Source organism: Rhizobium sp. LjRoot258 (genome assembly GCF_964254185.1).
Lineage (GTDB): Bacteria > Pseudomonadota > Alphaproteobacteria > Rhizobiales > Rhizobiaceae > Rhizobium.
Genome location: NZ_CAXUST020000003.1, coordinates 396,883 through 508,621, shown reverse-complemented (window position 1 = coordinate 508,621; position 111,739 = coordinate 396,883). Strand labels below are relative to the sequence as shown.

Below are 111,739 nucleotides of genomic sequence, written 5' to 3'. Positions count from 1 at the left end.
CAATCCGCTCATTGCCCTCGGTCGTGCAGCTGGGTTCACGATCGTGCACGGACCCACAGCATGGCAAAAGCAATGGCATGACCTCGGCTTCACGCCGGAAGATCAGGCGGCCGCAGCGACTGCATGGAATGCACTTGAAAGTCGCATGCGAAGCGATCCCCCTATAAGCGACCGTGCAGCTGACGCGCTCGAGTCAAACGGCAAATGGAATACCTATTGCCAGTCGCTGAGCGGATACATGAACGGCGCCCCCCTCGAGCGCCTCTCGATCGCCGACTTCCTGGCTTATGACGATGCCGCGACCGACAGCAATTGGCGGGTGCGCGAAGGCTATGGCAGTCTGATCGCGGCGAGCGTTCCGGACGTGACGCTGCGGCTGTCGTCTCCTGTGCGCCGCATCGCCCTGACTGATCGAGGCGTCCGGCTGGATACCGACCGCGGCCCGATTGCCGCTCGCACGGCTGTGATCACCGTATCGACCGCTGTGCTAGCAAGCGGAGCGATAGCGTTCGACGCGGATGCCGACGATCACCTGCATGCCGCAAGCAACTTACCACTTGGCCTGGCTGACAAGCTATTCTTCGAACTGCATGGCAACCACGGGCTTGAGCCCGAAACGCACCTCCTTGGAAATCCCCGCAGTAGCGATACCGGCAGTTATTATATTCGACCGCTCGGCCGACCCGTGATTGAGGCGTTCTTCGGAGGAACTGGCGCTGTCGCCATCGCGCGTACCGGGCTTTTGGATGCGTTCGCCTTTGCCATGGATGAATTGTCATCCCTTTTGGGCAGCAACATTTGCCGCCATCTGCGACCGCTGACGGCCTCATCCTGGTGCCACACTGACTGGATACGAGGTTCCTACAGCCATGCGCTGCCAGGATACGCCGGCGCCCGAAAGATCCTGGCCCGACCCGTCGACGATAGATTGTTCTTCGCGGGAGAGGCAACGCACCCTTCGGATTTCTCAACCGCACATGGCGCCTGGCAAAGCGGAATACGGGCCGCCGAACAGGTGGTAGAGCCGCTAACTTGAAATCCGATTTGCCCGGCAGCCGTTCGTGGCTCGCCAAGCAGCGTTGCAGGCACCGGCCCCGTAAAGGCTTGCGGCAGATTCTCCGCCGGTCTTTCCAAACGCTTGGAGTGCTCGCCCGACAACATCGCCGGGCATCCGGGCGTTTTCTGGCCGCTCCTCAGAGCAACATCGATGCTCCGCGATCGAGGTAGGTGTCGAGGAACTGTTCGAGCCGCGCATTTCTCGGCTTTCTGAACACCTCTTTCGGAGGGCCGGTGAAGACGATCTTGCCGTGGTCAAGGAATGCGATCTGCTGCCCGACTGTGGCCGCAAAGCCGATTTCGTGCGACACGACGACCATTGTCATGCCTTCGGCCGCGAGATCGCGCATGACGTTCAGCACCTCACCCGTGAGCTCCGGATCGAGAGAGGAGGTCGGTTCGTCAAAGAGCATGATTTTTGGCTTGAGGGCAAGCGCACGGGCAATCGCCACGCGCTGTTGCTGCCCGCCGGAAAGCTGCGATGGATAGTGCCCTGCCCGGCCTTCCAGGCCGACTTTCACGAGCTGAGACATCGCCCGTTCTTCGGCATCCTTGCGGCTCATCTTGTGAACGGTCTTCAGCGCCTCGCTGACATTTCCGAGCGCCGTCATGTGCGGCCAAAGGTTAAACTGCTGAAACACCATACCGATCTGCGCACGGATCGCCCGGTTGGCCGCAGGCGCAATGCGCTCACGCACGCCCTGTGCATTTTCGGTAAAACCCAGGACCTCGCCGTTGACCGTGATCGTTCCGGAGGTTGCTTCCTCAAGAAACGCCATGCAACGAAGAAGCGTGCTCTTGCCGGATCCTGACGGGCCGATCAGGCAGGAGACCTGCCCCTGCGGTATCTCGAGGTCGATGTTTTGGAGCACCGTCGTGTCCCCAAACTTCTTGACGAGATTTTTGACTGCGATCGCGGGGAGGCTCATGCGTTAAAAAACCTGAATCTGGTGAGTTTCGTTTCTACGAGATGGCCAAGCCGCCCCGTGATTTCCACAAGCACCCAATAGAAGAGCGCCAGCACGGAGAGGGCTTCGACGAAGGCATATTGCTGGGCGCCAATGGCGCTCAGTGTTGCCGTCAACTCCGGAACGGTGATGATCGAAAGGACGGCGGTCTCCTTCATCAGAAGAACCGCCATGTTGAGCGATGGCGGCAGCACCAACATGGTCATCTCCGGCAACAGGATGCGCCGGATGATCTGTCCCTGTGTCAGGCCCACGCACTCACCTGCCTCGATGTGACCCTTTGGAACGGCCATGAAGCCGGACCGAAAGATTTCGCTATAGTAGGCCGCACCATAGATCGAAATGCCGATCAGGCCGGCGGGCAGCGGATCGAGTGACAGGCCGATGAACGGGCCGCCGTAGTAGACCAAGAATATCTGGATGAGGAACGGCGTGCCGCGCAGCACGGCGACGATCAGACCAAGCGCCTTGTCGAGCAGGACACCGCCGAACCGCCGGCCGACAGCGACGAAAAATCCGAGGATGGCGGCGACGATCGTTCCGACGATCCAGATCAGAACCGTGACACCGGCGCCACTTATGATCGCCGGCAGCTGGTCAAGTATGACGTTGATATCGAAAGTCATCGCGGCACTCCGGGAAGAGAGCGCTCTATGAGATCGCCGGCAAGCGCGACGATCCAGTTGATGACGAGATAGATGAGGCCTGCAGCGGCAAATATCTGCAGCGGCAGGAAGGTGCTGCCTGCGAGGTCTTGCGCCATGCGCGTCAATTCGATGACGCCAACGACGGAAACCAGCGACGACGCCTTGAGGATGAGGATGGCCTCATTGACCAGTGCCGGGAAAGTCAGCCTCAGCGCAATCGGTGCCTTGATGCGACGGAAGATCTGGCCCGGCGTCAGGCCCACCATCTCGGCCGATTCCACGAGACCGGTCGGGACGCTTGCAAATCCACCGCGCATGTTCTCTGCCTGGTAAGCCGCCGTGCAAAGCGAAAGGCCGACGATTGCGGCAACGATGCTCGGCACGTTCAACCCGATCGCCGGCAACATGTTGTAAATCAAAAGCAACTGCACAAGCAGAGGCACACCGCGGAAGAAACTGATGAAAATTTGTGCGGGAATAACGAAGAGCCCCTTCTTCGACAGCAGCATGCCCGAAAGAAGGATCGCGATCGCAAAACCGATCAAAATCGAGACGACGCTGATCGCCACCGTGTAGATCGATGCGTAAAGTAGCAATTCAAAGAGTTTGATCGACATGTCCCGCTTTTGCCCGCCTGGCTGTCATGGAGACCCGATGGCGTCTTCGATTGCGCCCCTAGGCCGGGGCGCAATCCGCGATCAGGTTGATATTAGAATGCGGGGTCCTTGACGGCATCGGGCGTCTCGAAGGTCGCGCCGAACCACTTCTTCTGGAACTCGGCCATGCGGCCGTCAGCCTTGATCTTCAGCAGCGCCGCATCGATCGCATCCATCAGCGGCGCATGATCGGTGTCTTTCAGGCCAATGAAGCCGAAATAGGACTTCTTGCCGAATGGCGGCAGCACGACTTCAAAGGTCCCCTCGCGCTGCTTGGCAACGAAGGCGATGTTCGGCAGCGAGTTGGCAACACCGGCAATGCGGCCGGCAGCGAGGTCGGCGTAGGATTCAGTGAAGGCCGGGTATTCGCGGATATCTACCTTCGAAGGCAGCGTTGCCGAGAATTCCTTCAGCTGGTCGAGCTGCGAGGTGGCCTTGCCGACACCGATCGTCTTGCCGGCGATATCGTCCGGCTTGCTGATGGTCGTGTCGCCCGCCTTCTTGAGGATCGCGATCGTCGCTTCAGCAATCGGGGGCGTGAAACGGTAACGCTCCATGCGCTTCTTGGTGATGGTGGCGGGGCCGGCGACGACGTCGAACTTGCCGGCTTCGAGTGCCGGGAAGACGCCGTCCCAAGGAAGCGCCACCCACTCGATCTTAACACCGAGCTCCTTGCCGATTTCGGCAAAAAGATCAACGTTTAGACCAGCATGCTCGCCGGCGTCGATAAAATCAAAGGGCGCAAAGGCGGTTTCCGTGCCGACCTTGAGAGTGCCGGCGGCCTTGACGGCGGCGAGCGTATCTGCGGCCTGCGCAGACAGTGTCGCCCCCACCAGAAACGCGGCGCCGACGAGGCCCTTAAGCAATGAACGTGCGATCATGATTGTCATCTCTCCAGTTTCCCCACCCGCCAGGGTGGGTTCGAGTTCCCGATTTCAGTCCCGTGTGCGGACTTCTTTGATCCGCTTTTGACTATACAAATAGATATAGGCTAGCCTAAGGTGTCAACGTCAAAGTCAGCGAACGCAATTTTTATGCCGAACGGCTGCTTGGAGGCGCGAATTTCGCGTTTGCATCGTTTCGCCTGCAGGGTGATGAGGTGGCGTATTGGAACCAATTTATCTCAGGATATTCAAGGATATCGAGACCAAGATCCTGAGCGGCGACTGGCGCCCGGGCGCTCGCATTCCGAAAGAGCACGACCTGGTCAACGACTACGGCTGCTCGCGCATGACTGTCAGCAAGGCGTTGACCGCACTCGTCGAGCGGGGTCTCGTCGTACGAAAGCGGAAAACCGGCTCATTTGTCGCCTCGCCGCAGATCGACCGCACCGTCATGGATATCCAGGATATCGGCACCGAGGCAACTTTGGCGGGCTATGAGCATCGTTATGAGATCCTGACGCGAAAGGTCGAAACCCTGGGCCCAGTTGAGGCCGCCCAGCTCCATGGCACGACGGGTGCCGAAATCTTACGCATTCAGTGTCTGCATATCGTCGACGGGAAGCCCACGGCAATCGAGCGGCGGATCATTCTGCTGGATACGGTACCGCTTGCGAGGAACGAGAGCTTCGCGGCCGTGCCACCGGCGAAGTGGCTTCTTTCGCAAGTGCCCTGGTCCAAGGCCAAGCATGTGATACGGGCAGTCTCGGCCGACGCTACGACCGCACGCATTCTGCAAATCGAGCGTGGTGAGCCCTGCCTCAGCCTCATTCGACAGACCTGGCAGAATGACCGCATGGTGACCTACGTCGAGATCACGCATCCTGGCGACCGCTTCCAGTTTGCGGGCGTCTTTCATCCGGCCGAGAAGCGGGCGTCACGCCGGTAACCATAAAGGGCGACGCGGTGAGCGACGAGCAGATACTCCGGGGAATTCCTCTCAAAGGCCTACAGGCGTTCGAAGCCGTCGGGCGCTGCGGCAGCGTGACGGCTGCTGCAGCGGAGCTGAACGTCTCTCCCGGCGCGATCAGCCAGCAGATACGCAAAATCGAAAGCTTTCTTGGCGTGACCCTTTTGGAACGCAGTGGCCGGACCGTCGAATTGACGCAATGGGGACGGCTCTACCACCGCGAGATATCGAAGGGCTTTGAGCAATTTGCGCTGGCCGAGCAGGTGTTGGAGCGCGCACGCAACGAGAATGCGCTCGTCCTCAGCGCACTGTCATCTGTCGTCAACAAATGGCTCGGCAGGCGCATCTTTGACTGGCAAGCGCTGCATCCCGATGCACATGTAAGGGTCACCGGCCGCGACAAGGAGCCGAGAATGGGCTTCGACGAGGTCGATTTCCGCGTCAGCTACGGATCCGATGTCTTGCAGCATGACCACTATGCAGAGTTGTTTCGCGATTGGGTCGTACCCGCCTGCTCCCCCGCGCTGATCGACGGCCGCAGCCTGTCGCCCGTCGAGTTGCTGTCCTACCCGCTGCTGCATGTCGAATGGGAGCGACACTTCACGCCCTACCCCAGTTGGACGGAATTCGCCGCGAAGATCGGCACCGGATTCAAAGGGCCGCCTTCCGGCTTATCGTTCACCTTATCAAGCAGCGCCATCGACGCTGCCGTCAACAAGCGTGGCATCGTGCTTGCGCAGATGTCGATGATCGCTGACGAACTGGAAGCGCAGACACTGATCATTCCGGTCGATATCAGAATGCCGTTGCGCGAGAGCTATTTCCTCGCCTGGGACCGCTCCGCGCTACAAAAGCCTTATGGCCCGGAGTTTCGCGACTGGGTCATTGCCATCTCCCGACGGCAGGCGCAGATCTCAGCGCCATCCATTTTATCCGAGCCAAAAATAGACCCATCTTCAAGCGATAGTTTATGATGGGGAGCCACCGGAATGCGCCGATTGTGTTGAAAAAGTCGAAGTTCGGGGGGTATCGAAAAGTCGGCCAATTACGATCTAGGTGTATGATGCCGCCCGATGCTGCCTCGGCTCCGCTGCGCGGCTCACAGGGTGCTTGATCGCAGAATTGGCAGGTCCCCCACGTCCATTTTCTATGCCGGCTCTACGGCCCTCCGAAAATCAGACGTGACAGAAAACGGACTTTTTTCAACGGTATCGGCGCGAAGCAATCATTCGTCTAAGGCCCTAGTTCACCACGCAGGTGCTAGGCGTCATCGCTGAAGCCGGTTCCTTCGCTCCAACAGGAGTTCGTGCTCGACCAGCTGCTTACCTGCGGCACTGAGGCATGTTTCGCCGACCATTTCCTCGGTTACGCCGAGCTCCCTGAATCTCCGGTCCTGATCGGTCGCAAGGGCAGCGGGCTCGCGCCTGTAAAGCTGCAAGAGGGTGCTCCATTCGGCGTAAGTGAAGTCTCTCCGGGCGATCATGACAAGTGCCTCTCTGTCCAGATTAACGATAGCACGATTTTCTCTCTTGAAGGCAGTAAAGAGCCCGTCATCGAATAGGTGCTCAATTTCTGGCCTTTAGGCTCCCACCGTCGCGGCGAACCGAGGGCGATGGGCGCAGTTCATGCAGTTGCGGTTGTCGAAGGGTACGGCGGCGGGCTCTCGCGCATTTGAGACACACAGGGATCACTCACCTGGTCCTAGCCTGAAAACGTTCGTCGCCTCATGGCGGCCGCGCAACACATGCTGGCCGACAGGTCGCGCCGGGCATCCGGAACCGGCAGATCGCAGCACGATGTCGCTGACCAGAATGACCGCTTGGTCGTCGTCGATCATGCACTCTTTGGCGACCTCCTGGAGGCGTTGCGCAGTGTTCACGACATCCCCGACCAGCGTATAGTTTATGCGGCCAGGAGCCCCGATGTTTCCCACCATCGCGGGGCCAGCATGTATGCCTATCCGGATTTTCACGGGCGGCATGTCAAGTCCTCGTCGACGCCGATTGTCGACGACAATCGCCGCCGCAATGGCGCTCGCCGCGCGACAGGCTCGGGCGGAATGGTCCAGTTGCAATTCGGGCGCTCCCCAAAACGCCATCAACGAGTCGCCGATGTACTTGTCTATGGTGCCGCCTTCCGCCTCCACGCAGGCGGCAACGAGCCGGAAATGCTCATTGAGAAACGCCGCCGCATCGGACGCCGATAGCCGCTCGGCGAGGCTCGTGAAGTCGACGATGTCGGTAAACAGAACAGTGACCTCCCGCTCTACAAGCGCTGTCGCCTGTTCGCCCTGTGCCATAAGCTGCTTGACCAGGCGTCGAGGTACGTAGGTCTCGAACCAGTGCAAGGTCGCTATGAGCGCATTGTAGGCTCGGATCGCCTCGTCCAGTTCACGAAGATGACTGCCGGCGAGCGGCCGGGCAGCCGTGAGATCGAGCGTGCGAATTGCGGACGTTGCACGTGCCAGGCGCAGAATCGGTTTTCCGATCGCGTAGCCGACCAGCCAGGCACAAGCGACCGAAGCTAGTACAGCCGCGAGCCCCAGCCAGGCCGCTTGCTCAAGTCGGCGCACTTCGCCGCCAACCTCGTCGAGCGGTAAATAACGGCCGACGACCCAAGGCTGATCGCTGTATCCTATGATGTCGCGATAGATGAAGACATAGGAAGCGCGATCGACGGTGACGATATGGCTTTTCGACGTTCCTACGAAAGGTGCCGCACCCGCTCTTAGGTCCGGGTTCCAGATCGACGCCAGCACCCGATCTCCGATCTCGGTAACTTCGGGAAGGGGCTTGTCGCGCTTGAATAGCTGAGGGTTGTGGGCAAGCGCCGCATGGGCGAGGACATGATTGCGGCCGAGAAGTATAAATGCGCCGGCATCTGATCCGGCGGGCGAGTCGGCGAGAAAGCGTGACAGCTCCGCGACCGTGACCGTGGTCAACAAAATCCCGAGAAAAGAACGCTCATGCCACAGTGGGGTACGAACATTCAGGAGAGGCTGCTTCAGCCGTTCGCTCCAGACAAGCTCTCCCCAGACGGGGCGGCCTGCGCGTCGCGCCATCTCAAACGCATCGTCCAGGCCAGGTACGGTCTTCATGTCGATTTTGCGCAAGACGACTTCGTCGCCATTGCGTTCGACGCGTAGCTGCTTCAGATCGGTGCGGATGACGGCGAGCGCGGCTATCTGCGGGACGCCGGCGAGTGCCGCACGAAGCTGACTCATGGAGGCCGCTTCATCCTGGGGGTCGAGATCGCCGTCGAGAAAAAGCTTGGCCAGGAATTCAGACTGGTCGCGGGCTGGATCGAGGTGCAATCGAGTTCGTTCCACAATTGTGTCCATAATTCGCTCACTGCGGTCGCGGACGAGTGCGACTGTGTTCTGACGGCCGCTTTCCAGGGCGAGGATCAGCGCTGATGCGGTGACCGCGATGATGAGTCCGAACGTGGCCGCCAGTGCAATGTGTATGGGGATGCGGCGTAGACGCTTCGATGAAGCCTTGTCGCCACTGTTGGGCCAAGCCTTGTCGCCACCGGCCGATCTAGCCCTCGGCAGGCGTTTCCAGGCCAGCAATTTCGGACCGACAATAGACATCCGACGATCAGCGAACTGCGAGCAAGAAGAACGGCGGGTGTGGTCAGGGTCGCCTCCGTGAAATCGCTCGCTTGAGGGTTTGATGCTTTCAGCTTCGTTTTTCAGTAATGAAGATGCAGCACGACCGGTGCCTGCTCCCCTTTCGGGATAACCACGAACAGATTGTCAAACGCGCTTCGTTCAATCTTGATTTCCTCGGAATCTCCCAGCGCCGCGAGAATCTCTGGAATGGTGCTCCAATGCCCCACAACAAGCACTTTGTCCTTGCCGTGCTCTGAGCGGAGTAGATGGACCAAACCGCCACTGTCCTCATAGGAATGAACATGAATTTCGAGTCCAAGGGCCTTCGCCAGAGGTTCGGCCGTCTCGACCGTGCGCCTAGCTTGCGTGGCATAGACGGTGGTGATGCCTGCATCCTTCAGTCGCTCAGCCAGCATCCTGGCTCGTTGTTGTCCAGACTCCGACAGCGGGGTTTCGTCGCGAATCTCATCGAGGCTCAGTGTTGATGGCGGATCGGTGTGCCGAACGATGTAGATCGCCTCCTGCGCGCCAACTGACTGGGGCATTACAAGGCTGCCGGCAGCCAAACCGATCAGCAGTCGGAGGGTCCTAGCTTTCATGGCCGTTCTCCCTCGTCCGTTCTTTCAGGGGAAACAAGTGATACTACCATGCAACACAGGTTGCAGACAGCCGAATCGCAATCTCGAGGTCGGGTCGAGACAAGAGGGCGACAGCGGAAGGCCGGGGTCTCAGCCCAGCCGGCGACAGCAATGCTCCCAAAATGACCTTAGTGGAGGTACGCTAAACGGCGTCTTATGGCAGATATCGTTGAAGAACACCAAATCAGGCGGGCACGAAAATTCGCTCAAACGACATTTTGAGCGAAGGTTAGCGTTCAACGCCACCGCAATCCCCCGGCTATCGCGGCTGATCTTGTCGACGTTAGATCGTACGGCCCCCCGCATCCGTATTTCCAAAAAGTTGATTTGACAACCCGCCGTGATCGCGCCGAGGTTGAATTCGATTTGCCTAATATGAATCGGCTAGATGGAGGAAGCGATGAACACGATTATGCACACGTTATCCCTCACATTGGGCTCGCCGTTGCCGCGGGGAGCGCTTGTTTAACGCCGTTCCCGACAACCGTACTTGCCCAGGATCACTCGCACGACGCTGTAGGCTTCGAAGGGAAAGTTCTACTGAAGACGACGGCAACAGCAACTAACCAACCATTGACCCTGCCCCAGACTGATACGCCCGAAATCACGTCGATGGTCATTGCAATCCAACCGAACGGTCACAGCAATCTTCATCAACATCCGGTTTCGGTCATCGCTCATGTATTGGAAGGAACGCTGGAAACCCGGGTCGGGGGAGTGTCAAGGACGTATAGGGCTGGGGAGGCCGTAGCGGAGCCGATGAACATCCCCATGCAAGCCTTCAATCCTCGCGGTGTCCCCACGAAACTCCTGGTCGTGATGGTTGGAGCGAAAGGCAAACCCAACTCCATTGCCGTCGAATAGCATTCCAGAATGGCGTCAGTTACGCCTATTCTCGGACGACGATTGGCTGGGTCATCGTATTGACGACGCCCTGGCCTGGACGTGCCCGCTTCTCAACAGGCGGCAAAGGTCTTTCAACATGAGGCTTGGTCATCTATGGCCGGGACCGGTCTGTGGCGGGCAAAGTCATCGCACTTTGACAACATCCGCTTCAAATCCGTAGGCTCTCTGAACAAGTGCCACGCGGATTTCATAACGCGTGTACCAGTCTGCCCGGCCCCGGCGTTGCGCCTCGACGTGATCGACAACGGCTTTCCATGCTCGGATGCTTTCCTCGTCCCTCCAATAAGAGTTGATTATACCGAAACCATCAGCACGGCGGGCGCTTTCGAAACCCAGAAAGCCAGGCTGCTGCTTTGCCAGTTCCACCATCGCAGCGCCGATGTCACCATAGCCGTCTTCGACCTCCGTTCGTTGCGATGAGAAGCAGACGACGTAATAGGGTGGTGCAGGCAGGGAAGCGATAGACATGCCGACCTCTCGTTGCCAACGGGCAGCTTTACAGGAATTACCGGATTCGAACGCCATCCTTAGGCACCGCAGAAAGAGCTCCATGGCAGACCACCACTCGAAATTGACATCGCGGGCTGTCGGAGCGACCCTTAGATGGCGATTCGGATCGCTTAGGTTCCTGCGATCCACGGTGCCGCGCGTCAATCCCTTTGTTGAGTTCAAAGCTATCAGGAGAAAAACCATGATACCTGCGAGTCTCTTCTACGATCTCATTGACTCCCAAATCGCGTTCAAAATCGTGCAGAGGAATTTCAACAGTCCCAACTTCATCTTTAGCGTACCGCGTGCGCAAGACGGGCAACTCCGTTTGACGGTGCTTGGAAGTCAGGCCATGGTCGGGTCTGCAGATGCTGTACTTGCTCGCCTGAATGCACTCCTCTGCGAACACCCGGCGCGTCAACCGCAGCATTCCTTCAGGCCGGCTACTGTTAACGGGGCGGTTATAAGCTATTCGCTCTTTCCCGAGGCCGAGAGGGGCAAGCAGCATGGTATGCCCGATGAGCTGGCTGTCGAATGCCGTATCATGCCCGCCGACCACCCCAGCCCAGACCGAGAAGCGGTGATGGTGAATGTAATTATCGGCGGAAGGCACAGCCTCCATCTTATGGAACAGATCGGGAAGGACAACTTCCAGGAGATCAGCCGACTATCGCCTCATGCCCTGCCGATGGAAATCCATCAGAAATTGGCGGCGAATGGATACTATGAACAGAGCTTCGTCGCCCTGTATGGCGACGCCGCCCTCGAAGAGGCGAAAATAAAATTGAAGGACGCCTGCAGTAGGTGGGTTTCCCCCGATGTCGATCTAAGGCACGCGCGTCATTGAGAACGCCCCGAACGGGAAGATAGAAGCCGTCACCCATGATGTGCCGATAACACCCTGTTGAGATGTTGTTCCCGCAACGCCGGAGCTGTCCTCGTCGTTCGCAGGGCCCGGATTAGGCTGACTAGTTGCGTCGCCTGAAGCCGCCCGTACCATGCGTTGAGTTCATCCAGCGGTCGCTGCGGCGCCGTCTCAACAGTTCGAGAAGAATATCGGCTCGGCGTTTGCGTTGGGTCCTGTGCTCGTCCCTAAGTCCGGCATGGGCGGGGCGTAATGAATCGCGCACACGGTTTTTGGAGCCTTGGCTTTTTCGTCACAGCCGTAGTTTCGGCGTAAGCGCGTAGGTCACCCCGGGTATCATTCGGGCTGCTGATGGGCGATCCAGAAAGATGAACGCCTCGGCAGAAGAGAAATATTACCATGACCAGTTGATCCTGCCGCGATCGGCCGACCGGCTTTTCAGAGCAAGTGAGGCGATCACAAGCGCCATCCGCCTGCTGGTCTGCGTCTCCTCTCAATCGAGCTTGACAAGCGCGTCCAAGTCGAGACGCTATTGGCCTCGCAACGTCGTAGAGAAACGAGGATAGGATGAGGTTCAGCAGACCGGCAGTGGCAGGCGTGGTTGGCGTGGCAGCGTGTGTGTTTGGCGCGTGCCTTGCGGCATCGCCTGCGCTCGCACAGGAAGTCGAGCCGCCCGCTCCATGGGTTAAGCTCACCGGTTCGCATGCCGGAGCGGTCGGAACATGCTCTATCGTTGATGCGAGCGACAACGAGGCTTGTTACATGGTCCGGTGCGACGCCAAGAACGGTCTCATCTTCGAGATTGGCGATGCCACTGTTGGTGAGATGGGCCTGCGATCGGCGCGCTTCGAGATTGGGAAGTACAGAGAGACGATCCGCCTCGACGGGAACAGTTCCGATCGGCGAACGACTGTTCTCTCAAAGCATCCGAAGCTGCTTGCCGCCCTCACATCTGGCGCTGATTTCGCCACTATGTACGCCGTCAAGGCCGATGTGGAATACAGCACCGGCTTTGAACTCACGGGGGCGCGAGACCAGATATCTCGCCTGGCAAGGGGCTGCCCAACCAAGCCGTGACGACGGGCAAGGGTCCTGACTGACCCATGACGCCCGGTTGCCCAAAGCTGCGTTTTGTGGTCGCGCATCCGATGATGCCGCAGGACTGTAATCGGCGTTGCGATCGCTTCGAGAAACACGACGCTCTTCGCCCGGACCCCTGGCCGTAGAAACCGCATGGTCTGCCGCGGTCGTTGCTGCCAAAGCGTCCCGTGTTCGGCGTGATCACTGACCGTCGATTTATGTTGTCGCGCTGCCCAAAGATGCAGCGGGTGCTGAAGGCCGTCGAAATTAGACCGATTGGCCTCATCCTTACCTTCTGCATCCTATTCAAAAGTTTCGGCGGCATTCCGTCAAGCTGGCATGCCGATGCAGCTTCACTTCGGACTGAATTTGGTTTTGCAATGATTGTGGGAACGTTCGAAATAGCTGGAATGCGCAATGCTCCTCCTCGAACGACGGAAGAGCATGCAGATACGGGACATGTCGCGCGTCCTACGGTTGCACTGCTTCCCCTTTGCGTTAAACCCGCTGACCTGCTCTCACCAGATGGGGTGTATGCATCGCTTACCAAAAACGGCCGCCGGCTATCTCTCCCGAAGACAGGCGCAGGTTTCAGCACTATGACTCCTTAGAAAAACTAAAAACGGACGTTGCGGAGCATTAAATCCGGTTAATTAACCCGTTGATTTCACAGTGATGGTGCGCGAATTTGACTCTATTGGCCCATTTATCAATCTGGAGCGCTCCCATTTTCCCATTTCGCTGGACAGTTCAGCCAGGCGTTTGCTTTCATCAACGTAGAGAACCGCTCACTTCTCAATCGAAGAGCATTCGACTGGCTCGACGAACACATGCTCTAGGCAGATGGCGACGGGAAACCCGTGATAAGTGCATAGGTGATGCTACGTGGTCGCACGCAGCATCTCGGGTCTGAGGCGCAGCCTCAGCGATCGTCGGCCGCTGGCCAGTCATTTGATGGCTCATCAAGGAAGCCCTTGACTGTACGATCGTCCGCCGGGTCTGCGTTGCGCTTCAGCGCCTGGCGGAGAGTGCCAATCTCTTGAATGATTGCCTCGAAAATCTCCTCGTGGCGAACGCCAGAGACCACGAAAGAGTCGACCAGATCTTCAAGCCGGAGCCGAAGGTGTCCTCGCCACGCAGCTGACGGCGGCTCTTTGTCTCCACTCATCACTTTAGACCTTCCTTCACCGCCGTGGGGGCATTCCGACGTATCTGCCAGCGGAGAGACCTCAGACACTATCGTGTTTTCACGCTTGGACTTCCTATCGGCCTCCCGCCGGGAGTCCGATGCGTGTACGCGGGTGGATTATAGTCCCGCTTCTCCTTATAAGCGAAAGCATCTTCGTAAATAGGTAGTCAGTCTCCTGGTGGCGGATATTCCGTTGGGCACCTGAAACTGTCAATCCGTGCTGCTTGTAGCTTAAACCGCTGTGGACGTGGCGTCTCCGGTCTTCCCATTGCTGATTTCCGATGTAATCCGGGTCGAGGGCGTCTTGCCCTGCCATGCGCTCATAGGCCTGAAGCAGCCCGTGAACCCATTGCTGTCACTTGATATGCCGACCTGTCTACCTGGGACCAATTTCCAGCCGCATCAACAGCTCATCGTAGTATTTTCCCCCCACTTTCAAAGCATCGACCTCGACTGCCCATTCCTCGAAGCCCATCGATTTGTAGAGGCGGATAGCGGCTTGGTTGGATGAAACGACGCAAAGGCGAAGCGAGCGTAGCGTCGACCCAACTTCATCAATGATCGCAGCAAGCAATAAGCGCGAAAGTCCGGAACCCCGTGCCGTTGGGCGAACATACATTCCCCAAATCGACCCTATGTGTTGCGTTTTGATTGAGGTGGGTTTTGAGAGGCCAATGATGCCGGTTAGCACTCCTCCGTCGGATATCCCTCCGACTACATAACCTCTCTCCAACCTGTCAGCGATGCTTGCTAAAGATTGGCTCTTCTCCTCTTCCCATGACGCGCCAAATGCCTCGGGATGGCTGAAAAGCGCCTCTAGGCGAATCTCTCTAAAAGATGGTGCATCGTCGCCGCGAAGACGACGGAGCTTAAATTGGGTCACGGTATGTCCTTGGGTTTTAAAAGGCGGTACTCAACAGTCTAGCGGGAGACTCCAGAATTTTGCGAGAGCGGCTGGGAATAGGCAAGTCCCGATCCATGGGATGAGAACGCGGCGCTTCCTCCATAACGCCGAAAACATTTATGGAGCCCGTGAACTCTCCCTCACGAGACTTACTTGGAATCTGTCTCCGCCTTGGTGTCCCACGTCGTGGCCCCTTGTGGGAGGACCCAACTCAGCAATTCAATTTGCCGAATCAGGTGCGACCGATTCAAAGCCGTCACGTGAGCGTGGTGCCGTTCGCCGCCTTATTCGGCAGCTGCTAGAAAGAAGCTGTTCTGCGACGAGGAGGCTAGAGCATGTACTCTGGCTTCAGCCTTGGCAATCAGCTGATAGAATTCGTCCTGCGCTTCAACATCCAGCTGGATAACAGCGTTGACATCGTCCGGCGTGTCACACACGCAGGCGACTGCCGAGATAGGACAGATGCCGCCTGGATAACGTTTGCCGGTGCCGGTATAGGCGCGGCGGCCCCAGTGTTCCGAATAAACCGTCTCTTCGCGATCGAGGTGCAGAATCGTCCCCTTGCACGCGGTGACGATGGCGGCCTTGCCGTAAGCGAACCAGTGGTAGTTCAGCTTCCGCAGAATATATTTACCCGTGATGTCCTCACCCGCCAACTCTGCCGGGTCATTAATCATTCTGATCATGGTGGCCTACCTCTCTCATCGCTCGTTAATATCCGTCAGAACTGATAGTGCGACAAGATAGAAAAGCGTAGTATTCGGAGTGACTTAGTCACAATGTGTTTCCGATTCTTACACTGCTTTCAGCACCAATTCAGGTCGCTGGTAACGTTCGGGAAGAGCTGCATCAGCGAGGTCAATTCTTCAGAGGCGACAGATGTCAGGGAAAACTTTGAGTTGATTTACGATCCGGACGCTGGGCATCACGCGCCAAGAAGAATAGGTCAAACGCCAGAGGCGACTCCGCGCCAAATATCTGCGTCTCCGTGATAGACATTCCGATATGAGCCCGGAATGGTGGTTCGACACGCATGGCATCGATCTTTCCGACATGCGGGAGACCGTGGACGAATAGCGACAAAGGTGGCCTCCCGACGGTAACAGCGGGAGGCAACTACGCCTTCCAGTCGGAGCCGACGGTCGACCGAACTGAGCGCGAATCTCGTGCACAGTCGAGGAGGCACAATTGCCAGCAGTAGCAGGGCCCGACTGACATGCCTGACACGCGACGATTTATGAGCAGTGCCTGGGAAAAATACCTGGGCGCGTTTAACGATCGACGGGAACCCTCTATTAGAGGCCGTTAAAAGCCCCCCGGTCGCGACCATGCGCTACGTCGGCCACATCGATTGCCTGCCGCGTCATACTGCCAGTCATACTGGCAATTGCCCCGGTAGCCGTAACTGGGCGTATACCCGCCCCCACAGTTGCCATTGGCGCATACCGCCACCGCTGTTCCAACCAGCGCGACAGCCACGAGCGCGGCTGCTGCCTGCTTTTGCTGCTGCACCATCTGCTGACATTCAGGAATACTGATGCCTCGACGCGAAAGTTCCGATAAAAGTTGCTGATAAAATAGCGGGTCCGGCGTTTCCAGGATCGTCTTGCACAACGCCGCTTTGCTTACCGCCTCTGGCTTCTTGTTGAATTGTGCTTGCGTTGTTGTGCAGCTCGCCAAGGCGAACGCTAACGCCCCGGCGCTGAAGCGCCGAGCCTGTCGATGGATGTTCACGAATAACCCCTCAGTTGCCCGCGAGGAACATCGCATGTTTTACTGGTACGTCAATTCCGAGCCTTAAGACATCGTTAACACAGCCTCTGGCTGTTGATGAGGCCCGGCACGCAACCAAAATGAACGGAGATCGATGGCATGCATACGTTCACCGTAGCGGTCACGTCAAAGCTGCAAGCAGACACAGTCGAAGAAGCCGCTTTGCTCTTTTACCAGCAGCTCGTAGTAGGCCCGCCGCCACTTAGCTTTCACGTAATTGATGAAACTAACACGACCACAGAGGTGATACTCGATCAAGTAAGGGCGGATGAGTTCGCAAGCATCGATCACACTGTAGATCCAGGCAACTGGTAGATCCCGCGAAACCGCACGGCTTCAACTCGAAGATCGACTTGATATCTTGTTGGAAATTACCCTCTTCGACGATTACGGCCAAGAGGCCCGAGCACGCGACGTTCTAGAAGATGTTCAGTACAGACTTGGATTGGCGAGAAGGCTGTTCGAAGCTTTCGAGTAGTGCTGCCGGTCCGTATCAGCTTGTTTGGACTACAACATGAAAGGTTTAGAAGTGACAGTTAAGCGACCACGAAGCGTGGTTCCGTGAACGTATGGCTGCTGAGAAGGGTGATTTGACTCTTGACGAATTGTGCCTCGAGCTTGCAGAGCACGGCGTCATTGTGCATCGCTCGAGCGTTGGACGCATGTTGCACCGGCTCGGTTTGAGCCACAGAAAGAGCCTCACGGCAAGCGAGCAGCTTCGTCCGGCAATCGCTCGGGCGAGAAGTCTATGGATCGAAAGACGCAAGCATTTTTCGATAAGGCTCTGGCACGCCTTACTTTTATCGATGGGACGTCAACGAACACGAAGCTGACAAAACGCTCCGGATGGTCGCCAAAGGGCCACCGCTACCCAACAATCGTCTTTCAGCCAACTTCAAATCGCTTGAGCATTCCTCGGAGTTGCTCGTTCTGCCGACGCAACTTTTGAGCCAATTGCTGTCTCAGCTGCTCTATTTCGGAATTCAGACGCATTGTTTCGGCAATGAAACCTTGTTCGGGCAATGAAGCTGCCGCGTCGATACTGGTCGCTGGCGAACTGCGTCGTTTCGCACTTCGTGCAGGGCGCGCATCAATTGCAGCCCTTTGCCTTGACCTCGCTCCATCAGCTCGCTCAGCTCGCGTTGACTTGCCCCTGCCCCCAGCCTTGTTGGCCACGCTGGTGTCGTTCTTCAGCAGTGCGGTGGGTTCGGCCTTTCCGCTACCATTAATATTGGCGGTGACCGAAACATCGGGACCATTAGCTTCGGGGACGGTTGACGCTGATGGCTCCGCGCGTACGCTCAACCGGTCCTTTGTCACCAACCTGATTGTCGTTGCCAGCACGTCCACTTCGTCCGACAAAGCAACGCCCGCAATTGGCTTTCTCTCGCTTAACGACGTTGGTCGACCAAGGCCGCTTTGCGGCGCGGTTGGCAGTTCGAGGGAAACTTCTTTAACGGGTAGTGTAGAAAACGGGGGGTGAGATGCCCCGATCTTAAGCCTGACGACGTCGATGTTGGGCTGTTCAGCGCTCGGATCTGGCGTCGCTAGGATCTCGTATTCGAGCTCATCTGGTGTCTCTGGCTTACCTCGAGACACTAACCCAGCAATCACTTTCCACGGTGATTTCATCGATCCACCTCCCGACTCGGTGCTCCATGAGCATAATACCGGGCGGGAGACCGGGCTTGCAATGCTTGCCCGGTTGTCAGTCTTATCGCTCTACAGGATTTGTTATCCCGGTGTTCCAGCGATCAAGTTGGCTTCACGCCATACCAAGCTTCTTGCGGAGGTCAACGTTCTCCGCGCGAAGCTTATCGGAGAGCGCCTTACGGAGCTTCTGGTTTTCTTCTTCAAGCTTCAGGAGGTCTGCAAAGCCGTCCGACGACAGCTTAGCCGCCTCAACTTTGCGTGGGCCACGCCTCGCGGGTTGCGCCTTTGCAGACGATTTCGCAGGGGCACCTTTCTTCGCCGCTACCGGCGCTGCCGAAGAAGGGACGGCGCTCTCTTCAGTATTCTTTCGGCGACCGCGGGTCTTCTTCACAGGCGCACTCACCGAAGGGGAAACAGCCGCTTCAGCGACTGTCTTGGATTTGCGGGGTGCGCGGGTCTTCTTTTCTTTCGTTGGGTTTCCAAGTGTCGTGTCGTTGGAACCCGTAGCGGTGATTTCGTCTGCCATGTTGAACTCCTTTATGAGTAAAAATGTTGTCGACTTACACAGTATGCGCTCAGTTCTGTTTAAAACTTATTGATTTGCGGAAGGACGCACGGCGGGGGTTTCCACGGAGTTGCAAACAGGGGCTAGCGATGAATCTGATAGTGCGAGGGCAAGCGAACCCACCGTCTCAAACTTGGGGAAAGCCCCTACGACGGCACCGCAAGAGATTGCGAGAACGGCAAAGTCACAGATCTTCGTTACATTAGTTTCTGCGATTCCATTGGGGCCGTATTGGCCGTGGATGAATACATTGATCTTGTGCGGAATTTTTACGATGTCCCCAAAAGCGCCGAGCCCTCTGATGATTATGAAAATCGATCGAGGTGGAGCGTTTCTTCTCCGCTGCAGGCTCTTCCGATATCTTGAACCAGATCACGTAAAGCGCGGGCAAAAACAGCAGCGTCAGAATAGTCCCGATAACGATACCGCCCATCATCGCGTAGGCCATCGGGCCCCAGAAAACCTCACGAGATATCGGAATGAGGGCAAGAGTTGCTGCGGCGGCGGTCAGCATAATCGGGCGCATCCGATGCTCCGTTGCTTCGACGACGGCTGGCCAAGCCGCCACACCCTCGCCTCGCAAGTGCTCGATCTGGACCACGAGGATAACGGAGTTGCGGATCAGAATGCCGATCAGCGCAAGCACTCCAAGGATCGCGACAAACCCCAAAGGCGAGTTGCTGAGAAGCAGTGCCACGACTACCCCAATGAGAGCGGTCGGGGCAACAGCGAATACCAAGAACAGACGACTGAAACTTTGCAGTTGAAGCATCAAGACTGTAGCCATGGCGACGAGCATCAAGGGCGCCACCGCCGCAATTGGACCCTGGGCATCGGCACTAGATTCAACGGCGCCCCCCACTGCGACCTTATACCCAGTTGGAAGTGCCTTCTCGAATTGCTGGATCTGCGGTCGGAGTTGATCAACGACAGTTGCCGGTTGAGTTCGCCCATTCACGGCGGCCTTGATCGTTACTGTCGGTTGTCTGTCGCGGCGCCAGATGGTTGGTTGCTCAAGCTCATACCGAAATTCTGCGACCGCAGAGAGCGGCACGGCTTTTCCGGCTTCGGCCACGCCATGCCGCCGTCTGGCGCAATCCGGCCGAGTATCGTCGGCTGTCGGCTCTATCTGCATGGTCACGTCATGCGGCCTTCGACGACAGCGCGCACTTCACGCGATAAGGACAATCAGCGTGATTGGGAGAGGCTGATCCGGACCAAGGTCCGCAAAGGGGTCGAACTTCCACGTCCGCCAATGGTGCAGACGGACAGAATCCTGACTTCTGTGTACGATCGGAGAGGTGCGGTCGCGCCGGATGTCCGCACGTCGCGTTAGACCGTTTCGAGCAGACCAAACTGAACCGGGATAAGTTTGCGAATCTTGAGTTGCCCTGCCGCATCTTTGTCAATGACAGTCAGGAGCTGTCCTTTTTCAGATCCCAACGGCATAACCAGGCGTCCGCCGGGCTTGAGCTGCCCAAGTAATGCCGGCGGCAACCGCTCGGCCGCCACCATGACCAGTATCTTGTCGAACGGGGCGTGCTCGGGCCAGCCGCGAGACCCGTCTCCGACACGAATGCCGACATTAATATAGCCCAGGCCCCGAAGCAGAGCCTCGGCACGGCTTGCGAATTCCTCGATGATTTCGGCGCTCCAGACCTGCCCGGCGAGCTCGGCGAGGATTGCGGATTGGTAGCCCAGGCCGGTGCCGATTTCGAGCACTGACTCGTGCGGTTGGGGCGCGAGGAGATCGGTCATGAGAGCTACGATGAAGGGCTGCGAGATGGTTTTATCGAAGCCGATCGGCAGCGGCGTGTCCTGGTAGGCATACGGCGCAAGCGGGGCTGGCACGAAGAGATGCCGCTGCACCCGCTGCATCGCAGCCATGACCCGCTCATCGAGCGACGCCCTGCCAAGCTCTTCGCTCGCAAGCTCGACATGGATTGCAATCAACTCGACCATGTGCCTGCGCAGGACCGCGAGGTGCTCGTCATTCATTGGTTTCATGGTCACGGGCCTTTCTCAGCCAGTTTATTCCCAGATAGCTCTGTGATCAAACTCAGGAATGACCGGAATGGAGTCCACGTGCGCCATAGCGCGAGCAAACCCCAGTGGCCGCAACGGGTCGATACGCGGACCTTGGAGACATCATTAGCGAAGGTTCCGATGTGGCGCGAAGTTGCCCGCCACCCAGGGATTCGAACAACAAAGGGTCTAAGGCATGCACGAGGATGATTGGAGGGGCAGCGATGGCCAGAATGTCTTTGAAATGCTCGTTGCCAATGGTGGCCCCCGGGGTTCTGGATACGACGGATCACATGGGGCGGGACCATGGCTCGCATCATCCGCGCGGGGGCGTTTTTCAATTTAAGCATTTATTTTGGTGCAGGAGGCAGAGGAAATTTTGGGACTATAAGGCAGTTGAATCGTAAGCGGTTAGCCGATGGCGTCAGGCTTGAAGTTCCATGGCATAAGCGCCTCGAGCTCGGATACTGGCCAGCCTTTAGCGATGCGGGTCAAGGTCTGGGAAAGCCAGTCGAGCGGATCGACGTTGTTCATTTTGGCCGTCTGGAGAAGCGTGGCCAGTGTTGCCCACGTCCGTCCACCGCCTTCACTACCGGCGAATAGACTGTTTTTCCTTGTGATCGTTTGGGGCCTGATCGCGCGCTCAACGGTATTGGAGTCAATTTCGATGCGACCGTCCGTCAGGAAACGCTCCAGTGCTTCGCGCCGGGTGAGCGCGTAGCGGATTGCGTCAGCGGTCTTGGACTTGCCAGAGACCTTACCCAGTTCCTTTTCCCAAAGATCAAAGAGGCCGGAGACGATGGTTGCAGATCTTTCCTGACGCAGCATGGAGCGGCTGTCGGCATCGCGACCGCGGACCTCATCCTCGATGCGCCACAGCTCGGTCATCGCGATGATCGTGTCCGTTGCTGCCTTTGAGACACCGCTGATGTGAAGGTCGTAAAACTTGCGACGAAGATGCGCCCAGCACCCTGCGAGTTGGATCGTTTCATTGCTGCCGGCCTTGGCACGTGTCTTGGCAAGATTGGTATAGGCCGAGTAGCCGTCTACTTGCAGGATACCGCTGAATCCGGCGAGATGACGCGCCACGCAATCAGCGCCCCTGCTGTCCTCAAAACGATAGGCCACCATCGGCGGGCTGGTTCCGCCATAGGGGCGATCATCGCGAGCATAAGCCCATAGCCAGGCCTTCGTCGTTTTCCCCGAACCAGGCGCAAGAGTGGGTAAGGTGGTTTCGTCGGCGAAGATCCTTTCGCCCTCCTTGACGCGTTCAAGGATGTAATCGGCGCATATCTGCAGCTCAAAGCCCAGATGCCCCATCCACTGGGCCATCAACGATCGGCTGATCTCGACACCGTCGCGTAGATAGATTGCCTCCTGCCGGTAAAGCGGAAGGCCGTCGGCGTATTTGGAGACGGCGATATAGGCGAGCAGCCGCTCCGTCGGCAGGCCGCTTTCGATGATGTGTGCCGATGCCAAAGCCTGGAGCACGCCATCGTTGCCCCGGAAGGCATATTTGGGGCGACGCGTCACGATGACCCTGAACTTCGGCGGCACGACATCCAGTCGTTCGGAGCGATCCTCACCGATCAGGACCTTTTCCAGCCCCTCGCAGCCGGCCGGGATCTCTGGCTCGATCACTTCCTCTATGCGTTCGAGATGAGCGGCAAAACCCTTGCGCGGACGTGCTGCTCGTTTCGGCTTGTCTTTGGCCGCGTGATCAAGCTCGCTCTGGATTGCCGAAAGACCGGTCTCAACTTCCTCGAAGGCAAAGGACACCTGTTCGTCGTTGATGCCAAGACGCAGTCGTTCTGAACGGGTGCCATGTTGGGTGCGCTGCAGAACCTTCAGGATCGATGTGAGGTTGGCAATCCGCTCGTTGGCGCTCTTCTCCACCGCCTCCAGCCGGGCGATCTCAGCTTCAGCGGCCTTCAGTCGGGCTTCTTTCGCAGCCTGCTCGCGCGCCATCGCGAGGACCATCGCTTTCAGTGCGTCAACGTCGTCCGGCAGGTCGTGAGGGGGCAAATCCATGGCAATAAGTAGAGCACAAAAACAGCCGTTTTCCCAACCATTACAGCGGCATGATTCATCTTGCCGCAGGCGCTGTCAGCCCGTCAACAAGGGTCGCCTGACCTTGGTCGGGCGGATCTTTTTCCAATCCATTCCGGCCAGCAATGCCATGAGCTGAGAATGGTCCAGACGTATCCGTGCCGCCGATATGCCCGGCCAGCAGAAGCCTTGATCTTCCAGGGTTTTCGAATAGAGGCAGACACCACTGCCATCCCACCACACAATACGAATACGATCGGCCCGTTTCGACCGGAAGACGTAAAGCGCGCCATTGAAGGGATCGAGACCGCCATCCCGCACCAGCGCCATCAACGAGGCGGCCCCCTTGCGGAAGTCGACCGGCTGGCACGACACATAGACCACCACACCCGAAGCGATCATGCCTTGCGAACCGCCCGCAGAACCTTCACCAGGTGATCGGGGTCAAAATCGCCGCCGACGCGCACCACCATATCTGCAATGACAATATCCACCGAGCCGCTGCTTACCGTTTCAACGCGCGCGAACTTGATCTGCTTGCCCGTTCCCTCCGTCAGGGGCGCAACAACTCCCGATGCCAGTGCCTTGCGACGCCACCCATAAAGCTGCGAGGGATCCAAGCCTTCAGACCGGGCAACCGCCGAGACATTGGCCCCAGGCTGCAGCGTCGCGGCGACGATCCGCGCCTTTTCGTCATCCGACCAGTCCCGCGGCTTGCGTCGTCTTCGCACGGGCTCCGCGGTCAAAACCTCAAACGTTCGAGGGTGATTCACACTGTCGCTCATAGAATTCTCCGCATGACTCATGCAGAAAATCGCCCATCAGCAGCCCGAATGATACGTGGGGTGGCCTACGCGCTTACGTTGAATCTTACTCGTGCAAATTGGGGTAAGCAGCCTCCAGAATATCTATTTAAAGCAAATATTTAGCTTCGGTGAGTCAAACGTATGCAAATGGAGTCAGACCCGTGCGAAACTGAGTCAGATAAAATGCGCCTTAGCATCCCGCTTCCAAAGGCTTTTAGGTCTCGGCACCGTGACTCTTTAGAAAAACTAAAACGGAAATCAGTGTTGCGATATTGATGTGAAAAGTCGCGTGACGTTACCTTAGGCAATCGTCGTTCAAAGCGCCTGGGGAGAATTTCATGGCCCGCACCGACAAGATGAAACTCGGCACCTTCGTCTACACGTTCGGCTTTCATCCTGCGTCCTGGCTGCATCCGGCCAGCAACGTTCACGGTGCGAACGATTTCAGCCATCTTCTCGACGTCGCCAAACGCTCGGAGGCGGCGAAGTTCGATTTCATGTTCATGGCCGATTCACCGGCCGCCGCCGTTGGCGATCCGGACGCGCTCGCCCGTATCCCGACGAAGATGAATCGCTTCGAGCCCTTGTCGTTGCTGTCAGCCCTGTCGGTGACAACGAAAGATCTCGGCCTCGTGGCCACTGTCTCAACCAGTTACTACGAGCCCTACAATGTCGCGCGCCTCTTTGCCTCGATCGACCATTTGAGCGGCGGCCGCGCCTGCTGGAATGTCGTGACCTCCGACCACGACGAGACCGGCTACAACTTCAATCGCGAAGGCCTCGACCCGCATGCGCTGCGCTACGAGCGCGGCAACGAGTTCGTGGACGTCGTCTTCGGCCTGTGGGACAGTTTCGAGGACGACGCATTGCTTCTCGATCGCGAGAGCGGTGTCTACTATGACAAGACCAAGCATCACACGCTCAATCACAAGGGCAAGCACTTCCAGGTGCGCGGGCCGCTCAACATTGCCCGGTCACCGCAGGGCCGACCCATCATCGCGCAGGCCGGCGGTTCTGAACCCGGCATGGACATGGCCGCGCGGACGGCCGAGATCGTTTTCAGCCTTGCCTCGAACATCGATCGCAACCGTGCATTCTATGAGAACGTCAAGGGCCGCATGCCAGCCTACGGGCGCAATCCCGACGACCTCAAGATCATGCCCGGCGTCGTGCTGAACGTTGGCGAAACGGAAGCCGAAGCGAAGGCCAAGGTCGACTATCTCATCGACAAGATGCATCCGGACGTCGGGCGGTTGATGCTTTCGGAGTTTCTCGAGACTGACCTGCGCGGTGTGCCGTTGGACAGGCCCTTTCCCATGGATCGGTTGCCGTCCGCGCCGAAGGGTTCACGCGCCCTGTTCGACGAACTGGTCGATTTCGTCAAGGGAGGCCGCACCGTCGGTGAACTCGTGCGCCACTATGCCGAAAAGCATACCGGTAACGGCATTACCGGCACGCCGACCCAGATTGCCGATTTCATGGAAGAATGGTTCGAGACCCGTGCGGCAGATGGCTTCATTTTGATGTTCCCGACGCTGCCGTCGAGCCTTCAAGATTTCGTAAAGCTCGTCCTGCCGGAATTGCGCCGTCGTGGGCTTTTCCGCGAAGAATACGAAGGCAAGACGCTTCGCGAAAACCTTGGCCTATCAATGCCGGTCAATCGCTTCGCGACGGCACGAGCCAAAGGCTGACGAAGGAGCAAGTCGATGGAAGAGTTCGCAACCAGATCCCTTGTCGATCAATCCGCGTTCAAGCTTTCGATGCGCCAGCTCGCCGGTGCGGTGAGCGTCATCACTGTTGGCGAAGGCGACGAGCGGACAGGCTTTACCGCGACCTCGGTTTCCTCGCTGTCTGCGGAAGCGCCTTCCGTCATCGTCAGCCTCAACCGCGGGTCGTCCTCGTGGCCGGTGGTCGAGCGGTATCGTCGCTTCTGCGTCAATGTGCTCACCGCTAGCCAGCGGCATGTCGCGCAGTCCTTCGCAGGGTTCGAGGGAAGGCGCGGTGTCGAACGTTACGAAGACGCGCAATGGTATCGTCTTTCAACCGGGACCGTGGCCCTGAAGGATGCTCTGACGGTTCTCGATTGTGAGCTTGAAACGGTCCTCAATCACCATTCGCACGCGATCCTCATCGGTCGCGTCTGCGCGATCGAAACGCGGGAGGATGTCGAACCGCTGCTCTACTGGCGCGGCGGCTACCGACGCCTGTCCGGCGAGGCAGTCACCTGTCCCTGACGGGACAATCGCTCGGCATCAGGCACTGGCCGCATTGCGTCGATCCCCGACCTGCTTGGCGATGACGCACAGAAGTTCGAACATCATTGTGGCGCCGGCAAGCGCCGTCATGCCGGCCAGGTCAAACGGTGGCGAGACTTCAACGACGTCGGCACCGACGATCTGGACGCCGGTAAGCAGCCTGATCATCTGCTGGGCCTCGCGGGTCGTGAAGCCGCCCGCCTCCGGCGTTCCCGTTCCAGGCGCCATGGAGGGATCGATGCTGTCGATATCAAAGGTAACGTATGTCGGCAGGTCGCCAGCGATGCTTCGCGCTTCGCGCATCACGTCCTCGGCGCCGCGACTGACAAACTCTTCCATGTAGATGATGCGCACGCCCTGCTGCTTGGCCCAGTCGTGCTCCCCCGGATCGTAAATCGAGCCGCGAATTCCGATCTGAACGATCCTCTTGGGATCCAGCAATCCCTCTTCGATCGCGCGACGGAACGGCGTTCCATGCGTGTAGGGATTGTCGCCGAAATAGCGGTCGTTGGTATCGGAATGAGCATCGAAATGGATCAGCCCGACTGGTCGGTGCCTTGCCACCGCACGCAGCACAGGCAAAGTCGTTAGATGGTCGCCGCCGACCGAGAGAGGAATGGCACCAGCAGCGACAATCTGATCCATGCCCCTTTCGATGCGACCGAGGCCGTCGATAAGATCGATCGGGTTGACTGAGAGATCGCCGACATCGGCCACATTGGCGATGCTGAAAGGCTCGGTGCCCGAAACATGGTGCACGCGCCGCATGAGGCTCGACTGATTGCGAACCTCCCGCGGCCCGTGCCGGGCGCCTGCCCTGTTTGTTGTGCCGCCATCCCAGGGAATGCCGACCAGTGCGATATCAAGCCCGGCTGCGGTGGGCACGGCAGGCAGGCGCATGAAGGTGGAATGGCCGGCAAAGCGTGGCACTTCAGCAGCATCGACCGGTTGAAAGAAAGTGCCACTCATCGTTCCGTCCTGTCTTTTGTAATGGTTAGGCAATGTGTGATCCTGCCGTCTCGCGCGCAAGCCCATCTTTTCACAATTCCCGATCAGGCTGCGTCGGGCGGAGTGTCGGTCCTCCGGAAAATCCTCCAGTCCAAACCTTGCGCCTTCACCTCCGTTATCCGATCGCTTGTCGCCGCCGAAGGAACTTCCATCGCGATGGGGCCGTGCCGCGGAGCTAGACCATCGCGAGCCGCGTTTTGCCGCCACAGGGCTGCATTGCAGGCGATCGTCGATGACGTTGTCTCCCTCACCTGAAATCCCGTGTCTTCACCTTGATCGCCTCGAGATGCAGATAGGGATCGACGATGTCGCGCGGGCGCGGCCCCTTCGGCAGCCCGCGCGGATCGGGCGCCGGCGATCCATGGTGAAACTCGTCGCCTCGCCCGTGCGGAAGCGGAAAGACGGCCTCTCGGTCGCCGACGCTTGCAAGATCGGCAGAAAGATCACTCAGCCGGTGGGCAACGAGATGCACCACGTCGCCTTCCCGCTGGATGCGGCCATAGACGCCGAGCATGCCCGCGCCGAGCACGATGCGTCGGTACTTCTCGAAGGTCTTCACCCAGACGACCAGATTGGCAATCCCGGTCTCATCCTCGATGGTGATGAACATTACACCCTTGGCAGATCCCGGCCGCTGGCGAACGAGCACGAGGCCGGCAGCTTCGAGCCATGTGCCGTCGCGTGCCTGCATCGCATCACGGCACGTGGCGATGCGACGCTTGGCAAGATCGTCGCGGAGGAACGAGACTGGATGGCAGCGCAAGGTCAGCCCGACATGGCCGTAATCCTCAACGACCTCGCCGCCGGCCGTCATGGGTCTTAACGCCACCACCGGCTCATTGAGCTCTGATACCGTCTGGTCTTCACGAGCTGAGGCGGCGGCAAACAGCGGCAAAGGCTCGTCGCGCAGCGCCTTGATCGCCCAGAGCGCTTCACGTCGCGCGAGCCCCAGCGATGGCTGGAAGGCATCGGCCTCCGCCAGTTCGACGAGCGAGGCGGCTGGCACGCCGGCGCGGCGCCAGAGATCATCGACAGAAGTGAAGGGCAATCCTGCACGCGCCGCGACGATCGCCGCCGCATCGTTATTGGCGAGCCCCTTGACCATACGCAGGCCAAGGCGGACGGCGAACCGGCTTTCGTCTTCCGTGGCCTCAAGCGTGCAGTCCCAGCGACTGGCATTGACGCAGACGGGGCGGACGTCAACGCCATGATCCCGCGCGTCGCGCACGATCTGGGCGGGTGCATAAAAGCCCATTGGCTGTGCATTGAGGAGTGCCGCGCAGAAGACATCCGGATGCCAGCATTTCAGCCAGGACGAGGCGTAGGCGATCAGCGCGAAGGAGGCCGCATGACTTTCGGGGAAACCGTAGCTGCCGAAGCCTTCGAGCTGCTTGAAAGTCTTCTCCGCGAACTCCGGTGCATAGCCATTTGCCACCATGCCGGCGATCAGTTTCTCGCCGAACCTCGAAACACCGCCCGTATGCTTGAAGGTCGCCATGGCGCGGCGCAGCTGATCGGCCTCGCCCGGCGTGAAACCGGCGCATTCGATCGCCACCCGCATCGCCTGCTCCTGGAAGAGCGGCACGCCGAGCGTCTTGCCGAGCACCTTTTCCAGTTCCGGCTTCGGATAGACCACCGCCTCCTTACCCTCCCGGCGCCTGAGGTACGGGTGCACCATGTCGCCCTGGATCGGGCCAGGTCGGACGATTGCCACTTCGATGACGAGGTCATAGAAGGTGCGCGGCTTGATCCGCGGCAGCATCGACATCTGCGCCCGGCTTTCGATCTGGAAGGTGCCGAGCGTGTCCGCCTTCCTGATCATCGCATAGGTGCGTGGGTCTTCGGCCGGAATGGTCGCAAGATCGAGATTGATGCCCTTGTGTTCGGCGAGAAGATCGAAGCCGCGCTTCATGCAGGAAAGCATGCCAAGCGCCAGGCAATCGACCTTCATGAACTTCAGGATGTCGATATCGTCCTTGTCCCATTCGATCACCTGCCGGTCGACCATCGCCGCAGGCTCGATCGGCACCAGTTCGTCCAGACGGTCGCGGGTCAAAACGAAGCCGCCGGGGTGCTGCGACAGATGACGCGGCGCTCCCATCAATTGCCGGGCAAGCTCCAGTGTCAGGCGAAGGCGCCGGTCACCAAGATTGAGATTGAGCTCTTCGGCATGTTTCTCGCCAACGTCTTCGCCCCAACCCCAAACCTGGGACGAGAGCATCTTTGTCATGTCCTCCGGCAGGCCGAGTGCCTTGCCGACATCGCGAATGGCGCCTTTCGAACGGTATCGGATGACGGTGGAGCAGAGGGCGGCATGATCGCGGCCATAGGTGTCGAATACCCATTGCATGACGACTTCGCGCCGCTCGTGCTCGAAATCGACGTCGATATCCGGCGGCTCCCGGCGTTCCTCAGAGACGAAGCGCTCGAAGAGCAGGTCGTTTATGTCGGGATCGATCGATGTGATGCCGAGTACATAGCAGACGGATGAATTGGCAGCCGATCCCCTGCCCTGACAGAGAATGTCCTTTGATCTGGCGAAGCGGACAATGGAGTTCACGGTCAGGAAGTAAGGAGCATACTGGAGCCTCTCGATCAGCTGCAGTTCATGCTCGAGGTTCTTCTTGACCTTTTGCGGCAACCCTTCCGGATAGCGCCAGGCAGCACCCTCCCAGGTCAGTTGTTCCAATGTCTGCTGCGCCGTCATTTCCGGATGGGATCGTTCCTCCGGGTATTGATAGGCGAGTTCATCGAGTGAAAAGCGGCATCGCTCCATGATCTCGATGGTGCGGGCCAGCGCTTCGCGATAGCGCGGAAAGAGCCGTGCCATTTCTTCCGGCGGCTTCAGATAACGGTCGGCGTGCCGTTCGCGGCGGAAACCTGCATCGTCAATGGTGACGTTGTGGCGAATGCAGGTGACGACGTCCTGCAGGACGCGTCGCTCCGGCACATGAAACAATACGTCATTGGTGACGACCGTCTCGACATCCATGGCCGCCGCCAGGTTGGAGAGCTGGTGAAGCCGCAGCTGATCATTCGGTCGGCGGCGCAGTGTGAGCGCCAGATAGGCGCGATCACCAAAAGCTTCCTTCAAGCGGCGCAGATGCAGCTGGCAGGTTTGATCGGCTTGATCGGGGATGAAAAGGGCAATCAGGCCTTCACCATAGGCCACGAGATCGCTCCAATCGAGCCGGCATTTAGCCTTGCCGGCCCGTTTCTTGCCAAGCGACAGCAACCTGCAGAGGCGCGCATAGGCCGGCCGATCTGTCGGATAGACAAGGACCGACATGTCATCGGTGAGATCCAGGCGACAACCGACGATCAGTCGCACCCCAGTGTCCCTGGCCGCCTGATGGGCGCGCACGATGCCGGCGAGACTGTTGCGGTCGATGATCGCCAATGCCTCGATACCGAGCACTGCCGCCTGCACAAACAGTTCCTCGCAGGACGAAGCGCCGCGCAGGAAGGAAAAGTGCGACGTCACCTGCAACTCGGCATAGCGTGGCGTCTTCGTCATCCGAATATCCCATGCAGGAACCATTGGTGATTGCCGGTCTCGCCGTGCTCGCCATCACCGGAACGAAAGATCCAATAGCGTTCGCCGGCATCATCCTCGATCTGGAAATAATCGCGCACGGCTGCCAGTTCGGCATCGCCTTTCCACCACTCGCCGAAGACGCGCTCCGGCCCGTCGGCACGCCTGACCCGTCGCCGGATGCCGCGCCAGGTGAAGCTGACGGGGGGATGATCAGGCAGCAGCGCCATGGTCTCGATCAGCTCGGGGTGCGCCAGTAGTCGCGTCGGCCGTGGCCAATGATCGGGCCAGGTCTCGCCGTTGTCCGGCGCCATCGGTGCAACGCGGGCAACCGAGCGTTCGGGGACGTCGCTTGCGACCGGCGCGAAGCGGTAGAGCCGCTGCTCGCCGATGCGGTTGCCGAGAATATCGATCAGCCCGGATACGTCGGCTTCCGGTTCCCCGATCAACGAGGAAATCACCTGTCGAGCCATGAGCGGCTCGGCTTGGGTTGCCGTCAGTGACATGATCTCGATTCCGAAACCGGGATCGATGGTTTCGATCCGGTCGGTCAGCAACCGTGTCAGCCGCTTGACGTCGCGAACCGGTGTCGCGGTTCCGGCGCGGATTGCCTGATAAGAGTTGTCGACGCGGTTGAAGAGGAGATCGACGCGGCGGGCGCCGAGCGCTTTCTCCTCGAGCGCTCGGCAGAGTCGGTCCACGAGCCTGGCCGTATAGCGCGCGATCGTCTCGGCCGCTGCAATCGGCTCGCCGAAGGCACGGCGGACTTCGATGAGATCCGGCGTGCGCACCGGATCGATCGGCTCGGCGATCCTGCCCATCGCCTGGTCAAGCCGGCGGCCAAGCTCCGGCCCGAAACGCAGCGTTAGCGGCGCCCGTGGCTCACGGGCCAGCTCGTCGATCATATTGAACCCGAGGACGCGAAGGCCGTCGACGATGGCGGGATCGAGCCGCAGTGCTGCGATCGGCAGACTTCGGACAGTATCGGCCTGAGCGCCCGGTGAAACGACAAGCGTCGGATGGGCCAGAAACCGGGCACAGGCATGGGCCGCACCCCAGGTGTCGGCGACGGCCGCGCGCGCGGAAATGCCGGAGGCGAAAAAGCGGTTGACCATGCCCGACAGCATCAGCTCCTCGCCGCCATGCAGATGATCGGCACCTGTCGTGTCGATCACCAGCCCGTCGGGCGGATCAGCGGCAACGATGGGGGCATAGCGCTGCAGCGCCCAAAGCGCCAGACGATCGAGCCCCTCGGCGTCGTCGGCCGGATCGGCGTCCATAACGGTGAGACCGGAAACGAGCGCCTGCGCCTTGGTTGCCGGCATGCCCACCCTCAGACCGCCGGCGATCGCAGCCGCGTTCGCCGCCAGGACGACACGCCGGCGCTGCTGGCAGCCAACGAGGACGAGCGGCGTCTCAGGCGGAGGCGCGGCGTCGCCCAGTTTCCTCCTGAGGCGATCCGTGGACCAGCTCGGAAGGAAGAGCGATACGACCCTTGGCATCTGGAGCCTCCACTTCGAAATCTGCACTTTCGCCGGCGCGACAGCGGATCAGCTCGAGCAGCCAGCGCGCGCGGCCGACCCCTGGAACCGGCAAGGGAGAGGACGGCAGCACCGAGACCCGCCAGCGCGTGAGCGACGCTGTCGGTTGCCCGAAATCGGACGCCTCGGTCTGCCGGCGCCAGCGGCGGACGGCAATCCCGATCGTGCCTGAGCTTTCGGCGGCCAGTTGCAGTCGGCGCGAGGCGGTCATCGATAGCCGTGCAAGCTCTCCGACGACAACACCCAGCCCGCCATGACGCAGTCCCTCCTCCATGCAGGAAAGAAGCGCCTTTTCGTCGCCGGCCTCCACATAGATGACACGGCCCGGCAACAGGCCCACTTGGGCCAGCGCCGGCGCGAAGAGGTCCGGCCGCGTCACGCACCATAGAACTTTGCCCCGGTTGCGGGCGCCGACCGCCGCAGCAAACAGTGCGGCGGCGGCGCCGTCGATCGCACCGTTGCCGCCGCCGGCGACTTCATGCAGCGCACCCAGAGCCAGCCCACCACCGGGAAGACGGCCATCAATGGCCGGAACGCCGAAAGGAAGCACCGCGCGACTGCGTGTCACCCCGCCTTCAAGCCGCTCGATGCGTTCGCGCAGCTCGGCGACGACAGGGTTGACAGCGTAGTCACGCATTCGAAATGGCACCTCCTTCAGGCTTTGCAACGGCAGAAGCTGCCTATATGTTCCCTATTTGTTCTTAAATGAAAGGGGAGTCAATCAACCACCAAGCGACTGTTTTGACGAAGGCGCGCTTGACTTGAGCGTACTTGCCGATTTTCTGATGAAATGCAGCGGGATAGCTTGAAGATAATCATCGAGACGCCAAGCGAAATTTGTAGCAGGCCTCTATACATTATTGGGACACCGTTTCACGGTAGGCGTTGTCGCCGCCGGCGGCCGGAATCGACCTCATGTAGATCGTTCGGTGTGCCGTTTGGCGATCCTGGAAGCCGTCATTCGTTCATTGGGCGCTCGAAGGCAGCAGGCTGTATCGCCCCAGAGCCATCCGACAATGATCGGAAACGAAAATAAACGCGGTCGGCTTTTGCAATGAACGCGGCGCCCCGCTCGTGCACCTCTTAGACTGATATGCTAGCTACCCGTCGAAATGACGCAGCAAAGCGAAGAGGCGCGTCGCGCCGAGGAAGAGGAGGTCGTAGCGCCGCCAAGACAGGAACAGCCAGAGACGGTGCAGGATGTTGGGCGCGCGGGGATAAGGATCGATCTGTCCCGCATTGGTGGTCGGCAATGGTGTTGAGTTCGTCTTGCCTTACGGGGCATGTTCCGACCAAGCAAGAATTTAGCGCGAATAAAAAGCATAAAATTAGTGTGAATAAGATGCATGATATTAGTGTTTGCCAAAGACACGAAATTAGTGCAACAACGATGCACGGAATTAGTGGCCCACTACTCACATACCGTCGCCGGAGGCCAACATGGCGAAACCCAACGAACTGCTCGCGACATCCCTGGCTGAGCTACGAGGAGTGACCCAGAACGGCACCCGATCGGTGGTGAAATCCGAAGAGCTCAGCCGTGTGCACCGGGAACGGTTGCAGGCCAACGGCTTCCTGGAGGATATAATGAAGGGGTGGTTGGCGGTGAACTCCCGACCGTCCGCCAACAACAGAATCGATACCGCCTGGAGCACGGTGTATTGGGAATTTATTGCACGATATTTGGACGACCGCTTCCCCGACGATTGGAGGCTTTCCCCCGAGGCATCCGTTGCTCTTTGGTCTGACAATCACTCCATCCCCGCGCAGGCCATTGTCAGAAGTTCGAAGGCAAACAACCAGCTTGTGAAACTGCCAAGCAACACGTCGCTGTATCTGTTGCGAACGAGGGAAACCGAACCTGCCGAAACAAGAAACCAGTTGAGACTGATGCCGATCGAAGAGTCGATCTGCAACCTGTCACCGGAGGCCTGGAAAACGTCCGCGACCGATGTCATAGCCGCCATCGGCTCAATCCGCGGGACAAGCACGCTGCTACAACATCTGCTGGACGGCGGCCGCAGCCATGTCGGTGGCCGGATCGCAGGAGCACTCCGCCACCTCGGGAGAGCGCGGGACGCCGACACCATCATCAAGGCTCTGGAATCGGCCGGATACAACCCCCACGAGGACAACCCGTTCGACCCGACGGCCGAACTGACCAAGCTGGATGCACGGCGAACCCAGGCGCCGTCTGCTACTCGGATCAAGAACCTTTGGGCAAAAATGGGAAAAGACGCTCTCGACCACATTGGTTTCCAGCAGGTGCGGATCAACGACCGGGACGGTTACATCGCTGAAATCAACGAGCGCTATGTGGCAGACGCGCTAAATTCGCTTTCGATCGAGGGATATGAAGTTTCCGAGGAACTGATCCGGAGGGTCCAGGATGGCAAGTGGGAGCCGGACGAAAACGCCCGGGATCACGAAACCAAGAACGCACTTGCGGCCAAAGGGTACAGGCTGGCTTTCGAGGAAGTTCGGGAGGACATCAGGAAGATCCTTGATGGAGCGCCCACGGGAGAACTGCTCGAGGCACGGCACCAGGATTGGTTCCGCGCCATGTTCAGCCCCTCGGTGACCGCAGGCATCATCAAGGCACATCAGCTGGCTGGCTATCGGTCGCACAATGTCTATCTGCGAGGATCTTCGCATGTCCCATTACCGCCACACGCGATCGCCGACGCGATGGACGCGCTCTTCGAAAGTATTTCGGAGGAATCCGATGCGCGCGTGAAGGCAATCCTTGCCCCGTTCCTATTCACCTACATTCATCCATTCCCGGACGGAAACGGCAGGACAGCGCGCTTCATGATGAACGCCTTGCTCGCCGAGAGCGGAGCGCCGTGGACTGTCATACCAGTGACGCGACGAGATGAGTACATGAACGCCCTCGAGGAGGCGAGCCAGTACGAAAACATCGTGCCCATCACGAAATTTGTGTCCGAGCTCGTCAACGCGCCACCACCATCCACGGAAGCCACGGCCGCGCGGATAGACAACTAGACCTAGACGCTCACCAAAAATGCACAGCCAGCTGACGTTGACTTGAGGGTTTCCTGGTGTCCGACACCAACGCCTGGAGGTCCGCTTATCAGTTGTCTCGCCAGGTGACGTCTGTCGCTGCTGCGGCGATCGCTTCAGCAAATCCGACGCTTCGCCGCCCAGGACTGTCGCTAACGGATCCACGACGTCGATGCTGGCGTTGTAAACGCTACGCTCCAGCGAACTGATATAGGTACGATCAATATCTGCGCGATGCGCAAGCTCTTCCTGAAACTGGCCTTTTGCCTGCGCACAGCTCGCAGATTTTGCGCAAAGACCTCTCGAATCTCCATGATCGAGAGAACGGCGGCTTGATGAGTATTCTGTACAGAAGCCAGCAAGGCAGATGCACGGTTACTCCCAATGCCGAAACACTGCTGCTCGTTCCTGACACAGGTTCGGATAAGATCTACAGCGACACATGAAAGGAAATGGATGCTGGGGACGCGAAAACCGGGCGATGACGGCAAGAGTGGCGTGGACGTGGTCCCCTCGCCTCCGCGTGCGCAAAAATATCGACATGGACGCGTTCTATGCTTCAGTCGAGCAGCGCGACAATCCGGAACTTCGAGGCAAACCGGTCGCCGTCGGCTATCCAGAGGCACGCGGTGTGGTCGCAGCTGCCAGTTACGAGGCGCGCAAATTCGGTGTCCACTCGGCGATGCCGTCGGTGACGGCCAAACGCAAGTGTCCAGAGTTGATTTTCGTGCCGCATCGTTTCGATGTTTATCGAGCCGTATCGCAGCAGATCCATGCGATCTTTGCCGACTACACGCCGCTGATTGAGCCGCTATCGCTCGACGAGGCCTATCTGGACGTTACCGAAAACCTGAAGGGCATGGAGCTCGCAACGGAGATTGCAGAGGAGATCCGCGCCAGGATCAAGGCTGAGACGAGGCTCACTGCATTTGCCGGCGTTTCCTATAACAAGTTTCTCGCCAAGATGGCCTCTGACCAGCGCAAGCCCGATGGTCTGTTCGTCATTACGCCGAAGCACGGACCGGCGTTCGTCGAGGCGCTCCCCGTCAAGAAGTTCCATGGCGTTGGACCAGCGACAGCGGAAAAGATGCTGAAGCTCGGGATCGGGACGGGCGCCGATCTCAAAGCGCGTGATCTCACCTTCCTCCAGCAGCATTTCGGCAAATCCGGGCCGTATTTCTACTGGATCGCCCGCGGCATCGACGAGCGCCAGGTCAAGCCCGATCGCATCCGGAAATCGGTCGGCGCGGAGGATACGTTTCGGGAAGACATCCATGATCTCGAGACCGCCCGCGCGGGCCTTCGGCCATTGGTCGATAAGTCTGGCGCTGTTGCGAGGCCAGTGGCATCCGTGGCAAGACCGTGACGCTGAAGGTGAAATGGGCCGACTTCACCCAGATCACGCGAAGCAAGACGGTCGCTGCGCCGGTCGCGAGCGCTGGGAAGCGAACCACAGCTCGCACTTGCTTTGTGAACCACCTCGCGCAGATCCATTGGCTGGCACCGGAAACTGGTTGGCGATTGACCAGGAAGTTCCGGAGAGAACACCGATCGCCCTCCTCAAGGTTTATCTCCGAGTTTTCTAAGAGGGCGAAACTTGGGGCAGCGGTGGATAAGGTCCGGATCGCACGCCATGAGGAGCTGTCGAAGTCAGGAGAATCCCTGCTGAAATCTCAATCCGGATCAATGGCGATCGGGTTGCCTTGCATGTATGACTAGGTGATTTCATCCATTCGCTCAACGAGATGCGCACGCGACGGTGCGGGGTCAAAATGAGCGGCGAAATATTGCGTTTCGTTGACCACTAGTCCTTCGCGGAACTCCATAATGCTCACAGTGTAAGATGGTATGCCGTCATAGCAAAGTACGAATTCGGTGACCCAAAGATCGCCACTGCCGATAATTCGTCGGACTGTAAAATGCTTCTTGTTCGGCTGCACGAATCGGCTCTCTTGAATGTTGTGCCGTCCGCGAATCCGCTCCCCCGATTGCGGATAATAAAGCACGGCATCCTCGCCGTAGATGTCATGTTCGACCTTGAAATCGCCCGCATCCGAAGCATCCCAATGGCGCTCTAGTGCCATGCGTACGGCTCGATCATCCATCTCAAACTCCCATCTCAACGCCATCCAGCTGCCTGGCAATTTCTGCCGTATCCGCATCTCAAAGAGACGCTACCTGTCCCTTTACACGCCACGCTCGTTTTTTCATCGTATTTGGGAGCTTAACCTCCTGCTTTCGGCTGGTCGAAAATGAGAAACCCGCTGACTGGGTGACAAACCGGCGAAGGGCTGACCAAGGGTTCGTCTGGCCCCTCATTCGATATAATAGTCTTTTCCGAGGTTTTGATACGTGAGTTTTAGCGTCCCGTCAGGCAGGACGACATAGCGCTCGTTAATGCGGTAACCGAACTTCCCGAGGAATGTGTTTTTGATGACAGTTCCTGGCCTATAGCGAGAATGAACTACCCTGCCGCCGTATGTCAGGCTTCCTGGAAGCGGCTGGTTCTCCACCGTTGAGGTGGTACAAGCTGCCAAAGCAATTGCGACCGTTGCGCTGGCAATCATTGGGATAATTCGCATTCGATGCTCCATGACAGCACATCAAACAGCGGCTCTCTGCCAAGGCTCCACGGAGATAGGCGTCACTCGCACATCATTCGTTGGTGCCGACCTACCCCAGTTGACCGCTGTCCTCTGCGCGGTGGGCGTCAGAAGCGGATTCTAGTAAGGACCAATGCATTGGCGCCGAGGGCCGTAGTAAGGCTGAAACGTATTGTCGTAGGCCCTATAGGAACGATATCGGGAATAGCACCAATCGACGTGCGAGTTGCCGTAATATCGTGACTGATCATAGTACCTTGGCTGATCATAATAATACCTTGGCTGAGCGAGCGCACCGCCAATAATCGCTCCTGTCGCCAGTCCGCCGAGTAGCAGTCCGAAATCGTTGTAACCGCCGCCATAATAGCCGCCGCCATAGCCGCCATAGCGTCCGTACCGGTAGCCACCATGGGGTCGATAGCCGCCGTAGTAGCTGCGGCCGTAGTTCCTGTAACCGCCCCATGAGCCACCGTAATGTCGGCCGTATGCGCGGGGGAAGTGCCTGCGATATTGGATCAGCTGTAGGTCCGAAGCTTGAAACGTCGGCCCGTTGAGGGACGGGAAAGCCTGCGCCGGCATCACGGTCGAAAATGCAGCCACCAGAGACAGGCCCAAGACTGCGATCTTTCTCATTTTAGTCACCACCTGCGTTCAACATGCAAACGGCCCAAATAATGTTTTGTGCCACATTTAAATTATGGGTCACGCCAATGTGAACGGCCCCTGAAGGGTCCTACAGTTCCACGGCGCATTTCTCCCAGCGTGCGGAGTGCCTGGCTGGACCGGCGCCGTTTGCGCGCTGCACATTACGCAGAGCGAGGTCGTGGCCTCGAATTGGGCCGGGCTACCCTCCCGGCTTGACCGCTGTCCACGGCCCGAAGCCGTGGTCTCAATGGGCGGGCAGCAGCGGCTTACCCTGGTATTCTATGCAGCGTTAGACCGGTTTCGCTGGCGGCTCTTCGCTCTCGGTGGCCCTTCGATCCGCAAGCAGCGAATCCAAAGCCTTATGTTCCGGGCCAAACGGGCGCTGATTTAAAAATGAAGTCACGAGAGTCGTCGTTTCATGACCGCCCGACGATGGGTTGCCACGGTGAACAACCACCTCTCTGTTTGTTACGTCGTCGATGCCTAAAAACCACCGATCACCATTTGTGCTGGAAGCAAATTCTCTTAGATTTTCCAAGTTAGTTCTCCTTCTGAAGGTAGAAGTAGAGCGCGGAACTGGAATTACGATGAAATACTTCGGGTTCCGCTGCATGGGTCACCGCGCCCGCACTTGCCGGGTTCGGCATGTCGCGGCCCCTTTGGGGCGCCCGGCCCTCTGTCTCTTGCGACCGCGTGCCACGTTTGATTACCTTTTATTAAATTCAGCTGATGAGCCACTCCCGGTTGGCAGAGTATTTCAGAACTGGTCCAGCCTGCCTCAATGGCCATAAGATCACGGTAGCCAGTGTCGCCATTTCATTTCGTAGTTTGATCCTCGGCAATTGAGGGACATGCGATCCTATGGCTACCAGCCAAGCGCTTTCTTTGCGGCCTCAGTAGCAATGCCAACAAGAATACCTCCGCCAATGACGGGACCTGCCTTCTCGAGCATCTTCTTTGCGCGCACGACGGCCACGGCAGTCTGAGGTTTATCTGAAGTGGAACTTCGATCCGCGCGAGGTCGACCGCAGCCTCGATCTGCCGCTCGGCAGTGATGGCGACATGATCGACATCGAGCATCGCGAGTGGCACCGGATGTTCCTTGACGCTCGCGGTCACGCTGATGCCAGGTTCGATGGGAACCGCGGCGCTGCCGGCATGGAAGCGATGAAGCTGCAGGCGAGTGCCGCAGCGCAGAAGGCCATACTTCGAAGCAGTTTCATGCTCTTTGCCTTCGGCTGGTGGACAAAGAAAAACCCGCCACCGGGAGGTGACGGGCTGTGGGTCGGGCGAGCGCTGGGCCGCTTGCGATGCGTGGTCGTCGTCCAGACACTTCGTCGAGGCTGCCAGCCGCTAACCCAGAACAGCACCGCACATCATCGCCCGATAACGTTGAGGCGTTGCCTCGAACTGCTCAAATCCGCCCCGTTGCCATTGTCGGTTGTTTGAGGGAATATCCTGACTCCGGGCCCCTGCGGTCCGCGCAGTCTCCGATGAGAGGACAATGCCATGCCTCTGAAGTACTTTTTGGCCGCGGCGATAGTGCTCTTGACCCTTTCAGGGTGCACAACCACCAGCGCTGAGAACAATACCTACGCAAGTCCGCAAGGGATCGGCCCGGTGCGCGGCAGCGGTATCAACGGCTACTAGCTCTCATCGAATTGGTGCCGGGCTACGCTCCCGGCTTGGCCGCTGTCCACGGCCCGAAGCCGTGGTCTCAATGGGCGCGGGCAGCAGCGGCGGCGTGCACTCGGTATTCATGCCGCCTGATTCCGGCGGGCTTCCTCTGCTTACGAAGCTCGCCTACGTCATCTGACTGATTTGGGAACCCTAGACGCCATGGTATATCAGGACTCCATAAAGGCGTCCTGTCATGGATAACTTGGAACCTCTGCTTAGCCAGGAATACGAGAAGTATCTCTCGTTAATCGTCTCGACGCGACGTCGTGACCAGCGTTGGCTGGAGGGAGATGAGACAACTGGCCGAGAATTGGACGTGACCGACGCCCGGCTCACGAATCTCGAAGAGACCGCGCGATTACTTGTCCGGATGATGAATGAGATCGGCGCTTCCGATCAGCTCTTCGCTTCACGCCCGACGAAAGATTGGCACTTCAGTTAGCAAGCATCTACTTGTCTGTCTCCCAAAACAGCATTGGCGGAAAGGTTAACCTCGGCTGGCCTCCTTTTGGTCGCGCCTCCGGCCAAACCATTCCTAGAGCATTTCATGTTTTGACGGCAACATAGCCAGCATTCTCGAGATAGTTGGCGCATTCGTCGGGTTTGATTGTTTCAACGAGCCTGCCGATGGACCGCCAGGTATCGTCGATGGTCCGCTTTTGTGCGTTGCGCATCCAATGCTTGATCTTCGAAAAGGCTTGCTCGATCGGATTGAGGTCCGGTGAATAGGGCGGCAGGAACCAGAGCCGTGCACCGGCGGCTTTGATAGCCTGACGGATTGTCGCGGACTTGTGGCTGCCGAGATTGTCCATGATGACGATGTCGCCTGGCTTGAGGACGGGGACCAACTGCTGCTCGACATAGGCGCGAAAGCATTGGCCGTTGATCGGTCCATCGAAGACGCAAGGCGCTGTCAGCCGGTCGTTCCTCAAGGCACCGAGGAATGTCAGCGTGCGCCAGTGACCGTGCGGCGCGAACGCCCGCAGACGCCTGCCTTTCGGTCCCCAGCCCCTGATGGGTGTCATGTTAGTCTTGATCCAGGTCTCGTCGATGAAGACAAGGCGTCCCGGATCGAGATGCCGTTGCAAGGTCTTCCATCGCTCTCTTCTGCGGGCGACATCGGCGCGGGCCTGCTCAAGGGCGAACAGCGTTTTTTTTGAAGCGCAGCCCTTCGCTGCGGATGAACTCCCAGACGGTATTGTGGGAGACGGCAATGCCTCGCGACGCCAATTCGGCTTTCAGGCCATGCAGCGTCAGATGCGGGTTCTGCTCGAGCCGCTCGGCAATGAAACCACGATGCGGATCCAGAATGCGTTTGCGATGGCCGCCCATCTTGCCGGGACGAACCGATCCGGTCGCGCGGTGGCGCTGGGACCACTTCACCACCGAAGACGCGGCCACCTCAAAACGGGCAGCCACGGCACGGACACTTTCGCCGTTCAGGACGGCTGCAACAACACGCTCACGAAGATCATTCGATAACGGTGCGGTCATGTGATGCTGGCCTCCATCCAGCCAGCATCAAATGAATCAGAACAAATCTGATTTGGGAATCCGACGCGATTCAGAAAAACGCGGAAACGCTCTAGGGCTTCCATCTGAAGTTTCGTGCTGTGCAGATGCCCGACAAAAGGCTTCACGCCGCACTGACGGGCAAGCTTGTAGATGTCTTAGGGAAACGGCCGAGATTGGTTCAAGTCTTCACCTCAATGAACTCAATCGGAGCTCCAGGGACATCATCGTCGAAGACTGCACATGAGAGCCTTCCATCGAAGACACATGCGCTGTCGACGTTGGTTCTATTGCCGATCGTTCGGGGATTGTGGGCTGAGGGGGTATGCCCATGAACGAGGTGCTTGCCCCAGAATTCGTTGGAGTCGGAGGGAGTGAACCGCGTCCACATCAGATCGTGGGGTGTCTGATCCTCCAGATAGACACCGTCTTTAACCCCGGCATGTACGAACATGCGGTACTGATCCGAGTGGATGAGCGGCAGCCTATCGGCCCAATCTAGATGAGCCTGCGGAATGAGCCCGCCGTAGGACTGAACCGTCTCGATGCCACCGCTTGCAAGCCACCAGGACTCTTCGTAGCGGCCCTCCATCGCGCCGACCATCATGTCTTCGTGGTTGCCCTTAAGTGCGATCCATTTCCACTCCGGCGACTTCGGGCCGGCAATCAATCTCTCAACAACGCCGCGGCTATTAGGTCCCCGATCGACGTAATCTCCGAGGAAAATGACAGTCCCGCGCCCATAGGGTTCGATCCAGCGAAGCATCGCCTCCATTTGGGTGAGGCATCCGTGTATGTCGCCGATAGCAAACGTGAAGCTCATGCTCCAACCCTTTCTACCTGCATGACTTTGCCCTCTCGAACGATCGGTCGCAGGCACGGACACAGTGCGTCTGCGTTGGACTTCGCCTGGACCGTCTCACCGTCGCGAACGAGAGATGCCCGTTGAAGTATGCGAGGAGACGAATTGTGACAGCCCTCAGTGCCTCGATCTCGATCGGGAACACACGTGAGCGTTTGATCATCAATTCGGTCCCACTGGTGGCGCTTGACGGTTCCGGTGCAGCACGTCTACAACTGACGAGCGCTCCTTGGAAGGCGAGGTTCGCCGTATCCGACAGTAGCCTACCTGGAGGTCTCAATGCGCCGAGTCACTTCTCAACAAACTCAAGTCCGAAATTTTGAGAAGCTGATGAGACATGCGCACATTAAATCTGGGCATCCTCGCCCATGTGGATGCAGGCAAAACTAGCCTTACGGAACGACTCCTTTTTGACACCGGCACAATCGACAAGCTCGGGAGCGTCGATACCGGTAACACGCAGACAGACAGCCTTGAACTCGAACGACAACGTGGCATCACTATTGCGGCCGCTGTCGTTTCCTTCACTCTCGGCGACCTCATTGTAAACCTCATCGACACGCCCGGACATCCGGATTTCATCGCCGAGGTCGAGCGGATACTTCAATTACTCGATGCTGCCGTGGTTGTTGTCTCGGCAGTGGAGGGCGTTCAGGCACAGACGCGAGTCTTGGTTCGGGCGTTGCGACGTCTCGGTGTTCCGTTCGTTTTCTTCATCAATAAGATCGACCGCCTCGGGGCGCGTTATTCAGAAATCCTAGGGGATATCGCCAGCCAATTGTCGGTTCGACCCGTTGCGATGTCCGCCGTCACGAATGCCGGTGGCCGACACGCGAAGGTGGAGGGTGTCGATATGATGCAGGAGCCCCATTTCTCTGCTTTCTGTGATGCCCTTGCTGTCGAGGACGAAACTCTTCTCAATGATTTCATTTTGGCGCCCGAAAGTCTCAGGATCGAGAGGCTCAGAGCAGCTCTTGCGGACCAAGTTGCGAAGTGTCTTTTGCATCCGGCATTTTGCGGAACCGCGATGACCGGCATCGGTATTGCGGACCTGATTGCAGCTATCGAAACCCTGCTGCCAGGCCGAAATCCCAACCCTCTCGGACCGGTCGAAGGGAAAATCTTCAAGATCGAACGCGGATGGGGCGGAGAAAAACTGGCATATCTCAATCTGACCTCCGGTACGGTAGCGGTGCGCGACTATCTCGAATTGCCAGCCGGCGCGGCCAAGGTGACAACCATGCAAGTCTTCAACGAGGGTCGGCTGGAGAAGGTTAATCAGGTCGGTGCTGGTCAGATCGCCAAGATCGGCGGGCTTGCCAATGCCCGCATTGGCAATGAGGTGGGAGCCGATAGGAACGCAACCGGCGGCTTTCATTTCGCGCCGCCTACCCTTGAGACCCGCGTTCGTCCGCGCCGACCGTCTGACATTGCAGCACTTTGGTTGGCGCTTCAGCAACTCTCGGAGCAGGATCCGCTTATCAATCTGCGCATCAATGGCGACGCCAGCGAGATGTTCGTCTCTCTCTACGGCGAGGTGCAAAAGGAGATCATCCAGGCCACATTGCAAAACGACTTCGCCCTCGACGTCACGTTTGAGGAAAGCACGACTATCTACGCCGAAAGGCTGGTCGGTACCGGAAGCGGGCTTGAGACCATTTTTAAGGAGCCGAACCCATTTCTTGCGACGATTGGGTTGCGTGTCGATCCACGGCCGGAAGGTGCTGGCAACAGTTTCGCGCTTGAAGTGGATGTCGGTCAAATGCCAGCGAGTTTTTACCGCGCGGTCGAAGAAACCGTTTTCGAAACGCTCAAAGCGGGCATTTACGGTTGGCAGGTAATCGATTGCCATGTGGCCATGACAGCCGCGCGGCATTCTTCCCCGTCGAGCACCGCTGCTGACTTCCGAAAGCTGACGCCATTGGTGCTGGCGACCGCTCTATCATCTGCCCATACAGTCGTGTGCGAGCCGGTTGATCGTTTCCTTCTCAAGGTACCCGCGGCAGCATTAACTGCCACTCTCACCCTGCTTGCAAGATGTGGCGCCTCCCCCAAAGAACAGCTGATCAGCGACGGCATAGCCCGGTTGGAGGGAACGATAACATCCGCAATGGTTCAGACCGTTCAACGACAGTTGCCGGGACTGTCGAGCGGCGCGGGCGTGCTGGAGAGTTCCTTTGATCACTATGCTCGAAAATTTGGCTCAACGGTTTCACGCCCACGTTCGGGGGCTGACCCGTTTGATCGGGCCGACTACCTACAGAGCGTGCGATGAGGTTTTGAACGTTGCGGCGGGGCTCTAACTAGTCGTAACAGTACGTCCAGTTCGCGAGAGTCGACGGCAGCGGGAATGCGCGATGTACGGACTTGGCGATTTGAAATGCACACGGCTTTGCGAGGTGCACCCTCTGAAGGTATCGGCGTGCAGTGGGAGTGAGGAGCGCAATGATCCACCAGTTACGAAGCGACGACGAAGCACAATGGCGTGCGCTATGGACGCAATATCTTGCGTTCGACGGCAGCGTTCTTGATAGCGCTATCCATGATGGAACGTGGTCCCGCCTATTAGACGAAGGCGAACGGGTGCACGGTGCACTGGCGGTTGTCGACGCTGACGCCGTGGGCTTTGTGCATTACGTCTTCCACCCTTCGACCTGGAGCCTCAGCGACGCCTGTTATCTACAGGACCTTTTTGTCGCACCGACGATGCGCGGGCAGGGTATTGGACGAGCGCTGATCTCTCATGTGTGTGCAGAGGCGGCGGCCGCTGGATCGTCGCGTGTTTACTGGCAAACGCAAGCAGACAACGCAGCAGCGATTGCGCTTTATGACAAAGTTGCCGAACGCTCGGGCTACATTCAATTCCGAAAGCCGGTCCTCTGATGGTCTGCTGAGCATAGCAAATTCTCGACTGCGAAGTTATCATTTGACCGCTCGGGTCAGAAGCTGTCGCTGGTGACATTTGCCATGGCGATGATCGCTGTCCACCCTCTCATGGGATCTACCGAATATCGGGAATTTCTGACACCAAACTGTCTGCCTTCGCTGATATCGGCCTTTGCGGGGCCTTTATGCAGACTTCCAGCTGATGACGGTAACTTCGGATTCTGTCGATATGCAGGGATGGGCCGGACGAAGATTTTCAACCATTGCATCGGCGCTGGGAAACCCGCTCTGGACAAGTTCGTCCGAGCTCAGACCCGATATGGACTTCCGTTCGACTGCAATGACATGCACCTTCGATGCTCCCCAGAAACCACTGGCAGAGTTGATCTCAAGCGGCCCTGGTTTGATTGAGCAGTAACCGACCCGAACAGCAATGGTTTTGCTGCCACTCTCTACGGACTCCATATGATTGTCCGCAATTGCCATGTTTTGCATAACGTCTCCATTTAGGGCCAACAGGCATCACACGCAGGATCGGCTCGATCCTCTTTGCGGTAAGCATTCGCCGAGGACCGCAGGTTCAGGCTTTCTTGCGTGCTTTGCGTTTCCACTTGGCGGCTAGCGCATCCACGTTTTTGCGAAGGTTGACGGCATCGACTGTGGTCGGATTGTAGTCCGCGCTGCCCCACCATTCGAGAAGCTCATCGTGGCGCTCGTGAGTTTTGTCGGCAAGCGCTTCGCGGAACTCCTCATATCCCCAAGGGCCGCCGACGTCCTCTGGAGGACACCGCCCGACAACATCCAGCAGGATAGGATCATCGAGGCCAGCGATAACCGGAAAGGTCTTTTCGATCTTGACGGTGTGCGTCCAGCCATCGCCGAAGTCATAGAGGTACTTGAACGATCTCGCGCCGATATCTTCGATGGCAGAAAGAAGTGTCGCTTTGCGAGCGTCGATGGGTTCGTCAAAACCACCGTCGGGAAGGCCGAAGCCGACGTCACGGATGCGGAATTCGTAGAGATGGCTGCTGGTCCACCCGAAAGCCGCCTGAAGAACCTCATGAAGCCGGTTAAACCGAATGCGGAACGGTACGACAATGCGCCGCATCACCAGAGGTTCAACGTCATCGAGCGTGACTTTCAAACGGACGAGAGAGGCAGCCATCAGGCCGCCTGCGGCAAAGGTGTCGTCACGGTATTTGTCCAATTCCAAGGAAGCAGTTCATCGATTCGGTTTGCCGGATGATCGGCGATCCGGGCAAGGACGTCGGCAAGCCAGGCCTGCGGATCAATACGGTTCATTTTCGCGGTGACGATCAAGCTGTACATGGCTGCCGCCCGTTGACCGCCGCGGTCGGAGCCGGCGAACAGCCAGGCTTTTCTTCCCAAAGCAACACCACGCAGTGAACGCTCCGCACAATTATTCGACAGGCAGATGCGGCCATCGTCGAGGAACCGGGTAAAGGATTCCCAGCGGTTCAGCATATAGTCGAACGCTTTCGCCAGATCGTGGTCGCGAGACAGCTTGGCACGTTGATCGCGTATCCAGATCTCCATTTCGTCGATCAGCGGCTTGCTACGCTGCCCACGGGTTGCCTTCCGCTCATCCGCAGTCTGGCCGTTGATCTGGCGTTCGATCGCAAACAGCGCATCGATCCGCTGGACCATCTTGAGAGCGACCGGCGAGATGACCGCAGGGCGTTTGCCTTGCGCTTTTCGACGTGCATTCGTCTCCAGATCGGCCAGCGCGAAGAACGGCCGCCTTGCATGTGCCCAGCACGCTGCCTCATAAATCGGACCCGGACTTCGATCAGGAAGATAGAGCTGGGTATAGCCGGTATAGGCATCGGCCTGAAGGATGCCGCTATAATTGGCCAGGTGGGCTTGAGGGTGTTCGCCGGCTCGATCCCGGGAATAATAGAACATGGCTGATGGCGGCGCAGATCCGCCGAACGGAGCATCGTCTCGCACATACGACCAAACGCGGCCCGTGGCAGTCTTGCCGGCGGCCAGAACCGGCACCGTCGTATCGTCGCCATGAACCCGTTCGGCCGCAAAGGTATGAGCTTCGATCCGCCTCAGCAGTGGCTCAAGAACATGGCAGCAGGAACCGATCGCGTCAGCCACGGTCGACAGGCTGATTGGCACACCTTCCAACGCAAAGCGTTCGACTTGACGATTGAGGGGAATGTGCTGGCCGAATTTGTCGCAAAGGATCATCGCCAACAGGCTCGGACCCGCCCACCCCCTCGGGATAACATGGAAAGGTGCAGGCGCCTGACTGATCGTCTCGCAGTCGCGGCACGAGAACTTTTCCCGCACCGTCTGGATAACCTTCCAGGAGCGCGGAACGCTCTCCATCGTCTCGGTGATGTCTTCGCCGAGCTTGCGCAACCGATCACTGCCACAGCAGTGACAGGCAACCGGACCAGGCACGACAACACGTTCACGCGGCAAGTGAGCGGGAAACGGCTTCTTGACGGGCCGTTTGCGGGTGAAGCCGACGACAGCGATTGGAGCCGCCGCGGCGACGGCCATTTCGGCAGCAAGCTCATCCTCAGTGGCGGCAGCCTCGGCGTCCTCCAGCATCAGCTCCATCTGCGCAATCAGCCGTGAGGTTCGTTCCGACTTCCGGCCACGCAACTGCCTTTGAAGCTTTTCGATATGGACTTTCTGCCGAAGAATGATGGCCTGATCATCGGCTTCCTTGGCCTTGGCGACGGCAAGTTCGGCCACCGCAGCGGATCGTTCCGCCCGTGCGACAATCAGCTCTGCCTCAAGGGCAGCGGCGTAATCGAGGTGCTGTTCCGAGCCGGTTTCCATGCTCGAAGTGGACCACAAAACCGCTGATTTGCATAGCTTTTCTTCGGATTCCCAGCCGCAAATCCCGGCAAAATATGCGCTATCCGGCGCTCGTCGGACGCCAGGTCTGCAGCGGGTTTCGCCAGTCGATCCCCTCAAGCAGATAGGACATCTGACCGGCAGAAAGAGCGATCGCGCCACCCTCGGTCGCGGGCCAAACGAAACGGCCCCGCTCCAGGCGCTTTGCATAAAGCGATAGCCCGATCCCATCGTGCCACAGGGCCTTTATCAGTCGTCCATTTCTCCCGCGGAAGACAAAAACGTCACCTTGGAAGGGGTCACGACCGAGACCTTCCTGCACCAGAAGTGCGAGCCCCTGCATCCCCTTGCGCATGTCGCAGTGACCGCTCGCGATCCACACCCGCACCCCGGAGCTGATCGGGATCATTTGAGTGCTCGCATGACCGCAGCCGCCAGTTCGGCAGGTGCGGTACAGTCAATTCTCACCTTCGCGCCATTCGGGAAGTCCACGAACATGGCCGTTTCGACCGCGCCGTTACCCGGAAGGCCAACGACCCTCGCTGGCACGAAGACAGGGCCGACTTCTGCAGCCAAAGCCTGCCGCCGCCAAGTATAAATCAAACCGGTCGAAACATCGAAGCGACGCGCAACTTCGGAAACAATCCCATCCGGCGCAAACGCCGCCGCCAGTATCTCTGCACGCTCATCTCGGGACCATCGCCGACGTCGCTCTCGCCCGGTCAATAAAATTGCCTGTGACATCAGTCCTCAATGCGCTCTTAAGTCCACTCTTAAGAGCGCAAACTCACAACATCAGAACAATTCCGCAAGGTGGCCCCCGCCGAAGGCGTACTCTTTGCGGGGAGTATTATGCGGATATCGGCTTGAGGCCAAACGCAAATGCCGAATGGCAGCTATGCAGGGCAACCCAAGCGACTTGGGATAAGGGGGCGGACAGACGATGACTTCCAGCTCAGCTGCGTGCACTAAGATCGAAGAGCGCGAGATCGTAACCCGACGACGCAAGAATTGTTGCGGGAAATGATCGAGCTGTGAACCGTGTCGTCGAGCAAGACCTCTCCAGGCCAGACGACCGCGGGTCATCCACGTTCGGTAGTCCTGCTTATGGAGCCCGAGGGTCGGTGGCTACTTGAAAGTGGACCCAGCCGCAGTCTCGCTGGCCTCTTCGACGAGGTCGTCCCAATTTCCCGAAATTTCCACGTCAATCAGCCGATCCCCGAGATCGGCCAGGCGCTCGTCTTCGATATTGTCGATGAGATAGAAAACCTCGCGTAACTTTGTTCTTTCTAATAGCTACAAGGGCGATCGTTGCTAAATCCAAGCGCGCAGGCTGAGTTTAGTGGGAGATTTCCATCCCTTTGATGGGTTGTCGAAGTGCAGGCCGATGAGATCGGCACAAGACCGATCAGCGCTCCTGCCAATACAAGTGTTCGAATGCATCTCATCTGGCCTTCTCCTTTGACGGCTGACGCGAGGGGGCAACTCCGGGCTACTGGTTATGTGGAGGCAACAAATACAGCGTCATGGCGAGGATCAGGTAGACCATCAGCATCAGCACGCCGACAAACCACGTCGATCGGCCGCTATTTGTAACGATGATCGCAGTCATCATGGCAATTATTATCATGACGACCACCCCTGGCCAGAATTGCAGATTCATCGGGGTGGGGCCGATCACATAGCTGAGAAGCACGAGGGCCGGAGCGACGAAGAGGGCGATCTGCGCGGCACTACCGAGAGCTATTCCAACACTCAAGTCCAGCCTGTTCTTGCGGGCCGCCGAAAAGGCGGAGGCCATTTCCGCGGCTCCGCCGACCAGCGCAACGACGATAAAGCCGACGAATGCCGGGGTCATCCCGAACGTCTCCGCAGCCGCCTGGACGGATTCGACGAATATTTCGCTGACGAGCCCTACCAGGACGGTCACTCCGGCCAGCGTAACGAGGGCCACTTTGAGCGGCCAAGGTGCGTGCTCCTCCTCGGCTTGCTCGGAGGCGCCGAACAGTTCGCGGTGGGTTCTCAGCGAAAATAGGAGGCCCAGCCCATAGGCTACGATGAGGAGCACCGACAAGCCGACACTCAGTTGCTGCAGGAATTCCGGCGCGGCCTCAGAACCGGGAGAGCCGACGGCCGAAGGGATGATCAGGGCGACCGTCGCCAGAAACAGCAGGCTGGTTTGCAGGCGGGCGTTCCCACGGTTGTAGTCCTGGACATGGTGTTTCAATCCGCCAAGGAAGAACGACGCGCCCAAGAGGAACAGCGTGTTGGCGACGATAGCTCCGGCCACCGACGCCTTCACCAAGGTGAACTGGCCAAGGCGTAGTGCGGTAAGTGCAATGATAAGTTCGGTGAGGTTACCAAGCGTTGCATTGAGAAGCCCCCCAACCGCATCCCCGGTTTTGGCCGCCACGGATTCCGTGGCGTTGCTGAGCAAGGTGGCCAAAGGGATCACCGCCAGAAGCGACAGCAGGAAAAGAAGTGTGTGAGCACCCGGGCTGATTTTCTGCGCTGCAATCACGACCGGCACCATGACGAGTAGCCAGAGGAGCCGGTTCTGTCGGATTTCATTCCATATATGATTCATGGAAACCTCCCTGCTGAGAGCGTGAACGCGATGCAGTTCACGAGTTGGGATCGATCCCCGCTCCATGCAGCGCCTGTACGCTGACTGCCGCCACCAGCCCGGTGAGGACGATGCCGGAGAACCCAATTAAGACCGCCAGAACACGCGAAGAAAAGAAGTGCGGCGTGACATCCCCGTAGCCAATCGTAAGGCCAGTAACGAAGGTGAAATAAAGCGCGTCGGTCAACGACCAGCCTTCTATTCGTCCGGCGAGAAGCCCGCATGCGACCATAACCATTAAGATCCCTGACAGGATCGGCCACAGCACAAGCAACAAACGAAACATCGACCTGAAAAATGCGCGTCTGGTCTGGTTTTGTCCCATCGCACGCCCCCTTGATGATAGGAAAGTCTATTTTCCGAGCACTTCTGTCCTTCCGCTTTCACGCCGGCTAAGCCACTAGGGCCGCAGATCATAGCATTGCGCCCTGCGGCTTCCGATTTGGCATGTCGGCGAGAAATGGAGCCGATAGTGCGCCCGCCTCATGCACTCGTTGAAGGCCTTGAGATCGGGCGGGTCTCTCCAAAGGTATGTAAGGTCGCAGTGTTTCCGAACGTTGACGAAGTCATTAGTCTTCTCCGCGGCATTGACGGACACGGCGGCGCTCGTAGCAGCCACGAACCAATCAAGTTTATTCGAGATCGTAACGCGAGCCATGCGGACATCTCTTTCTGCCTTTGGACCAGCGCCGCAGATTGGCAGCGAGTACCCGCGCAAGATCGAAGCCGGCCGAGTCCAAATTGCCACGAAATGCCCCGATATCCAGCACGACGTCATCGATGCCACGATGGGGTTCGCGGCGAGTGGTTTTAATGCCCCGACAGAACGAGCGTCTGGACAGGAAGCAGCACAGCCTGCATCCGCAGGATCATCGCATGCACAAGTCCGACGGCGTCGACCATATGCAGGGAAAAACCCCTAAGCGTGCCGGTATTCGGATCAGCAAGTGCATCGTGATTGTTGGTATAGGCGTTCGCGATGCAACTGCCTCCCGGCGGGACGCCGTCTAGCCCTCCGGCAAAGAGAGGCTGCAGAAAGACGGTCAGGGTTCCCGGTTGCGCCGTCTGTTGAACATCGATCAGTTGATCCGAGGTCCGTATCTGTCCGGTGGCGATAACCTGCTGCACTTCGATCACGACCATTGGAATGATTGTAAATGGCTTTCCAATGCAGGTTGCTTCGGCGATCATCCCCTTTTTCATAACCTGCGCTTCGATCTGCCCGAAGCCGGCGATCAGCGTGCCTTGTCCAGCGCCTTCTGGCACAAGGATACCGGCAGGACGCAACATTGCATTGACGACGTCGCCGCGACGTAGCGTAAACTGTTGGACGGTCCCCGCGACGCCTGCCCTAACGACGGTCTTGTCGAGTTCGACCTGCGCCTGTGCCAAGGCGGCTTCGGCGCTTGCTTTTTGAGCGGGCAACAGCAAGGAGATCTGTGTCTCCATGGTCTGCTTTTTCGCAACCGTTGCGTCGAGCGCTCCCTTACGGCTATCGATCGTCGTCGCTAGGCGTTCGACCTCGCGCCTGGCGACGGCGTTGTTCGTCAGGAGCTCGGCCTTCATCTCGTATTCGTCGACGGCCGTCTGATAGGCACCCTGCGCCTCTTTGATCTGGCCGTCCACGCCAGCGAGCTCGCTCTCGGTCACCTTCGTCTCGGCGTCGACTTCGGCAATGCGCCGACGGGCGGTCTCCAGCGCCGCCTCCTGTTCGGACGCATCAAGCCGGAAGAGTGGTGCACCGGCCGCGACCTTCTGATTTATTCCAATGAAAACCTCTTCTACACGTCCGGTCGCCTCCGGCAGGATCGTGACGGTCCGGAATATCGCCGTGACGTTCTTGGTCGAAGGGTGAAAGTAAAAGATCATCGTGATCAGGGAAACGGTGAGGAGCAAGCAGGCCGTGATCCCCCACCGGAGCTCGTACCACACCGTATAAAGCGTGATGTCGCGGCCGATCCGCTTTCCCTGACCGTATCGTCGGAAAAGATAGTCGGGCAAAATCGTCAACATGGAGCAGAGCAGCAACTCAAACATTCAGATGTCCTCTCCATGCGCGCTGGTCTTGGTCGGCGGCTGCGTCGGCACGGCGTCCCCCGGATCCTCGGGAACTAGAGCATCATCACCTGTCATTTCAGCCGTGCGGCCGGAGAGTTTGCCGAGGGATTGGGCGATGGAGTAGAGCGGCGTCGAGAAGTCGGGAAACTGAACGAAGGCCAGGAGCAGACCGGCAATCCAGAAGATATGGTTATGGGTGAACAGCGAGATGAGCGCCAGAACGGCCACGATCTCCATCTGTACTTTGTTCGTCCGGTGGGCCCTGCGTTCGGGAAGGGCGTGCAATTGAAAGTATAAATTGCCAACGGCAAGCACCGCCACCAACAGAAAGATGACGACTGCAACCAAAAGGTAGTCCGTCTGTCCGGGCGGAGTAATGAAAATCGGCAAATGCTCGATTGCCGCTGGGTGAACTTCTTCTGCCATTCCCACCACCTAAAAGAATGTCAAACTGTATCTGTGGAATGCCGCGCGTTTCCTACGTCAGGCGGCACCGACATCGAGCGCCTCTTCGATTTCTTTTGATAGAGCCGCGACCAGGTCGGGCTGGAAACCGCCGCGTAGCTGCAGCCACGCCTTCGTCCATCTGTCACTCCAATCACGACACAGACACGCAGGTCGCCACCCACTGGTGTACGAGAACGAAACCAAAATGTGCAGTATGTTACGGTATCATACCGGCGCGCGAACCATGCGTGGGAGGAGGAACGGAAGCAGGCTATGCACGCGATTGACGCGGACATTGGAAGCGGCCGCGTCCATCCCGGTTCGACTTTCAAGGAGACCACGGATTGGCCGGAGACGTCGAGACCACTGCCGCCAGACAACGCACATCGCGAGGGCCGGAACATCGTCAGGATGCAACCTTAATCCAGGGAGGCATAACGGCGGACGCCTTCGGCCCGCAGCCTCGATAGGAACTCTGCCCAAGGCTGTAAGATACGTGATGCTACGGGTAAGATTTCACGTTTTCGCATAGTTTATCCTCAGGGCTCGAGTTGACACCTGCGGTGTGCGGCGACGAAGCGGCTCATGTCGGATTGACCACGCGAGGAACAATGTGAGCACTGACTTTGCCACGTTGAAGGCCGAGGAGATCACGCGCGACGCCGCCAAGGAATGGCTGAGCTCGCAGTCGTCGATGCCGACACCAGAGACAATTTTGCGATCCAGGTGAGCAGATTGGGAACGGGAATCAAATGCCGGCATTCGTACGCAGGAGGCGTGCTAGCAGTCAGGACAGGACAGGATAGAAACATGGCAGCAATCCCGAATTTTGCCTGGGTTCGAAGCATGGTCCGTACAGCGGCTTTCATGCTGGTTGCCCTCATGGCTGTTCCGGCGGCCGCGCAGAGCCAGCCAGCTCCGATCGCGCAGCCGGAAAGCGTTCAACGGTTCTTAGCGATGTTCGCCGATCCCGACGTCCAGACATTTCTCCAGCAGCAGGCTGCCGCGGCCCGAACAACGCCCGAACCAGCGACGCAGGCCAGGGACACGGGCGTTTCCTTCAGCGAGGTCACAACACGCTTTCGCGGCCACATCACCACCTTGCTTGCAGCGGCGCGGTCCTTCCCGACGGAGACGATGCGCGGGGCGGCGCTCCTCGAGCGCGACGTCGAAGCGATCGGCGGTACGCGACCGATCTTCCTTGTCATAGCCTTTGTCGTCGTGGGACTCGCCGCACAGTGGGTATTCTACCGCATCAGCGCCGGATGGCGGCGATGGATGTCCCGTGCCTCCATCTCCACTGTCAAAGAGAGACTGGTAGCCATAGGGGCAAGACTGCTTTGGGCCGTCTGCTACGTCCTGGCCTTCGGGCTGGGCAGCATCGGATTTTTCCTTCTGTTCGAGTGGCCGCCGCTCGTCCGCGAGATCGTCGTCGGCTACCTGTTTGCCGTCGTCGTCTTCCGCCTCGCGAGTGCCGTCTTCGACGTGATCCTGGCTCCCCATCGGCTGGCACAAAATCAATTCCGCCTTATACCCGTCTCGGACGAGGTCGCCGCTCATTGGGCAACGCGACTAGGATATGCGGTGGGTTGGTATGCCTTCGGCTGGGTGACCATCCGTCTGCTCGGCAGTCTTGGCTTTTCCGTTCCCGCGCGACAGCTCGTGGCCTATTCGCTTGGCGTCGTCCTCCTTGTCATCGGCATAGAAGCCGTTTGGCGACGTCCTTCTGTGTTCTCTCAAACCCCACGACCCGATCGAATTGGCACTCGTGCCCGGAACTGCCTCTGGACCGCCTACTTCGCCGCGGTCTGGTTACTATGGGTGGTCGGCGCGATGAAGCTCTTCTGGATCGTTGTCGTATTTGCCGTGCTGCCGGGGGCGATCGCCCTCACCAAGGCCGCTGTAAACAACGTTCTGCATAGCTCGGATACCGAGGAGGAAAGCAGAAAAAGCACCATCGCATCGGTCATCGTGGAGCGAGGCATACGAGCTGTCCTGATCATCGGCGCGATCGTCTTTCTCGCGGATATGCTCAACATCGAGCTGACACGAATGACGATGCAGGACTCCCCCGCCCTGCGGCTGATCCGTGGTGTGTTGAGCGCCGGGATTATTCTCATGGTCGTGGATCTTGCCTGGAGCGTCGTGAAGGTCCTGATCGATCGCAGACTCGGCGACACGGAAGCAGTCCTTGAGGTTGGTAGCGAGCAAGAACGGCGTCGGACGCGCCTCAGGACATTGCTGCCCATCCTGCGTAACTTCCTGATGATCCTGTTCGCCGCCGTCGCGATCATGATGGCATTGTCGTCTCTCGGCGTTGAAATCGGACCGTTGATCGCGGGTGCCGGCGTCGTCGGCGTCGCCATCGGCTTCGGGGCGCAGACGGTCGTGAAGGACGTCATCAGCGGGATGTTCTACCTGCTAGACGATGCCTTCCGGGTTGGAGAATACATCCAGAGCGGTAGTTACAAGGGCAACGTCGAGTCGTTCAGCCTACGGTCGATCAAGCTTAGACATCATCGCGGCGCAGTCTATATCGTCCCCTTCAGCGAACTCGGCGCGGTTCAGAACCTGAGCCGCGACTGGGTGATCGAAAAGATGACGATCACCGTGACCTATGACGCCGATATCGAAAAGGCCCGCAAGATCATCAAGAAGATCGGTCTGGAGCTGTTCGAGGACCCGGAGTTCAAGGCGACCACCATCGAACCGCTGAAGATGCAGGGTATCGACAGCCTGGGAGACTCCGGGCTGCTGCTGCGAATGAAGGTCATGACGCAGCCCGGCCAGCAGTTCACACTAAAGCGGCGGGCTCTCCGAATGATCCATCAGGCATTCAACGAGAACGGCATCAAGATCGCGGTGCCCACGGTGCAGGTCTCGGGCGGAAAGGACGACAGCATCGCCGCCGCGGCCCAGCAGACGCTCGCAACACACAACGCGGCGATCGCTGCGGGATCCACGTGAATGGTCGGTTGCCGGATTTCTCTTGGTGATCTGACCGCATCGCGCTGGCCGCTGTTGCGATTTAGCCGACTGCCGCCAATCCCTCACGTGATGCCAGCGGTTGGAGCCTGCGGTTCAGAGCTGCTGACATTTTCGGATGGCGGCTGCACGCGCACCCAGGCGACGAGGAGGTCGTAGAACACGCTGAGGACGATGGGCCCGAGAAACAGGCCGATCAGGCCGTAGGACAGCGTCCCGCCCAGAACCCCCAGCAGGATGACCAGCATGGGGGTCGAGAGACCGCGCGCGACCAGAATGGGTTTGATCACATTGTCGATCAACCCGATCGGTATCAGCAACGCCGTCAAGATGAGGGCTGAGACAGGATCAAGCGCCATCCACGCCCAGACCATGACCGGAAAAAGGATGAGCGCCGGACCGATCTGGACAATGCATAAGATCAGCACGACGAACGTCAGGACGCTGGCGGCCGGGATGTCAAAAATGGAAAAGACCACGCCGGCAAGCAGCGTCTGCAGGAGTGCGACGCCGATCACACCACGCGCGACGTTGCGGATCGTCGCGCCCGCAAGCGTCACGAATCCCACGCCTCGATCTCCCGCAATCCGCTGGGCAAATGTTCTGATGCCGATTGCCAGCCGCGGCGCCGGTCCGAACAGGACCCCGGCGATGATCACTGACGCAACGAAGCTCACCAACCCCAGACCGACGCTGGCGACCTTGCCCAAAACAAAGCCGCCCGTCTCCAACAGGGCGGGCTCGAACCGTTTGAACAATTCGGTAAAATTGCTGGATGCCAGGCTCCATGCGGCATAGACGCGCTCGCCGATCAAAGGCCAATCGCGCACGCTTTCGGCGGGCAAAGGCAGGTGAAGCGATCCTTCCCTCAGCTTCAACAACAACAGTTGGGTCGCATCGACGAAATTCAGTGCAATCGCCGCGAGCGGACCGAGGATGACGCCGAGACACAATATCGTCACCACGATTGCCGCAAGCCTGCTTCTGCCGCCGAGAACCGTGCGTAGTGCCTGATAGACAGGATACAAAGCAACGACGAGGATAGCCGCCCAGATAACGATCACGAGGAAGGGCGCGACGAGGGTGAACGACCAGTAGGCAAACAACCCGACAACGCCAAATCGCACGAGATCGGTGATGCGGGGCTCGATGGCTGCGTGGTTGTCCACCTTGCGTTCCGTCAAGGGCGGAGACGAGCTGTCGTCCATGTAGTCCTCCGTGCGGCGCCTAAATCACGTTTTTGCGCGGCGTGTTGTTAGAGCCTGGGCGTTGTCCTGGTAATGGCGGATGCCGGCGCCCGCCGTCGGAAACATGCGGTCCTGGCCGAGCCGGTCAGCGAATCCGGACGCCCGAACGTAGGCAAGGACATCCGGATTGAGGCCCGCGAGCCAAAGACCGACGCCCTGCTCCGCGAGACGTTGATCGCGCTCCATCATCATCTGAAGCGCCGAATATTCGATATCAAAGACACCGCTGAGATCGAGCAGGAGAATACTGGGTTTCGCCTCAGCGACGAATCCGCCGATCCGGTCCGCGATCTGCTGGGCGTTGGCAAAGAACAGCCTGCCCTCCGGTCGTAGGATCAGCAATCCATCGAAGGTCTCGTCATCCGGATGCTCCGATGAAACCGGACGCAGGACATCCTCGCCTGGTTTCCGGCCTATGACGTGGATCCGTGGATTGGCCGCCTGACTGGACAGACCGACAAGAGACAGGACGATGGCGACGACGATACCCTGAAGGGTGCCGAAGAACAGCACGCCGAAGAAGGCGGCGAGCGCCCACAGAAACTCCATCCGTCGAACCTTGAGGATCGACCGGAACTCGGCGGGCTGGATCAGACCGACGGAATAAACGATCACGATGGCCGCTAGCACTGCTTGCGGCAGAAGCCCAAGCAGTGGGGCCAGGATCAGCATCGTCGCGGCGGAGACCGCGGCCGTGACGAGCGAGGCCTTCTGCGTCCGTCCTCCCACGGCACGAACGACGGCAGTCTGCGACGTGCCGCCTCCCGCAGGCATCGCGCCGAAAAACGCCCCAGCAAAGTTTGCAGCGCCATCGGCCAAAAGCTCCCGATTGGCTCTGATCGGAGGCTCGGCCGGCGCGGCGAAGGCGCGGCCGGCGGCAATCGTCTCGGTAAAGCTCATCAGCGCGATACCAATCGCCCCCGGCAGCAATTGGACGACCATGTCCACGCCAGGCAACGTCAACGACGGCAGCGCCTGCGGAATAAAGCCCACTGTCGAGACGCCGGCCGCGCCGAGCCCCGCCAGCCATGATATAGCGATACCGCCACCGACGATCGCGAGCGGGGCTGGCGAATGCGGCCAGATCTGCTCCATGACCAGCAACAGGACAAGTGCGGATGCTCCGATCACGGCCGTGAGAACAGACGCCTCGGGGAGATGATGGACGAGACTTAGAACATCCCGGAAGAACCCTTCCTTCGCGATGTGGAGGCCAAAAAGCTTCGGCACCTGGTCGAGGACGATCACCAGCCCGATGCCCGCCTTAAAGCCGGTCAGCACCGGCGAGGAAATGAAGTTCGCGACAAATCCGAGTCGCAGGACCGAGGCCGCCATCAGGAGCAGCCCTGTGAGGGCAGTGAGCGTGGCTGTCGCGGTGATCAACCGCCCGGCGTCGCCGTCCGGGACAACCAGTCCGAGTTCGGTGGCAGTGAGGATGGCGAGCGTGGTCGTTGAACTGACGCTCAGTACCCGCGAAGTGCCAAGGAATGCGTAGACGATCATCGGCACGAAGGCGGTATAGAGACCGACGCTCACCGGCAGGCCGGCGACGGTTGCGTAGGCCATCGCCTTCGGCAGAACGACCGCGGCCGCCGTGAGGCCGGCAACAAGATCCAGCCGGGGGTCTGTGTCCAGTGACAGAAATCGGTCAGCACCCTGCGACGGAACCATATTTTACCTTCCCATAATAAAATGGCTGGGGCGTGCGCTATGGTCGGCGCGCGCCGTAGCGATCAGCGAGTTCAGTCCTGATGGGCATTGGACGGTTTCTGCCGAGCGGTCGTTGTGGCAGGCGAACCAGCTTTCAGGGCGATTGCAAGTGTGCTCGTCGCTAATGATCGATTGGAGTACCGTTTGTCACCAATGACTTCTCTGCCAAGCCATTTTGGAATTGAAGGGTTGCTCTCCTCGCTGTTCAGTTCGATTTCGCCGATCGTCAGACCGTCATGCCTGCCACCGAAAACGTCGACCTCCTATACGACCCCACGATGTGGCACGGTGTAGCGCGTCTTTTCGACGACGCCCCCAATTGCGTGGGAGAGGAGCTCGACCGCTTCTGCGTAGGGTATGTCGTATTCGTATTCTTCGCGGCTCGGGCCCCGCTTTCCGAACTTCACGGTCAGCCGCGCCGACAGACCGTCGATTGTACGAACCCTCACAGAATTCTCGCGCCCGCGGGTCAGGTAACCCTGGCGAATTTCGTGGGCCGAAGTCGCGTTCGCGCGCCAGTCATCGTTGCGCACCAGGAACTTCCGTTCGATCTCGATCGTCTTCATTGCGCCCGTCCCGAATGGTTTCGCAGCTTTTGGCGTTGCCTCGTCTGTGCTCACTCCAGAGGCGGCTCCCAGCCTAGAAAGAAACCGATGTCGCCCGGCATGCCCCCCGGATAACTGATGACCATTGCTTTTAGCGTGTAGCCTTGTGGTCTTCCTACGGTTTCGAACAGCTCGTAAACCTCCTTGGCCTTGCCCTGCAACGTGTTCTGCCATCCCTGAAGATTATTGTTGATGGCCCGGCCGCTGTCAGTGCAGAAGCTGGAGGGAAAGCTGTAGACCATGGCCTCGAACTTCCCGTCCGCGGCTGCCTTTGTCACTACGCGCCTGATGACCGCACGTTCGTCGTCGCCTATATGCTTGCGGAAGAAGTCTTCGACAAACTCGGAATGCTTCTTTGCCTCCCGTGATTTTATCTTGTCCTCGCGCTCCATCTCCGCGAGCTTCAGTTCCAAGGCTTTCTTTCTCAGTTCTTCCGCACTCATTGCGGCAGGATTGGTGCCAGTTGCTTCAACCTTTGCCATCGCCATACCTCCGAGAAACTGCTGGATGATAGGCCGGATAACCTGCAGTGGGCAGTAGGATACAGGTCGCGGACGGTATCATACTGTAGCATACGCCTCAGGAGCCTGCCTCCATGGGGCTAGTCGCGCACGATCGTCCAGTTATCGTCCGGGTTAAATTCCTTGATTGTTGAGACCCGCTGCTCCGTCTCGGGGCCCAGATCCCGCTGATAAACGATGTTCGCGCCGTTGACGATGAACGTCTGAACCCCGGTCACGCGATACGTCACCGGCCACGCAATCAAGGCAAATCCGGCTGTCATGTTGCCATTGACGATGTAGCTCTGCTTGCCGCCAATGACGTTGGAACCCTGGGCGGTCAAGATACGATAGCGATATCCATAATACCCTTCGCCGCGCTTGGCCTTGCCGAAAGCCGCCGTCTCTATCAGATGCCCGGCCGGGCTCTCCTCATCGAACAAGCCGGGCTCCCAATACAAGCCATCCCGCTTGCCGGAGCTGCTGATCAGCCGCTGAGCGAACTCGTAGACGCCATCCTCATCCTCGTCGAATTGAGCATATTGGTACTGGGCGTTGACGTAGTCGTGCATCGTGCGGATCGTTGCAAGCTCGTTTTGGCCGACCCTGCGGTTAACGATCTCCTGCAGCCCGACTTCCGTATCGAATGCCCATTTGCCGTCCTTGTTCTTGGATAGGGGGAAAGGCAGGGGCCACAGGACGTCTCCGACTAGGACGACCTTGCGATCTTCGACGTCCTGCAATTGCAACTGCCGCGCGGCACCCTCGCGGATCATGCCGTAGCTTATCATCGCCTCGTTGCTGGATCGCAGCTTTGCCGCGTTCAGACCGAGAAGGCTTGCCAAGCCATCGACGTCGTTGGCGCTCAAGACGGTCTTGAGCCGATCAAGCGCCGCCGATGGATCGTCGAACGATGGTGGGGCGCCAGCTTCGAACTCCGAAAGGTCCGTCTGCATCTGCGACATCAACGGAGCTGCCGACGCCAGGGATAGAGCCGTTCCGAGCAGCAGCGGGATTAATCTCAACTGTAATCTCATGGTTTATCTCCGGAAATCCGAGAAGCTGGAAACACTACCGCCGACCGCCACCACCACGACCGCCACCGCCTCGACCACCGCCGCGGCCACCGCCTCCGTGCGGTATTGGGCGCGAGCGTTGGACGGAGGGACGGGGGCCACCGCGTTGCCCGCCTCCCATGCTCTGTCCGCCTCGCTTGGAAGCCACCGCCTCACGCCGGCCGGATTGCACATTGCCGAGGGCGCTGGGTTGGCGCGGACGATTGTCGGATCGCGCCGCCATCTTCGGTGCGCTTGGCTTCTTGTTGACTTTCGCAGCCGGCTTTGATGGGCGGTTTGCCACATTACCTGGGCGATTGGCCGCATTGCCTGGACGCGCATCCGCGCGGTTGGCTACGTTGCCTGGTCGGGCATCCGGACGCGATGCCCCCGGGCGGTTCGCCGCAGCGTCTCTGGTGTTCGCTCTCGGATTTGCCTTCAAGCCTTCGACCGTGCCCTTGCGGATGTCGTCGGCACGGGCGCCGACGTCCCTGGCTCCCGGCCCGCGGTTTGCCTGCCGGTCGCTGACCTTGTTCTTGAGCTGGTTGCGGTTGTCGGATTGCAGGCTGGACTTGATGGCCGAGCGATCGATATTGGCGAACTGATCCTTTCCGATATTCAGCTTGCTCCGGTCCACCTTGGTCCAGTCGATGTCGTTCCATTTGACCTTGCCGTTGAAGTTCCGGTCGTTGAAGCAGTTGTTGCAGTCGACATCGAGGTCGCCGTCCCAATTGCCGCCCCAAACGCCCCAATCGTCCCAGTTGACGATGGCCGCCCACGCGACGCCGGTCACCGCGGCTGCGAAGAACCCGGCTCCTGGATAATAGTAGTTGTCGTAGTAGTCGGGATAGTAGGAGATCGGTTCCACCGCATAGCCCGGTTCGTAGAGCATCTCCGGCGGATATTGCGGGATATAGACCTTCTCCGGATCGGTCGGTCGAATGACGACGTTCTCGTTCTCCGTGACAACAGTGACCTTGTCGTCCGTCTTGATGATGTTCTTCGCCACTGCCTCGTCGCGAAGCTGCTGGATGGCGATCAGCACGTCCTTTTGCTGGTTGTTCAATGCGTCAGCAAGCGCCTGGGTCCAATCGAGATCGTCGCTCATCATCTTGACGATGTCTGGATAGTTCAGGAGCGATATAACACTTCCGTCCCAGTCGTCCTTCGGCTTGAGATTGGCGTCTTTCTTCTTTGCTTCCAGGAAGCGCTGAGCCTCCACGACCTGCAGGGGAAACAGCGATGCTGCCGAGATCGCGGCCACGAGTTCGTCCGGGTAGAGCGCGATGCGGGCCACGAGGACTTCGAGCGCCTCCTCGTCAAGGAGGTCGCTTTCCGTTTCGGCTGGCTCTTCGGCCGACGGTTTTGCTGTCGGCGTGGGCACCTGTGCGTGCACGGGCATATCCGGTCGTATCGATATGATTGCCAGGGCCGACAATCCGACCAAAAGCCTGAATGATCTTTGCATCGGTATCGGCCTCCTTCGATTGGCACGGCTTGAAACTATACAAGAGGCCCTTGGATTGACGGCGTAACATACGAGAACATACATCAGGGCGTAGGGATGGCAGCCTCGCTTCCGTCTGGCGAAATTGGTCTAGACGCTCACTCGCTGGTGGTGCGGACAACTTTCAACTGCCTGTCGCCAACCCTTCGGTCGCGCCTTCGACAAACGCATGGCACGCCCGTCGCCGTTTCGCCCCGACCCCCTCCTGCGTTGGGCGAACGTAAGCCCTACGGCTGTAGATAGTGAGCTTGGCCCGAACTGCGCAGTTCCTCGAGTGTCTTGCCCACGCAGTTCCCACCCTTCTGCTCGCCGACTGCCTTTGCGTGCCCATCCAGAGAAATCGTACCCGCAATCCGTTCCGATGCAACATAGGTCGCCAGTCCGTCAGGCGTTATTCTCGAGAGGTAAAAAGCGTGGAACATACCCTTGTATTCACAACCGATCACGAACGGAAAGTCTTTGAGTTGATCGCCCGCGGCTTGTGCATAGGCGACGGGATAGAACTGGAACGAGGCACAGGCAGCGAATAACATTGCGATCCTCGCTGGAGTGGGGCTCAAGCCGAGGATTTTCCAGATCGATATACGAAACATTGGCCGAGTATTCCTCTATGTTTGGTGGTGGATCAAAAGGCTCTCCGCATGCTCAGGCGCGACGCCTGTTAGCAACCGGGACTACTTCGGGCGACGATCCTTTCGCGGCATTCGGATGACCTTGGCAAGGGACAACATCTCTTCGATTTCTGTCGAAAGACCCGAGATCAGCTCCTTGTATTCAAGCCGCCTCGCATCACGGACGCCGTCCGGAAGTCCATCGATTGTCAGGAGTACCTCGTTCGCCGCAGCGAGGTCCTCGCAGAGCCCTCTGAAGCTGTCGTTGCGCTCGAACAAGACTTCAATCTCTCGTGAGCGCACAGGAAAAAGCGCGCATGCAATGGCAAGGCCTGACGTAGCACCGGGATAGTTTGAACTCGATCCCATCACATTCCCTCGACGAAGCCAAACTCGGTCGACTTATCGAGCTCATCATATTGCATGTAGTTTATTTAGAGATGTATGATACACGAGGATACACGTGCATTTGTGGTTCAATAAGCCTCGGGGAGAAGGCGATGCTGGGCGCCTCACGAGACGGCACGGAGGACGTCTCCGTTCCTACGGAAGCGGAAGTGCGCGCACAGTATGACCGCATCCTGTCGAGCCCGGAGTTTCATGCGCCCAACCGAGCTCGGGCCTTCGTGTCCTACATTCTCAATGAAGCGCTTGCAGGACGATCCGATCGGCTGAAAGCCTACTCGATCGCCCTCGAGGTGTTTGGCCGAGAAAGTTCCTTCGATGCGCAAAACGACCCTGTGGTCCGGATAGAGGCTGGCCGCATGCGCCGTGCGCTCGAGCGCTACTATCTCGTGGCTGGACAGGACGATCCCGTTTTCATCTCGATCCCGAAAGGCGGCTACGTACCGGCCTTCAGATATGCACATTCGAACGTGTCGCCCGGTCAGGAGATTGGACCTGCTCCCGCGACCAAGCCGGATCTGTCAATCCAAAGCGACGAACATGTACCCAGGCGGCGTGGAAATTGGATCTGGATCGCGGCGGCGCTCGGGGCGGCAGTTCTACTTCTGGCACTGTGGACCGTCCTCGTAGGGTCTTCCGTCAAGGACATCGAGCGTTTGGTCCGTCTCGCTCCTGGAAGCGATTTGAGCAGCGTCGACATGCCCCGGATCGTCGTGGAACCCTTCGAAGACCTCTCCGGCTCCCCGCAGGCAGCCGCCATCGCCCGCGGCCTTACCGATGAGGTTATCGGACAGTTGTCGAAATTCAAGGAGATCGTGGTCATAGCGGGCAGGTCGCGAGGGGAAACCGAACCCTCGTTGGTCGGGCAATCGCCTGCAAGATACGTCCTTCAAGGCCGCGTCCGTCTGGACGACGACACGCTCCGTCTGACGACGCGGTTCCTGAACAAAGCCGACGGATCGGTCATCTGGGCCAATAACTACGACAAGCAATTCAGTGTCAGAGAAATGCTGGAAGTCCAGACAGATGTAGCAAGAAGCGTAGCCGTGGCCATCGCGCAACCGTCTGGCATTGTCTTTCAAACCGATGCGGCCCGCATCGACGAACAGCTCCCGGAAGACCGGGATTCCTACGCCTGCACGCTCGCCTACTACGCCTACAGGGGGACCCTCGAGCCCCAAAAGCACGCTTCGGCAAGAGACTGCCTGAAGCACGCGACGGAACGCTTCCCACAATATTCGACATTCTGGGCGCTTCTTTCCATGGCGTACGTGGACGAGGTCCGCTTCCAGTATAGGCTACAGACGGCGCCGGGCCCGTCGCTCGAACGAGCGGAGATTGCCGCAGAGAAGGCCGTAGCACTGGACCCCCAGAACGTGAGAGCGTTGGAGGCGCAAATGCTGGTGTATTTTTTCAAGGGGGACATCGAGGCGGCCCTTAGAACAGGTGCCGAGGCGCTCGCGCTCAATTCCAATGATACCGAGTTGGCCGGTGAGTATGGCTTCAGACTCGCATTGTCCGGCAAATGGGAGAGCGGGTGCGAACTGCTGTCGAGCGCGATTTCCCGCATCAACGGCCCGATAGGATATTACGAACTAGGGCTCGCCACCTGCGCCTATATGCGCGGCGACTATAAAGCCGCGGAAGTCTGGGCACGAATGGCGGACCTCCGTTACAATCCAATCCATCATCTCGTTCTCCTTAGCGCGCTCGGTGCGCAGGGCAAGATTGCCGCCGCTCGGACGGAACGGGAATGGTTCGAGCGAAATGCGCCGGGCATACTCCTGAACGTGCGCCAAGAGGTATCGACCCGTATCCAACGCCCTGAAGATCGCGAACATTTTCTGGATGGGGTTCGCGCAGCCGGGATCCCTGTCCCGCCGAACTGAGGGATTGGCCCCGGAGCGCCATTGCCGGTCCGTCATAGATGCTACGCGATGCTACAGGCATATCGTCTCCAAACGCGCTACCATCCGCCCATTGGACAGTGCCTGCCCGGAAGCCGATCAACTTGGAGGGAGCCATGACCAAGATACACGCCCTAGACCTTGAAGCCCCCGCGGAAGAGAAAAAGAAGAAAGACAAGTCGTGGAACTACGACAAGGAAATAAAGAAGCTTCAGGTGGAGTTGGCGCACTTGCAGGCCTGGGTGAAGAAATCGGGCGCGAGGATCGTGATCGTCTTCGAGGGGCGCGACGCCGCCGGCAAAGGCGGGATGATCAAACGAATTACCGAGAAAGTGAGCCCGCGTGTGTTTCGTGTGATTGCTCTGCCCGCGCCGACCGACCGTGAAAAGTCGCAGATGTACATGCAGCGGTACCTTGCCCACATGCCCGCGGCCGGGGAAATCGTCATCTTCGATCGCAGTTGGTACAATCGTCCAGGCGTCGACCGTATCATGGGGTTCTGCAGCGAAAAGAAAGCCCAGAGGTTTCTGGAACTTGCTCCTCGATTTGAGGCGGCAATCGTGGAAAGCGGCATTATCCTGCTGAAGTATTTTCTCACTGTCAGCGAGGAAGAACAGGAGCGTCGCTTCAAGCGGCGGATCGAAGACCCGCTGCGGCAGTGGAAATTGAGCCCGATGGATGTCGAATCCTACCGCAAATGGTGGGACTACACCCGTGCCTATGACGAGATGCTGCGCAAGACCAACCATGAGCAGGCGCCTTGGTGGCTCGTTCCTTCGGACGACAAAGAGCGCGCCCGTATCAACTGCATTTCGCACATACTCAAATCGATCCCCTACGAGCGCGTTAAATTTCACGAACCCGATCTCGGCAAACGCCAGAAGCGGCCGGACGACTATGTCGAAGATCAAAGCCACAGGAACGTTGTGCCCGATCTGACACACTAGACGTCGGGTCGGTCCTATCAAAGGACGGAGTGACCGGCGTGCCGACAGATGCGGCGGCCATCCCCCAAACGCAAGCGTTCGAATTTTCCGTTGGAGATCTTCGCCGCCATGCCGACCCTTCCCCTCATATCAAGTCTGAGAGAATATCGGGTGGAGTGGCTCCGGTACGATCTGTCATCCGGGCTGGCCATTGCCGCGGTTGGCTTGCCAAGCGCCATCGCCTACCCCGCTCTGGCGGGCTTGCCACCCGAAGTCGGAATCTACGCGAGCATCCTGTCGGTGCTTGGCTATGCCCTGCTCGGCTCGTCGCGGCAGCTCATTGTAGGCCCCGACGCCGGCACGGTGACGGTGCTGGCGGCGGTTCTCGTTTCTTTCGGGCTGTCGTCGACGGCCGAAAATGTCGTGGCTTCCGCGGCGATCGCCGCAATGGTCGGCCTCCTTTGCTTTCTGGCAAGCTTCCTTCGGCTGGGGTTTATCGCCAACCTCCTCTCACGTCCGATCCTGACCGGATTTATGACCGGCATCTCGCTATCGATCCTGATTGGACAGATCGGCCGCTTCACCGGGGTGAAGATCGAAAGCGACGGGCTGTTTGCGCCACTCGTCGAAATCGCAAAAAAGTCGGACCTGATCCACTGGCCTTCGCTCTGGTTGGGGGTAGGACTGTTCGTCATGCTCCGGCTTCTCGGCAAATGGCTCCCATCTGTCCCAGGACCGCTTGTCGTCATGGCCCTCGCAACCGCCCTATCCTACGCTTTTGATTTTCAGGCTTTGGGTATTCGTGTTGTTGGCGCCGTCCCGTCCCAGCTACCGTCGCCGTCGATACCGATCCCAGATGTCGCCATCGGTGACCTGATCCTCGGGGCCGCAGCCGTGCTGATCGTCAGCTTTGGCGCTGGTATCGTGACTGCGCGCAGTTTCGGCGCGAAGAACCGATATCCGGTCGATGCCAACCGTGAACTCCTTGGATTTGGCGCCGCGAACCTTGCCTCGGGATTGTTCGGCGGCTTCGCTGTCACCGCCTCCGATTCCCGCACTGCGATCAACGACCTCATGGGCGGAAAGACCCAAGTGGCGGCTGTCGTCTCAGCTGCTGCCCTCGCGCTCACAGTCTTGTTTCTCACCGATGCGCTGGCGATCCTGCCGACGCCCGCGCTCGGGGCCGTACTGGCGTCTGCCGCCGTGAGCCTCATCGATCTTAAAACCCTTCGCGAACTGTGGCGGATCAGTCGGATCGAGTTTCTCTTTGCGCTTATCAGTATTGCGGGCGCGCTCAGCCTCGGCGTCTTGCAGGGCGTGATTATAGCAGTGGTCGCGACGCTGCTATATCTCGTCATGGAAGGAATGACCCCGCGCGACGCATTGCTTGGTCGCATTCCAGGGCGCGACGGCTTCTACAAGCTGCATCGCTACCCCCAAGCCAAGCCCGTTCCCGGTGTGGTGATCTACCTCGTTCAGGGCAGTCTGCTGTTTTACAACGCAGAACACGTGAAGAGCAGGATCGAACAACTCTTTGCGACGCTGGCACCGGATACCAAATGGTTTATTCTCGACGCGGGAGCAGCCGCTCAGATCGACAGCACCGCAGCAGTGATGCTCGACGAGGTACGGGCGATGGCAGAGGAGCGGGGAATAAAGTTCGCGATAGTGGAACTGCACAGCGAGCCGCTCGAAATCCTAGAGCGCTCCGGCCTCCTTGCGCGTGTCGGCCCAAGGATGATTTTCGACGAGTTGGAGGAGGCAGTAGATCTTGTGGAACACCAACCGGCCGTGGAACGGTCGGTCCCGCGACCGCAATCGTGATCCGTCTGCGTGCGGCAGATTAGCGGTCGTCAGGCCTTTCGAATATGCGATTTCGTTCGAATTTTATTGATGTCATTGCGGCCATCGAAACAAATCGTCCGCTATGTGGTGTCCCGACTTGAGACACGCGGCGACATATGAACGCCAAAGCAGAAGCCCTTTCAAGCGCTCCCGATTAGACCCCAGCGGGCGTCGGCTCGCCGACCGAAAGCATCAAGCGGTTCGCCCAGTTGAAGAAGGCCGCACCGTGTATTGCGTCTGCGATCTCGAGATCGTCCAACCCCTCTTCCCGCAGATGCGCAATCTCTCGCGGACCGAAAGCCTGGGGCGTCGCGGTCAGCGCCACGGACGCCTTCACAACCGCGTTCCAGCGGCGGCTACCAAGATCGGCTTCGACGCCTTCGTCCAGCAGCCGCTGAACACTGTCGGGACGCTTGGAGAAATGCGATGCGAAACGCGAGTGGACGGAAGCACAGAAGATGCAGCCGTTGCTGCGGGAGGCAGCTGTCGCAGAAAGCTCGCGCTCAGCGCGCGGCAAACCGGCACGGGTGTTATAAAAGATATCCTTGTCGGTCTTCGTTCTTGCCTCGAGGATTTCGGGGTCGCGCGCAAGCAGCATGAAGTAAGGTGATTTGGAACGCGAGGGATCCACTAGTCCGGCCCAGTGCCGGTCGGTAAGCTCTTCTTCTGCAAGCGGCGCAAGCCATGGCGTCCAGCCGATTTCAGCCTGCGTGAAGGCATTCGGGCGATTGTCGATATCAGGATGGTTGACGATGTCAGTCATGGATCTATTCCTTATTCTGCTGCCGAGCGTGCGACACTGCCTTCGCCCGCTGCACCTAAAGCAACAAGCCCGGCAACGACGCGAATCTGGAACGACAGGAAAGCCACGATCTGCGAGAGCGTAACAATGCCGGTCGCGGTCCAGCCCGAGTCGATGAGCTTCTGCAAAGCGTCGGGGCTTGCTTCTCTTGGACGGAAGACAAGCAGATGCGCGTGCTCTAGCGCCGCTGTAAGTCTTGCGCCCAGTACGGCGCGACTGGATTCCGATACGACGAATGTTGGTCCAGGCACATCTTCTGCCGAAAGCGGGCCAGCCAGATAGCGGCCGTAAGGACCTTCAGCGGTACCTTTCTCGATTTCAGTACTAATCGACGCAACAAGCGAGGCACCACCGTTCACGTCCGCTAGCTTTGCCGCGTAGAATTCAGCCGCGTTTTCTGCGCGATGCAGGCGAGTGACGAAGGACGCGATGGCGAGCCGCTCGGCGCGGGTCACATCGCCCTCGGCGACCGGTTCGAATAGCGCGAGATGGCTCTTCTGCACATTGAGCCGCGTTTCCGGGCGTTCACCGCGGATGCGATCAAGGAATGACCCGGGTTCAATACCGGCTAAGAGATCGATGATATCGGGCGTCGAGGAACTCATTGTAATTGCCTTTCGTGTGATCATGCGGTGGCAAGACGTCGCTCATGGGCGGAAGATCCATTGCCAATCCACCCGAGCGCCGGGGCGACTTCGCTGGCGGTGAGTTCCAGCGAGCGCAGGATGTATTCGTGCGGCGGATCGACGGAATGCACCTGGAAAACGAGATCGGTGACCCGCTCAAGCGCCCTGTCGGCCTTCAGGGATGCGATGACATCGTCTGGTGTTCCCACGTGGACATCGAACGTCCTGATGAGGTCTTCAGTCTTCGTGCTTGGAACGTTATGGCCGCTCGCTATGAAGCGTTCGACGCTACGCTGCAGGCCGAGTTCTGCAAAATGCAGTGCCTCTTTACGATCGTCGGCGACGAAGAGGCTTCGAGAGCCGAGGATACGCGGCCGGCGGCCCCGCGGCAGCGCTTCGAGATAAGCATCGATGATTGGATTCTGCAGGTCCCAAAGTTCGGCATCGTGCGATCCGGCCGGCCGCGGCTGTGTGCGAGAAAGCATAAGTCCGTCGCCATCGCGCCCTGCCCTTTCGCCGCCACTCACCGAGAAAGTCGCCTGCCAGACACGATCCAGCAGATGCGGGGCAGACGGATAAAGACGGTTGCCGCCAGCAAGTTCCCGGCCGGCCCAGGCATCGCGAACGATCGCAAGGCTCTTCGCATAGATCGCGCCACGATCGGCGCTTTCGAAGCCGAATGGCAGAAAGGCAGCGGGTGTTCCCCCGGTGCCGAAACCGACTTCGAGCCGGCCGTTCGACAGGATATCGAGGACGGCGGTATCTTCCGCCACGCGCACTGCGCTTTCCATCGGCAGCGTGATGACGCCAGTTCCAAGGCGGATGCGCGAGGTCCTGCCTGCAAGCTCTGCCAGGAAGACCAGCGGTGCCGGCAGGCCACCCTCCTCACCGTTGAAGTGATGCTGGGCGACCCAGGCGCTGTCAAAACCGAACGTCTCGGCGTGAATGATCTGCTCGGCGACCAGCCGGTAGCGGGTCGCGGCATCGGCTTCGTCGAGTACGCGGCTGAAAAACCCCAGGCGTTTGGGCGCGGGCGATTGCGTCATTGCTGCGTTCCTGTGCTGGCAAGGGGAGTTGACCGTATCGCCGCCGGATATTTCTTGCCGGGGATCGCTTCGATAAGTTCCCGGGTGTAGGCGCTTGCCGGATTGCCAAAGACATTCTGGACAGGCCCGCTATCGACGAGCTTTCCGCCACTTAAAACGGAAACCGTATCGGCGATCTGCCGCACGACCGCCAGGTCGTGAGACACGAAAAGGTATGTGAGGCCAAGCTCACGTTGCAGCTTTCCGAGCAACGCCAGGATCTGCGCCTGGACGGTGACGTCCAGCGCCGACACAGCTTCGTCGAGGACGAGAATTTGCGGATTGAGGATCAGCGCACGGGCGATGGCAACGCGCTGTCTCTGCCCGCCGGACAGAGCATGCGGCCGCCGGTCGAGCACATCCGGCGGAAGGCCGACTTTCGCAATCGTTGCGGCGACGCGATCTGCCCTTTCGACGCGTGGGACCGGTTCGAAATTTAAGAGCGGCTCCTCAACGATCCGCCGGATGGTCTGGCGCGGGTCCAGCGAGCCGAACGGGTTTTGATAGACGAGCTGGATCTTCTTGCGCAAAAGCCGCAGCGTTTCTCCACGCAAGGTCGACAGATCGAGCCCATCGACCACCACCCTTCCGGAGGTTGGTTTCTCGAATGCCGATATGATGCGGATGCTTGTCGTCTTGCCCGACCCGGATTCGCCAACCAGCGCATGCGTCGTACCGCGCTTAACACGGAACGAAACGTCATCGACGGCACAGAAGCGGCCATCTCCACTGAGGCCGAAATCCTTGACGAGATTCTCGACGACGATGATGTCATCTTGCCCGTCTTTGCCCGCCTCGTTGATGGCGGCCGCCGGAGGCTGGCTCGCATTGAGTGACGGCGCATCCGATAGCAGCTGGCGCGTATAGGCGTTCTGGGGATTGGCAATCACATCGGCGGTGCGGCCCTGCTCCTGAATCCGGCCGTGCCTGAGGACGATCAATCGGTCGGAGCGGTCCGCCGCAACACCGAGATCGTGAGTAACAAGAAGGATCGCTGTGCCGTATTCCCGGCGAAGCTCATCGATCAGATCGAGGATGTGCTTCTGTACCGTTACATCGAGCGCACTTGTGGGTTCGTCGGCAATGATTAGGGACGGCTTTAACGCGATCGCGATTGCGATCAGCACCCGCTGCTTCATTCCGCCGGAGAGCTCGTGCGGGTACTGCTGCGCCCGCAGCTTGGGTTCGCTCAATCCGACACGCGCAAGCAGTTCGACCGCCTGGGCGTAGGCGACAGGACCGGATGCTTTGCCGTGGATTGCGAGAATTTCGGCGACCTGCTTGCCGATGGTCTTCACGGGGTTCAGCGAATTGCCCGGATCCTGCGGCACGAGGCTGATGACCGACCCGCGAATACCGTCCAGCCGCCGCTGCGGCCATGCAGTGATCTCCTGGCGGTTCAGGCGGATGCTACCAGCTTCAAGCCTGCCGTTTTCCGGCAGAAGTCCAATGATGGCCTGTGCCGTCGAGCTTTTTCCCGAACCGGACTCGCCGACAAGGGCAACGACTTCGCCGGGATTGACGCAGAAGCCGATGCCGTGGACGGCGGTACGGGTCCCGTTGCGGTCGCTGTAGCTGACCGTCAGACCGGATACCTCGAGCACGGGCGATGGCTGGACAGCGCCATTCGGCAGATCGACAGGTTGGAGTGTCATCTTTCAATCCTTCCGATTGCCTGACTGATGCGGTTGACGGAAAGCACGACGAGCACCACGACGATGCCGGGCGCGGTTGTCAGCCACCAGGCGGTTGCGATGTAGTTGCGGCCTTCTGCTATCAGCAGCCCCCATTCCGGCGTGGGTGGCGGCGCGCCGTAACCGAGGAAGCCAAGGGTCGAGAGCTGCAGGATCGCCGAGCCGACCTGCAGAGCGGCAAAGGCTATGACCGACGTCAGCGAGTTGGGGAGGACGTGGCGCCAGAGCACGCTGAGGAAAGTGCCCCCGCTTCCGAAAGCAGCCTCCACATATTCGCTACGCCTGACTGTGACGACTTCGGAGCGCACGATGCGGGCAAAGCTTGCGACAGACGTCACGCCGACGGCGATGGCGGCATTCACCGTGCCGAAGCCGAGCAGGATGATGATGCTGAGCGAAAGCAAGAGCGCCGGTATGGAGAGCAGCACATCGACCAGCCGCATAATAGCCGCGTCCGCGCGCCCGCCGATCGAGCCTGCGAGAACTCCGAGCGCAGTTCCCACCGCAAGGCCGATGCTGACGGCCGCTAAAGCGCCAGACAGCGAATGGACTGCGCCATGCACCAGCCGCGCGAAGAGATCTCGTCCCAGCGCGTCGGTCCCGAGCAGATGCGCTGTGCTCGGCGGCTTCAGCTGCTGGCCGGGCAAACCCTTAATCGGATCATAGGCCGTAAACAGCACAGGGGCTGCTGCCCATAGCAGAACGATGACCAGCACCAATGCTGCGAGGATCAGGCTCACATCGGTTGCTCGACGCCGTCGGCGCGGCGAGGCCGCCTCCTGCGGTTTGGGCGAGACCCAATCCACGGGATCAGGGCTTTCGAGATTGAGATGTCGTTCTGCAAGGTCGAAGCTGGTCATCGAGCGGTCTCCGGCCTGGCTTTGAGCCGCGGATCAAGGATGGGATAGAGAAGGTCGATTGCGAGGTTGATGGTGACGAATGCAGCCGCCGAAAGCACGACGATTGCCTGCAGCACCGCGACATCCTGAAAATTGACGGCCTGCTCGGTTAGGCTGCCAATCCCGTTCAGGCCGAAAACGGTCTCGGTGATGACGGCACCGGCGAGCAGCTCGCCGAAAAGCACGCCGGCGACCGTCAGCACCGGCAGGAAGGCATTCTTTGCCACGTGTCGCCACAGCACCCAGCGATGCGAGGCACCCTTGGCACGGGCAACGGCGACGAAGGGCCTGGTCTGGACCTGATCAATGTTGCGCAGCAGGATCTGCGCCAGCGGCGCCGAGATGGGGACGGCGATCGTGAGAACGGGCAGCACGAGGCCCTCCCACGGCCCGGGATTGATAATGGACACCAGCCGCAGGCGGAATGAGAATATCTGGATCAGCATGATCCCGAGCCAGAAGGTCGGCACGGACACGAAGAGCGACGGCACCGCCTGTACGAAGCTGCGCAGCCTGCCGAAGCCCTGGATATTGGAAAGAATGGCAAGAACCGCGGCAATCAGTGAGGCGACGATGAAGCCGAAACCGGCAAGGCGGATCGTCGGCGGCAGATTGGTGGTAAGCTGCGCGCTGACAGCAACGCCGGCCTGCAGCGAATAGCCGAAATCGCCCGTCAGAAACTTTCCGGCAGTATGGACATATTGGTTGAGGACCGAACCGTCCGTCGCATAGGCAGCACGGATGTCAGCGATCTGCTCGGGGCTGAGGCCGTATTCAGGATTCTGGAACTTGATGAGGACGGCATCACCCGGCATTGCCTGCAGCAATACGAATGAGATCGTGAAAGCTGCAAACAGCACCAGCAAGGCCTGGCCTAATCGCGAAATGATGTAGCGGGTCATGGCCGTCCTCTCAGATGATGAATGGGCCGGCTTTTCGCCGGGCGCCACGCTCAATGTTCGGCAAGCCATGTGCTGTAGAAGCTCGGGCGGCCGACGGCTTCGAAGGCGATGCCCTGCACATAAGGTGCACCGGCAAAGGCCTGCGGTTCCTCAAAGATCGGAATCGCATAGGCTTGGTCGATCACATAATTCTGGACCTCCCCTGCGATCGCCAGGCGCTTTGCGCGATCAGGCTCCGATGAAAGCTGCTCCAGAAGACCATTCAGCTTGTTATCGACGAAGGATTTGACCTTGTCGCTTGGGCCGCCCTTCTGGCGCAAGACGTCGCGGTTCTTCGGATAATACTGACTCTTGATGACGTCTGGATCGGCACGCCCGACCATGGCCGGAGACACCGGGGTTTTCGCCGGATCGAGATCATCGACCGTCTTGCTGCCGGAGTCGCCCGCAAGCACGTTCAAGGTCACGCCGAGTTTTGCCCACTGCTGCGCAACAAGTTGAAGCGTCGCCTTGTTCTGGGGTTGAGGGGGAGATTCATACGCCGTGAGCACCAGATGCTGGCCATCTTTCTCGCGAATGCCATTGGAGCCAAGTTTCCAGCCGGCCTCGTCGAGAAGCTTGGCGGCCTGGTCGGCGTCATAGGTCAGCTTCGATGTGAGATCGAGGTAACCTTGTGCAGTCGATGCGATGATCGACTTTGCCTGCGGATAGTTTGCCGAGAAGAGCGTGGAGACGATCTCCGCCGAATTCGTGCCATGCAGCAGCGCCTGACGCACGCGAATGTCCGACACCAGTGGATTGTCGGGCCGGAAGACGACGCTGTTGTTTACGCCGCGCGTCGGTGCCGCATAGATCTTGTAATCCTGGCTCTCGACCTGTGCTTCATCGTAGGCCTGGACCTGCCTGATGAAATCCGCCTGTCCGGACAAGAGTGCACCGATGCGGACGCTGTCCTCACCGGTGATGACGTACTTGATGCCGTTCAGATAAGCACGGCCCTGATGTTCCAGCTTTGCCGGGCCCCAGTTGTAGTCCTCGCGCGCCTTGAGTGACAGCTCTTTGCCGAGCGTCTCGCTGTCGACCACGAAGGGGCCAGAACCGATGATCTTCGTCGCGTCGCCGAGCTGGTCGAACGGCAGCGCCAGCGTCTTCAGCGACACGAGACCGGAACCGATCACCGAGGTGCCTTGAAGGAAGCCCGGCGACGGCTTCTTGAAGTAGAATTTGACCGTCAGCGGATCGACGACCTCGGAGCGATCGTAATTGTTGATGACTTCCGAAACCGGCTGCTTCAGACCCTTGTTGCCAAGCCCGAACGTGTCGTAGTTCTTGGCGACGGCATTGGCATCGAGTGGTGTTCCGTCGGAAAACGTCACGCCCTTGCGCAGCTTGAACGTGTATTCGGTGGCGTTGTCGTTGACCGTCCAGGATTGCGCAATCCAGGGCTCGATCTCGAGTGTCTTCGGATTCTGATAGGTCAGCTTGTCGGTGATTTGATTGAGCACCCCGCCGTTCGGATAGAATCCGCCGGCAGGTGGATAAAGGTTCGTGTGCGGCTGCTGTTCGAGATAGATCAGGGTGCCGCCCTGGACGGGTTTAGCTATCTCATCTGCCGCTGCGTGATCGACGGAGAGTGAAACAGACAGCGCACTCGCAAGGAGCGCGCTAGTAATGGTCGTCTTGATGCTCATCGACTTTCCCTCAAATACTGACGGAGCGACGGTACCGGTTTCAAAATTTTGTATATAGAATTAGTATTCTAATTCCTACGCATCCCGGAAAATCGCTGACCTAGCTTCGTACCGGTCATAAAAAACTGATCTGGGTGGCGGCCAACGACCATCAAAGCAAGCCCGCGATGACGGGGATGTAAGCACTCGACAGCGCCATGCGGTGCGGCTGAGCGTGGAAGTCTCGACGACGCTGCAGTTGATCGCCATTTCTGGCTTTGGCTCACTTCTGCTGAGAAGCCCTGCCTTCGTCATCAAAGCAGAGTATAGCAGTCGAAATTCTGGCAGACCGGCAGTGCCATGATAGGCCACTCGCCTCCAGAGACTTCCGACAGAATTGAGTGTATCGGAAGGGTCCGTGAAAACAGGCGCTCCAGGGTCTTATCGGCCAGAAAGCTCGCCTTGTTATACCTTTCGACGAAAAGGCATTACGACAGAGCGGCACCATGAAAATGAAGCCGATAGACCGCCCAAAAAACCATATGTAAGGTATGGCCGATGGACGATCGCTCAAGGTCCATCATCTCTGGAGTTGAAGCTGTCCACCGCTCTCGCTGCCATCGCATTGCTGTTCGAGATCGATTTCGGCTTTCTTGCCGCAAGCGCTCTGTTCAGTAGGCCATCTCAACCCGAGGATCATGCCGTGGCGTGGGGCGCAGTCAGCGGAATCGGCCGGCAGGAATCGCGGATTATCAGGCGCCCCTGAAGCATGAGGCGACGTGGCGGTTCCATTCCTTTTCCCGAGAGCCGGTCGATGATCAGTTGTGCCGCCTGTTCACCGATGGTCTGCACTGGTTGAGCGATAGTTGTCAGATGAGGCTCGAAAACGTCGGCCCAAGGAAAGTCGTCAAAACTGACGACGGAGATGTCGTCCGGGCACCTGAGCCCAATGTCGCGAATGGCTTTCATCACACCGATAACCATCAAGTTGTTTGCCGAAAAGATAGCGGTCGGACGATCGGCGCTGGTGAGAAGTTGCATCGCCGCCTTATAGGCATCCTTCTCCCGAAAATTGCCTATTTGCACAAGTTTCTCATCGAAGGGCAGAGCCGCTGCGTCGAGTGCGGCGCGGTAACCAGCAAGGCGTTCGCGACCGGTGGATGTCTCCAGAGATCCCGAGATATAGCCGATACGGCGATGCCCAAGGCTCAGCATGTAAGCAGTGGCGTCCAGAACGGCGCGGCGGTTGTCGAGAATGACCGCATCGGTCTCGATCCCGTCGCAGAGCCGATCGATCAGAACGGTTGGCACGCTGGCGCCGGCAAGAATCCGCTTCAGATGAGCATCCTCGCCCGCCGGCGCGATGATCAACCCATCGACCATACGGTCGAGAAGCAGCTCGATCTGTTCGTCCTGCAGATTGATATCCTCGTCGTTGCAGCAGAGCATTACCGCGTAACCGGCGCGGTGCAGGACGTCCTGGATGACAGAGACGACATCGGTGAAGAAGGGGTTGGTGATATCGGCGACCATCAGTCCGATCGTCCGTGTCGTTCCAATCTTGAGGCTGCGGGCGATGGTGTTGCGCTTGTAACCGATCTGCTGGATTGCCGTCTCGATGCGGCTTCGAAGCTCGGGGCTTACGGGCGTCGACCCGTTGACGACTGCCGAGACCGTCGCGACCGAAACTTTAGCCGACTGCGCAACATCTAACATGGTCGGCGATTTTCTGGTGCTTTTGCGCCGCTGCTGCATTTCTTCACCGAAACGTTTCGAGATATAGCTCGATGGAGTGTATTTCACGAAGGGGAGTTGCGCAATATTGGCGTTGAAGCCTGCATTTTCGGCTTATTGACACAATCTAAACGTTTCGAATAAGATCAGTTTCGATAAGAATAAATCGTCGGATGTGGGCGCAGGGAGGCTGCCAACGTCATGCGCGATGATAGCTCGAAGCCATTCCTTTCGGATGATGTCAGCGCTGCAGCCCAACCCGCGGTGCTGGCGGCGGAATCCATTTCCAAGACCTTCGGCGCCATCAGCGCCCTCAAGGACGTCCGTTTCGAACTCAGACTCGGCGAGATTCACGCGCTGATGGGCGAAAATGGCGCCGGCAAGTCGACGCTGATGAAGATCCTTTCGGGCGTCTATCAAGACTACGACGGTATTGTTCGTATCAATGATGCCCCTGTCCGGTTCACAAGTGTTAGGGACGCGGAAGCCGCCGGCATCGCAATCATCCATCAGGAACTAAATCTCGTTCCGGACCTTAGCGTCGCTGACAATATCTTTCTCGGTAGGGAGCGGCTGATCGCCGGCCTGTTCGTGGACCGCAAGGCAAGCCTGGGGGCAGCACGGCTCCTGCTGCGGCGCCTCGGCATTGAGCTCGACCCGGAGCGGCGCGTCTCGTCTTTGCGGGTGGGCGAACAGCAACTGGTCGAGATCGCCAAAGCGCTTTCGATCGAAGCTCGCATCCTTATCATGGATGAGCCAACATCGGCGCTTTCGCCTGGCGAATGCGAGCGGCTATTTAAGATCATGCGGCAGCTCGCCGCCGGCGGCGTTGGAATCGTATATATTTCTCATCGGATCGACGAGGTCATGCATCTTAGCGACCGCGTCACGGTATTTCGCGACGGCCGCCATGTGTGGACCAAATCGATAGGCGAGCTGGAAGAAGACACCGTCATCGCCGCTATGGTCGGCCGCAATCTCCTGGAAGCGACGCGTGGTGATCACCACCCTGGCGAGTTCCCCGTCCTTTCCGTTGACGGACTGTCTCTTTCCGTCGCTGAGCGACATGGGTGGCGCAATGTACTGAAGGGCGTGAGTTTCGAGGTGAGCCCGGGAGAGATTCTCGGAATCGGCGGGCTGCTCGGTGCAGGCCGAACCGAAATCCTTGAGACGATCTTCGGGTCCAGCGACGGGCGTCGCGGCGGTGAGATCTTGATAGACGGAAAGCCTGTCGATGTTCGTTCCCCGCTTGATGCGCGCCGGCTCGGTATGGCGCTCGTGACCGAGGACCGCAAGACCCAAGGGCTGCATCTTCGCGATTCGATAGCGGACAATATCGCACTGCCTTTGGTGGGCCGGATCGCACGCTTCGGCATTCGCGCGTTCAACGCGGAAGCTGCGCTGGCTCGCAGAGCTGTCGAAACGCTCGGCGTGCGTTGCGGTGGGATCAATCAGCCGGCGGCTACGCTGTCGGGTGGAAACCAGCAGAAGGTGGTAATCGCAAAGTGGCTGGCCACCAGGCCCCGTATCCTGCTTCTCGACGAGCCGACGCGCGGGATTGACGTCGGGGCGAAACGCGAAATCTACGATCTCATCTTCAAGCTCGCAGCGGAGGGTCTTGCCATCGTCGTCGTCAGTTCGGAAATGCCGGAGCTTTTGCATCTTGCCGACCGTATCCTGGTGATGGCCGAGGGCCGCCGGACAGGACTCCTTACGCGTGCGGAAGCAAGCGAGGAGCGGATAATGCAGCTTGCCGCGCCGCGCAGCGCAAGACACGGGAGGCCTGCCGCATGAGCGTCCTGAAGCTGATCTCCCAAACCAAGCTCTATTGGGGCCTAATTGCCATCTTCCTGATTGGAGTCCTCTGGTCGCCGGTGACCTCTTCGGGAAAGAACATTTTCCTGTCTTCAGGCAATCTTCTCGACGTTCTGCGGCAGGTATCGACGACTGGACTGATTGCGACCGGCATGACTGCAGTCATCATCACCGGCGGCATCGACCTTTCGGTCGGATCGCTGATGGCCATCTGCAGCGTGGTCTGCGCTATGCTGCTGACCGTGTCCGGCGTGACCCCTGCCGTGTTCCTCGGCTTGCCTGCCGTCGGGCTTGCGGCATTGCTGGTCGGCGCAGTCGTAGTCCGGTTCATCTTCATAAACCTGGCAAAGTCGCGGAAGGAAGGCATCAGCAACCGAGAGATCCGGCTGGATCGCATGCGCGGCACGGTCCTGCCCGCCGCTGCCGGACTCCTTCTTTGCGGGCTTCTACTTACATTCCTCTTGCCGCAGTTACAGACGAAGTTTGGTGTTCTCGGTGTTCTTTTGGTCGCACCCGCCGTCGGTCTCCTCTTCGGTGCGATCAATGGTTTTATTATCGTCGCGGGCCGCCTCCAGCCCTTTATCGTCACGCTGGCAATGATGGTATCGGCGCTCGGCGTCGCGCGGCTGACCGCCGGACAGAACAACGCCGTCCTGCCGGTTTACACTGGATCGAATGCGGCTGCGGAATTCGATATGCTGAGGCAGCTTGTGTTCGGCATCGTGCCAATGCCCGGCATATTCTTCATTGTCGCGATCATCGTTTACGGCGCCGTTCTGCGGCTGACCCCCTTCGGTCGCTATGTCTATGCAATCGGCGGCAACGAAGAAGCGGCGAGGCTTTCCGGCATCAATGCGGGTCGCGTCAAGATCGTCACCTATGCAATTTCGGGCCTGCTCGCCGGCGTCGCAGCCGTGCTCTACGTGGCGCAATACCGGCAGGGAAAGCCGGATGCCGGCGCGGGGCTCGAGCTGGATGCAATCGCCGCCGTCGTCATCGGCGGCACCAGCCTCATGGGCGGCAGGGGCAGCCTAGCGGGCACTTTTTGCGGTGTGCTGATCTTCGGGCTTCTGTCGAACATCCTGCAACTCCACAACATCAATTCCAATCTTCAGCTGGTGCTGAAGGGCGTCATCATCATCGGCACTGTGCTCGTCCAGGAGCGGAATGTCGGCGATATTTTCGCCCGTCTGCGGCCGTCGGGCCGCCGTCCGGCGCAACGGGAAGCGTCCGCAGAGGAGCGGGCGTCGAGAGACACTGTGTCTCTAACATTGGGAGGAAACGAAAAATGAAACGTCGCGACATCATGAGACTGGCCGTTCTTGCCGCAGCGCTTGCCGCAACAACTGCCCTGCTTCCCTCGCGAGATGCCATTGCCCAAGACAAGAAGTGGCGCATCGGCTTCTCTCAGGCGACCACGATCGAGCCCTGGCGTGCGCAGTTCAACAAGGACATCGTCGCCGAAGCTGCCAAGCACCCCGAAGTCGAACTGATTATCACCGATGGCGAAGACAAGACCGAGAAGCAAGTGGCCGACGTCGAAAACCTGATCCGTCAGGAAGTGGACGCGTTGCTCGTCTCGCCAAAGGAATCTGCGGGGCTGACCGGCGTCGTCCAGCAGGCGATCGATGCAAAAATTCCCGTGTTCGTCCTCGACCGCAATGTCGACACGGACAAATACAATCAGTTCGTCGGCGGGGACAACAAACTGATCGGCCGCGCGGCGGGGGAATACGCTGTCGAGTTGCTGGGTGGGAAAGGCAAAGCGCAGGGCAACGTCGTGGAAATATGGGGAGGGATGGGAACACAACCGGCGCATGACCGGCATGACGGTTTCCATGAGTTCACGGACAAGGAGCCCGGCATCAAGAACCTGTTGGATCAACAGTCGGGCGATTGGAAGCAGGACCAAGCCTATAACATCATGGCCACGGCACTGCGCAATAATGAAAAAATCGATCTGGTGTATGGGCACAACGATCCCATGGCGTACGGCGCCTATCTCGCCGCTAAGGATGCCGGCCGGGAAAAGGAAATCAAATTCATAGGCATTGACGGTCTGCCTGGCGAAGGCGTGACCTGGGTGAACAACGGCGAACTCAGCGCCACTTTCCTCTATGCGACCCCGGGTGCCGAAGGTCTGCGCCAGGCGATAAAGTTCCTGAACGGTGAGAAGGTCGAGAAGACGGTGATCCTCGACACAATGAAAATCACCAAGGACAACGCCGCACAGATCATGAAGGACAACGGGCTTTAACAATGGGCGGGCGGGCGGCAGGCCGCCCGCCCAACCTGCAGATGCCGTCGTCAATGAAGAAGAGCTCGGCGCAGACCAGCCCTTCAACGCTTTGTCCTCCCTGCTTGGCTCGGCAGCCGCAACACCGAGATCAAAGGCAGCGCGACACAAAGTTCGCCCTTCGCCCGGCCGAGGCGACCTCTAAAGCCAAGGATTATGTGGATGTTGCCCGAGCACAATTTCGGTTCTGGCCTGCAGATTGGTTGCCGAAACGCTCGGCGTGCGCTGCGGCGGGACCCCACGCTAAATCTTGCTATAGATCGAAGGCTTCCTTGAGGCCGACACTCTTGCGTTCGCGTAGATCGAGGTCCGCCTCGATGTGCGCGATGTGGTGAAGCATCAACTGGCAAGCCTCCTCCAGATCGCTTCGCTCGATCGCAGCGACGATGTCGCCATGCTCGGAATGGCCGCAGCTCGAGATGGTCGATTGGCCGTAAAGGGCGATCACGAGCGAGGAGCGCGCGACGAGTTCATCCATGAAACGCTGCATGATGGCGTTGCCCGATATCGCCGCAAGCGTCAGGTGAAAATCGCCGGAAGCCTTGATTTCGGCGCGGCGTGCTGTCTGACCGCGTTCGCCCATCAGTCGGCCTTCTTCGAGCAGCAATTGCTTCAGGTGCTGGATCTGCGAAGGCGTAATTCTGGCTGCCGCCTCCCGCAGAATCCCGGGCTCGATGAGACGACGCGCCGCGAAAATCTGGCGTGCCTCTTCCGGCGAAGGGTAGGCTACGAAGGCACCTCGATTTTTCTCGACGCTGACCAGGCCCTCATAGGAAAGGGACTGCAAGGCTGCTCGAGCGAGTGTGCGGCTGACATTGAACAGGTTGCCAACGTCGCTTTCCGACAGCTTCGTTCCTGGCGATAGGCGCCGTTCCACGATCGCATCGCGGATCGCGTCGCGGATTTGTTGCGCGCCGGTATCGGCAGAATCGTCGGCGGTTTGGAGGGCCCTTGCGGAGGATTTCATGAAATCGGATACCTTTTGACCGGGAAATGATATCTGCGTTTCCCGCAAAAGTTAAATGGAATCTGCTCTCAAAGTGACGTCTAAATTGTATACGATAATCTGCACGAATTGCAGACGATAGCCTATTTTATGTGCAAGATGGCATCGTGCCTGAATTTTGAGACGACGGCGATTTCAGGGACAAGTCTCTGATTTGCCGATGCCTGATGCGCCGCAACGGGAACTGGCACGGCAGATGCATTCTCTTTCTCAAACAGAGGAAGACCGATGTCGAAAGCCGCAGAGATCGATATAGTATCCGTTTCCAAGGTGTATGGCGCCACGACGGCCGTCCATTCCATCAGCCTGAAGATCCCGGCCGGCTCCTACTGCTGCTTCCTTGGGCCTTCGGGCTGCGGCAAGACTTCGACGCTGCGCATGATCGCAGGTCACGAAAGCATTTCCTCCGGCGACATCAGGCTTGGAAATGCCGTCGTCACCGATTTTCCACCGGCCAAACGCGGCACTGCAATGATGTTCCAGTCCTACGCGCTGTTTCCGCACCTGGACCTCGTCGACAATGTCGCCTTCAGCCTGAAGATGAAAGGCGTTGAGAAGGAAGAGCGTCGCACCAGGGCGCTGCAGATGCTGACGCTGATGCAGATGGACGCCTATGCGACGCGGCGGCCGGCGCAGCTGTCGGGCGGCCAGCAGCAGCGTGTGGCGCTGGCGCGCGCTCTTATCACCGATCCGGAGGCGCTGCTGCTCGACGAGCCGCTTTCGGCACTTGATCCGTTTCTCAAGATCCGCATGCGCGCCGAGCTCAAGAAGCTCCAGAAGAGCCTCGGCATCACCTTCGTTCATGTGACGCATAGCCAGGAAGAGGCGATGGCGCTGGCCGATCTGATCGTCATCATGAACGACGGCAAGATCGAGCAGGCGGCAACCCCGCGCAAGGTGTTCGAAGAGCCCGCCACCGCGTTCGTCGCCCGTTTCATGGGCGATCACAACGTGCTGTCTGGCCGTGTCGTCTCCTCGCAAAACGGGGTCACGACGCTGGAGGCGCCGGAGGGGCAAGCGTTTTCCGTGCGCGGCAATGGCAAACAGGTCGGCGAGAGCGTCGACATCGGCATCCGCACCGATCGCGTCCGCCTCGACGCGACCGCCGACAAGACGCTCGGCTTCAACGGCATCGTCTCCAACATCGAATATCGCGGCGCGTCGGTGAAGATCACCGTCGTCGGCGCGGGCAGTGACGACTTCACGGTCATCGCGAATGACAACGACTACTTCGCCAAACCCGTATCGGTCGGCGATGCGGTGTCTCTGAGTTGGGCTCTGGAGGACGCAATCCTCCTTGGCCATGCATGAACCTCACCACCAAAAAAGGGGAACTGACATGACAACTGAAAAGAACACGACCAAGACGGAACCGGGCATTTCCCGCCGTAGCCTGCTGAAGACTGGCGCTGCCGCCATCGGCGCAGCCGCGGGCTCCGGCCTGATCACTGGCTTCCCGACCATCTGGGCGCAGTCAAACATCACGCTTCGTCAGTTCGGCACCGGCGTATCGAATATCAACGCCATCGCCGAGCAGTGCAAAAAGGACCTTGGCATTACGCTCGAGATGACGGCAACCGATTCCGACGCTGCCGCCCAGCGCGCCGTGACGCAGCCAGACAGCTACGACATTGCCGATATCGAATACTGGATCCTGAAGAAGGTCTATCCGACCGGCGTCATCCAGCCGATGGAAACGAAGAAGCTGAAGTATTACGACCAGGTCGTGCCGCTTTTCAAGACGGGCAAGCTGAAGCCAGACAGCGTTATCGCTCAGGGCACGGCGCCGCACACCGTCGGCTACGTCGAAAGCAAGGATGCCAAGACCTTCGCCAAGGGCGAGACCGAATTCTTCACCATGATGCCGACGATCTACAATGCCGATACGCTGGGTATTCGCCCTGACCTCGTCGGCCGCGAGATCACCACCTGGGCCGATATCATGGATCCGAAGTTCAAGGGCAAGACCTCGATCCTCAACATCCCGTCGATCGGTATCATGGACGCCGCGATGATCATGGAAGCCTTGGGCAACATTAAATATGCCGACAAGGGCAACATGACCAAGGAAGAGATCGACAAGACGATCGAGTTCCTGATCAAGGCAAAGCAGGATGGCCAGTTCCGTGCCTTCTGGAAGAGCTTCGACGAGTCCGTCAACCTGATGGCCTCCGGCGAAGTCGTCATCCAGTCCATGTGGTCGCCGGCCGTTGCCGCCGTCCGTTCGAAAGGCATCGCCTGCAAGTATCAGCCGCTCAAGGAAGGCTATCGTTCGTGGGGCGGCGGTCTCGGCCTTGCCTCGCACCTCAAGGGCGCTCAGCTCGACGCGGCATACGAATACATCAACTGGTACACGTCCGGCTGGGTCGGCGGCTACCTCAACCGCCAAGGCTATTACTCGGCCTGCATGGAGACGGCCAAGGAGTTCATGACCGCCGATGAATGGGGTTACTGGATCGAAGGCAAGGCGGCGCAGGGCGATGTCCTCTCCCCGGAAGGCAAAGTCATGGAGAAGGCTGGTGCTGTTCGCGACGGTGGTTCGTTCGAAGAGCGCATGGGTCATGTCGCGTGCTGGAACTCCGTCATGGACGAAGACCGCTACATGGTTCGGCGCTGGAACGAGTTCATCGCCGCTTAAGGCATACCGCTTCTGCCAGGCCCTCTCCCCAGTTCCTTTGGGGAGAGGGTATCCACAACGGAGAGACCGCAACATGGCCACGATCGCGTCTTCGCAGGCCGAGCAACAATCGGAACAGTTAAGCCGTCGAGGGATCGGATGGCCGGCATGGACAGCGTCCTATCTGCAGGCAACGCCGCTGATCCTCATCCTCGGTTTCTTCTTCATCCTGCCGATTGCCATGATCGCGGTCGTCAGCTTCTGGGATTACGATTTCGCAGGTCTTTACCCGGCCTTTCTAACCATGAACTACACCGACACGCTCGGTTCATGGGTTACGTGGAAGACCTATCTCAACACCCTGAAATTCACGGTGATCGTCTGGAGCTTGACGCTCTTCATCGGCTTCTGGGTCGCCTATTTCCTGGCCTTCCACATCCGCCGCACGACGACGCAGATGATCCTTTTCCTGGTCTGCACCGTGCCGTTCATGACCTCGAACATCATTCGCATGATCTCCTGGATCCCGGTGCTCGGCCGTAATGGGCTCGTCAACTCAGCGCTGGTTCAGATGGGCATCGTGCCGCAACCGATCGAATGGCTGCTCTATTCCGATTTCGCCGTCGTTCTTGCCATGGTGCACCTCTACACGCTGTTCATGGTAACGCCGATCTTCAATACGCTGATGCGCATCGATCGCTCCCTGTTCGAGGCGGCGCGCGATGCCGGCGCCAGCGGCTGGCAGATCCTATGGAACGTCGTTCTGCCACTTGCAAAGCCCGGCATGGCGATCGGGACGATTTTCGTCGTCACCCTCGTCATGGCCGATTTCTCGACCGTCCAGGTCATGTCCGGCGGCCAGAGCGCCTCCGTGGCGCTGATGATGAAGAACCAGATGTCGCTACTGCAATATCCGGCCGCTGCCGCCAATGCGGTGGTGCTGCTGGTGGTCGTCCTCCTGATGGTCGCCGCGATCCTGCGCATCGTCGACATCCGCAAGGAGCTGTGAGATGAACCACGAGAAGCGCACCTTCGAATTCTATGTGCTCGCGGCATTCTTCGTCATCTTCGTGCTCTTCCTCTACGGACCGCTGTCGGCGATCCTGATCCTGTCGTTCCAGGGACCGGATGGCGGCCTGACGTTCCCGCTGAACGGTGTATCCGTTCATTGGTTTTTCAACCTCTTCGAGAAGCAGGCGGTCGGGGACTTCGGCGCGTCTTTCCGTCGCTCCTTCACGCTCGGGCTGATGGTGATGGTGGTCACCGTTGTCGTTTCGCTGCTCGCAGGCCTGGCGTTCCGGCGCCGCTTCCGCGGTTCGACCGTGCTTTTTTATGCAACCGTCGCAAGCCTCGTCGTTCCATCGATCATCATCTCGCTCGGGATCGGCGTGGTGTTCCAGCAAAGCGGCCTGAAGCCAGCCTGGTATTCATCCGCATTCGGCGCTCATCTGACATGGACGCTGCCGTTCGGCGTGCTGATCATGTTTGCCGTCTTCAACCGCTTCTCTCCGGCCTATGAAGAGGCGGCGCGCGATCTCGGCGCGACCTCCTGGCAGACGTTCAGGCATGTCGTGCTGCCGATGATTGCGCCAAGCCTGATCGGCGTTGGCCTTTTCGGCTTCACGCTCTCCTATGATGAATTCGCTCGTACGCTGATGACATCGGGCAGCTACAACACGCTGCCGCTCGAAATCTACGGCATGACCACCAACGTCACGACGCCGGTGCTCTACGCGCTCGGAACGGTGACGACGCTGTTTTCCTTCACCATCATTCTCGTCGCGCTCGGCATCATGCTCATGCTGCGCCGGCGCCAAGCAAAGACAAGTTGATTTCATGCGCATTCTTCTCGTCAATCCCAATACAACGGCTTCCATGACCGAGAAGGCGGCTGTCGCTGCCCGCGCCGTCGCGGCCTCCGGCACCGAAATTATTGCTGCGACCTCCCGCATGGGGCCGGTCTCGATCGAGGGGCATTACGACGGTGCCTTGGCAATCCCGGGGCTTCTCAGCGAACTGAAGGAACAGAAGGCCGGTGGCTATGACGCGGCCATCATCGCCTGCTTCGACGATACGGGGCTTGATGCCGCGCGCAGCTTTGCCGACGTGCCGGTGCTCGGGCTCTGCGAGTCCGCGGTCGCGACGGCCGGGTTCCTGGCGCAACGCTTTACCGTCGTGACGACGCTGGAGCGCTCGCGCGTTCTGATCGACAATCTCGTCCGGCGCTATGGCATGGGCGGTCGTGCCAAGGTGCGCGCATCGGATATACCGGTTCTTCAGCTCGAAGACCCTGCGTCGGGAGCCATCGACAAGCTGCGAACCGAGATCGAACGGGCGCTCTTGGACGATGGGGCGGAGGCGATCGTTCTCGGTTGCGCCGGCATGACCGATCTGGCGCGCGAGCTGCAGGATATTTACGGCGTCCCGGTCGTTGACGGTGTCGCTGCCGCGGTCAAGCAGGCGGAGGCGCTGGTGTCGCTCGGGCTATCGACCAGCAAGCGCGGCTCCTATGCATCGCCGCTGTCCAAGCCTTTCACGGGCGCGATGAGCGCCTTTGCGCCGATGCGGGCAGCAAGCTGATCCATGTCGGTATCTTTCGACTTCGAGACACTCTCCGAGCGCGAACGCTACAAGCTGATGATCGGCACCATCATTCCGCGGCCGATTGCACTCGTGACGACTGTCGACGAGCATGGCCGCATCAATGCAGCACCTTTCAGCTTCTTCAATTGCCTGTCGGCCGATCCGCCGATCCTGGCGCTCGGCGTCGAAAACAATCCGGATATGTCCTTCAAGGACACGGGCCACAACATCCGCATGACCGAGGTCTTCACCGTCAACATCGTGTCGTTTGCCATCGCGGAGGCGATGCATGTCTGCGGTTCGAAATATCCGCGCGGCGTCGATGAATTGAAGGAAGCCGGACTGACGGCGATGCCTGGCGAGAAGGTCGCCTCGCCTTGGATCGCGCAGGCGCCGGCAGCCTTTGAGTGCCGGCGCCACGTCACGCTGGAGCTCGGGAAGTCCCGGCAGATCATCATGGGCGAAATCGTCTACGCGCACTATCGCGATGGCGTCGTCGATCCGGAACGGCTGCGCGTCGATCCCGCTGAAGTCGATGCCATTGCGCGCCTCGGCGGCGACACCTGCTCCACGATCCGCGATCGCTTTGAGATGCTGACACCGAAATTGTAAGGCCGCGCTATCACCACGAGCCTCATGAAGGATCTCAAGGCACTGCGTCTGGCATTGATGCTGCCGATCATATCCTGGTCATCGACAACTTCCGAAATCATCCCGGTGTTCCTCCCCTATGGCGCAGTTTCCGCGTGGCCATGGACCCATTCGCGTTGGATGCAGACATATGCTGGAACAGTTGGGTGCTGCTGTCGTTATTGTTTGTCATGGAGGACGCTATGTCGAACGTTTCGAAGACAGGTACCGACGATATCAACAATGCGACCAACCCGAATACGTTCGGGCGTTCGGTCGAAAGCCAAGCGCAGATCGCCGATGCGGCTGCGCAGGGCTCGCCCGGCAGCGCCGGAGAACCACTTAGGATCTATCGTCTTGAGCCGATTGCCGCGCCCGACGATCCAAGATGGGCCAACTCTCCAGGACATGGAGTTGTCGTCGTGGCGGCGCGGACGCCAGGCGACGCGCGGATCATGGCGGCAAGTCGCGAGCTGGACTTCATGGAGGTTGACGCGGCGCCTGCAGAAGACGTGACGACGGCCAACGCGAGCGCTTTCCGGGACGACAAGCTCTACACCGTGATCGAGATCGACCGTGATCGTACCGACATTTCGCGCGGGATCCTCGATGGCAACATCTCAGTCGATACGATCCGGCCAGTGCAACCGGACTGACGCACTCTGATCGAGTCTGCGGTATCTGCTCGCTTCATCGGCCCTCAGGCCTTCACGGATCCGCCCCATCATGAGACCCTCGATGTCATGTTTCTGCGTGACAGGGATCAATTCCTCCACGACGCGGCAGACGGGTCTCGTCAAACCCAAACCTTTGGTTCGATATCGGACGGTGGGCGAAATGCAGGAACCATTAGTGCCCGTATCCATTGCGGTTGATGCTCGGAGGAAACCGCAATGCCGCAATACGCTTCCCTTCAAAATGACATCGTTGCCCTGCGTCCTGTCATGCAGGCCTTCGCGCATCGCTTTACCAGATCAGATGCCGATGCCGAGGATCTTGCTCAGGAAACGATCATGAAGGCCCTCAGCCATCTGGATCATTTCACGCCCGGAACCAACCTCAAAAGCTGGATGTTCACCATCCTGCGGAACCACTACTGCAGCCAGTACAAGCGCTCGAAGCGTTGCCGTCCAGCCTCCGATCTCTCCGACGGCTCCTTCGACATCCCCGTGCCATCGGATCAAGAATGGCCATTGCGGCTGAAAGATGTTTCAGACGCGATTGATCGCCTGCCCCAACAGTTGAGACAAGCGCTGATGCTGGTCGTGGCTGGGCGCTCGTACATGGATGCTGCAAAGGAGTGCGGGTGCGAAATCGGCACCATCAAAAGCCGCGTCGCACGTGCACGGGTGGCTTTGATGCTGGCTTTGGACGAGGTCTCCTTTAGCGAAGCTGCAACCCGGTAGAAAAAAATCCCGTTAAAAGCGCGCAATTCGAAGTGCGCTCCAGGCTGACCGCCTCGCTCGCGTCTGGCACTGAGAGAATCCCTACGGCCACCAGGCGCGGTTAGTGGAACGCAGTCTGCCTGGCCTCGAGATAACGGGCCATCGCACTTAGGCGGCGGGGGCAGACAAGACCGACGCGGTACAAGGCGATAATTGTTCGCGCAAGCCGATCGGGATCGGTGCAGATGTTGTCTGCCCGCAGACGTTCGAAAACCGGTGTGAGAATCTCAAAGTCGGTGGACGTCAGGATGTCAGGGAAGTATCTCATCTGATGCACGGCGCCCTCCACGAAACTCATCCCTGGCAAAACCCTACGCTTCTGATCGAAGAGTTCAAGCGAATCCTAATGTGTCCGAAAGGTTTGCTGGAGACGATGGTAGATCGCACAGATCTCTCGTTTCGCCTCGCTCAGAACAAAGCATCCGGGGGGCTTCAATGAACTCGAAACGAAGGCCGCGAACACAAAAGGGATCTGGCCAACATCAAGCATTTCCACGCACGCGATCATCTCGTGACCCTCGTAATCGAGATCGACGATCGCGCCATCGTGGCCACCAAGGTCAGAAGCGGCAAGGGTGGCCGCAGCAATCGGACCCGCGAGAACGATGTCCATTGCTTTCCAAGCGTTTGACACACTCGACGGGAGCGTCCGTTTGGAAATCACAAGATATCGAAGCATGGCTGCCCCCTGAGTTGCGACATCCGAACAGAGCATACTCGGAGATGTTCCTGAAGTCTCCCCTTGCACGAGCTCCGATCTGGGGAGAGGTGAGTGCCAGGGACCACCATGGTGTGGGTTTCCGTTTAGAGGGGCACAACGGTTGCGGACGGCTGCGGCCGTTTAGAGCGAGTTGTGGGACGGCGTCTCCGGTTTTCTCGTGTGAGCGCGAGCCTACTTTGGACGCCAAGCGTCCACCCCGTTCCGCAAATCCGGGGAAGCCTATTCGGAAAGCTCACCGATTGGCCTTGAAGGCCTCCCACCGTCCATCTCGTTCGCTTTCGTAGGCCGGGCTTAACTCGGCCATCAGTTCCTTCCGTTTCAGCGGCTCCCCGCAAGATTGACAGAGCGGGCCAAGGCCTGCCGGTTTTCCGCAGGCAAGATGCGTATATTCAACGGCGCGGCCCTCTTCAGGTGACTTCATCCAGGCCTCGCCCCAAGCTCGAAGCGCCAGCAGCACGGGATGGAAAGCCTCACCTTTTTCGGTCAGGTGGTATTCGTAACGCGGCGGCCGATTGCTGTAGCGGCGCCGTATGACGAGTCCCTCCTCCTCCAATGTCTTTAGACGCGCCGCGATCATCTGTGGCGTCCCCCCGGTCTGGGCCTGAATCTGTTCAAACCGATGACCGTGCATGAATAGTTCGCGCAGGATCAGCACCGTCCATCGATCTCCGACGACGGCTTCAGAACGAGCAACCGGACATAGGGTGGTCGTGGGAGTCTCATTCCGCTTCATGTCACTTTCTTTTTCATAGGGTCTTGTAGCTATGATTTTCATAGCCAACATAAGTGCTCGTTGAAACAAGTGCAACGGGCAAACGGAAGAACTCGTTATGAGCGATCACGAAATCGTCGATTCAAGCTTCACCGCAATCATCAACGCACCCTTCGAAAAGATCGACATCCCGAAATGGTGCTTCAATCTGTCAGAGGACGAGTATCAGCGCTGTTCTCCAGCCCACATCGCCGCCGGCTTTACCACGGCGCCGGACGGGAGGCGCATGTCGATCAATGTCGAGACCATTGGCGGCAGCCTGATGGTTCAACACTACGTCGAGACGTTGGGCGAGAAACATCACCTGATCCTGCAGTCCGTTTCGGATATATTCCCGCCTACGGGCCGCACGACGATCCACGTGCTTTGGGAACTCAGCGTCAGACGCATCGACGATCAGACATGCGAATTTACCAACCACGTTCGTTCCAGAGCAACGGAAGAGTTCAAGGCTTCACTCGACAGGCAGGGCATCCCGTTCGACGTCTTTCGCGCGCAGCGACAGCCGATGTCGATCGCCCACAACAAGGGTGAGACGCCGCTCTTTGCCGCGAGCATCGAGCGGGCGGCGATTCGCAACTAGGCACTCCACGATCCAAAGCAAGGAGACCAACATGTCAAAGCCAAACTACAGCAAGGAAACGACCGCGCTGCTCTTCGTCGATCCCTACAACGACTTCCTCTCGGAGGGCGGCAAGATCTGGGACCGCATCAAGCCCGTTGCCGAAGAGGTACGCCTGATCCAGAACCTCAAGGCCATCGACGCCGCCGTTCGAGGCGCTGGCATCCGAGTGTTTATCGCGCCCCACCGCCGCTGGGAGCCGGGCGACTACGAGGACTGGGCGCATCCCAATCCGACGCAGGTCGCGATCATGCATCGCCATTCCTTCGCACGCGGCGAATGGGGTGGTGAGTGGCATCCCGATTTCGCGCCGAAGCCGGGCGACGTCGTCGCCAAGGAGCATTGGGGTCAGAGCGGCTTTGCCAACACCGACCTCGATCAACAGCTCAGGCAGCGCGGCATAACGCACCTCATCGTGGTCGGCCTGCTCGCCAACACCTGCATCGAGTCGACGGCGCGCTATGGCATGGAGCTGGGCTACCACGTGACATTAGTGCGCGATGCGACCGCCGCTCCTACACACGAGATGATGCACGCCGCCCACGAGCTGAATGGCCCGACCTACGCACACGCAATCCTGACAACAGCAGAGCTGCTGGCGACCCTGCCAAATGCGCCCGTTTCAGACGAGGCCACGCTATGATCTTGTTGACGAGATGGTTCGCCCCCGAAACTTCGCATGATGTCAGCGACCACGGTCGGCGCATGCTGATCGTCTCGCCGCAGTTGGACTGGTGGCGGCGGGTGTAGGCACCGCATTGCGTCCCGCTCCGGCCGCGGCTGCGACTGCGACTACGACAGGCGACCCTGATCCGGTCTTTCCGCGCGCATGCCGCAGACGAGGACCTGATGGACCTTCGTCAGCGTATCCGCATGACCCGCTGGCCCGACCGGGAAACGGTCGCCGATCAGTCGCAAGGCATCCAGCTCGCAAAGCTGAGACCGCTCGTCGAGCACTGGGGCACGAACGACGACTGGCGGAAGGCCGAGGCGAAGCTCAATGCCTTCCCACAATTCGTCACCCAGATCGAGGGTATCCACTTCATTCACGTTCGCTCGAAGCATCCGAACGCCATGCCCGTCATCATCACCCATGGCTGGCCACGTTAGGTGTTCGAGAACTTGAAGGCCATCGGTCCGCTCACCGATCCGACCGCTCATGGCGGAACGGCGGAGGACGTCTTCGATGTGGTGACCCCGTCGATGCCCGGATACGGTTTCTCCGGCAAGGCGGCCGAACACGCTTGGAAGATTTGGTCGCTGGATTGGGCAAATCCCTCCCCTGGAGACACACGGTGACCTCGCGCAATCGGTACCATGGGGCAAATTCAACCGGCAATGGACGATCCCGTAATCGCCAAAAAGCACACATACTGGGAAAGCAATGGCCAGGTGATGCGCCGCGTCCGTATCGTTTGAGAAACGTTGCTGCCTCGCACGTCGGCTGCTGAGTGAACGGAACGTTCCACCGAGAACCCTCGCTTGGGATTGCGACATTTCAGGAGAAGACGCCGGCGGTCATTGGCTGGCAGCGGATCAAACAGTCCTCCTCCCTTCCGCTAGTCTGCCCCGTCCTTTTTTGCCCGCTCGATGAATTTCCCGGCGACCGCTTTGCCAAGTGCGGCACCGGCCCGGTTGTCCATTTCATAGTGGATGCCGGCCCAGATGCGGGAATCGCCCGCCTCCTTGCCGACCGTGCGGATGAACTCCGCCTGGTCGGGGAACAGGTAGGCAAGCACCTCTGATCGGGCAGTCGACAACGTGGAGTGGTTCGACGGATAACTGGGATGGGCCGGCACTGCGAACAGGGGAGTGATGCTCGGGTCAAGCATGTTGGGCCGCAGGTACCAATAAGCGTATTTCCCGTCATTGCTTGCAATTAAGGCGTCGTAGTAGACCGCCGCGAGCATCGCGTAAGCCCGTGCGGCGCGCGGCGGGTTCGAATCCGTCTTGTCCTCGAACATCCACTTGCTGGCATAGTCATACCAGTCGGTGAACAGGCCGGATGGGCTTTGCCAGTAGAACGCCTTGTAGCTGTTGGGGAATTTTCGCTCAAACTGCCGGACTGCATCCGTCTCGGCCTTCACGGCCGCAGACTTGCAGTCGGGCGGGCTCGGTGACCTGAATTCATCGGCTGCCTCGAGCAGGATCGGCTCCCAGTTTGGCACGGTTGCATTGGCGGGTCTGTCTCCGACCCACATGCACGGCCCGGTCGGCACCGTGCCGGTCCAGACGGCATCGGAGCCGTCGGCCTTTGCCCGCGCAATCACTTGCTCTGCCACGCGTCGCCCCAGTTCCAGGCCGGCGGAAGAGTCGCTTGGGAACTGGACACCGGCAAGGACACGCGACTGTGCGGCTTCTTCGGCCATCGCCTGGAACGACGACGCCTCGTCCGGAAAGAAATAGGCAAGAACAGTCGCAGCGGCTCCGGCGGCTGCCGCGTGTTCAGATGGATAAGCGGGACTCCGAGGCGTAGGCAGCGCAGTCGGCAGTGTCGTATCCACCTCCTTCGGGCGGGGGCGATTGTAGACGTATTTCGACTCCCAAGCCGCGACGGTGGCGTCGTAGACCGCGATCGTCAAATAGGTGTAGACGCGATGCGCATTGGGGATCGCCTGGTTTGCGAGAAGACGGTTGTTGACCAGGTCGATCCATCGATAGCCGGGCGAGCCGGCGTCCCAGAACGTGATCTTGGCGGCGACTTGCGCATCGTTCTTTGCGACAAGTTCGCGGACCTGCTCCAACTCGGTTGCGGAAGTATCCGGTGGGGGCGAGACTCGGAAGTCTTTGCCCGACGTGATTACCCACGTCTTCCACGTTCCAGCCTTTGGCTCTATCTGATCCGATTGGGCGAAAGCGAAGTTCCCTGACAAAAGGATTAGCGCGCAGGCCCTGCTAAAGCCGCTAAGCATGTTCGACCCCCATAGTTGATCCTCGGCCCAAAGACGGAAGGTTTTTTGCCTTGACGGCCGTTCCACTTTCTATTTTAGCAACCTCTAATTATACCGCGAGGCGCTGCCAAGTGAAAGGATCAAAAATGAGGGGAGGTTGTAGGAAAGGTCAGGCCCCGCTCGCCGAGGCCCTTAAACGCTATATCCGGATCGAGCAATACGCGCGGCCGCTAGAGTAATGTTCACGTTGAATTCACGGTACGACCGGCGTTGACTTGCATGTTCTGACCATCGAGTTTGTGACAGCTCACCTCCAATGCGGGGCTCATGGAGAACGGCAGGCTTCGCTTGCCGATGTGCTGGATTCGAAGCGTTCTCGCGGCGAACACTATCGCAAAGGAGGCGGAACGCCTTTGCAGCTTGAACATACTCTGAGGATGATCGTGATCTCGCAAAGGCCGAGAGAATACAGCCGCGACTGACGGTGTTCAATCGCCACTGGAAAGCGCCGCTTTGAGCGGAGTTGAATGGCGAAACCATCGGCGAGATTTTCGCATCCAGCACGCCGGGAACGCCATCAAATCTTTCCGACATCATAGCAAAGCCGCGTGATGAGAGGCTTCGCCGTCCGTTTGCGCCGATAGCTGCAGCGGCTGACAGTTATACAGCACAGAATCGCCGAATTCATGCGCGCGGTAGCCCGACGCGGTGAGCGCTGCAGACGTCTTGGCGAGCAGGGCATCGTCAGCGAAAGCTCGCAGCAGCTCGAAATGGCTTTCGCCGGGCTGGTGGACGCCCGTGAGAACCGCATCGGCCACGCGAAGCGACGTGCCCTGTGCGATGCGCCCTGTCGCAATGCCATTTCCGGCCCGCACGCTGCCATCGGGATTGGCGGCTGCCTCGAGCGCGCGCACGACGCTCGTTCCGATCGCGATGATGCGGCTGCCGTAGAGCTTCGCCCGCGCGACACGCTCCGCGGTGGGCTCGGGGATGTGGTAGGGCTCATCGAAGGGAAGGCGCGAGTCGAGCGCTCGATCGCCAGTGGAAGAAACGCCCGCGGCATGCGTGAGTGCTGCGAATCCGACGTCGCGCAGACGCCAGGTTTGAAGCGTGCGCCAGTCGAGCGCGAAGGACGCCGACGGCGCCTCGAACGCCAACGGCCGGGCGGCAATCTTCGTCCAAACATCCCACAGTGCCAACGGCTCGGGAACATGCGCGTATTGGATCGGCCGGCCGTGCTGCGCCATTCCTGCAAGCACCGCTGCGGGGGTTCCTGGGAAGCGGAGCTCGAGAAGTCGGGGATGGTCGAGAAGACGCTCGATGACGGCGTCAAGCGGGCCGAGCCGCAGGCTGTCGCCTGTTGACAGCGCAGGCGGAGGCAGCCGGTCTTCCGTTGGCGTGCGGTGATCGCCCAAGCCGAAGGCAATCGCCACGAAGCGGGTAGGATCGGGAAGTGATAGCCAGCCGGCCAGGCGGATCTCGATCGCCTCGCCGCTTGGGACATGCGTGCCGTGTAAGCTGGCAGGCAAGGTCGCGGCGTCATTGGCGACAACAAGATCGCCGGGATTGAACAGCGTCGCGAGCCTGGTGCGCGGCAGGTCACTCATCGTGCCATCCTCCTCCACGATGAACAGCCTGGCGGAGCGCCAATCGGAGCGGGCGCCGACCATCATGCATATTCCCCGGGGAAAAGCTGAGCCCGGACCGACAATGCGTCGAGCATCTCTTCGATGACCTCGGTAGCAGCAAGCTCGGGGGCTTTCAACGTCGACGGATCGGCGTCCGGAAGCGCCAGCGCGTGAAGTGGGGTGTCCATATCACCAGGGTCGAGCACGAGGAACCTTATACCATCGGGCTTCGCCTCCTCGTCCCAGATCGCGGTCAGATGGGCAAGAGCGGCCTTGCTCGCGCCATACGCGCCCCAGCAAGGATACGCGTTGACTGCTGCATCACTGGAGATGTTGATCACCAGCGCCCCGCGGCCCTCGCGTGCGGACGCAGCAAGCGCACCGAACAGGGCTTTCGTCAGCCGGAACACGCCGAGGACGTTCACCGCAAGCGCCGCTTCGAGCTCCTCGCAATCGGTATCGGCAAGAAGCGCCAGAGGGACAGGACCGAGGCTTGACGCATTGTTGATCAGGACGTCGAGCCCGCCAAGGCTGGCAGTGACCTGCATTGCGATCGGGTAAATGTCGTCCTTCTTGCCGATGTCAGCGACAATGCCGTGCGCGCCCGTCTCGGCTGCAACGCGTTCGACATTGGCGGCTGCGCGAGCGACGAAGGCGACGCGCGCGCCTTTCGCTGTAAGCTGCCGCACAAGCGCCAGTCCGAGGCCGGACGTGCCACCCGTGACCATCACGCGAAGTCCCTGAAGATCGCTATTCATCTGCATTGCCGGTGCTCCTCCAATCCGAAAGAACAGTTGCTACAAGTTCAAGTTAACTTGAAGTCAAGTGGGAATCGTGCTTTCATTCCTGCATGAATCCGATGCTGACCATCACCGACGTGTCGCGGCGCAGCGGCGTAGCCTCATCGGCACTGCGCTTCTACGAGGAGCGCGGGCTGATCACATCCGAGCGGGCCGGCTCGGGGCATCGGCGCTATCACCGGTCCGTATTGCGCCGGATCGCCTTCATTGCCTTTGCGCAACGCATTGGGTTGACGCTTGAGGAGATCGGTGCCGAGCTCGCCAAGTTGCCGGCCGACCGCGTGCCGTCGCGTCGGGATTGGTCACGGCTGTCGGGCGAGTGGGCAATGCGCATCGACCAGCGCATAGCCGAGTTGCAGCGCCTGCGGTCCGGGCTTACCGAGTGCATCGGCTGTGGCTGCCTGTCGATCGACCGGTGTAGCCTGGCGAACCCTGCTGATGTGGCAGGACGCAAGGGGCCAGGGCCGAGGTATTGGCTGGGGTGAATTGGGTGCCGGTTACTGAAATCTGTGCCGAGACCGCCTGATGGCGACGATCACCCACGTCCTAACCATCGACTATGTCGCGGAAATACTCAACGAGGACCCTGAGCTCGTTCGGGCGATCGTCAGAAATTCCGATAATCTGACCTATGGAGGTATCATCAGCGTCTGTGCCGGATCAGACGAGGCAATTACTGCTCTCACTGACGATGGCATTGACGAGCTGCGCCAGATGCTTGCTCGCGCTCGCCGCCCGACCGACGAATGGAACGACTTCCTCAAAGCCTTTTGTCGACGACGAAGAGCTCATCGCCCGCATCAAAGCGAAGTCTCCGCGGTAACAATCGGGCGGTTACGGTTGAAGAGATGTTGAACACTTTCGAATACGCCAAGCAGCTCACTTTGGTGCACTTGAATGATCGGTTCTTCGGAATCGATACCGCCGCCTCAGTCCCTCAGCTCGCCTCAAATTGGATTATGGCCCACCCTCGAACGGGCTGCATAGGACTACCTCTCACTAAATGTCATCCAATATATGCATAAAACGCGCGTATATGCATAAAACGCGCGCCATCCTCGCGGCAGGCTCTTGATTGCAAAAATCGATTCCGTAAGGCATTGATATCATTGGTTTTTCAACGCAGAAAATTTTCATGCATAAAAGCTGCATGAAATACGGGTCACTGAAGCCGGCGCTTTCGATAGTTGGGCCGCAACAAGAACCATCCGCAGCCACTCCTTAGGATCGAAGCTGGTGGGCTTTTCCACATGCAGCTTTTGGAGCAAAGAGGAAGTCGCCATCGGCGCCGAGCTCGCCAAGTTGCCGGCCGACCGCGTGCCGTCGCATAGCAGCATTTGCAGGATCGTTGGCACACAATGCGTAAAGGTTACGCCTTCGGTTTTGATCAGCTTGACGAGCAAAGCAGGGTCGTAGCGTCCTGGATACACGTGTTTGACGCCAGAAAGCGTCGCCATCCCCGGCAACCCCCAGGCATGCGAGTGAAACATCGGGGTGATCGGCATATAGACGTGATCGCGGCAAAACCGGCCCTGTTTCGCGGCGGTGCCGAAGAAAGCCATTTCGGCAAGTGAGTGGAGAACCAGTTGTCGATGACTGAAGTAGACGCCTTTCGGCGAACCCGCCGTGCCGGTCGTGTAAAAGGTAGTGGCAAGGGCGTTTTCGTCGAAGTCCGGGAATTTGTAATCAGGCGAAGCGCCGACGAGGGGGGCCTCATATTCGCCGGCGAATGTAAGCCCGCCGGTTTGGGGCACCGCCCGATCCGACATCAGGATTAGCGTCTTCACGTTGGGCAGCTGCTGCTTGAGGCCTTCCAGAACCGGGACGAAGTCGTACAAAGCATTGGGAATTTTGACGTTTCATGCATCATCGATAGGCAAAAGTGATCGGACAGCGGAAGACTCGCTTTGGCCGACATTGTCGTCTCGCATAAGGTAAAATATCTCTCCCCTGTGACGAGCTTTAGCCGATAATCCTGCGACGATGAGGCTGATGCAGAGCGGGCTGATGGCGCAACGGCGTCGCGCTACAATCGCAGTGCCGGGCGCGCCCGGTACCGGTCCACACTGCGTAGTCGGTTGCGACCGGAACGGTTCGAAGTGTGAGTGCCTCAACATCTTCTTCAAGGAAGGGCGGATTGTGAACATACGGCGAATGTGCACGAGCATTTTCGCTGGGGATAGGCGCAAGGCGCGTGCCTCATCCGTTGCCTGCACTACCAGCAGGTAAAGCCGGCATCAACGTTGACGATCGACCCGGTCATGAGGCTGGCCGCGCCGGACGCAAGGAAAAGGACTGCGCTCGCCACCTCCTCCGGAGTTCCCATCCTTCCCATCGGCGTGTCCGCGAGCCAGATTGGAATGCGCTCGCGATTGGCTTCAACGGTTACCACCATCGGGGTCTCGATGTAGGTCGGGGCGACGGCGTTTACCCTGATGCCGTGATGTGCCCATTCGGCCGCCAGTGAGCGGGTAAGGTGATGAACCGCTGCCTTCGAGACGTTGTAGGCTGTCTGCGGCTGGGGCCTATTGCAAATGTTTCCCGACATCGAACCGAGGTTCACGATGGCGCCCCGCTTCATTGAGATCATGTGACGACCGAACGCACGCGAGCACCAGAAGACGCCGTTGACGTTGACATTCATCATGCGCAGCCAGTCGGCATCGGTGACATCCTCCGCAGAAATACCGCTCTGGCCAATTCCGGCATTGTTCACGAGGATCGTCGCAGACCGCGAAGCATCGGCAAGCTCCGCTGCTATCGCTTCCATGCGAGCGGCGTCGGTGACATCGCCGACCCGGACTTCGACGTCGTATCCTTTGTCTCGCAACGCAAGTGCTTCCTGGGCGTCGGCCTCGCTACGTTCGATAACGACGACGGCGGCGCCCGCCTCGGCCAGCGCCTCCGTGCAGCACAGTCCAATCGCGCGCCCTCCCCCGGTGACCACCGCACGTTCGCCGTCGAGGCGAAATTTCTCCTGGTAACTCATGCTTGGCTCCTTCAGATGTCGAATGCGCTGGGCAGGATGACCACGTCGCGGATCGTCACATTTCGCGGGCGCGTCAGCATGAAGATGATCGCGTCGGCGACTTCCTTGGGTTCGATCAGCGCGCCCGCCTCCTTGGCCTTGCGGAGGTTTTCTTCGGGCCAGTCAGAAAGCAGTGCACTTATGACAGGTCCAGGAGAGACCGAGCCGACGCGAATTCCGTTCTTAAGTAGCTGCCGTCGCATCGTCTGCACAAAGCAGTTCATGGCCCACTTCGAAGGCGAATAGACCGGTTCCCACGGAACCGCCGAATGTCCCGCGACCGAGCTGGTGACGATGATGTCGCCGCTGCCACGCTCCACCATGTGCGGGGCGACCGTCCTGACATTCTTGATGACGACGTTGACGTTGAGATTGAGCATCCGGTCGATTGCATCGAGGCCTGCGTCGACGAGGTCGCCCCCGATGTACGTTCCCGCGTTGGCGTGGAGGATATCTAGGTGCCCGGTCTTGGACAGGACGCCCTCGAGCAGGGACGCGCACTTCTCAGGATCGAGCAGATCCAGCGCCAGCGGGATCGCGCGGTCGCCGAGCCTTTCGCAGACTTCCTTCAAAGCCCTTTCGTCACGGTCCACCAGCACGACCGTCGCGCCCGCGGCAAGCATCGCCTCCGTAGACGCGAGCCCTATGCCGGACGCAGCGCCTGTGACCGCCGCGATCTTTCCATTCAATTCGTTCATCACTTTCTCCCCCTGCTTTGATCCTGATTGCTAATCTTTCCCGACGCCGCAGGCCGCGTGATAATCGGCGAGGCTCCGTGTCACCCTCCAGATCAAAACCTGTTCCGGATCGAGTGGTGCGTCTGCGAAATCCTGCGCGGCCGGCATATGCTGCCAGAACAACGGAAGCGGTACGGACTGTCCTCGGAGTGCCTCGCAAAGGCGCCGAACGGCGTTTTGGGCTTCGGGCGACGTCCAGTAGTATCTGATGCGGTCGGAGAGCGAATAGTGGCGCAACCACCGCCTCCCGCCGTCCGTTCCGTGATAATGGCGGCTCCAGTTGCCGGGCTGGTCGAGCATCAGCTCTTCCATGGCGGCGTAGAGCGGACGCTGTCCGTAGTCGGGCAGCAGATCCGATGCGATCGAGTCCAGGGCGTAAAGCGCCTCGCGCAGGACAAAGGTTAGCTCCGGACCGACCTTCAGGATGGGAAACCCGTCTTCCACCAGCGCGGTCAGCGGGTGGGTGCCCTGGTAGTCCGTCGAGTGAGCCTCGAATACGAACTGCGGCTCGTCGGCGAGCACCGACTTCAGCTCGTCGATCTTGCTGTGGTCGTACAGGATCACATTATGGTTGCCGAACTCAACACCCGGCTGAACGACCAGCCCGATGGCTCGCGTGAAGGCCTCCTGCAGGCCAGCCTTTTCAAAGACCCGGCGATGGACGTCGATCGTCTCGCGCGCTGCTGCAGCCGCCGTCGGCTCGATCGTGCTGAGGGCATGGTCGGCGCCTCCCGGAGGCGGCACTTCCGTCCCGATGACGTACACCGGCATTGCACCGCCAGCCGCCCTGGCACGGTCCTCGGCCACCGCCGCAAGGCGTGCCGCGCGGTGTGCCGTGGTTTCATCGTCGAGGGCGACCGGCTCACCCTTGCAGCCCATCGAGGCGTCGAGGTGGATCTTACGGAAACCGGCGTCGACGTAGGCGGCAACCATCTTCTGCGCCTCGGCCATCGCCTCCTCCGCCGGACGGTCGCGCCATGGATTGGGACCGAGGTGATCTCCGCCGAGCACGACGAGATGCTCGAGGCATCCCTCCTCGGCCGCGATCTTGCGAACGAGGCACGCGAAGTTGCTTGGCGTCATTCCGGTGTAACCGCCCAAATGGTTGACCTGGTTGCAGGTCGCTTCGATCAGGACGGTGCTCTCATGCTGCCGTCCATGGCGGAGCGCGGCGCGAAGCACTATGGGATGGGCGGAGCATACGGACGTGATGCCTCTGGGACGGCCTTCGATCCTCAGCGCGGCAAGTTCGTTGAGATGGACCTGCATCAGGAACGCCTTTCCGCTGAGGCGATGAACGCATCGAGTTCTTCGCGGGTGCCTGCCCCTTCCATCGGGCCGCGTACCGTCACATTGCGGGCACCGGCGGCCGCCGCGTAGGTAAGTGCTTCCTTGGGAGACATTCCGAGGCGCCGGCAGGTGAGATACGCTCCGCCGAAGCAGTCGCCGGCGCCGGTAGGATCGACCTCCTCAACCACAAATGCCGGAGCGTCGACGCGATCTCCTTGGCTGCCGAAATACGTCGCTCCTTCGGCGCCGCGCTTCAGTACGATCTCGTTGACGCCGATCTCGAAGAGACGACGGATCGCTTCCGCCTCGCCTTCGACGCCGGCGGCACGGTGGAGCTCCTCACCGGACGGGAGAAGCAGATCGGCGGCAGCGACGAGCTTGGAAAACCGACGCTCGGTGTCCTCGTCCAGCTTCAATTCCTTGCGGATATTGGGATCCACGGAAAGCGTTCCCCCGCGGGCCTTCACGATGTCGACCGCCTTGTCGACAACCTCGCGCGCACTAGGGACGGACAGAGCGGAGCCCATCACGTGAAGATGTCCGCTCCGATTGATGAGGTCGCTAACCGCCTGGGACCAGCCGAAGCGCGCGGCTGCGGACTTGGCGATGTTGTAGACGAAATCTCTGGAACCGTCCTTGCGGTAGCGGACGAAAGCGCTTCCGGTCGGATAATCCGGGTCGATGGAGATCGCCGAAACATCGACGCCGTCGCGCCTGAGGCGGTCCGTGTTGACCCGGCCGAAATCGTCGTCGCCGACGGCGCCCACCATTGCTGCCGCACCGCCCAGTCGTGCGCATTGCGAGATGAAGATTGCCGGCGCTCCGCTGGCGAACGGACCGACGAGCGGCTGGGCTTTAAGGAAGCCGTTGCCAACCGTGGTTGCCACGATCTCGACGAGGATCTCCCCTACGCACACCGTGGGACCAAGTCGGTCCGGAGCCAATACTGAAGCCATTGCAATCCTGCTTTCGATCACTGTTGTCTAGCTAAGTTGCTGCCAATCGTTGGGGTGCACCGTCTTCCCCGCTGAAGTCCTCATTCTCCATAGAGAGGAAGCGCTGGTGCAGCATGCACGCCGCCCCGAAGGCGGAACCGAACTCCGCATCGTCGTCCACGACGATTTCCGGAGTGGGAAAAGGTATGTTCTGCCCCTCCGACATGTGGGCTGCCACGCGGGCGGCCACCATCGGGTAGAGCGACGCCACGGAGCCGCCCAGCACGATCCTGTCAGGGTCAATCAGGCGGCAGGCCTGGAGAAGCGCGTACGCGAGATGGCGCGACCAGGTTTCGGCGATAGTGACAGCGGCCGGGACACGGTCCCGAACGTCGCCAAGGAATTCCTGTATATCGGCATCCACGCGGCCAACGGCTTCACGGTACTGCCTGATGAGCACCTCGCGCCCGATCAGTTGTTCGAACTTCTGCCCCCCGCTCCCCGGGACGAGGGTGTGTCCGATCTCTCCCGCCAGCCCATGTCCTCCCCGGAACAGCTTGCCGTCGATCATAATCCCGCCGCCGACGCCGGTTTCCATGGTGAGGAAAAGCGTCACGCCCGCTGTTCCATGGCGATAGCTGTCACCAATCGCGAAGGCGTTCGCGTCGTTCTCAACTGCGATCGGCACATCGGCCGGAAAGGCGGCGCGACCGATCTCCTTCAACGGCACTTCGCGCCAGCCAATGATCGGCGCGAGGGTAACAAATCCATCTGGCCGGATGTGAGCCGGCGCCGATATGCCGAGACCTTTGCATCGCCGGATCATGTCCTTCGACATCGCCCCGACAATCAGTTCCACGCCTTGCGCTACGGCCTCCTCCACCGTAGAGGACGGCGTGTCGAATACCATCTTCCGACAGACCCGGACTTCGGCGGAAAGATCCACGACGGCAGCCGAAATATGTTCGACGCCGATCTCGATTCCAACGAAGAACGCAGCGTCGGGCACCAGCTCGAGCATGATGCCCGGACGCCCTAAGCGGGAATGCTCCGAGCGTTGCTTGCTGCTTCCGTCCGATTCCTGAACGAAGCCGCCTTCCGTCAGTTCGGCCACGATCTCGCCCGAGGACGAACGGTTCATGCCGAGCTTTCGCGCCAGATCGGCGCGGCTCATCGACCGGTGACTATAGATCGTCTGCAAGGCGGCAACGATGTTGTTCTGCCGGATCTTGCGCGGTGAACTTCCGATCGAGGCGGTGTCGGTCATGGTCATTTCCCTTCAAATCAGCCTGTTCGAACCCTTACACGTTTGGAACGGGCCGTCAGAAGGATAATCAGGGGCGCGCGTTCGTGGCGCGGCGCCGCTTTGCTTCTTCATATTTCAGTTCAATGTAGTGCTTCGCGTGCGCCGCCAGCGGATCGTTGTCTGTCCACGTATCGCGCCAGATCGCGCAGGCGAGTGAGAGGCCTTCGTCGACCACGGTCGTCGAGAAGCTCTCGAACACGACGTCGCGGTTGTAGTCGATGTCGAGAAGAGCGTCGAAGATGAGATCGAAGTTGATCACGCCATCGCCGAGATAGCCGCGATTGCTTTCGCCGATGTGGAAGTAGCCGATCTTGTCGCCCGCCAGTCGAATCGCGGCCGCTGGATTGGCTTCCTCGATGTTCATATGGAAGGTGTCGAGGTGGAGGCGGACACGCTCCGACCCGGTGTCGGAGATGAACTTCAGTCCCTGTGCCGTCGTGTTCAACAGGTTCGTCTCAAAGCGGTTCACGACCTCCAGGACAAGATCGACGTTCGCTTCGTTGGCGACCTCGGCAGTCGCGGCGATTGCGGCGACGCTGTTGTCCCAGCCCTTCTTCGTTGGCTGTCGATTGTATTTGGTATGTGCGGAATAAAGGATGCCGCCCAACTTGTTTCCGCCGATGTCGCGGACGGCGCGCACGGCGTCGGCGAGCATCTGCTTGCCGGCGGTGACAGCCCCCCCGTCTTCGCTCGACACGTCCTTGTCGAGGGGCAAGCCCATCGTCACGCCGATCTCGACGTCGAGCGACTGGGCGAGTTTTGCCAAACGGTCCAGATCGAACTTCTCGGGCTGCAGATAAGCGAATTCGATGGTGCGGTATCCGTGCTCGGCCGTCTTGTTGAGAGCCATTTCAAGCCCTTCCTGAGTTTGGCCGCCTGTCCATACAAATGAATGGATACCCAATCGACGCATATCGTTTTCCTCCACAAAATGCCTTCAGTTGCGAACATTGCTATGTCATTTAGTTTGGTAAGGCAACAAATAATTTTGATCGTCACGTTTGTACGTATGCGAAAATTAAGATTGCACTGCAACAATTTAACTTGATTACAAGCGGATCAGCCCGCCCCGCAGAAATTAGTTTCCACAAATATCAATCACATGAACCGCCAATTTGCATGTTTAGACAACAAATGTTGCGCAGGTGGCATTTTTCCATTACACAATGCTCCGGCGAAATGATCTCGCTGCTATCTGGGAGGATTGAAATGAACTATTCTTTGAAGGCCAGTGCGCTGGCGTTGACGATCAGCCTTGCTGCCACCTCATCGCCGGCATGGGCCGACTTCTGGTCCGACGCCGGGGCCAAGTACAAGGGCGTGACGCTGCACGGCGTGACCGAAAGCACGCCGCCGTCGAACTTCATCAAGGATGTGCTTGCACCGGAGTTCGAGAAGAAGACCGGCATCAAGGTCGAAATTGAGACGACGTCCTGGGACCAGATGTACGACAAGGCCATCAAGGACATGGAAGCCAAGACCGGCATCTATGACATGGTCTACATCGAGCAGGACATCATCTACTCCTACCTGGCCCGAGACTTTCTGGTGAACATCTCGAAGACCCTGAAGGACCAGCCGGATCTGAAGGCGCCGACCTATGACGCTGCGAACTTCACCAGTTTCGCCGATTACTTCAAGAACGCGGACGGCGATCTCTTCGGCACTCCCATGGAAGCGTTCCTGAAGACCTACCTCTATCGAAAGGACCTCTTCGACGATCCGAAGATCAAGGACGCCTTCAAAAAGGAAACCGGCAAAGACCTGAAACCGGCGACCACGCACGAGGACTATACCCAGATCGCCGAGTTCTTCACGAAGTACGGCAAGGATAACGGCCTGGAGCTCTGGGGCACCACCGCCCAAGCCCATACGGGCCACCCGGCTTCCTGGTACGAATTCTTCGAATCCGTCGCGCCGACGTTCGGCGTCTACAACTGGGGCATCGACGCCAAGAACAACTATGCGACGACAGTCGAGCATGGCGGTTCGATGAACAGCGACAAGGCGAAGGCCGCGTTGAAGTACTGGCTGCATCTGCGCGACATCGCGCCACCGGAATCGACGCAGTCGACCTGGACAGAAACCGCGACCACGTTCGCCGCCGGCCGTGTCGCCCAGGGATTGATCTACGGTGAGAACGCGGCGTGGATCGCTAGCGATCCCGCCCAGTCGAAGGTGGTCGGCCAGGTCGGCTTCGCCCTGCCCCCGCTCGAGCCGGGTGTCTTGGACGACGCGAAATCCGGAAAGGGCTATATCGGATACTATGATGGTGGCGCCTTCGGCGCACCGATCACGTCCAAGAACAAGGAAGCGTCGCTACTCTTCCTCCAGTTCATCGGTCAGAACGAAGTTCAGCCCGACTGGGCCATTGCCGCGCCGCGTATCACCAATACGGCAACCTTCGATGATCCGAAGGTGAAGGCGATGGACGCCAAGCTCGGTGGCTTCTACACGATGCTGAGGGAAGAGGGAAAACTGTTTGCCGGCGCTCCGCCCTACCCGTTCCACGCACAGCTGCGTGAAGCGACCACCCCGATCTTCTTCGACATCCTGACCGGCAAGATCGGTCCCGATGAAGGCCTCGACCAGATGGCCGCTAAGTCGGAAGAAGAGCTCACGTCGCTCGGCTATCGCAAATAAAGCATCCTCCCCAACTTGACGGGTCGTCTTGCTTGGCGACCCGTCCCTTTCTGGTTCGAGAGCGGCCCTGGGGCTGCGAAAGAGTATGAGGCGATGCATTCACAAAAACTCGGATGGCTGTTGCTCTCCCCAACGATCGTGATCCTTGGGCTCTTCGGCATCTTTCCTTTCATCTACGTCGTCTGGGTCTCGTTTCATCAGTGGAACCCGTTCGCCGCAAATCCGCTTAAGGTCTTCAACTGGGCGGCCAACTACCGGACGCTCGTCTTCGATCCCCAGTTTCTGGCTTCGCTCGGTATCACGATCACGTTCGTCTTCTTCGCAGTCGTGTCCGAGCTCGTCCTCGGATACGTGCTCGCGCAGGCGCTCATGAAGGACTTTCCTGGAAAGGCCTTCTTCCGTACGATCCACACGCTTCCGCTGATCATGGCGCCCATCATCGTCGGATCGGTGTGGAAGCTCATGACGACGCCATCGATCGGCATCATCCCATATCTGCTGCGAAGCTGGTTCGGGTACGACCTGAACATCGGCCAGAGTGCTGTCGCGGCCTTCACAGTCACGATCATCATGGACATCTGGCACTGGACGCCGCTGGTCACCCTGTCTCTGATCGCCGCGCTGGTCTCGCTTCCGACCGACCCCTTCGAGCAAGCGCAGATCGACGGCGCCGGCAAGAGCCAGATCTTCTGGCATATCACGCTCCCCCTGATCCGCCCGGCCCTGATAGCCACGGTGTTCATCAGGCTGATGGACGCGCTTCGAACCGTCGACGAAGTCCTGATGCTGACCGGAGGTGGTCCGGGGTCGTCGACGCGCTACCTCGGCGTCCACATCTTCAGGGAAGTCTTCCCGAAGACGAATTACGGCTATGGTTCGGCCATCTCCGTGGTCGTCCTGTACCTGACCATCGTTGTGTGCTGGCTTCTCTACGTCGGCCTGATTGCACCGCGCGTGAAGAGGGGCTGAATCGATGAAGAAACAGTATCCCTGGCTTCCGGTCGTGTTGTGGACGTTGATCAGCTTCGCGACCCTTTTCCCGATCTACTGGCTCTTCGTCATATCGGTGAAGCAGCCCTTCGACCTGTTCTCAACGCCGGACGTCGTCCTTCGGACCTTCTTCTGGAAGAACTACCACGACGTCCTTACCAATGAGACCTTGCGGCGATACATGTTCAACTCGCTGATCATCTCGTCAGGCAACGCGCTGCTCGTCACGACGCTGGGCTTCCTGGCCTGCTACGCCCTGACGCGCTTCGACCTCGCCGGCAAGGAAAGCATCTTCTTCTGGACGATCACCAACCGCATGGCGCCACCGGCGGTCTTTCTGCTACCGCTTTTCCTGCTGCTGACGCAGGTCTACAAGATTGGCGACTTCTCGCTCGCAGACACCCGGTTGGGGATGATCCTGGTCTACTGCTCCTTCAACCTCCCGTTCGCCATCTGGACCCTGCGTCCGACTGTGGAGGGCATTCCGAAGGAACTGGACGAGGCCGCCTATGTGGACGGCGCGAGCCCATGGACGGTTCTATACGACATCGTCTTTCCCCTGGCACGACCCGGACTTGCGGTGACATTGATCCTGACCTGGGTGTTTGCATGGAACGAATATCTGCTTGCGGCGACGCTCACCAACTTCAACGCGCGGACCCTGACCACGGGCTTGTCGGAATACGTCACAACTACCGGGACGGCCTGGGGCATCATGGCCGCGATCTCGATGCTGACCTTGGTCCCGGCGCTCATCGTCTTCTCTGTAGTGCAGCGTCACATCGTTGCCGGTCTGACCTTCGGCGCGGTGAAAGGATGAAGCAATGACGTCTCAATCTCAAAACAAAGAATACAAGCCGGGGTTTCTGCCGATCGAAACGAACTGGTTCGACCGGCTGTTCATCTCGGTGGTGATCTGGGTCGCGCTCTCGCTTTTCTGGATGCGGTTCCTTGAACCGATGGGGCTGTCGGTATGGATCGCAGCAGCAATCTCCGCCGTCCTCGGCGCATACATCATCTGGAAGGGGTGAGCCGTAAGGCCGTCCGGCATCATGAAGACGCCAGCCAAGCTACTCTAAGGGAGGAACGATATTGGCAAATGTACAGGTTAGCGATGTCACCAAGAAGTATGGCGCACTTCAGGTCATGCATGGCGTCAGCGTGGACATCGAGGACGGCGAGTTCGTCGTTCTCGTCGGCCCGTCTGGATGCGGCAAGTCCACCCTGCTTCGCATGATCGCCGGGCTCGAGACCGTCAGCGGCGGCGACATCCGGATCGGTGGCCGCGTCGTCACCAACGCCCCCCCAAAGGACCGCGACATCGCGATGGTCTTCCAAAGCTACGCGCTATATCCTCACAAGACGGTCGCCGAGAACATGGGTTTTCCCCTCAAGATGGCGAAGCGTCCCAAGGCGGAGATTGACGAGAAGGTCCGCAGGGCGGCCGAGATTCTCGACCTGACGCGCTATCTGGAACGCTATCCAAAACAGCTATCTGGCGGCCAGAGGCAGCGCGTGGCCATGGGACGGGCCATCGTCCGCGATCCTCAGGTGTTCCTGTTTGACGAACCTCTGTCGAACCTGGACGCGAAGCTGCGCGTTACCATGCGCGTCGAGATAAAGGAACTTCACCAGCGACTGAAGACCACGACAGTCTACGTGACGCACGACCAGATCGAAGCCATGACCATGGCCAACAAGATCGTGGTGATGCGCGACGGAAGGGTCGAGCAGGTCGGGAGGCCTCTTGATCTCTACGACTACCCTGCGAACATCTTCGTGGCCGGCTTTATCGGCAGCCCATCCATGAACTTCCTTCAAGGCCGCGTTGCGACGCGCGAGGGCAAGAAGTTCGTTGTCACCGAGCAAAACGTCGTCCTGCCCATCGAGAATACGAATGCCGAAGACGGAAGGGCCGTCACATACGGCATCCGCCCCGAGCATATAGCGATCGGGGACGAGGGCGTGCCGGTGGAGGTATCCGTGTTCGAGCCGACGGGTTCCGAGACGTTGATATTTGGTCGCGCGGGCGGCGTTCCCATCGACGCTCTCATCCGCGAACGGATCGATGCGGTGCCCGGACGGACGATGCACTTCCACATAGACCCGCGACGCGCGCACATCTTCGATCTGGAAACCGGCAAGCGACTATAGGGGGAGCCAAAATGAATCTTAACGGAAAGACAGTTATCGTTACCGGGGCTGGAAAAGGGATCGGACGTGCGACGGCCCAGTTGCTGGTCGAGCGGGGCGCGCAGGTGGTGGCTCTCACCCGGAGTGCCGCAGATGTCGAATCCTTACAACAGGAGCTCGGTTGTCGGGCAATTCAGGTCGACCTTGCCGATGCCAAGGCGACGAGAGAGGCCGCCATCGCTGCGCTTCCCGCAGATTTCCTTATCAACTGTGCGGGCACGACCGAATTGCAGCCGTTTCTCGAAACGACGGTCGAAGCATTCGACCACCTTTATGCTGTAAACACCCGTGCGCCAATGATTGTCGCGCAGGAATACGCCCGCTCGTTGATCAACGACGGCCGGAAGGGTGCCATCGTCAATGTCTCCTCGGTTGCCTCGTTCGTCGGCATACCCGACCACGCTGCCTACTGCGCGTCGAAGGGTGGGTTGGATGGCCTTACACGGGTGATGGCACGGGAACTCGCGCCCTTGGGAATCAGGGCAAACGGAGTCCATCCGACGGTGACGCTGACGCCGATGGCTGTGAAGGCATGGAGCGATCCCGAAAAGGCTGCAGGAATGCTCAATCGAATCCCTGTCGGCAGATTTGCTGAATCCTCGGACATCGCCGAAGTTATCTTGTTCCTCCTCTCGGACGAGGCTGCAATGGTGAACGGCGTATCGATGCCGGTGGATGGCGGCTACATGATCGCTTGAGGCGCTGGCGGACGCGCCTCAAGATGGCGCTGGCCAACGGCTCGAACCCTGTGGCCGGCCATCACGGATCGCAATGTGACAGTCGGGAAATATCCTGGGTGCACGCTTCGTCGATCTGACCG

General features: G+C 59.2%; 108 protein-coding genes and 6 pseudogenes (2 of these 114 running past the window's edge). 44 read left to right on the top strand and 70 right to left on the bottom strand.

The window, feature by feature from the left end; genetic code table 11:
* A protein-coding gene (locus ACSQ9D_RS30930) for a flavin monoamine oxidase family protein (RefSeq protein WP_436285603.1) crosses the window boundary here: on the top strand, positions 1–1,036 show its 3' portion. 188 nt of this gene lie to the left of the window's left edge; the window shows 1,036 of its 1,224 coding nt (coding positions 189–1,224); its start codon lies beyond the left edge, outside the window; the stop codon is at positions 1,034–1,036.
* 157 nt (positions 1,037–1,193) lie between these two features.
* Here the strand turns inward: ACSQ9D_RS30930 and ACSQ9D_RS30925 are convergent, their stop codons facing one another.
* The 4 genes from ACSQ9D_RS30925 to ACSQ9D_RS30910 form a co-directional block, all read right to left on the bottom strand.
* Positions 1,194–1,985: an amino acid ABC transporter ATP-binding protein gene (locus tag ACSQ9D_RS30925; protein WP_024314190.1), complete on the bottom strand. Its 792-nt coding sequence runs from the start codon at positions 1,983–1,985 to the stop codon at positions 1,194–1,196.
* On the bottom strand, positions 1,982–2,650 hold the full coding sequence (locus ACSQ9D_RS30920; RefSeq protein ID WP_072379202.1) for an amino acid ABC transporter permease: 669 nt from the start codon (positions 2,648–2,650) through the stop codon (positions 1,982–1,984). The genes ACSQ9D_RS30925 and ACSQ9D_RS30920 overlap by 4 nt, the downstream gene beginning before the upstream one ends.
* The gene (locus ACSQ9D_RS30915; protein ID WP_436285602.1) at positions 2,647–3,288 is read right to left on the bottom strand and encodes an amino acid ABC transporter permease; all 642 of its coding nucleotides are present in this window, start codon (positions 3,286–3,288) and stop codon (positions 2,647–2,649) included. Before ACSQ9D_RS30915 ends, ACSQ9D_RS30920 begins: the two co-directional genes overlap by 4 nt.
* Before the next feature lie 92 nt (positions 3,289–3,380).
* Complete coding sequence (locus tag ACSQ9D_RS30910; RefSeq protein WP_037124435.1) at positions 3,381–4,208, bottom strand: transporter substrate-binding domain-containing protein; 828 nt, start codon at positions 4,206–4,208, stop codon at positions 3,381–3,383.
* A 226-nt stretch (positions 4,209–4,434) separates the two neighbouring features.
* Between ACSQ9D_RS30910 and ACSQ9D_RS30905 the strand changes: the two genes are divergently transcribed.
* The 3 genes from ACSQ9D_RS30905 to ACSQ9D_RS30895 all read left to right on the top strand — a co-directional run bounded on the left by ACSQ9D_RS30905 (position 4,435) and on the right by ACSQ9D_RS30895 (position 6,739).
* Entirely contained in the window at positions 4,435–5,157 is a 723-nt protein-coding gene (locus ACSQ9D_RS30905) for a UTRA domain-containing protein (protein WP_436285601.1), read from the top strand.
* Between the two features lie 17 nt (positions 5,158–5,174).
* Complete coding sequence (locus ACSQ9D_RS30900; RefSeq protein WP_436285600.1) at positions 5,175–6,152, top strand: LysR family transcriptional regulator; 978 nt, start codon at positions 5,175–5,177, stop codon at positions 6,150–6,152.
* Between the two features lie 332 nt (positions 6,153–6,484).
* The gene (locus ACSQ9D_RS30895; RefSeq protein ID WP_436285599.1) at positions 6,485–6,739 is read left to right on the top strand and encodes a hypothetical protein; all 255 of its coding nucleotides are present in this window, start codon (positions 6,485–6,487) and stop codon (positions 6,737–6,739) included.
* Positions 6,740–6,865: 126 nt separating this feature from the next.
* Here the strand turns inward: ACSQ9D_RS30895 and ACSQ9D_RS30890 are convergent, their stop codons facing one another.
* Both ACSQ9D_RS30890 and ACSQ9D_RS30885 read right to left on the bottom strand, forming a co-directional pair.
* Positions 6,866–8,770, bottom strand: coding sequence for an adenylate/guanylate cyclase domain-containing protein (locus ACSQ9D_RS30890; RefSeq protein WP_436285598.1), 1,905 nt, complete (start codon positions 8,768–8,770; stop codon positions 6,866–6,868).
* 101 nt (positions 8,771–8,871) lie between these two features.
* Positions 8,872–9,336: a SixA phosphatase family protein gene (locus ACSQ9D_RS30885; protein WP_436285597.1), complete on the bottom strand. Its 465-nt coding sequence runs from the start codon at positions 9,334–9,336 to the stop codon at positions 8,872–8,874.
* 420 nt (positions 9,337–9,756) lie between these two features.
* On the opposite strand from ACSQ9D_RS30885, the gene ACSQ9D_RS30880 reads away from it, so the two are divergent.
* Entirely contained in the window at positions 9,757–10,293 is a 537-nt protein-coding gene (locus ACSQ9D_RS30880) for a cupin domain-containing protein (protein ID WP_436285596.1), read from the top strand.
* Positions 10,294–10,458: 165 nt separating this feature from the next.
* Here the strand turns inward: ACSQ9D_RS30880 and ACSQ9D_RS30875 are convergent, their stop codons facing one another.
* Positions 10,459–10,803: an antibiotic biosynthesis monooxygenase family protein gene (locus ACSQ9D_RS30875; protein ID WP_436285595.1), complete on the bottom strand. Its 345-nt coding sequence runs from the start codon at positions 10,801–10,803 to the stop codon at positions 10,459–10,461.
* A gap of 223 nt (positions 10,804–11,026) precedes the next feature.
* Between ACSQ9D_RS30875 and ACSQ9D_RS30870 the strand changes: the two genes are divergently transcribed.
* Together ACSQ9D_RS30870 and ACSQ9D_RS30865 are read left to right on the top strand one after the other, a co-directional pair.
* Positions 11,027–11,671: a hypothetical protein gene (locus tag ACSQ9D_RS30870; protein WP_436285594.1), complete on the top strand. Its 645-nt coding sequence runs from the start codon at positions 11,027–11,029 to the stop codon at positions 11,669–11,671.
* Between the two features lie 585 nt (positions 11,672–12,256).
* Positions 12,257–12,766, top strand: a complete 510-nt coding sequence (locus tag ACSQ9D_RS30865) for a hypothetical protein (RefSeq protein WP_436285593.1) — start codon at positions 12,257–12,259, stop codon at positions 12,764–12,766.
* 925 nt (positions 12,767–13,691) lie between these two features.
* On the opposite strand, the gene ACSQ9D_RS30860 is transcribed toward ACSQ9D_RS30865, so the two are convergent.
* The 4 genes from ACSQ9D_RS30860 to ACSQ9D_RS30845 form a co-directional block, all read right to left on the bottom strand.
* Complete coding sequence (locus ACSQ9D_RS30860) at positions 13,692–13,937, bottom strand: hypothetical protein (protein ID WP_436285592.1); 246 nt, start codon at positions 13,935–13,937, stop codon at positions 13,692–13,694.
* A gap of 397 nt (positions 13,938–14,334) precedes the next feature.
* Positions 14,335–14,841 carry an N-acetyltransferase family protein gene (locus ACSQ9D_RS30855; protein ID WP_436285591.1) on the bottom strand — a complete coding sequence of 169 codons (507 nt, stop codon included), beginning with the start codon at positions 14,839–14,841 and terminating at the stop codon, positions 14,335–14,337.
* A 305-nt stretch (positions 14,842–15,146) separates the two neighbouring features.
* On the bottom strand, positions 15,147–15,548 hold the full coding sequence (locus tag ACSQ9D_RS30850) for a hypothetical protein (protein ID WP_436285590.1): 402 nt from the start codon (positions 15,546–15,548) through the stop codon (positions 15,147–15,149).
* A 619-nt stretch (positions 15,549–16,167) separates the two neighbouring features.
* Complete coding sequence (locus ACSQ9D_RS30845) at positions 16,168–16,596, bottom strand: hypothetical protein (protein WP_082003180.1); 429 nt, start codon at positions 16,594–16,596, stop codon at positions 16,168–16,170.
* Positions 16,597–16,734: 138 nt separating this feature from the next.
* Here ACSQ9D_RS30845 and ACSQ9D_RS30840 point away from each other — a divergent pair, with 138 nt between their 5' ends.
* Positions 16,735–16,950: a hypothetical protein gene (locus ACSQ9D_RS30840; RefSeq protein ID WP_436285589.1), complete on the top strand. Its 216-nt coding sequence runs from the start codon at positions 16,735–16,737 to the stop codon at positions 16,948–16,950.
* Positions 16,951–17,520: 570 nt separating this feature from the next.
* Here ACSQ9D_RS30840 and ACSQ9D_RS30835 read toward each other — a convergent pair.
* From ACSQ9D_RS30835 to ACSQ9D_RS30805, 7 genes and pseudogenes are all read right to left on the bottom strand, one after another.
* On the bottom strand, positions 17,521–18,267 hold the full coding sequence (locus tag ACSQ9D_RS30835) for a hypothetical protein (protein WP_436285588.1): 747 nt from the start codon (positions 18,265–18,267) through the stop codon (positions 17,521–17,523).
* 133 nt (positions 18,268–18,400) lie between these two features.
* Positions 18,401–18,814, bottom strand: coding sequence for a hypothetical protein (locus ACSQ9D_RS30830; protein WP_436285587.1), 414 nt, complete (start codon positions 18,812–18,814; stop codon positions 18,401–18,403).
* Positions 18,815–19,202: 388 nt separating this feature from the next.
* A pseudogene (locus ACSQ9D_RS30825) lies at positions 19,203–19,916 on the bottom strand (efflux RND transporter permease subunit); the annotation flags it as partial.
* 269 nt (positions 19,917–20,185) lie between these two features.
* Positions 20,186–20,860: a protein-L-isoaspartate(D-aspartate) O-methyltransferase gene (locus ACSQ9D_RS30820; RefSeq protein ID WP_436285957.1), complete on the bottom strand. Its 675-nt coding sequence runs from the start codon at positions 20,858–20,860 to the stop codon at positions 20,186–20,188.
* Positions 20,861–21,289: 429 nt separating this feature from the next.
* A complete protein-coding gene (gene tnpC / locus ACSQ9D_RS30815) occupies positions 21,290–22,909 on the bottom strand; it encodes an IS66 family transposase (protein WP_436282212.1) in 1,620 nt (539 codons plus the stop codon).
* Positions 22,910–22,984: 75 nt separating this feature from the next.
* Complete coding sequence (gene tnpB / locus ACSQ9D_RS30810) at positions 22,985–23,329, bottom strand: IS66 family insertion sequence element accessory protein TnpB (protein ID WP_003495066.1); 345 nt, start codon at positions 23,327–23,329, stop codon at positions 22,985–22,987.
* Positions 23,326–23,712, bottom strand: coding sequence for a transposase (locus tag ACSQ9D_RS30805; RefSeq protein WP_436282213.1), 387 nt, complete (start codon positions 23,710–23,712; stop codon positions 23,326–23,328). Before ACSQ9D_RS30805 ends, tnpB (ACSQ9D_RS30810) begins: the two co-directional genes overlap by 4 nt.
* Positions 23,713–24,071: 359 nt before the next feature.
* Here ACSQ9D_RS30805 and ACSQ9D_RS30800 point away from each other — a divergent pair, with 359 nt between their 5' ends.
* The gene (locus ACSQ9D_RS30800) at positions 24,072–25,424 is read left to right on the top strand and encodes an LLM class flavin-dependent oxidoreductase (RefSeq protein ID WP_436285586.1); all 1,353 of its coding nucleotides are present in this window, start codon (positions 24,072–24,074) and stop codon (positions 25,422–25,424) included.
* A 15-nt stretch (positions 25,425–25,439) separates the two neighbouring features.
* Complete coding sequence (locus ACSQ9D_RS30795) at positions 25,440–25,967, top strand: flavin reductase family protein (protein WP_436285585.1); 528 nt, start codon at positions 25,440–25,442, stop codon at positions 25,965–25,967.
* Between the two features lie 18 nt (positions 25,968–25,985).
* Here ACSQ9D_RS30795 and speB read toward each other — a convergent pair whose 3' ends face one another.
* From speB to ACSQ9D_RS30770, 5 genes are all read right to left on the bottom strand, one after another.
* The gene (gene speB, locus ACSQ9D_RS30790; protein WP_436285584.1) at positions 25,986–26,957 is read right to left on the bottom strand and encodes an agmatinase; all 972 of its coding nucleotides are present in this window, start codon (positions 26,955–26,957) and stop codon (positions 25,986–25,988) included.
* A gap of 286 nt (positions 26,958–27,243) precedes the next feature.
* A complete protein-coding gene (locus ACSQ9D_RS30785) occupies positions 27,244–30,513 on the bottom strand; it encodes an error-prone DNA polymerase (RefSeq protein WP_436285583.1) in 3,270 nt (1,089 codons plus the stop codon).
* Positions 30,510–32,033 (bottom strand): Y-family DNA polymerase, encoded by a 1,524-nt coding sequence (locus ACSQ9D_RS30780; RefSeq protein WP_436285582.1) that lies wholly within the window; start codon positions 32,031–32,033, stop codon positions 30,510–30,512. The genes ACSQ9D_RS30785 and ACSQ9D_RS30780 overlap by 4 nt, the downstream gene beginning before the upstream one ends.
* The gene (locus ACSQ9D_RS30775; RefSeq protein ID WP_436285581.1) at positions 31,948–32,709 is read right to left on the bottom strand and encodes an ImuA family protein; all 762 of its coding nucleotides are present in this window, start codon (positions 32,707–32,709) and stop codon (positions 31,948–31,950) included. The genes ACSQ9D_RS30780 and ACSQ9D_RS30775 overlap by 86 nt, the downstream gene beginning before the upstream one ends.
* Before the next feature lie 463 nt (positions 32,710–33,172).
* A complete protein-coding gene (locus ACSQ9D_RS30770) occupies positions 33,173–33,325 on the bottom strand; it encodes a hypothetical protein (protein ID WP_436285580.1) in 153 nt (50 codons plus the stop codon).
* Between the two features lie 187 nt (positions 33,326–33,512).
* Between ACSQ9D_RS30770 and ACSQ9D_RS30765 the strand changes: the two genes are divergently transcribed.
* Positions 33,513–35,078 (top strand): Fic family protein, encoded by a 1,566-nt coding sequence (locus tag ACSQ9D_RS30765; protein WP_436285579.1) that lies wholly within the window; start codon positions 33,513–33,515, stop codon positions 35,076–35,078.
* A gap of 114 nt (positions 35,079–35,192) precedes the next feature.
* On the opposite strand, the pseudogene ACSQ9D_RS30760 reads toward ACSQ9D_RS30765, so the two are convergent.
* Positions 35,193–35,410 (bottom strand): annotated as a pseudogene (locus tag ACSQ9D_RS30760) (helix-turn-helix domain-containing protein); the annotation flags it as partial.
* A 167-nt stretch (positions 35,411–35,577) separates the two neighbouring features.
* Between ACSQ9D_RS30760 and dinB the strand changes: the two are divergent.
* A pseudogene (gene dinB / locus ACSQ9D_RS30755) lies at positions 35,578–36,542 on the top strand (DNA polymerase IV); the annotation flags it as partial.
* A gap of 269 nt (positions 36,543–36,811) precedes the next feature.
* On the opposite strand, the gene ACSQ9D_RS30750 reads toward dinB, so the two are convergent.
* The 4 genes from ACSQ9D_RS30750 to ACSQ9D_RS30735 form a co-directional block, all read right to left on the bottom strand.
* Positions 36,812–37,201: a nuclear transport factor 2 family protein gene (locus ACSQ9D_RS30750; RefSeq protein WP_436285578.1), complete on the bottom strand. Its 390-nt coding sequence runs from the start codon at positions 37,199–37,201 to the stop codon at positions 36,812–36,814.
* Positions 37,202–37,411: 210 nt separating this feature from the next.
* Positions 37,412–37,678 carry a hypothetical protein gene (locus tag ACSQ9D_RS30745; protein ID WP_436285577.1) on the bottom strand — a complete coding sequence of 89 codons (267 nt, stop codon included), beginning with the start codon at positions 37,676–37,678 and terminating at the stop codon, positions 37,412–37,414.
* Positions 37,679–37,819: 141 nt separating this feature from the next.
* Positions 37,820–38,332 carry a BA14K family protein gene (locus tag ACSQ9D_RS30740; RefSeq protein ID WP_436285576.1) on the bottom strand — a complete coding sequence of 171 codons (513 nt, stop codon included), beginning with the start codon at positions 38,330–38,332 and terminating at the stop codon, positions 37,820–37,822.
* Positions 38,333–38,633: 301 nt separating this feature from the next.
* Positions 38,634–38,882 carry a hypothetical protein gene (locus ACSQ9D_RS30735; protein ID WP_436285575.1) on the bottom strand — a complete coding sequence of 83 codons (249 nt, stop codon included), beginning with the start codon at positions 38,880–38,882 and terminating at the stop codon, positions 38,634–38,636.
* 419 nt (positions 38,883–39,301) lie between these two features.
* On the opposite strand from ACSQ9D_RS30735, the gene ACSQ9D_RS30730 reads away from it, so the two are divergent.
* Positions 39,302–39,793, top strand: coding sequence for a hypothetical protein (locus tag ACSQ9D_RS30730; RefSeq protein ID WP_436285574.1), 492 nt, complete (start codon positions 39,302–39,304; stop codon positions 39,791–39,793).
* Between the two features lie 424 nt (positions 39,794–40,217).
* Entirely contained in the window at positions 40,218–40,466 is a 249-nt protein-coding gene (locus ACSQ9D_RS30725; RefSeq protein ID WP_436285573.1) for a hypothetical protein, read from the top strand.
* A gap of 103 nt (positions 40,467–40,569) precedes the next feature.
* Here the strand turns inward: ACSQ9D_RS30725 and ACSQ9D_RS30720 are convergent.
* Positions 40,570–41,518, bottom strand: a protein-coding gene (locus ACSQ9D_RS30720; RefSeq protein ID WP_436281090.1) for an IS630 family transposase whose coding sequence is annotated in 2 segments (ribosomal slippage) — positions 40,570–41,181 and positions 41,183–41,518 — 948 coding nt in all. Because the reading frame shifts where the segments join, the coding sequence is not laid out codon by codon here.
* A gap of 199 nt (positions 41,519–41,717) precedes the next feature.
* Positions 41,718–42,359: a metallophosphoesterase family protein gene (locus tag ACSQ9D_RS30715; RefSeq protein WP_436285572.1), complete on the bottom strand. Its 642-nt coding sequence runs from the start codon at positions 42,357–42,359 to the stop codon at positions 41,718–41,720.
* Between the two features lie 376 nt (positions 42,360–42,735).
* Between ACSQ9D_RS30715 and ACSQ9D_RS30710 the strand changes: the two genes are divergently transcribed.
* Both ACSQ9D_RS30710 and ACSQ9D_RS30705 read left to right on the top strand, forming a co-directional pair.
* Positions 42,736–44,673, top strand: coding sequence for a GTP-binding protein (locus ACSQ9D_RS30710; protein WP_436285571.1), 1,938 nt, complete (start codon positions 42,736–42,738; stop codon positions 44,671–44,673).
* A gap of 170 nt (positions 44,674–44,843) precedes the next feature.
* Positions 44,844–45,281 (top strand): N-acetyltransferase family protein, encoded by a 438-nt coding sequence (locus tag ACSQ9D_RS30705; protein WP_436285570.1) that lies wholly within the window; start codon positions 44,844–44,846, stop codon positions 45,279–45,281.
* Between the two features lie 186 nt (positions 45,282–45,467).
* Here the strand turns inward: ACSQ9D_RS30705 and ACSQ9D_RS30700 are convergent, their stop codons facing one another.
* From ACSQ9D_RS30700 to tnpA, 5 genes are all read right to left on the bottom strand, one after another.
* Complete coding sequence (locus tag ACSQ9D_RS30700; protein WP_037124999.1) at positions 45,468–45,779, bottom strand: hypothetical protein; 312 nt, start codon at positions 45,777–45,779, stop codon at positions 45,468–45,470.
* 85 nt (positions 45,780–45,864) lie between these two features.
* Entirely contained in the window at positions 45,865–46,449 is a 585-nt protein-coding gene (locus tag ACSQ9D_RS30695; protein WP_436285173.1) for a plasmid pRiA4b ORF-3 family protein, read from the bottom strand.
* Positions 46,449–48,107: an IS66 family transposase gene (tnpC, locus tag ACSQ9D_RS30690; protein WP_436284671.1), complete on the bottom strand. Its 1,659-nt coding sequence runs from the start codon at positions 48,105–48,107 to the stop codon at positions 46,449–46,451. The genes ACSQ9D_RS30695 and tnpC (ACSQ9D_RS30690) overlap by 1 nt, the downstream gene beginning before the upstream one ends.
* A gap of 79 nt (positions 48,108–48,186) precedes the next feature.
* Positions 48,187–48,534, bottom strand: coding sequence for an IS66 family insertion sequence element accessory protein TnpB (gene tnpB / locus ACSQ9D_RS30685; RefSeq protein WP_040680928.1), 348 nt, complete (start codon positions 48,532–48,534; stop codon positions 48,187–48,189).
* Entirely contained in the window at positions 48,531–48,869 is a 339-nt protein-coding gene (tnpA, locus tag ACSQ9D_RS30680; protein ID WP_436284670.1) for an IS66-like element accessory protein TnpA, read from the bottom strand. Before tnpA ends, tnpB (ACSQ9D_RS30685) begins: the two co-directional genes overlap by 4 nt.
* A 297-nt stretch (positions 48,870–49,166) precedes the next feature.
* On the opposite strand from tnpA, the gene ACSQ9D_RS30675 reads away from it, so the two are divergent.
* Entirely contained in the window at positions 49,167–49,403 is a 237-nt protein-coding gene (locus tag ACSQ9D_RS30675) for a hypothetical protein (protein WP_436285569.1), read from the top strand.
* 214 nt (positions 49,404–49,617) lie between these two features.
* Here the strand turns inward: ACSQ9D_RS30675 and cax are convergent, their stop codons facing one another.
* The 4 genes from cax to ACSQ9D_RS30655 form a co-directional block, all read right to left on the bottom strand.
* The gene (gene cax / locus ACSQ9D_RS30670; protein ID WP_436285956.1) at positions 49,618–50,712 is read right to left on the bottom strand and encodes a calcium/proton exchanger; all 1,095 of its coding nucleotides are present in this window, start codon (positions 50,710–50,712) and stop codon (positions 49,618–49,620) included.
* A gap of 37 nt (positions 50,713–50,749) precedes the next feature.
* Entirely contained in the window at positions 50,750–51,076 is a 327-nt protein-coding gene (locus tag ACSQ9D_RS30665) for a potassium channel family protein (protein ID WP_436285568.1), read from the bottom strand.
* A 485-nt stretch (positions 51,077–51,561) separates the two neighbouring features.
* Positions 51,562–52,788: an HlyD family secretion protein gene (locus ACSQ9D_RS30660; protein WP_436285567.1), complete on the bottom strand. Its 1,227-nt coding sequence runs from the start codon at positions 52,786–52,788 to the stop codon at positions 51,562–51,564.
* Positions 52,789–53,235 (bottom strand): hypothetical protein, encoded by a 447-nt coding sequence (locus ACSQ9D_RS30655; RefSeq protein ID WP_436285566.1) that lies wholly within the window; start codon positions 53,233–53,235, stop codon positions 52,789–52,791. It lies immediately after the preceding gene.
* A gap of 867 nt (positions 53,236–54,102) precedes the next feature.
* On the opposite strand from ACSQ9D_RS30655, the gene ACSQ9D_RS30650 reads away from it, so the two are divergent.
* Entirely contained in the window at positions 54,103–56,223 is a 2,121-nt protein-coding gene (locus ACSQ9D_RS30650; protein WP_436285955.1) for a mechanosensitive ion channel domain-containing protein, read from the top strand.
* Positions 56,224–56,306: 83 nt separating this feature from the next.
* Here the strand turns inward: ACSQ9D_RS30650 and ACSQ9D_RS30645 are convergent, their stop codons facing one another.
* The 8 genes and pseudogenes from ACSQ9D_RS30645 to ACSQ9D_RS30610 form a co-directional block, all read right to left on the bottom strand.
* Positions 56,307–57,449 carry an AI-2E family transporter gene (locus ACSQ9D_RS30645; protein ID WP_436285565.1) on the bottom strand — a complete coding sequence of 381 codons (1,143 nt, stop codon included), beginning with the start codon at positions 57,447–57,449 and terminating at the stop codon, positions 56,307–56,309.
* Between the two features lie 24 nt (positions 57,450–57,473).
* A complete protein-coding gene (locus ACSQ9D_RS30640; protein WP_436285564.1) occupies positions 57,474–59,159 on the bottom strand; it encodes a SulP family inorganic anion transporter in 1,686 nt (561 codons plus the stop codon).
* Positions 59,160–59,230: 71 nt separating this feature from the next.
* A pseudogene (locus ACSQ9D_RS30635) lies at positions 59,231–59,764 on the bottom strand (CYTH domain-containing protein).
* A 50-nt stretch (positions 59,765–59,814) separates the two neighbouring features.
* Positions 59,815–60,285 carry a hypothetical protein gene (locus ACSQ9D_RS30630; RefSeq protein ID WP_436285954.1) on the bottom strand — a complete coding sequence of 157 codons (471 nt, stop codon included), beginning with the start codon at positions 60,283–60,285 and terminating at the stop codon, positions 59,815–59,817.
* Between the two features lie 119 nt (positions 60,286–60,404).
* Positions 60,405–61,340 carry a DUF2950 family protein gene (locus ACSQ9D_RS30625; protein WP_436285563.1) on the bottom strand — a complete coding sequence of 312 codons (936 nt, stop codon included), beginning with the start codon at positions 61,338–61,340 and terminating at the stop codon, positions 60,405–60,407.
* Positions 61,341–61,374: 34 nt separating this feature from the next.
* Positions 61,375–62,826: a DUF3300 domain-containing protein gene (locus tag ACSQ9D_RS30620; protein ID WP_436285562.1), complete on the bottom strand. Its 1,452-nt coding sequence runs from the start codon at positions 62,824–62,826 to the stop codon at positions 61,375–61,377.
* Positions 62,827–63,092: 266 nt separating this feature from the next.
* A complete protein-coding gene (locus tag ACSQ9D_RS30615; RefSeq protein ID WP_436285561.1) occupies positions 63,093–63,398 on the bottom strand; it encodes a hypothetical protein in 306 nt (101 codons plus the stop codon).
* Between the two features lie 141 nt (positions 63,399–63,539).
* Positions 63,540–63,845 carry a hypothetical protein gene (locus tag ACSQ9D_RS30610; RefSeq protein ID WP_436285560.1) on the bottom strand — a complete coding sequence of 102 codons (306 nt, stop codon included), beginning with the start codon at positions 63,843–63,845 and terminating at the stop codon, positions 63,540–63,542.
* A 131-nt stretch (positions 63,846–63,976) separates the two neighbouring features.
* Between ACSQ9D_RS30610 and ACSQ9D_RS30605 the strand changes: the two genes are divergently transcribed.
* The 3 genes from ACSQ9D_RS30605 to ACSQ9D_RS30595 all read left to right on the top strand — a co-directional run bounded on the left by ACSQ9D_RS30605 (position 63,977) and on the right by ACSQ9D_RS30595 (position 68,538).
* Positions 63,977–65,770, top strand: coding sequence for a hypothetical protein (locus tag ACSQ9D_RS30605; protein WP_436285559.1), 1,794 nt, complete (start codon positions 63,977–63,979; stop codon positions 65,768–65,770).
* Positions 65,771–65,904: 134 nt separating this feature from the next.
* The gene (gene ppk2, locus ACSQ9D_RS30600) at positions 65,905–66,735 is read left to right on the top strand and encodes a polyphosphate kinase 2 (protein WP_436285558.1); all 831 of its coding nucleotides are present in this window, start codon (positions 65,905–65,907) and stop codon (positions 66,733–66,735) included.
* Positions 66,736–66,843: 108 nt separating this feature from the next.
* On the top strand, positions 66,844–68,538 hold the full coding sequence (locus ACSQ9D_RS30595; protein WP_436285557.1) for a SulP family inorganic anion transporter: 1,695 nt from the start codon (positions 66,844–66,846) through the stop codon (positions 68,536–68,538).
* Between the two features lie 175 nt (positions 68,539–68,713).
* Here ACSQ9D_RS30595 and ACSQ9D_RS30590 read toward each other — a convergent pair whose 3' ends face one another.
* The 8 genes from ACSQ9D_RS30590 to ACSQ9D_RS30555 all read right to left on the bottom strand — a co-directional run bounded on the left by ACSQ9D_RS30590 (position 68,714) and on the right by ACSQ9D_RS30555 (position 77,953).
* The gene (locus ACSQ9D_RS30590; protein WP_436285556.1) at positions 68,714–69,322 is read right to left on the bottom strand and encodes an alkylhydroperoxidase domain protein; all 609 of its coding nucleotides are present in this window, start codon (positions 69,320–69,322) and stop codon (positions 68,714–68,716) included.
* An 11-nt stretch (positions 69,323–69,333) separates the two neighbouring features.
* Positions 69,334–69,966: a CMD domain protein gene (locus tag ACSQ9D_RS30585; RefSeq protein WP_436285555.1), complete on the bottom strand. Its 633-nt coding sequence runs from the start codon at positions 69,964–69,966 to the stop codon at positions 69,334–69,336.
* A 20-nt stretch (positions 69,967–69,986) separates the two neighbouring features.
* Positions 69,987–71,033 (bottom strand): putative FMN-dependent luciferase-like monooxygenase, encoded by a 1,047-nt coding sequence (locus tag ACSQ9D_RS30580; protein WP_436285554.1) that lies wholly within the window; start codon positions 71,031–71,033, stop codon positions 69,987–69,989.
* The gene (locus tag ACSQ9D_RS30575; RefSeq protein ID WP_436285553.1) at positions 71,030–72,727 is read right to left on the bottom strand and encodes a dipeptide ABC transporter ATP-binding protein; all 1,698 of its coding nucleotides are present in this window, start codon (positions 72,725–72,727) and stop codon (positions 71,030–71,032) included. The genes ACSQ9D_RS30580 and ACSQ9D_RS30575 overlap by 4 nt, the downstream gene beginning before the upstream one ends.
* Entirely contained in the window at positions 72,724–73,626 is a 903-nt protein-coding gene (locus ACSQ9D_RS30570; protein WP_436285552.1) for an ABC transporter permease, read from the bottom strand. Before ACSQ9D_RS30570 ends, ACSQ9D_RS30575 begins: the two co-directional genes overlap by 4 nt.
* On the bottom strand, positions 73,623–74,567 hold the full coding sequence (locus tag ACSQ9D_RS30565) for an ABC transporter permease (protein WP_436285551.1): 945 nt from the start codon (positions 74,565–74,567) through the stop codon (positions 73,623–73,625). The genes ACSQ9D_RS30570 and ACSQ9D_RS30565 overlap by 4 nt, the downstream gene beginning before the upstream one ends.
* Before the next feature lie 50 nt (positions 74,568–74,617).
* Entirely contained in the window at positions 74,618–76,258 is a 1,641-nt protein-coding gene (locus tag ACSQ9D_RS30560) for a TIGR04028 family ABC transporter substrate-binding protein (RefSeq protein ID WP_436285550.1), read from the bottom strand.
* A 675-nt stretch (positions 76,259–76,933) separates the two neighbouring features.
* Positions 76,934–77,953, bottom strand: coding sequence for a LacI family DNA-binding transcriptional regulator (locus ACSQ9D_RS30555; RefSeq protein ID WP_436285549.1), 1,020 nt, complete (start codon positions 77,951–77,953; stop codon positions 76,934–76,936).
* 219 nt (positions 77,954–78,172) lie between these two features.
* On the opposite strand from ACSQ9D_RS30555, the gene ACSQ9D_RS30550 reads away from it, so the two are divergent.
* The 3 genes from ACSQ9D_RS30550 to ACSQ9D_RS30540 are packed head-to-tail and all read left to right on the top strand — an operon-like array spanning position 78,173 to position 82,043.
* Entirely contained in the window at positions 78,173–79,765 is a 1,593-nt protein-coding gene (locus ACSQ9D_RS30550) for a sugar ABC transporter ATP-binding protein (RefSeq protein ID WP_436285548.1), read from the top strand.
* Entirely contained in the window at positions 79,762–81,078 is a 1,317-nt protein-coding gene (locus ACSQ9D_RS30545; RefSeq protein WP_436285547.1) for an ABC transporter permease, read from the top strand. The genes ACSQ9D_RS30550 and ACSQ9D_RS30545 overlap by 4 nt, the downstream gene beginning before the upstream one ends.
* Positions 81,075–82,043: a substrate-binding domain-containing protein gene (locus ACSQ9D_RS30540; RefSeq protein ID WP_436285546.1), complete on the top strand. Its 969-nt coding sequence runs from the start codon at positions 81,075–81,077 to the stop codon at positions 82,041–82,043. Before ACSQ9D_RS30545 ends, ACSQ9D_RS30540 begins: the two co-directional genes overlap by 4 nt.
* 292 nt (positions 82,044–82,335) lie before the next feature.
* Here ACSQ9D_RS30540 and ACSQ9D_RS30535 read toward each other — a convergent pair whose 3' ends face one another.
* A complete protein-coding gene (locus ACSQ9D_RS30535) occupies positions 82,336–83,049 on the bottom strand; it encodes a GntR family transcriptional regulator (RefSeq protein WP_436285545.1) in 714 nt (237 codons plus the stop codon).
* 267 nt (positions 83,050–83,316) lie between these two features.
* Between ACSQ9D_RS30535 and ACSQ9D_RS30530 the strand changes: the two genes are divergently transcribed.
* The 8 genes from ACSQ9D_RS30530 (at position 83,317) to ACSQ9D_RS30495 (ending at position 90,324) form a co-directional block, all read left to right on the top strand.
* Entirely contained in the window at positions 83,317–84,399 is a 1,083-nt protein-coding gene (locus ACSQ9D_RS30530; RefSeq protein WP_436285544.1) for an ABC transporter ATP-binding protein, read from the top strand.
* A gap of 28 nt (positions 84,400–84,427) precedes the next feature.
* Positions 84,428–85,726, top strand: coding sequence for an ABC transporter substrate-binding protein (locus ACSQ9D_RS30525; protein WP_436285543.1), 1,299 nt, complete (start codon positions 84,428–84,430; stop codon positions 85,724–85,726).
* A gap of 73 nt (positions 85,727–85,799) precedes the next feature.
* Positions 85,800–86,714, top strand: coding sequence for an ABC transporter permease (locus ACSQ9D_RS30520; RefSeq protein ID WP_436285542.1), 915 nt, complete (start codon positions 85,800–85,802; stop codon positions 86,712–86,714).
* 1 nt (position 86,715) lies between these two features.
* Positions 86,716–87,537 carry an ABC transporter permease gene (locus ACSQ9D_RS30515; protein ID WP_436285541.1) on the top strand — a complete coding sequence of 274 codons (822 nt, stop codon included), beginning with the start codon at positions 86,716–86,718 and terminating at the stop codon, positions 87,535–87,537.
* Positions 87,538–87,541: 4 nt separating this feature from the next.
* On the top strand, positions 87,542–88,285 hold the full coding sequence (locus ACSQ9D_RS30510; protein WP_436285540.1) for an aspartate/glutamate racemase family protein: 744 nt from the start codon (positions 87,542–87,544) through the stop codon (positions 88,283–88,285).
* A gap of 3 nt (positions 88,286–88,288) precedes the next feature.
* On the top strand, positions 88,289–88,900 hold the full coding sequence (locus ACSQ9D_RS30505; protein WP_436285539.1) for a flavin reductase family protein: 612 nt from the start codon (positions 88,289–88,291) through the stop codon (positions 88,898–88,900).
* 221 nt (positions 88,901–89,121) lie between these two features.
* Positions 89,122–89,574: a hypothetical protein gene (locus ACSQ9D_RS30500; protein ID WP_436285538.1), complete on the top strand. Its 453-nt coding sequence runs from the start codon at positions 89,122–89,124 to the stop codon at positions 89,572–89,574.
* A 237-nt stretch (positions 89,575–89,811) separates the two neighbouring features.
* Complete coding sequence (locus ACSQ9D_RS30495; RefSeq protein WP_436285537.1) at positions 89,812–90,324, top strand: sigma-70 family RNA polymerase sigma factor; 513 nt, start codon at positions 89,812–89,814, stop codon at positions 90,322–90,324.
* 100 nt (positions 90,325–90,424) lie between these two features.
* Here ACSQ9D_RS30495 and ACSQ9D_RS30490 read toward each other — a convergent pair whose 3' ends face one another.
* The 3 genes from ACSQ9D_RS30490 to ACSQ9D_RS30480 all read right to left on the bottom strand — a co-directional run bounded on the left by ACSQ9D_RS30490 (position 90,425) and on the right by ACSQ9D_RS30480 (position 91,817).
* Positions 90,425–90,640: a hypothetical protein gene (locus tag ACSQ9D_RS30490; protein ID WP_141652584.1), complete on the bottom strand. Its 216-nt coding sequence runs from the start codon at positions 90,638–90,640 to the stop codon at positions 90,425–90,427.
* A 66-nt stretch (positions 90,641–90,706) separates the two neighbouring features.
* Positions 90,707–90,976, bottom strand: a complete 270-nt coding sequence (locus ACSQ9D_RS30485; protein ID WP_436285536.1) for a hypothetical protein — start codon at positions 90,974–90,976, stop codon at positions 90,707–90,709.
* Positions 90,977–91,316: 340 nt separating this feature from the next.
* On the bottom strand, positions 91,317–91,817 hold the full coding sequence (locus tag ACSQ9D_RS30480; protein WP_436285953.1) for a winged helix-turn-helix transcriptional regulator: 501 nt from the start codon (positions 91,815–91,817) through the stop codon (positions 91,317–91,319).
* 97 nt (positions 91,818–91,914) lie between these two features.
* On the opposite strand from ACSQ9D_RS30480, the gene ACSQ9D_RS30475 reads away from it, so the two are divergent.
* The 4 genes and pseudogenes from ACSQ9D_RS30475 to ACSQ9D_RS30460 form a co-directional block, all read left to right on the top strand.
* Positions 91,915–92,439: a hypothetical protein gene (locus ACSQ9D_RS30475; RefSeq protein ID WP_436285535.1), complete on the top strand. Its 525-nt coding sequence runs from the start codon at positions 91,915–91,917 to the stop codon at positions 92,437–92,439.
* A gap of 31 nt (positions 92,440–92,470) precedes the next feature.
* On the top strand, positions 92,471–93,121 hold the full coding sequence (locus ACSQ9D_RS30470) for a cysteine hydrolase family protein (protein WP_436285534.1): 651 nt from the start codon (positions 92,471–92,473) through the stop codon (positions 93,119–93,121).
* Positions 93,122–93,327: 206 nt separating this feature from the next.
* Complete coding sequence (locus tag ACSQ9D_RS30465; protein ID WP_436285533.1) at positions 93,328–93,588, top strand: epoxide hydrolase N-terminal domain-containing protein; 261 nt, start codon at positions 93,328–93,330, stop codon at positions 93,586–93,588.
* Positions 93,589–93,711: 123 nt separating this feature from the next.
* Positions 93,712–93,897: pseudogene (locus tag ACSQ9D_RS30460) on the top strand (sulfite oxidase); the annotation flags it as partial.
* A 140-nt stretch (positions 93,898–94,037) separates the two neighbouring features.
* On the opposite strand, the gene ACSQ9D_RS30455 reads toward ACSQ9D_RS30460, so the two are convergent.
* The 3 genes from ACSQ9D_RS30455 to ACSQ9D_RS30445 all read right to left on the bottom strand — a co-directional run bounded on the left by ACSQ9D_RS30455 (position 94,038) and on the right by ACSQ9D_RS30445 (position 97,761).
* Entirely contained in the window at positions 94,038–95,222 is a 1,185-nt protein-coding gene (locus ACSQ9D_RS30455; RefSeq protein WP_436285532.1) for a phosphatase PAP2 family protein, read from the bottom strand.
* A gap of 740 nt (positions 95,223–95,962) precedes the next feature.
* Entirely contained in the window at positions 95,963–97,042 is a 1,080-nt protein-coding gene (locus ACSQ9D_RS30450) for an S-adenosylmethionine:tRNA ribosyltransferase-isomerase (RefSeq protein ID WP_436285531.1), read from the bottom strand.
* Positions 97,039–97,761: an SDR family NAD(P)-dependent oxidoreductase gene (locus ACSQ9D_RS30445; RefSeq protein ID WP_436285530.1), complete on the bottom strand. Its 723-nt coding sequence runs from the start codon at positions 97,759–97,761 to the stop codon at positions 97,039–97,041. Before ACSQ9D_RS30445 ends, ACSQ9D_RS30450 begins: the two co-directional genes overlap by 4 nt.
* Positions 97,762–97,847: 86 nt before the next feature.
* Here ACSQ9D_RS30445 and soxR point away from each other — a divergent pair, with 86 nt between their 5' ends.
* Positions 97,848–98,282 carry a redox-sensitive transcriptional activator SoxR gene (soxR, locus tag ACSQ9D_RS30440; protein ID WP_436285529.1) on the top strand — a complete coding sequence of 145 codons (435 nt, stop codon included), beginning with the start codon at positions 97,848–97,850 and terminating at the stop codon, positions 98,280–98,282.
* 40 nt (positions 98,283–98,322) lie between these two features.
* Positions 98,323–98,620: pseudogene (locus ACSQ9D_RS30435) on the top strand (hypothetical protein).
* A gap of 310 nt (positions 98,621–98,930) precedes the next feature.
* Here ACSQ9D_RS30435 and ACSQ9D_RS30430 read toward each other — a convergent pair.
* The 7 genes from ACSQ9D_RS30430 to ACSQ9D_RS30400 all read right to left on the bottom strand — a co-directional run bounded on the left by ACSQ9D_RS30430 (position 98,931) and on the right by ACSQ9D_RS30400 (position 106,006).
* Positions 98,931–99,635: an AMP-binding protein gene (locus ACSQ9D_RS30430; protein ID WP_436285528.1), complete on the bottom strand. Its 705-nt coding sequence runs from the start codon at positions 99,633–99,635 to the stop codon at positions 98,931–98,933.
* Between the two features lie 377 nt (positions 99,636–100,012).
* The gene (locus tag ACSQ9D_RS30425; RefSeq protein ID WP_436285527.1) at positions 100,013–100,786 is read right to left on the bottom strand and encodes an SDR family NAD(P)-dependent oxidoreductase; all 774 of its coding nucleotides are present in this window, start codon (positions 100,784–100,786) and stop codon (positions 100,013–100,015) included.
* 11 nt (positions 100,787–100,797) lie between these two features.
* The gene (locus ACSQ9D_RS30420) at positions 100,798–101,523 is read right to left on the bottom strand and encodes an SDR family oxidoreductase (RefSeq protein WP_436285526.1); all 726 of its coding nucleotides are present in this window, start codon (positions 101,521–101,523) and stop codon (positions 100,798–100,800) included.
* A 30-nt stretch (positions 101,524–101,553) separates the two neighbouring features.
* Complete coding sequence (locus tag ACSQ9D_RS30415) at positions 101,554–102,831, bottom strand: D-tagatose-bisphosphate aldolase, class II, non-catalytic subunit (RefSeq protein ID WP_436285525.1); 1,278 nt, start codon at positions 102,829–102,831, stop codon at positions 101,554–101,556.
* Positions 102,831–103,808, bottom strand: a complete 978-nt coding sequence (locus ACSQ9D_RS30410; RefSeq protein ID WP_436285524.1) for a tagatose kinase — start codon at positions 103,806–103,808, stop codon at positions 102,831–102,833. Before ACSQ9D_RS30410 ends, ACSQ9D_RS30415 begins: the two co-directional genes overlap by 1 nt.
* A 31-nt stretch (positions 103,809–103,839) precedes the next feature.
* Positions 103,840–105,054 (bottom strand): ROK family transcriptional regulator, encoded by a 1,215-nt coding sequence (locus ACSQ9D_RS30405; protein WP_436285523.1) that lies wholly within the window; start codon positions 105,052–105,054, stop codon positions 103,840–103,842.
* A gap of 67 nt (positions 105,055–105,121) precedes the next feature.
* Complete coding sequence (locus ACSQ9D_RS30400; RefSeq protein WP_436285522.1) at positions 105,122–106,006, bottom strand: sugar phosphate isomerase/epimerase family protein; 885 nt, start codon at positions 106,004–106,006, stop codon at positions 105,122–105,124.
* Positions 106,007–106,302: 296 nt separating this feature from the next.
* Here ACSQ9D_RS30400 and ACSQ9D_RS30395 point away from each other — a divergent pair, with 296 nt between their 5' ends.
* From ACSQ9D_RS30395 to ACSQ9D_RS30370, 6 genes are all read left to right on the top strand, one after another.
* A complete protein-coding gene (locus ACSQ9D_RS30395) occupies positions 106,303–107,736 on the top strand; it encodes an extracellular solute-binding protein (RefSeq protein WP_436285521.1) in 1,434 nt (477 codons plus the stop codon).
* Positions 107,737–107,829: 93 nt separating this feature from the next.
* The gene (locus tag ACSQ9D_RS30390) at positions 107,830–108,705 is read left to right on the top strand and encodes a carbohydrate ABC transporter permease (protein ID WP_436285520.1); all 876 of its coding nucleotides are present in this window, start codon (positions 107,830–107,832) and stop codon (positions 108,703–108,705) included.
* Between the two features lie 4 nt (positions 108,706–108,709).
* Complete coding sequence (locus tag ACSQ9D_RS30385; RefSeq protein WP_037123340.1) at positions 108,710–109,546, top strand: carbohydrate ABC transporter permease; 837 nt, start codon at positions 108,710–108,712, stop codon at positions 109,544–109,546.
* A 4-nt stretch (positions 109,547–109,550) separates the two neighbouring features.
* Complete coding sequence (locus ACSQ9D_RS30380) at positions 109,551–109,757, top strand: DUF2160 family membrane protein (RefSeq protein WP_436285519.1); 207 nt, start codon at positions 109,551–109,553, stop codon at positions 109,755–109,757.
* Positions 109,758–109,818: 61 nt separating this feature from the next.
* Positions 109,819–110,880 carry an ABC transporter ATP-binding protein gene (locus ACSQ9D_RS30375; RefSeq protein WP_436285518.1) on the top strand — a complete coding sequence of 354 codons (1,062 nt, stop codon included), beginning with the start codon at positions 109,819–109,821 and terminating at the stop codon, positions 110,878–110,880.
* Positions 110,881–110,891: 11 nt separating this feature from the next.
* A complete protein-coding gene (locus tag ACSQ9D_RS30370; RefSeq protein WP_436285517.1) occupies positions 110,892–111,617 on the top strand; it encodes an SDR family oxidoreductase in 726 nt (241 codons plus the stop codon).
* On the opposite strand, the gene ACSQ9D_RS30365 is transcribed toward ACSQ9D_RS30370, so the two are convergent.
* Positions 111,602–111,739 carry the 3' end of a HEPN domain-containing protein gene (locus ACSQ9D_RS30365; RefSeq protein ID WP_436285952.1) on the bottom strand. It continues 264 nt past the right edge of the window, so the window shows 138 of its 402 coding nt (coding positions 265–402); its start codon lies off the right edge, out of view; it ends in the stop codon at positions 111,602–111,604. The genes ACSQ9D_RS30370 and ACSQ9D_RS30365 overlap by 16 nt on opposite strands.

Excerpts from the sequence above, each read along its gene's own strand:
- ACSQ9D_RS30840 (WP_436285589.1), top strand. The coding sequence starts at position 16,735 with ATGCATACGTTCACCGTAGCGGTCACGTCAAAGCTGCAAGCAGACACA.
- ACSQ9D_RS30830 (WP_436285587.1), bottom strand. The coding sequence starts at position 18,814 with ATGGCAGACGAAATCACCGCTACGGGTTCCAACGACACGACACTTGGA.
- ACSQ9D_RS30540 (WP_436285546.1), top strand. The coding sequence starts at position 81,075 with ATGAAACGTCGCGACATCATGAGACTGGCCGTTCTTGCCGCAGCGCTT.
- ACSQ9D_RS30870 (WP_436285594.1), top strand. The coding sequence starts at position 11,027 with ATGATACCTGCGAGTCTCTTCTACGATCTCATTGACTCCCAAATCGCG.
- ACSQ9D_RS30420 (WP_436285526.1), bottom strand. The coding sequence starts at position 101,523 with ATGAACGAATTGAATGGAAAGATCGCGGCGGTCACAGGCGCTGCGTCC.
- ACSQ9D_RS30705 (WP_436285570.1), top strand. The coding sequence starts at position 44,844 with ATGATCCACCAGTTACGAAGCGACGACGAAGCACAATGGCGTGCGCTA.
- ACSQ9D_RS30550 (WP_436285548.1), top strand. The coding sequence starts at position 78,173 with ATGCGCGATGATAGCTCGAAGCCATTCCTTTCGGATGATGTCAGCGCT.
- ACSQ9D_RS30645 (WP_436285565.1), bottom strand. The coding sequence starts at position 57,449 with ATGGACGACAGCTCGTCTCCGCCCTTGACGGAACGCAAGGTGGACAAC.
- ACSQ9D_RS30560 (WP_436285550.1), bottom strand. The coding sequence starts at position 76,258 with ATGAGCATCAAGACGACCATTACTAGCGCGCTCCTTGCGAGTGCGCTG.
- ACSQ9D_RS30450 (WP_436285531.1), bottom strand. The coding sequence starts at position 97,042 with ATGATGGTCGGCGCCCGCTCCGATTGGCGCTCCGCCAGGCTGTTCATC.
- ACSQ9D_RS30405 (WP_436285523.1), bottom strand. The coding sequence starts at position 105,054 with ATGACCGACACCGCCTCGATCGGAAGTTCACCGCGCAAGATCCGGCAG.
- ACSQ9D_RS30750 (WP_436285578.1), bottom strand. The coding sequence starts at position 37,201 with ATGGATGATCGAGCCGTACGCATGGCACTAGAGCGCCATTGGGATGCT.
- ACSQ9D_RS30625 (WP_436285563.1), bottom strand. The coding sequence starts at position 61,340 with ATGAGATTACAGTTGAGATTAATCCCGCTGCTGCTCGGAACGGCTCTA.
- ACSQ9D_RS30865 (WP_436285593.1), top strand. The coding sequence starts at position 12,257 with ATGAGGTTCAGCAGACCGGCAGTGGCAGGCGTGGTTGGCGTGGCAGCG.
- ACSQ9D_RS30780 (WP_436285582.1), bottom strand. The coding sequence starts at position 32,033 with ATGCCAAGGGTCGTATCGCTCTTCCTTCCGAGCTGGTCCACGGATCGC.
- ACSQ9D_RS30835 (WP_436285588.1), bottom strand. The coding sequence starts at position 18,267 with ATGAAATCACCGTGGAAAGTGATTGCTGGGTTAGTGTCTCGAGGTAAG.
- ACSQ9D_RS30525 (WP_436285543.1), top strand. The coding sequence starts at position 84,428 with ATGACAACTGAAAAGAACACGACCAAGACGGAACCGGGCATTTCCCGC.
- ACSQ9D_RS30395 (WP_436285521.1), top strand. The coding sequence starts at position 106,303 with ATGAACTATTCTTTGAAGGCCAGTGCGCTGGCGTTGACGATCAGCCTT.
- ACSQ9D_RS30410 (WP_436285524.1), bottom strand. The coding sequence starts at position 103,808 with ATGGCTTCAGTATTGGCTCCGGACCGACTTGGTCCCACGGTGTGCGTA.
- ACSQ9D_RS30885 (WP_436285597.1), bottom strand. The coding sequence starts at position 9,336 with ATGCCCCAGTCAGTTGGCGCGCAGGAGGCGATCTACATCGTTCGGCAC.
- ACSQ9D_RS30390 (WP_436285520.1), top strand. The coding sequence starts at position 107,830 with ATGCATTCACAAAAACTCGGATGGCTGTTGCTCTCCCCAACGATCGTG.
- ACSQ9D_RS30475 (WP_436285535.1), top strand. The coding sequence starts at position 91,915 with ATGAGCGATCACGAAATCGTCGATTCAAGCTTCACCGCAATCATCAAC.
- ACSQ9D_RS30520 (WP_436285542.1), top strand. The coding sequence starts at position 85,800 with ATGGCCACGATCGCGTCTTCGCAGGCCGAGCAACAATCGGAACAGTTA.
- speB (WP_436285584.1), bottom strand. The coding sequence starts at position 26,957 with ATGAGTGGCACTTTCTTTCAACCGGTCGATGCTGCTGAAGTGCCACGC.
- ACSQ9D_RS30650 (WP_436285955.1), top strand. The coding sequence starts at position 54,103 with ATGGTCCGTACAGCGGCTTTCATGCTGGTTGCCCTCATGGCTGTTCCG.
- ACSQ9D_RS30665 (WP_436285568.1), bottom strand. The coding sequence starts at position 51,076 with ATGGGACAAAACCAGACCAGACGCGCATTTTTCAGGTCGATGTTTCGT.
- ACSQ9D_RS30925 (WP_024314190.1), bottom strand. The coding sequence starts at position 1,985 with ATGAGCCTCCCCGCGATCGCAGTCAAAAATCTCGTCAAGAAGTTTGGG.
- ACSQ9D_RS30575 (WP_436285553.1), bottom strand. The coding sequence starts at position 72,727 with ATGACACTCCAACCTGTCGATCTGCCGAATGGCGCTGTCCAGCCATCG.
- ACSQ9D_RS30915 (WP_436285602.1), bottom strand. The coding sequence starts at position 3,288 with ATGTCGATCAAACTCTTTGAATTGCTACTTTACGCATCGATCTACACG.
- ACSQ9D_RS30890 (WP_436285598.1), bottom strand. The coding sequence starts at position 8,770 with ATGTCTATTGTCGGTCCGAAATTGCTGGCCTGGAAACGCCTGCCGAGG.
- ACSQ9D_RS30920 (WP_072379202.1), bottom strand. The coding sequence starts at position 2,650 with ATGACTTTCGATATCAACGTCATACTTGACCAGCTGCCGGCGATCATA.
- ACSQ9D_RS30745 (WP_436285577.1), bottom strand. The coding sequence starts at position 37,678 with ATGCGAATTATCCCAATGATTGCCAGCGCAACGGTCGCAATTGCTTTG.
- ACSQ9D_RS30565 (WP_436285551.1), bottom strand. The coding sequence starts at position 74,567 with ATGACCCGCTACATCATTTCGCGATTAGGCCAGGCCTTGCTGGTGCTG.
- ACSQ9D_RS30655 (WP_436285566.1), bottom strand. The coding sequence starts at position 53,235 with ATGGCAGAAGAAGTTCACCCAGCGGCAATCGAGCATTTGCCGATTTTC.
- ACSQ9D_RS30465 (WP_436285533.1), top strand. The coding sequence starts at position 93,328 with ATGGACCTTCGTCAGCGTATCCGCATGACCCGCTGGCCCGACCGGGAA.
- ACSQ9D_RS30570 (WP_436285552.1), bottom strand. The coding sequence starts at position 73,626 with ATGACCAGCTTCGACCTTGCAGAACGACATCTCAATCTCGAAAGCCCT.
- ACSQ9D_RS30605 (WP_436285559.1), top strand. The coding sequence starts at position 63,977 with ATGCTGGGCGCCTCACGAGACGGCACGGAGGACGTCTCCGTTCCTACG.
- ACSQ9D_RS30485 (WP_436285536.1), bottom strand. The coding sequence starts at position 90,976 with ATGGACATCGTTCTCGCGGGTCCGATTGCTGCGGCCACCCTTGCCGCT.
- ACSQ9D_RS30800 (WP_436285586.1), top strand. The coding sequence starts at position 24,072 with ATGGCCCGCACCGACAAGATGAAACTCGGCACCTTCGTCTACACGTTC.
- ACSQ9D_RS30415 (WP_436285525.1), bottom strand. The coding sequence starts at position 102,831 with ATGCAGGTCCATCTCAACGAACTTGCCGCGCTGAGGATCGAAGGCCGT.
- ACSQ9D_RS30545 (WP_436285547.1), top strand. The coding sequence starts at position 79,762 with ATGAGCGTCCTGAAGCTGATCTCCCAAACCAAGCTCTATTGGGGCCTA.
- ACSQ9D_RS30765 (WP_436285579.1), top strand. The coding sequence starts at position 33,513 with ATGGCGAAACCCAACGAACTGCTCGCGACATCCCTGGCTGAGCTACGA.
- ACSQ9D_RS30495 (WP_436285537.1), top strand. The coding sequence starts at position 89,812 with ATGCCGCAATACGCTTCCCTTCAAAATGACATCGTTGCCCTGCGTCCT.
- ACSQ9D_RS30610 (WP_436285560.1), bottom strand. The coding sequence starts at position 63,845 with ATGGGATCGAGTTCAAACTATCCCGGTGCTACGTCAGGCCTTGCCATT.
- ACSQ9D_RS30470 (WP_436285534.1), top strand. The coding sequence starts at position 92,471 with ATGTCAAAGCCAAACTACAGCAAGGAAACGACCGCGCTGCTCTTCGTC.
- cax (WP_436285956.1), bottom strand. The coding sequence starts at position 50,712 with ATGAATCATATATGGAATGAAATCCGACAGAACCGGCTCCTCTGGCTA.
- ACSQ9D_RS30695 (WP_436285173.1), bottom strand. The coding sequence starts at position 46,449 with ATGGCTGCCTCTCTCGTCCGTTTGAAAGTCACGCTCGATGACGTTGAA.
- ACSQ9D_RS30700 (WP_037124999.1), bottom strand. The coding sequence starts at position 45,779 with ATGCAAAACATGGCAATTGCGGACAATCATATGGAGTCCGTAGAGAGT.
- ACSQ9D_RS30380 (WP_436285519.1), top strand. The coding sequence starts at position 109,551 with ATGACGTCTCAATCTCAAAACAAAGAATACAAGCCGGGGTTTCTGCCG.
- soxR (WP_436285529.1), top strand. The coding sequence starts at position 97,848 with ATGAATCCGATGCTGACCATCACCGACGTGTCGCGGCGCAGCGGCGTA.
- ACSQ9D_RS30715 (WP_436285572.1), bottom strand. The coding sequence starts at position 42,359 with ATGAGCTTCACGTTTGCTATCGGCGACATACACGGATGCCTCACCCAA.
- ACSQ9D_RS30500 (WP_436285538.1), top strand. The coding sequence starts at position 89,122 with ATGTCGAACGTTTCGAAGACAGGTACCGACGATATCAACAATGCGACC.
- ACSQ9D_RS30425 (WP_436285527.1), bottom strand. The coding sequence starts at position 100,786 with ATGAGTTACCAGGAGAAATTTCGCCTCGACGGCGAACGTGCGGTGGTC.
- ACSQ9D_RS30630 (WP_436285954.1), bottom strand. The coding sequence starts at position 60,285 with ATGGCAAAGGTTGAAGCAACTGGCACCAATCCTGCCGCAATGAGTGCG.
- ACSQ9D_RS30660 (WP_436285567.1), bottom strand. The coding sequence starts at position 52,788 with ATGTTTGAGTTGCTGCTCTGCTCCATGTTGACGATTTTGCCCGACTAT.
- ACSQ9D_RS30555 (WP_436285549.1), bottom strand. The coding sequence starts at position 77,953 with ATGTTAGATGTTGCGCAGTCGGCTAAAGTTTCGGTCGCGACGGTCTCG.
- ACSQ9D_RS30505 (WP_436285539.1), top strand. The coding sequence starts at position 88,289 with ATGTCGGTATCTTTCGACTTCGAGACACTCTCCGAGCGCGAACGCTAC.
- ACSQ9D_RS30725 (WP_436285573.1), top strand. The coding sequence starts at position 40,218 with ATGGATAACTTGGAACCTCTGCTTAGCCAGGAATACGAGAAGTATCTC.
- ppk2 (WP_436285558.1), top strand. The coding sequence starts at position 65,905 with ATGACCAAGATACACGCCCTAGACCTTGAAGCCCCCGCGGAAGAGAAA.
- ACSQ9D_RS30860 (WP_436285592.1), bottom strand. The coding sequence starts at position 13,937 with ATGAGTGGAGACAAAGAGCCGCCGTCAGCTGCGTGGCGAGGACACCTT.
- ACSQ9D_RS30620 (WP_436285562.1), bottom strand. The coding sequence starts at position 62,826 with ATGCAAAGATCATTCAGGCTTTTGGTCGGATTGTCGGCCCTGGCAATC.
- ACSQ9D_RS30445 (WP_436285530.1), bottom strand. The coding sequence starts at position 97,761 with ATGCAGATGAATAGCGATCTTCAGGGACTTCGCGTGATGGTCACGGGT.
- ACSQ9D_RS30530 (WP_436285544.1), top strand. The coding sequence starts at position 83,317 with ATGTCGAAAGCCGCAGAGATCGATATAGTATCCGTTTCCAAGGTGTAT.
- ACSQ9D_RS30585 (WP_436285555.1), bottom strand. The coding sequence starts at position 69,966 with ATGAGTTCCTCGACGCCCGATATCATCGATCTCTTAGCCGGTATTGAA.
- ACSQ9D_RS30480 (WP_436285953.1), bottom strand. The coding sequence starts at position 91,817 with ATGAAGCGGAATGAGACTCCCACGACCACCCTATGTCCGGTTGCTCGT.
- ACSQ9D_RS30615 (WP_436285561.1), bottom strand. The coding sequence starts at position 63,398 with ATGTTATTCGCTGCCTGTGCCTCGTTCCAGTTCTATCCCGTCGCCTAT.
- ACSQ9D_RS30515 (WP_436285541.1), top strand. The coding sequence starts at position 86,716 with ATGAACCACGAGAAGCGCACCTTCGAATTCTATGTGCTCGCGGCATTC.
- tnpC (WP_436282212.1), bottom strand. The coding sequence starts at position 22,909 with ATGGATTTGCCCCCTCACGACCTGCCGGACGACGTTGACGCACTGAAA.
- ACSQ9D_RS30510 (WP_436285540.1), top strand. The coding sequence starts at position 87,542 with ATGCGCATTCTTCTCGTCAATCCCAATACAACGGCTTCCATGACCGAG.
- ACSQ9D_RS30385 (WP_037123340.1), top strand. The coding sequence starts at position 108,710 with ATGAAGAAACAGTATCCCTGGCTTCCGGTCGTGTTGTGGACGTTGATC.
- ACSQ9D_RS30535 (WP_436285545.1), bottom strand. The coding sequence starts at position 83,049 with ATGAAATCCTCCGCAAGGGCCCTCCAAACCGCCGACGATTCTGCCGAT.
- tnpA (WP_436284670.1), bottom strand. The coding sequence starts at position 48,869 with ATGTCACAGGCAATTTTATTGACCGGGCGAGAGCGACGTCGGCGATGG.
- ACSQ9D_RS30580 (WP_436285554.1), bottom strand. The coding sequence starts at position 71,033 with ATGACGCAATCGCCCGCGCCCAAACGCCTGGGGTTTTTCAGCCGCGTA.
- ACSQ9D_RS30820 (WP_436285957.1), bottom strand. The coding sequence starts at position 20,860 with ATGAAACCAATGAATGACGAGCACCTCGCGGTCCTGCGCAGGCACATG.
- ACSQ9D_RS30595 (WP_436285557.1), top strand. The coding sequence starts at position 66,844 with ATGCCGACCCTTCCCCTCATATCAAGTCTGAGAGAATATCGGGTGGAG.
- ACSQ9D_RS30590 (WP_436285556.1), bottom strand. The coding sequence starts at position 69,322 with ATGACTGACATCGTCAACCATCCTGATATCGACAATCGCCCGAATGCC.
- ACSQ9D_RS30400 (WP_436285522.1), bottom strand. The coding sequence starts at position 106,006 with ATGCGTCGATTGGGTATCCATTCATTTGTATGGACAGGCGGCCAAACT.
- tnpC (WP_436284671.1), bottom strand. The coding sequence starts at position 48,107 with ATGGAAACCGGCTCGGAACAGCACCTCGATTACGCCGCTGCCCTTGAG.
- tnpB (WP_040680928.1), bottom strand. The coding sequence starts at position 48,534 with ATGATCCCGATCAGCTCCGGGGTGCGGGTGTGGATCGCGAGCGGTCAC.
- ACSQ9D_RS30640 (WP_436285564.1), bottom strand. The coding sequence starts at position 59,159 with ATGGTTCCGTCGCAGGGTGCTGACCGATTTCTGTCACTGGACACAGAC.
- ACSQ9D_RS30710 (WP_436285571.1), top strand. The coding sequence starts at position 42,736 with ATGCGCACATTAAATCTGGGCATCCTCGCCCATGTGGATGCAGGCAAA.
- ACSQ9D_RS30785 (WP_436285583.1), bottom strand. The coding sequence starts at position 30,513 with ATGACGAAGACGCCACGCTATGCCGAGTTGCAGGTGACGTCGCACTTT.
- ACSQ9D_RS30910 (WP_037124435.1), bottom strand. The coding sequence starts at position 4,208 with ATGATCGCACGTTCATTGCTTAAGGGCCTCGTCGGCGCCGCGTTTCTG.
- ACSQ9D_RS30805 (WP_436282213.1), bottom strand. The coding sequence starts at position 23,712 with ATGAGCGACAGTGTGAATCACCCTCGAACGTTTGAGGTTTTGACCGCG.
- ACSQ9D_RS30740 (WP_436285576.1), bottom strand. The coding sequence starts at position 38,332 with ATGAGAAAGATCGCAGTCTTGGGCCTGTCTCTGGTGGCTGCATTTTCG.
- ACSQ9D_RS30875 (WP_436285595.1), bottom strand. The coding sequence starts at position 10,803 with ATGTCTATCGCTTCCCTGCCTGCACCACCCTATTACGTCGTCTGCTTC.
- tnpB (WP_003495066.1), bottom strand. The coding sequence starts at position 23,329 with ATGATCGCTTCGGGTGTGGTGGTCTATGTGTCGTGCCAGCCGGTCGAC.
- ACSQ9D_RS30795 (WP_436285585.1), top strand. The coding sequence starts at position 25,440 with ATGGAAGAGTTCGCAACCAGATCCCTTGTCGATCAATCCGCGTTCAAG.
- ACSQ9D_RS30370 (WP_436285517.1), top strand. The coding sequence starts at position 110,892 with ATGAATCTTAACGGAAAGACAGTTATCGTTACCGGGGCTGGAAAAGGG.
- ACSQ9D_RS30775 (WP_436285581.1), bottom strand. The coding sequence starts at position 32,709 with ATGCGTGACTACGCTGTCAACCCTGTCGTCGCCGAGCTGCGCGAACGC.
- ACSQ9D_RS30850 (WP_436285590.1), bottom strand. The coding sequence starts at position 15,548 with ATGATCAGAATGATTAATGACCCGGCAGAGTTGGCGGGTGAGGACATC.